Origin of the sequence: Rhodococcus cerastii, assembly GCF_033042195.1 — a bacterium.
Lineage (GTDB): Bacteria > Actinomycetota > Actinomycetes > Mycobacteriales > Mycobacteriaceae > Rhodococcoides.
In genome coordinates this window covers 1-115,343 of record NZ_JAWLKF010000005.1, presented here as the reverse complement: position 1 = coordinate 115,343, position 115,343 = coordinate 1, and the positions used below count along the sequence as shown (strand labels likewise).

The 115,343-nt window shown below is 66.0% G+C and carries 104 protein-coding genes and 4 tRNA genes (1 of these 108 running past the window's edge); 31 read left to right on the top strand and 77 right to left on the bottom strand.

The genetic code is table 11. The features are described 5' to 3' along the window. The 4 genes in view from mptB to R3P93_RS12300 are tightly spaced (at most 55 nt apart) and all read left to right on the top strand, a layout consistent with a single transcriptional unit that may run on beyond the window. On the top strand, positions 1-1,657 hold the 3' portion of the coding sequence (mptB, locus tag R3P93_RS12315; RefSeq protein ID WP_149405822.1) for a polyprenol phosphomannose-dependent alpha 1,6 mannosyltransferase MptB. 116 nt of this gene lie to the left of the window's left edge; 1,657 of the gene's 1,773 nt are visible here — the last part of the coding sequence; the start codon falls outside the window, past its left edge; it ends in the stop codon at positions 1,655-1,657. Further along, positions 1,654-2,598 carry an ABC transporter ATP-binding protein gene (locus R3P93_RS12310; protein WP_176460513.1) on the top strand — a complete coding sequence of 315 codons (945 nt, stop codon included), beginning with the start codon at positions 1,654-1,656 and terminating at the stop codon, positions 2,596-2,598. The genes mptB and R3P93_RS12310 overlap by 4 nt, the downstream gene beginning before the upstream one ends. A 2-nt stretch (positions 2,599-2,600) precedes the next feature. Further along, positions 2,601-3,395, top strand: a complete 795-nt coding sequence (locus R3P93_RS12305; protein WP_394855295.1) for an ABC transporter permease — start codon at positions 2,601-2,603, stop codon at positions 3,393-3,395. 55 nt (positions 3,396-3,450) lie between these two features. Further along, positions 3,451-4,455: a COX15/CtaA family protein gene (locus tag R3P93_RS12300; protein WP_094670228.1), complete on the top strand. Its 1,005-nt coding sequence runs from the start codon at positions 3,451-3,453 to the stop codon at positions 4,453-4,455. A 139-nt stretch (positions 4,456-4,594) separates the two neighbouring features. On the opposite strand, the gene R3P93_RS12295 is transcribed toward R3P93_RS12300, so the two are convergent. Beyond that, a complete protein-coding gene (locus R3P93_RS12295; protein WP_068050522.1) occupies positions 4,595-4,966 on the bottom strand; it encodes a hypothetical protein in 372 nt (123 codons plus the stop codon). A gap of 136 nt (positions 4,967-5,102) precedes the next feature. On the opposite strand from R3P93_RS12295, the gene R3P93_RS12290 reads away from it, so the two are divergent. Next, positions 5,103-6,068, top strand: a complete 966-nt coding sequence (locus tag R3P93_RS12290; protein ID WP_317533116.1) for a quinone oxidoreductase family protein — start codon at positions 5,103-5,105, stop codon at positions 6,066-6,068. Positions 6,069-6,092: 24 nt separating this feature from the next. On the opposite strand, the gene R3P93_RS12285 is transcribed toward R3P93_RS12290, so the two are convergent. Beyond that, the gene (locus R3P93_RS12285; protein WP_068050518.1) at positions 6,093-7,100 is read right to left on the bottom strand and encodes a heme o synthase; all 1,008 of its coding nucleotides are present in this window, start codon (positions 7,098-7,100) and stop codon (positions 6,093-6,095) included. A 410-nt stretch (positions 7,101-7,510) separates the two neighbouring features. Here R3P93_RS12285 and tkt point away from each other — a divergent pair, with 410 nt between their 5' ends. The 5 genes from tkt to pgl are packed head-to-tail and all read left to right on the top strand — an operon-like array spanning position 7,511 to position 13,945. After that, positions 7,511-9,610: a transketolase gene (tkt, locus tag R3P93_RS12280; RefSeq protein WP_068050519.1), complete on the top strand. Its 2,100-nt coding sequence runs from the start codon at positions 7,511-7,513 to the stop codon at positions 9,608-9,610. A 3-nt stretch (positions 9,611-9,613) separates the two neighbouring features. Next, on the top strand, positions 9,614-10,738 hold the full coding sequence (gene tal / locus R3P93_RS12275; RefSeq protein WP_094641871.1) for a transaldolase: 1,125 nt from the start codon (positions 9,614-9,616) through the stop codon (positions 10,736-10,738). Positions 10,739-10,744: 6 nt separating this feature from the next. Then, the gene (gene zwf, locus R3P93_RS12270; RefSeq protein ID WP_094641873.1) at positions 10,745-12,301 is read left to right on the top strand and encodes a glucose-6-phosphate dehydrogenase; all 1,557 of its coding nucleotides are present in this window, start codon (positions 10,745-10,747) and stop codon (positions 12,299-12,301) included. Further along, positions 12,298-13,206, top strand: a complete 909-nt coding sequence (opcA, locus tag R3P93_RS12265) for a glucose-6-phosphate dehydrogenase assembly protein OpcA (RefSeq protein ID WP_170946023.1) — start codon at positions 12,298-12,300, stop codon at positions 13,204-13,206. Before zwf ends, opcA begins: the two co-directional genes overlap by 4 nt. After that, on the top strand, positions 13,199-13,945 hold the full coding sequence (pgl, locus tag R3P93_RS12260) for a 6-phosphogluconolactonase (RefSeq protein WP_068050524.1): 747 nt from the start codon (positions 13,199-13,201) through the stop codon (positions 13,943-13,945). The genes opcA and pgl overlap by 8 nt, the downstream gene beginning before the upstream one ends. 224 nt (positions 13,946-14,169) lie before the next feature. Here pgl and ppc read toward each other — a convergent pair whose 3' ends face one another. The 15 genes from ppc to rpe form a co-directional block, all read right to left on the bottom strand. Beyond that, positions 14,170-17,001, bottom strand: coding sequence for a phosphoenolpyruvate carboxylase (gene ppc, locus R3P93_RS12255; protein ID WP_317533115.1), 2,832 nt, complete (start codon positions 16,999-17,001; stop codon positions 14,170-14,172). 51 nt (positions 17,002-17,052) lie between these two features. After that, positions 17,053-17,286, bottom strand: a complete 234-nt coding sequence (gene secG / locus R3P93_RS12250) for a preprotein translocase subunit SecG (RefSeq protein WP_068050526.1) — start codon at positions 17,284-17,286, stop codon at positions 17,053-17,055. Between the two features lie 119 nt (positions 17,287-17,405). Then, positions 17,406-18,191: a triose-phosphate isomerase gene (gene tpiA / locus R3P93_RS12245; RefSeq protein WP_068050527.1), complete on the bottom strand. Its 786-nt coding sequence runs from the start codon at positions 18,189-18,191 to the stop codon at positions 17,406-17,408. A gap of 3 nt (positions 18,192-18,194) precedes the next feature. Then, positions 18,195-19,406 (bottom strand): phosphoglycerate kinase, encoded by a 1,212-nt coding sequence (locus R3P93_RS12240; protein ID WP_032377823.1) that lies wholly within the window; start codon positions 19,404-19,406, stop codon positions 18,195-18,197. A 5-nt stretch (positions 19,407-19,411) separates the two neighbouring features. Next, positions 19,412-20,431, bottom strand: coding sequence for a type I glyceraldehyde-3-phosphate dehydrogenase (gap, locus tag R3P93_RS12235; protein WP_032365753.1), 1,020 nt, complete (start codon positions 20,429-20,431; stop codon positions 19,412-19,414). A gap of 120 nt (positions 20,432-20,551) precedes the next feature. Beyond that, positions 20,552-21,535: a DNA-binding protein WhiA gene (whiA, locus tag R3P93_RS12230; protein WP_068050529.1), complete on the bottom strand. Its 984-nt coding sequence runs from the start codon at positions 21,533-21,535 to the stop codon at positions 20,552-20,554. Continuing rightward, complete coding sequence (locus tag R3P93_RS12225) at positions 21,526-22,551, bottom strand: gluconeogenesis factor YvcK family protein (protein ID WP_317533114.1); 1,026 nt, start codon at positions 22,549-22,551, stop codon at positions 21,526-21,528. Before R3P93_RS12225 ends, whiA begins: the two co-directional genes overlap by 10 nt. Next, positions 22,548-23,441, bottom strand: a complete 894-nt coding sequence (gene rapZ, locus R3P93_RS12220) for an RNase adapter RapZ (RefSeq protein WP_094642373.1) — start codon at positions 23,439-23,441, stop codon at positions 22,548-22,550. The genes R3P93_RS12225 and rapZ overlap by 4 nt, the downstream gene beginning before the upstream one ends. A 56-nt stretch (positions 23,442-23,497) precedes the next feature. After that, positions 23,498-25,588, bottom strand: coding sequence for an excinuclease ABC subunit UvrC (gene uvrC, locus R3P93_RS12215; RefSeq protein ID WP_317533113.1), 2,091 nt, complete (start codon positions 25,586-25,588; stop codon positions 23,498-23,500). 71 nt (positions 25,589-25,659) lie between these two features. After that, entirely contained in the window at positions 25,660-26,118 is a 459-nt protein-coding gene (locus R3P93_RS12210; RefSeq protein ID WP_068050542.1) for a PH domain-containing protein, read from the bottom strand. Positions 26,119-26,147: 29 nt separating this feature from the next. Further along, positions 26,148-26,645, bottom strand: coding sequence for a 6,7-dimethyl-8-ribityllumazine synthase (ribH, locus tag R3P93_RS12205; protein WP_032398003.1), 498 nt, complete (start codon positions 26,643-26,645; stop codon positions 26,148-26,150). After that, entirely contained in the window at positions 26,642-27,931 is a 1,290-nt protein-coding gene (locus R3P93_RS12200; protein WP_068050543.1) for a bifunctional 3,4-dihydroxy-2-butanone-4-phosphate synthase/GTP cyclohydrolase II, read from the bottom strand. Before R3P93_RS12200 ends, ribH begins: the two co-directional genes overlap by 4 nt. An 86-nt stretch (positions 27,932-28,017) precedes the next feature. Beyond that, positions 28,018-28,629, bottom strand: a complete 612-nt coding sequence (locus R3P93_RS12195; protein WP_317533112.1) for a riboflavin synthase — start codon at positions 28,627-28,629, stop codon at positions 28,018-28,020. Further along, entirely contained in the window at positions 28,630-29,661 is a 1,032-nt protein-coding gene (gene ribD / locus R3P93_RS12190; RefSeq protein ID WP_317533111.1) for a bifunctional diaminohydroxyphosphoribosylaminopyrimidine deaminase/5-amino-6-(5-phosphoribosylamino)uracil reductase RibD, read from the bottom strand. After that, positions 29,661-30,335, bottom strand: coding sequence for a ribulose-phosphate 3-epimerase (gene rpe, locus R3P93_RS12185; RefSeq protein WP_068050536.1), 675 nt, complete (start codon positions 30,333-30,335; stop codon positions 29,661-29,663). The genes ribD and rpe overlap by 1 nt, the downstream gene beginning before the upstream one ends. A gap of 36 nt (positions 30,336-30,371) precedes the next feature. Here rpe and R3P93_RS12180 point away from each other — a divergent pair, with 36 nt between their 5' ends. After that, positions 30,372-30,761, top strand: a complete 390-nt coding sequence (locus R3P93_RS12180; RefSeq protein ID WP_068050537.1) for an MmcQ/YjbR family DNA-binding protein — start codon at positions 30,372-30,374, stop codon at positions 30,759-30,761. A gap of 17 nt (positions 30,762-30,778) precedes the next feature. Here R3P93_RS12180 and R3P93_RS12175 read toward each other — a convergent pair whose 3' ends face one another. The 3 genes from R3P93_RS12175 to R3P93_RS12165 form a co-directional block, all read right to left on the bottom strand. Beyond that, positions 30,779-32,248: an RsmB/NOP family class I SAM-dependent RNA methyltransferase gene (locus R3P93_RS12175; RefSeq protein WP_094688696.1), complete on the bottom strand. Its 1,470-nt coding sequence runs from the start codon at positions 32,246-32,248 to the stop codon at positions 30,779-30,781. Next, positions 32,245-33,168, bottom strand: a complete 924-nt coding sequence (gene fmt, locus R3P93_RS12170) for a methionyl-tRNA formyltransferase (RefSeq protein ID WP_317533110.1) — start codon at positions 33,166-33,168, stop codon at positions 32,245-32,247. The genes R3P93_RS12175 and fmt overlap by 4 nt, the downstream gene beginning before the upstream one ends. Before the next feature lie 87 nt (positions 33,169-33,255). Beyond that, entirely contained in the window at positions 33,256-33,972 is a 717-nt protein-coding gene (locus R3P93_RS12165; RefSeq protein ID WP_394855294.1) for a PadR family transcriptional regulator, read from the bottom strand. Positions 33,973-34,106: 134 nt separating this feature from the next. Between R3P93_RS12165 and R3P93_RS12160 the strand changes: the two genes are divergently transcribed. Continuing rightward, the gene (locus tag R3P93_RS12160; protein ID WP_317533108.1) at positions 34,107-35,816 is read left to right on the top strand and encodes a diguanylate cyclase domain-containing protein; all 1,710 of its coding nucleotides are present in this window, start codon (positions 34,107-34,109) and stop codon (positions 35,814-35,816) included. Here the strand turns inward: R3P93_RS12160 and R3P93_RS12155 are convergent. From R3P93_RS12155 to R3P93_RS12075, 17 genes are all read right to left on the bottom strand, one after another. Next, on the bottom strand, positions 35,732-36,583 hold the full coding sequence (locus R3P93_RS12155; protein ID WP_317533107.1) for a cyclase family protein: 852 nt from the start codon (positions 36,581-36,583) through the stop codon (positions 35,732-35,734). The two genes, R3P93_RS12160 and R3P93_RS12155, sit on opposite strands and share 85 nt — an antisense overlap. 79 nt (positions 36,584-36,662) lie before the next feature. Beyond that, positions 36,663-38,630, bottom strand: coding sequence for a primosomal protein N' (locus R3P93_RS12150; protein ID WP_317533155.1), 1,968 nt, complete (start codon positions 38,628-38,630; stop codon positions 36,663-36,665). A 147-nt stretch (positions 38,631-38,777) separates the two neighbouring features. Next, entirely contained in the window at positions 38,778-39,992 is a 1,215-nt protein-coding gene (gene metK, locus R3P93_RS12145; protein WP_032397994.1) for a methionine adenosyltransferase, read from the bottom strand. A gap of 181 nt (positions 39,993-40,173) precedes the next feature. Further along, entirely contained in the window at positions 40,174-41,424 is a 1,251-nt protein-coding gene (gene coaBC, locus R3P93_RS12140) for a bifunctional phosphopantothenoylcysteine decarboxylase/phosphopantothenate--cysteine ligase CoaBC (RefSeq protein WP_317533106.1), read from the bottom strand. Positions 41,425-41,447: 23 nt separating this feature from the next. Next, positions 41,448-41,753 (bottom strand): DNA-directed RNA polymerase subunit omega, encoded by a 306-nt coding sequence (gene rpoZ / locus R3P93_RS12135; RefSeq protein WP_008716576.1) that lies wholly within the window; start codon positions 41,751-41,753, stop codon positions 41,448-41,450. Between the two features lie 72 nt (positions 41,754-41,825). Beyond that, positions 41,826-42,437 (bottom strand): guanylate kinase, encoded by a 612-nt coding sequence (gene gmk, locus R3P93_RS12130; protein ID WP_317533105.1) that lies wholly within the window; start codon positions 42,435-42,437, stop codon positions 41,826-41,828. 5 nt (positions 42,438-42,442) lie between these two features. Next, the gene (mihF, locus tag R3P93_RS12125; protein ID WP_317533104.1) at positions 42,443-42,763 is read right to left on the bottom strand and encodes an integration host factor, actinobacterial type; all 321 of its coding nucleotides are present in this window, start codon (positions 42,761-42,763) and stop codon (positions 42,443-42,445) included. Positions 42,764-42,972: 209 nt separating this feature from the next. Further along, positions 42,973-43,800, bottom strand: a complete 828-nt coding sequence (pyrF, locus tag R3P93_RS12120) for an orotidine-5'-phosphate decarboxylase (RefSeq protein WP_317533103.1) — start codon at positions 43,798-43,800, stop codon at positions 42,973-42,975. Between the two features lie 29 nt (positions 43,801-43,829). Then, positions 43,830-47,168, bottom strand: a complete 3,339-nt coding sequence (carB, locus tag R3P93_RS12115; protein WP_317533102.1) for a carbamoyl-phosphate synthase large subunit — start codon at positions 47,166-47,168, stop codon at positions 43,830-43,832. Next, the gene (gene carA / locus R3P93_RS12110) at positions 47,168-48,298 is read right to left on the bottom strand and encodes a glutamine-hydrolyzing carbamoyl-phosphate synthase small subunit (protein ID WP_094670216.1); all 1,131 of its coding nucleotides are present in this window, start codon (positions 48,296-48,298) and stop codon (positions 47,168-47,170) included. Before carA ends, carB begins: the two co-directional genes overlap by 1 nt. After that, entirely contained in the window at positions 48,295-48,801 is a 507-nt protein-coding gene (locus R3P93_RS12105; RefSeq protein WP_068050555.1) for a PH-like domain-containing protein, read from the bottom strand. Before R3P93_RS12105 ends, carA begins: the two co-directional genes overlap by 4 nt. Positions 48,802-48,805: 4 nt before the next feature. Further along, positions 48,806-50,122 (bottom strand): dihydroorotase, encoded by a 1,317-nt coding sequence (locus R3P93_RS12100; protein ID WP_156516213.1) that lies wholly within the window; start codon positions 50,120-50,122, stop codon positions 48,806-48,808. Next, positions 50,119-51,132 (bottom strand): aspartate carbamoyltransferase catalytic subunit, encoded by a 1,014-nt coding sequence (locus tag R3P93_RS12095; RefSeq protein WP_149405845.1) that lies wholly within the window; start codon positions 51,130-51,132, stop codon positions 50,119-50,121. The genes R3P93_RS12100 and R3P93_RS12095 overlap by 4 nt, the downstream gene beginning before the upstream one ends. Next, positions 51,129-51,716: a bifunctional pyr operon transcriptional regulator/uracil phosphoribosyltransferase PyrR gene (gene pyrR, locus R3P93_RS12090; protein WP_094641904.1), complete on the bottom strand. Its 588-nt coding sequence runs from the start codon at positions 51,714-51,716 to the stop codon at positions 51,129-51,131. The genes R3P93_RS12095 and pyrR overlap by 4 nt, the downstream gene beginning before the upstream one ends. Before the next feature lie 139 nt (positions 51,717-51,855). Beyond that, positions 51,856-52,410 (bottom strand): transcription antitermination factor NusB, encoded by a 555-nt coding sequence (gene nusB / locus R3P93_RS12085; protein WP_094641906.1) that lies wholly within the window; start codon positions 52,408-52,410, stop codon positions 51,856-51,858. Position 52,411: 1 nt separating this feature from the next. Beyond that, positions 52,412-52,975 carry an elongation factor P gene (gene efp / locus R3P93_RS12080; RefSeq protein ID WP_317533101.1) on the bottom strand — a complete coding sequence of 188 codons (564 nt, stop codon included), beginning with the start codon at positions 52,973-52,975 and terminating at the stop codon, positions 52,412-52,414. 77 nt (positions 52,976-53,052) lie between these two features. Further along, on the bottom strand, positions 53,053-54,156 hold the full coding sequence (locus R3P93_RS12075; protein WP_317533100.1) for a M24 family metallopeptidase: 1,104 nt from the start codon (positions 54,154-54,156) through the stop codon (positions 53,053-53,055). Between the two features lie 106 nt (positions 54,157-54,262). Between R3P93_RS12075 and R3P93_RS12070 the strand changes: the two genes are divergently transcribed. Next, positions 54,263-54,922 (top strand): B-4DMT family transporter, encoded by a 660-nt coding sequence (locus R3P93_RS12070; protein WP_317533099.1) that lies wholly within the window; start codon positions 54,263-54,265, stop codon positions 54,920-54,922. An 89-nt stretch (positions 54,923-55,011) separates the two neighbouring features. Here R3P93_RS12070 and aroB read toward each other — a convergent pair whose 3' ends face one another. From aroB to R3P93_RS12005, 13 genes are all read right to left on the bottom strand, one after another. Beyond that, positions 55,012-56,124: a 3-dehydroquinate synthase gene (aroB, locus tag R3P93_RS12065; protein WP_068050562.1), complete on the bottom strand. Its 1,113-nt coding sequence runs from the start codon at positions 56,122-56,124 to the stop codon at positions 55,012-55,014. Between the two features lie 14 nt (positions 56,125-56,138). Beyond that, entirely contained in the window at positions 56,139-56,690 is a 552-nt protein-coding gene (locus R3P93_RS12060) for a shikimate kinase (protein WP_068050563.1), read from the bottom strand. Continuing rightward, a complete protein-coding gene (gene aroC / locus R3P93_RS12055; RefSeq protein WP_317533098.1) occupies positions 56,687-57,874 on the bottom strand; it encodes a chorismate synthase in 1,188 nt (395 codons plus the stop codon). Before aroC ends, R3P93_RS12060 begins: the two co-directional genes overlap by 4 nt. Before the next feature lie 12 nt (positions 57,875-57,886). Next, positions 57,887-58,459 carry a prepilin peptidase gene (locus tag R3P93_RS12050; protein WP_231893997.1) on the bottom strand — a complete coding sequence of 191 codons (573 nt, stop codon included), beginning with the start codon at positions 58,457-58,459 and terminating at the stop codon, positions 57,887-57,889. 138 nt (positions 58,460-58,597) lie between these two features. Further along, positions 58,598-59,410: a shikimate dehydrogenase gene (locus R3P93_RS12045; RefSeq protein ID WP_317533154.1), complete on the bottom strand. Its 813-nt coding sequence runs from the start codon at positions 59,408-59,410 to the stop codon at positions 58,598-58,600. Between the two features lies 1 nt (position 59,411). Continuing rightward, positions 59,412-60,818: an endolytic transglycosylase MltG gene (locus R3P93_RS12040; protein WP_068050566.1), complete on the bottom strand. Its 1,407-nt coding sequence runs from the start codon at positions 60,816-60,818 to the stop codon at positions 59,412-59,414. Next, entirely contained in the window at positions 60,815-61,345 is a 531-nt protein-coding gene (gene ruvX / locus R3P93_RS12035; protein WP_068050567.1) for a Holliday junction resolvase RuvX, read from the bottom strand. Before ruvX ends, R3P93_RS12040 begins: the two co-directional genes overlap by 4 nt. A gap of 5 nt (positions 61,346-61,350) precedes the next feature. Further along, positions 61,351-64,020: an alanine--tRNA ligase gene (gene alaS, locus R3P93_RS12030; protein ID WP_317533097.1), complete on the bottom strand. Its 2,670-nt coding sequence runs from the start codon at positions 64,018-64,020 to the stop codon at positions 61,351-61,353. 43 nt (positions 64,021-64,063) lie between these two features. Continuing rightward, entirely contained in the window at positions 64,064-65,371 is a 1,308-nt protein-coding gene (locus R3P93_RS12025) for a replication-associated recombination protein A (RefSeq protein ID WP_255183163.1), read from the bottom strand. Positions 65,372-65,519: 148 nt separating this feature from the next. Next, the gene (locus R3P93_RS12020) at positions 65,520-66,689 is read right to left on the bottom strand and encodes a protein kinase family protein (RefSeq protein ID WP_317533096.1); all 1,170 of its coding nucleotides are present in this window, start codon (positions 66,687-66,689) and stop codon (positions 65,520-65,522) included. Between the two features lie 155 nt (positions 66,690-66,844). Then, positions 66,845-67,744: a transglutaminase family protein gene (locus R3P93_RS12015; protein ID WP_094641925.1), complete on the bottom strand. Its 900-nt coding sequence runs from the start codon at positions 67,742-67,744 to the stop codon at positions 66,845-66,847. After that, positions 67,744-70,437 carry a circularly permuted type 2 ATP-grasp protein gene (locus R3P93_RS12010; protein WP_394855292.1) on the bottom strand — a complete coding sequence of 898 codons (2,694 nt, stop codon included), beginning with the start codon at positions 70,435-70,437 and terminating at the stop codon, positions 67,744-67,746. Before R3P93_RS12010 ends, R3P93_RS12015 begins: the two co-directional genes overlap by 1 nt. A gap of 128 nt (positions 70,438-70,565) precedes the next feature. Then, entirely contained in the window at positions 70,566-73,955 is a 3,390-nt protein-coding gene (locus R3P93_RS12005) for a transglutaminase family protein (protein WP_317533153.1), read from the bottom strand. A gap of 206 nt (positions 73,956-74,161) precedes the next feature. Between R3P93_RS12005 and R3P93_RS12000 the strand changes: the two genes are divergently transcribed. Continuing rightward, positions 74,162-74,782 (top strand): RDD family protein, encoded by a 621-nt coding sequence (locus R3P93_RS12000; protein WP_082899037.1) that lies wholly within the window; start codon positions 74,162-74,164, stop codon positions 74,780-74,782. A 127-nt stretch (positions 74,783-74,909) separates the two neighbouring features. After that, positions 74,910-76,019 carry a DUF2189 domain-containing protein gene (locus tag R3P93_RS11995; protein WP_317533094.1) on the top strand — a complete coding sequence of 370 codons (1,110 nt, stop codon included), beginning with the start codon at positions 74,910-74,912 and terminating at the stop codon, positions 76,017-76,019. 67 nt (positions 76,020-76,086) lie between these two features. Here the strand turns inward: R3P93_RS11995 and aspS are convergent, their stop codons facing one another. Further along, positions 76,087-77,871, bottom strand: coding sequence for an aspartate--tRNA ligase (aspS, locus tag R3P93_RS11990; protein WP_068050575.1), 1,785 nt, complete (start codon positions 77,869-77,871; stop codon positions 76,087-76,089). A gap of 170 nt (positions 77,872-78,041) precedes the next feature. Here aspS and ypfJ point away from each other — a divergent pair, with 170 nt between their 5' ends. Beyond that, on the top strand, positions 78,042-78,965 hold the full coding sequence (ypfJ, locus tag R3P93_RS11985) for a KPN_02809 family neutral zinc metallopeptidase (protein ID WP_317533093.1): 924 nt from the start codon (positions 78,042-78,044) through the stop codon (positions 78,963-78,965). Positions 78,966-78,991: 26 nt separating this feature from the next. Here ypfJ and R3P93_RS11980 read toward each other — a convergent pair whose 3' ends face one another. Continuing rightward, positions 78,992-80,020, bottom strand: coding sequence for an Rv2578c family radical SAM protein (locus tag R3P93_RS11980; RefSeq protein ID WP_269594187.1), 1,029 nt, complete (start codon positions 80,018-80,020; stop codon positions 78,992-78,994). 124 nt (positions 80,021-80,144) lie between these two features. On the opposite strand from R3P93_RS11980, the gene R3P93_RS11975 reads away from it, so the two are divergent. Further along, positions 80,145-80,615, top strand: a complete 471-nt coding sequence (locus R3P93_RS11975) for a DUF3237 domain-containing protein (protein ID WP_317533092.1) — start codon at positions 80,145-80,147, stop codon at positions 80,613-80,615. Positions 80,616-80,622: 7 nt separating this feature from the next. Here the strand turns inward: R3P93_RS11975 and R3P93_RS11970 are convergent, their stop codons facing one another. From R3P93_RS11970 to R3P93_RS11960, 3 genes are read right to left on the bottom strand one after another with little or no spacing between them, the layout of a single operon-like run. After that, positions 80,623-81,276 (bottom strand): hypothetical protein, encoded by a 654-nt coding sequence (locus R3P93_RS11970; RefSeq protein WP_094670203.1) that lies wholly within the window; start codon positions 81,274-81,276, stop codon positions 80,623-80,625. After that, positions 81,266-82,537 carry a histidine--tRNA ligase gene (gene hisS / locus R3P93_RS11965; RefSeq protein ID WP_317533091.1) on the bottom strand — a complete coding sequence of 424 codons (1,272 nt, stop codon included), beginning with the start codon at positions 82,535-82,537 and terminating at the stop codon, positions 81,266-81,268. The genes R3P93_RS11970 and hisS overlap by 11 nt, the downstream gene beginning before the upstream one ends. Positions 82,538-82,539: 2 nt before the next feature. Beyond that, positions 82,540-83,232 carry an MBL fold metallo-hydrolase gene (locus R3P93_RS11960; protein ID WP_068050583.1) on the bottom strand — a complete coding sequence of 231 codons (693 nt, stop codon included), beginning with the start codon at positions 83,230-83,232 and terminating at the stop codon, positions 82,540-82,542. Between the two features lie 191 nt (positions 83,233-83,423). Here R3P93_RS11960 and R3P93_RS11955 point away from each other — a divergent pair, with 191 nt between their 5' ends. Together R3P93_RS11955 and R3P93_RS11950 are read left to right on the top strand one after the other, a co-directional pair. After that, positions 83,424-84,287 (top strand): peptidylprolyl isomerase, encoded by an 864-nt coding sequence (locus R3P93_RS11955; RefSeq protein WP_068050584.1) that lies wholly within the window; start codon positions 83,424-83,426, stop codon positions 84,285-84,287. Further along, positions 84,284-85,078 carry a peptidylprolyl isomerase gene (locus R3P93_RS11950; RefSeq protein WP_068050585.1) on the top strand — a complete coding sequence of 265 codons (795 nt, stop codon included), beginning with the start codon at positions 84,284-84,286 and terminating at the stop codon, positions 85,076-85,078. Before R3P93_RS11955 ends, R3P93_RS11950 begins: the two co-directional genes overlap by 4 nt. A 69-nt stretch (positions 85,079-85,147) precedes the next feature. Here R3P93_RS11950 and R3P93_RS11945 read toward each other — a convergent pair whose 3' ends face one another. The 12 genes from R3P93_RS11945 to R3P93_RS11890 all read right to left on the bottom strand — a co-directional run bounded on the left by R3P93_RS11945 (position 85,148) and on the right by R3P93_RS11890 (position 98,353). After that, positions 85,148-87,451, bottom strand: a complete 2,304-nt coding sequence (locus R3P93_RS11945; protein WP_068050588.1) for a RelA/SpoT family protein — start codon at positions 87,449-87,451, stop codon at positions 85,148-85,150. A gap of 249 nt (positions 87,452-87,700) precedes the next feature. Further along, entirely contained in the window at positions 87,701-88,240 is a 540-nt protein-coding gene (locus R3P93_RS11940; RefSeq protein WP_068050586.1) for an adenine phosphoribosyltransferase, read from the bottom strand. After that, on the bottom strand, positions 88,237-89,940 hold the full coding sequence (locus tag R3P93_RS11935) for an ABC transporter substrate-binding protein (protein ID WP_317533090.1): 1,704 nt from the start codon (positions 89,938-89,940) through the stop codon (positions 88,237-88,239). Before R3P93_RS11935 ends, R3P93_RS11940 begins: the two co-directional genes overlap by 4 nt. Before the next feature lie 23 nt (positions 89,941-89,963). Next, positions 89,964-91,145 carry a protein translocase subunit SecF gene (gene secF / locus R3P93_RS11930; RefSeq protein WP_068050589.1) on the bottom strand — a complete coding sequence of 394 codons (1,182 nt, stop codon included), beginning with the start codon at positions 91,143-91,145 and terminating at the stop codon, positions 89,964-89,966. Position 91,146: 1 nt separating this feature from the next. Then, positions 91,147-92,934: a protein translocase subunit SecD gene (secD, locus tag R3P93_RS11925; protein WP_179276635.1), complete on the bottom strand. Its 1,788-nt coding sequence runs from the start codon at positions 92,932-92,934 to the stop codon at positions 91,147-91,149. 163 nt (positions 92,935-93,097) lie between these two features. After that, positions 93,098-93,508, bottom strand: a complete 411-nt coding sequence (yajC, locus tag R3P93_RS11920) for a preprotein translocase subunit YajC (protein ID WP_094641939.1) — start codon at positions 93,506-93,508, stop codon at positions 93,098-93,100. A gap of 138 nt (positions 93,509-93,646) precedes the next feature. Beyond that, a complete protein-coding gene (gene ruvB / locus R3P93_RS11915; RefSeq protein WP_052047563.1) occupies positions 93,647-94,675 on the bottom strand; it encodes a Holliday junction branch migration DNA helicase RuvB in 1,029 nt (342 codons plus the stop codon). A 54-nt stretch (positions 94,676-94,729) separates the two neighbouring features. Continuing rightward, complete coding sequence (gene ruvA / locus R3P93_RS11910) at positions 94,730-95,335, bottom strand: Holliday junction branch migration protein RuvA (RefSeq protein ID WP_068050592.1); 606 nt, start codon at positions 95,333-95,335, stop codon at positions 94,730-94,732. Then, positions 95,332-95,949, bottom strand: a complete 618-nt coding sequence (ruvC, locus tag R3P93_RS11905; protein ID WP_037189428.1) for a crossover junction endodeoxyribonuclease RuvC — start codon at positions 95,947-95,949, stop codon at positions 95,332-95,334. The genes ruvA and ruvC overlap by 4 nt, the downstream gene beginning before the upstream one ends. 107 nt (positions 95,950-96,056) lie before the next feature. Then, the gene (locus R3P93_RS11900; RefSeq protein ID WP_094641944.1) at positions 96,057-96,815 is read right to left on the bottom strand and encodes a YebC/PmpR family DNA-binding transcriptional regulator; all 759 of its coding nucleotides are present in this window, start codon (positions 96,813-96,815) and stop codon (positions 96,057-96,059) included. An 87-nt stretch (positions 96,816-96,902) separates the two neighbouring features. Next, positions 96,903-97,505, bottom strand: a complete 603-nt coding sequence (gene pdxT, locus R3P93_RS11895; protein ID WP_317533089.1) for a pyridoxal 5'-phosphate synthase glutaminase subunit PdxT — start codon at positions 97,503-97,505, stop codon at positions 96,903-96,905. Next, positions 97,502-98,353: an acyl-CoA thioesterase gene (locus R3P93_RS11890; protein WP_068050595.1), complete on the bottom strand. Its 852-nt coding sequence runs from the start codon at positions 98,351-98,353 to the stop codon at positions 97,502-97,504. Before R3P93_RS11890 ends, pdxT begins: the two co-directional genes overlap by 4 nt. Before the next feature lie 80 nt (positions 98,354-98,433). On the opposite strand from R3P93_RS11890, the gene R3P93_RS11885 reads away from it, so the two are divergent. Then, positions 98,434-99,045 carry a nucleoside/nucleotide kinase family protein gene (locus tag R3P93_RS11885; RefSeq protein WP_256991606.1) on the top strand — a complete coding sequence of 204 codons (612 nt, stop codon included), beginning with the start codon at positions 98,434-98,436 and terminating at the stop codon, positions 99,043-99,045. Positions 99,046-99,055: 10 nt separating this feature from the next. Here R3P93_RS11885 and pdxS read toward each other — a convergent pair whose 3' ends face one another. The 9 genes from pdxS to R3P93_RS11840 form a co-directional block, all read right to left on the bottom strand. Then, positions 99,056-99,997: a pyridoxal 5'-phosphate synthase lyase subunit PdxS gene (gene pdxS, locus R3P93_RS11880; protein ID WP_082899040.1), complete on the bottom strand. Its 942-nt coding sequence runs from the start codon at positions 99,995-99,997 to the stop codon at positions 99,056-99,058. Positions 99,998-100,175: 178 nt separating this feature from the next. Next, a complete protein-coding gene (locus R3P93_RS11875) occupies positions 100,176-101,201 on the bottom strand; it encodes an NUDIX hydrolase (RefSeq protein ID WP_068050596.1) in 1,026 nt (341 codons plus the stop codon). Then, positions 101,201-102,325: a glycosyltransferase family 4 protein gene (locus R3P93_RS11870; protein WP_094641948.1), complete on the bottom strand. Its 1,125-nt coding sequence runs from the start codon at positions 102,323-102,325 to the stop codon at positions 101,201-101,203. Before R3P93_RS11870 ends, R3P93_RS11875 begins: the two co-directional genes overlap by 1 nt. Next, complete coding sequence (locus tag R3P93_RS11865) at positions 102,322-103,227, bottom strand: phosphatidylinositol mannoside acyltransferase (protein ID WP_068050598.1); 906 nt, start codon at positions 103,225-103,227, stop codon at positions 102,322-102,324. The genes R3P93_RS11870 and R3P93_RS11865 overlap by 4 nt, the downstream gene beginning before the upstream one ends. After that, positions 103,224-103,907 carry a phosphatidylinositol phosphate synthase gene (pgsA, locus tag R3P93_RS11860; protein ID WP_317533088.1) on the bottom strand — a complete coding sequence of 228 codons (684 nt, stop codon included), beginning with the start codon at positions 103,905-103,907 and terminating at the stop codon, positions 103,224-103,226. The genes R3P93_RS11865 and pgsA overlap by 4 nt, the downstream gene beginning before the upstream one ends. A 25-nt stretch (positions 103,908-103,932) precedes the next feature. Continuing rightward, positions 103,933-104,475 (bottom strand): HIT family protein, encoded by a 543-nt coding sequence (locus R3P93_RS11855; RefSeq protein WP_032397953.1) that lies wholly within the window; start codon positions 104,473-104,475, stop codon positions 103,933-103,935. A gap of 2 nt (positions 104,476-104,477) precedes the next feature. Beyond that, complete coding sequence (gene thrS, locus R3P93_RS11850; protein WP_317533152.1) at positions 104,478-106,538, bottom strand: threonine--tRNA ligase; 2,061 nt, start codon at positions 106,536-106,538, stop codon at positions 104,478-104,480. A 102-nt stretch (positions 106,539-106,640) separates the two neighbouring features. Beyond that, a complete protein-coding gene (locus R3P93_RS11845; protein WP_068050610.1) occupies positions 106,641-107,042 on the bottom strand; it encodes a TIGR02611 family protein in 402 nt (133 codons plus the stop codon). Between the two features lie 116 nt (positions 107,043-107,158). Then, positions 107,159-107,230 (bottom strand) — tRNA-Val (locus R3P93_RS11840). Positions 107,231-107,472: 242 nt separating this feature from the next. Here R3P93_RS11840 and R3P93_RS11835 point away from each other — a divergent pair. The 7 genes from R3P93_RS11835 to R3P93_RS11805 all read left to right on the top strand — a co-directional run bounded on the left by R3P93_RS11835 (position 107,473) and on the right by R3P93_RS11805 (position 109,848). Beyond that, positions 107,473-107,544: transfer RNA gene (locus tag R3P93_RS11835), tRNA-Gly, on the top strand. 17 nt (positions 107,545-107,561) lie between these two features. Then, positions 107,562-107,632, top strand: a tRNA-Cys gene (locus tag R3P93_RS11830). A 37-nt stretch (positions 107,633-107,669) separates the two neighbouring features. Beyond that, positions 107,670-107,744, top strand: a tRNA-Val gene (locus tag R3P93_RS11825). Positions 107,745-107,870: 126 nt separating this feature from the next. Continuing rightward, positions 107,871-108,155 carry a hypothetical protein gene (locus tag R3P93_RS11820; protein WP_255183271.1) on the top strand — a complete coding sequence of 95 codons (285 nt, stop codon included), beginning with the start codon at positions 107,871-107,873 and terminating at the stop codon, positions 108,153-108,155. Then, positions 108,148-108,855: an alpha/beta hydrolase family protein gene (locus R3P93_RS11815; RefSeq protein WP_317533087.1), complete on the top strand. Its 708-nt coding sequence runs from the start codon at positions 108,148-108,150 to the stop codon at positions 108,853-108,855. The genes R3P93_RS11820 and R3P93_RS11815 overlap by 8 nt, the downstream gene beginning before the upstream one ends. A 16-nt stretch (positions 108,856-108,871) precedes the next feature. Beyond that, positions 108,872-109,324 carry a hypothetical protein gene (locus tag R3P93_RS11810; protein WP_068050602.1) on the top strand — a complete coding sequence of 151 codons (453 nt, stop codon included), beginning with the start codon at positions 108,872-108,874 and terminating at the stop codon, positions 109,322-109,324. Next, positions 109,321-109,848 carry a GNAT family N-acetyltransferase gene (locus R3P93_RS11805; RefSeq protein ID WP_394855291.1) on the top strand — a complete coding sequence of 176 codons (528 nt, stop codon included), beginning with the start codon at positions 109,321-109,323 and terminating at the stop codon, positions 109,846-109,848. The genes R3P93_RS11810 and R3P93_RS11805 overlap by 4 nt, the downstream gene beginning before the upstream one ends. Before the next feature lie 7 nt (positions 109,849-109,855). Here R3P93_RS11805 and zapE read toward each other — a convergent pair whose 3' ends face one another. Further along, entirely contained in the window at positions 109,856-110,869 is a 1,014-nt protein-coding gene (gene zapE, locus R3P93_RS11800) for a cell division protein ZapE (protein WP_094641984.1), read from the bottom strand. 34 nt (positions 110,870-110,903) lie between these two features. Here zapE and R3P93_RS11795 point away from each other — a divergent pair, with 34 nt between their 5' ends. The 4 genes from R3P93_RS11795 (at position 110,904) to msrB (ending at position 115,059) form a co-directional block, all read left to right on the top strand. Next, the gene (locus R3P93_RS11795; protein WP_317533085.1) at positions 110,904-111,692 is read left to right on the top strand and encodes a pyrimidine reductase family protein; all 789 of its coding nucleotides are present in this window, start codon (positions 110,904-110,906) and stop codon (positions 111,690-111,692) included. Positions 111,693-111,738: 46 nt separating this feature from the next. Continuing rightward, the gene (locus R3P93_RS11790) at positions 111,739-113,301 is read left to right on the top strand and encodes an alpha/beta hydrolase (protein WP_317533084.1); all 1,563 of its coding nucleotides are present in this window, start codon (positions 111,739-111,741) and stop codon (positions 113,299-113,301) included. 63 nt (positions 113,302-113,364) lie between these two features. Beyond that, positions 113,365-114,603 (top strand): glycosyltransferase family 87 protein, encoded by a 1,239-nt coding sequence (locus R3P93_RS11785; RefSeq protein WP_317533083.1) that lies wholly within the window; start codon positions 113,365-113,367, stop codon positions 114,601-114,603. Positions 114,604-114,630: 27 nt separating this feature from the next. Then, positions 114,631-115,059, top strand: a complete 429-nt coding sequence (gene msrB / locus R3P93_RS11780) for a peptide-methionine (R)-S-oxide reductase MsrB (RefSeq protein ID WP_068050608.1) — start codon at positions 114,631-114,633, stop codon at positions 115,057-115,059. The last annotated feature ends 284 nt before the right edge of the window (positions 115,060-115,343 follow it).

Here is a 115,343-nt window from a genome sequence, read left to right as displayed (position 1 = left end):
CGTCGTGGCCCCGGCACGTCGAGTCATCGGCCTCGAGCCCACGCCTCCGGGCGGGGTGGTGGCCACCCTGCACGGAGACGAGCAGGAGGCACCGGGACTGAATCCGGCGGAGACGAACCAGCTCAGGAACATCCGCCGTTTCGGTGCCGCGGGCGCACTGCTGATGGCGATCGGAGCACTCGGCGCGGGCGCGCAGCCGGTGCTGCAGAACCCGATCGCAGGCGTCCGACTCCTGAGCCTGCCGTCCCGGATGGCGACCACCGCACTGACCGTCACGATGACCGGAACCGTCATCGTGGTGCTCGCGTGGTTGCTGCTGGGAAGATTCGCGTTGGGACGCTTGCGATCGGGAGCGACCCCGCGGCGACTCACCCGCTCCCAGATGGACCGCACGTTGCTGCTGTGGATCCTGCCGTTGTGCGTGGCACCGCCGATGTTCTCGCGCGACGTCTACTCGTACCTGGCTCAGAGCGAGATCACCGCACGCGGACTCGACCCGTACGAGGTCGGTCCGGTCGATGCACTCGGGGCCGACAACGTACTGACCCGAACGGTTCCCAACATCTGGCGGGAGACCCCGGCACCCTACGGCCCGCTGTTCCTGTGGATGGGGCGTGGCATCACGTACCTGACCGGCGAGAACATCGTCGCCGGCATCTTTCTGCATCGCCTGCTCGCATTGGCGGGCGTGGCGTTGATCGTCTGGTCGCTGCCCCGCCTCGCCCGACGCTGCGGGGTTGCGTCGGTGACGGCACTGTGGCTCGGTGCCGCGAATCCGTTGCTGCTCTTCCATCTGGTGGCCGGTATCCACAACGAGGCCCTGATGATCGGGCTGATGCTGGCCGGTACCGAACTGGCGCTTCGCGCGATCGAGCGCTCGGGTCCCCTCCGCAACAGCGATATCGCGTTCCTCGTCGGCGGTGCAGGCTTGATCGCACTGTCGTCTTCGATCAAGATCCCCTCGCTCATCGCGCTCGGCTTCGTGGGAATGGCCCTGTCGAGGAGGTGGGGCGGGACCCTCAGATCCGTGGTGTACGCGGCAATCCTGCTCGGCTCCATAGCCGTCGCGGTCCAAGTCGCGGTGAGCCTGGGCAGTGGGCTCGGCTTCGGCTGGATCAACACTCTGGGGACCGCCGGCGTGGTGCGCAGCTGGATGTCGATTCCCACGATTCTCGGGCTGGGCACCGGATTCGTCGGCGTACTCCTCGGCCTCGGCGACCACACCACCGCTGTGTTGGGCCTCACTCGCCCGATCGCTGCCGTCGTCGCGGGAATCATCGTCGTCCGCATGCTCATCGCCGTTCTGCGCGGCCGTCTGCATCCGGTCGGCGCACTCGGCGTCGCGCTCGGTGCCGTCGTCCTGTTGTTCCCCGTGGTCCAACCCTGGTACCTGCTGTGGGCGGTGATTCCGCTGGCCGCCTGGGCCACCACTTCCTCGTTCCGGCGTCCGGCCATCGCCTTCTCGTCGTTGGTGAGTGTGATCCTGATGCCGAACGGCAGTGAGTACCAGCCGTTCCAGATCGTGCAGGCCGCAGTCATGACCATCCTGACGATCGCAGTGCTCTACCTGTTCACCCGAAACCGGATGCCGTGGCCCACCCGCACCGGACCACCGGCACGCGACCGCAGCGCAGACGAATACGCTGAGTCCTCGTGATCTCCGGGACGTCCGACGCGACGCAACCTGTCGTACAGCTGACCGACGTACGCAAGTCGTACGACGGTGTCAGTGCCGTCGACGGACTCAGCCTGAACATCGGCCCCGGCGAGGTTCTCGCACTGCTGGGCCCCAACGGTGCCGGAAAAACCACCACCGTCGAGATGTGCGAAGGATTCGTCGTACCCGACGGCGGCTCGGTCCGAGTCCTCGGACTCGACCCCGTCGCGCAGTCGGCGCAGCTGCGGCCACGCATCGGCGTCATGCTGCAGGGCGGAGGCGCGTACCCCGGTTCCAAAGCCGGCGAGATGCTCCAACTCGTCGCCTCGTACTCGGCCGACCCCCTCGATCCGGCATGGCTGCTCGACTGCCTCGGCCTGACCTCGGCCGTCCGCACCCCGTACCGGCGGCTCTCCGGTGGGCAGCAGCAGCGGCTCGCCCTGGCGTGCGCCATCGTCGGACGGCCCGAACTGGTGTTCCTGGACGAACCGACCGCCGGGCTCGACGCCCAGGCCCGGCTGCTCGTGTGGGAGCTGATCGACGCCCTGCGCCGTGACGGAGTCGGCGTTCTGCTCACGACGCATCTGATGGACGAGGCCGAGCAGCTCGCAGACCGGCTGACGATCATCGACAACGGTCGCGTCGTCGCCTCGGGCACTCCCTCGGAGCTGACCAAGCAGGGTGCCGAGGGCCAACTGCGCTTCACCGCACCCCCTGGACTCGAACTCTCCATGCTCGACGCGGCTCTTCCCCCGGGGTACGTACCGTCGGAACCGACGCCCGGTTCCTATGTGGTCGCCGGTGTGATCGAGCCGCAGATCCTGGTGATCGTCACGTCCTGGTGTGCACAGCAGGACGTGTTGGCGACCGAACTGCAGGTCGACCAGCGCCGCCTCGAGGACGTGTTCCTCGAACTGACCGGCAGAGAATTGAGGAAGTGACCGTGCGCAGAGAAGCCCGGCTCGCCGACAACCGATTCGAGACAGGTCTGTTCGCGCCTCGCCCGCAGCCCGCGTCGGCTGCACGTATGTTGCTCGCGCAGACCCGCCTCGAGCTGAAGTTGTTGCTGCGCAACGGTGAACAGTTGCTGCTGACGATGTTCATCCCGATCACGTTGCTGATCGGATTGACCCTGCTGCCCTTCGGCGAGCTCGGCGTCGACCGAGTTGCCCGAGTGGTCCCGGCCGTGATGATGGTTGCCATCATGTCGACGGCGTTCACCGGTCAGGCGATCGCCGTCGGCTTCGATCGCCGCTACGGCGCTCTCAAGCGGCTCGGGGCGACACCACTTCCGCGGTGGGGCATCATCGGCGGCAAATCCGCCGCCGTGGTGATCGTGGTGATCCTGCAGTCGATTCTGCTCGGCTCGATCGGAATCGCTCTCGGATGGCGCCCGAGCGCGACGGGGCTGTTGCTCGGTGCCGTCATCATCGCTCTGGGAACCGTCACCTTCGCGTCCATGGGGTTGCTGCTGGGCGGCACCCTGCGCGCCGAGATCGTGCTGGCGCTGGCGAACGTCGCCTGGTTCGTGATGCTGGGCGTCGGAAGCGCTGTGTTCGTCGACGACCAGATCCCCCAGGGAATGCAGAACGTGGCACGCATCGTTCCGTCCGGCGCACTGGGCGAGGCACTGAGCAGGGGTGTGGCGTCGTCGTTCGACGTGTTCGGTGTGGTCGTACTGCTGGTGTGGGCTGCGGTGTGCAGCACGCTCGCCGTCCGCACGTTCAAGTTCACCTGAGTCACGCTCGCTACCCAACGACGCTGTGTAGTTGATCGGCGTTTACCATCGTGGAGTGCCTTACCTCCCACGGAAGCTCTATGGCGTATTCCTGCGCGTCGTCGATCTCCTGCCACTGCCGTCGCTTCGCGTACAGCGAATTCTGGCTTTCATCGCGATCCTGACGCAGGGCGGCATCGCCGTCACCGGTGCAGTCGTTCGCGTCACCGGATCCGGTCTCGGTTGCCCCACCTGGCCGCAGTGCTTCCCCGGGAGTTTCACCCCCGTCGGAGTGTCCGAGGTGCCGATTCTGCATCAGGCCGTGGAGTTCGGTAACCGCCTGCTCACGTTCGTGGTCGTGCTCGCTGCTGCCGCTGTCGTCATCGCCGTCACCAGGGCGCGGCGTCGTCGCGGAGTGCTGTTCTTCGCGTGGCTGATGCCGCTCGGTACCGTCGTGCAGGCCGTGATCGGTGGATTCACCGTGCTGACCGGACTGCTGTGGTGGACCGTCGCCGTTCACCTCGTCGTCTCGATGGCGATGGTCTGGCTGGCCACGCTGCTGTACGCCAAGGTGGGCGAGAGCGATGCGGCATCGGAGTCGACGCCGACGGTGCCCGGTGCTCTGCGAGCGCTGACGGGACTGTCCGGGATCGCTCTGGCGGGTGTGCTGATCGCGGGCACCATGGTGACCGGAGCTGGTCCGCACGCAGGCGACAAGAGCATCGAGGAACCGGTACCGCGCCTCGGTATCGAGATCGTGACGCTGGTGCACGCGCACTCGCAGTTCCTGGTCGGCTACCTGGGGCTGCTCGTCGGACTGGCCTTCGCCCTGTATGCCGTTCGTGCGCCCAAGACGGTCACGTTTCGACTCAATGTCCTGATCGTTCTGGTGTTGGCACAGTCTCTGATCGGATTGGTCCAGTACTTCACCGGGGTTCCAGCCGTACTCGTCGCCTTCCATGTGGCCGGTGCGGGCGCGTGTACCGCCGCCACCGCTGCCGTCTGGGCGGCCTGCCGAACTCGCGGCCCGGCCGCGACCGACAAGATCGAGACCGCCGAGGACGTCGCAGTTCACTCGTGACGATCGATCGATCTTCGAACAGGGTGGAGGGGCAGCCGACCTCCCCCTCAGATGGCCGACTGCCCCTCCACTGACTTCGACGCACCGGGTGCCCAGATGGTTCCCGCCGAATCGAACAAGTTTTGCGACTTTTCTCCGCTCAGACGATCGCCTGGTTGCGCGCCTTCGGGAACTTCTTCTGATGGGCTACCCACCCGGCCATCTTCTCGTGGTGTCCGGGTGCCGGATTGACCGAACTGGTCAACTCGCGGTCCCATTCGGCCTCGGTCAACTGGTCGAGACCGTCGACGATCGCGCGGGCGATGGCGGTCGTCGCCACCACCTGGTCCCCCAGAACTCCGTCGGCACCGACCATGGTGAGCCGAGTCCCGGCGCGACCGACCGGCTGAATCACCACGTTGGCAGAGTTGCCGTGGTCGGCGAGGAAGCTCTTCACCGCCGCGAGCGTTCCCTTGGGAACGTCGTTCGACTCGTTCTTCTCGATGCCCGCACTGTCGATTTCGGTAGCCATGCCGACACGATACCGAGGCCGTTCGCAGTCCCCGCATCGACCCGTCCAGTCGTTACTGATCGGTAACTTCGCCCGCGTGCGTACATCGAGCGGATCGATGCCACCGGGTGCGACGCGCCGGTGTAGAACGGACTTCATGCGTGCCATTCGAATAGACAACACCGGCGGACCCGAGGTCATGAACGTCGTCGATGTTCCGATACCGACGCCAGGACCTACTCAACTCCTGGTCAGGACGGACGCCATCGGCATCAACTACATCGATACGTACTTTCGGCGCGGCCTGTATCCGCGCGCACTCCCCTACGTTCCCGGCGACGAGGGGTCCGGAGTGATCGATCAGGTCGGGGCGGACGTCACGGACTTTGCTCCGGGAGCTCGCGTCGCCTGGGCCGCAGCACCCGGCAGCTACGCCGAATACGTCCTGGTGGACGCTTCCTCGGCCATCGCGGTTCCCGACGGTGTTCCTGCCGATCAGGCCGCCTCGGCGCTGCTCCAGGGCATGACTGCGCATTACCTGATCGAGTCCACCTATCCCGCCCAGCGGGGCGACACAGTGCTGGTACATGCAGGCGCAGGTGGCGTCGGACTGTTGTTGACGCAGATGGCGGTGGCGAAGGGCGTGAACGTGATCACCACGGTCTCCACGGATGCCAAGGCCGAGCGGTCGACGCAGGCCGGTGCCGCCCACGTGTTGCGCTACGAGGACGACATCGCCGCCCGCGTGCGTGAGATCACCGACGGTGAGGGTGTCCATGCGGTGTACGACGGCGTGGGTGCCGACACGTTCGAGGCAAGTCTTGCGTCGCTTCGGATCAGAGGGACTCTGGCTCTGTTCGGTGCCGCGAGCGGTCCCGTCCCGCCCATGGATCCGCAGCGCCTGAACGGCGCGGGCTCCCTGTTCCTGACCCGGCCCACGCTCGCACATCACATCCGAAACCGGGCCGAACTGGAGTGGCGCGCCGGAGATGTGTTCGCAGCGATGGCCAGCGGCGCTCTGACGGTCGAGATCGGTGCGCAGTACGCGCTGGAGGATGCGGCTCGGGCCCACATCGATTTGGAGTCACGCAAGACGATGGGGTCCATCGTGCTGGTTCCCTGACGCCGACTGTGCCGGACGGCTCGCTCAGGAAAGGATCTGAGCGAGCGTCTGCCAGCCGAGAACGGAGTCGACGGCCAAGCCGCAGAACACCAGTGCCAGGTATTCGTTCGAGAGAATGAACAGCTTGAGCGGCTTGACCGGTGTTCCCGCACGCACGCCTGCGTAGAGACGGTGGGCCACGACGAGGAACCACACTCCCGACGCCACAGCGACGGCTGCGTAGACGATGCCCGAGCCCGGGGCCAACGCGAGCGTTGCGGCAACGGTGGCCCACGCGTAGAGCACGATGTGCTTGGTGACCTTCGTTTCCGAGGCGACAGCAGGCAGCATCGGCACGTTGGCGGCCTGGTAGTCCTCCTTGTAGCGGAGCATGAGTGCCCAGGTGTGCGGCGGCGTCCACAGGAAGATCACCAGGAACATCACCAGCGCCTGCCACCCGATCGTGCCGGTCACGGCGGACCAACCGATCATCACCGGCATACATCCGGCCGCGCCGCCCCACACCACGTTCTGCGAGGTGCGCCGTTTGAGCACGAGCGTGTAGACGAAAATGTAGAAGCAGATCGTCACGACGGCGAGCACACCGCTGAGCAGATTCGTGGTGGCCCACAGCCAGAAGAACGAGAACACACCCAGGACGAGCCCGAAGATCAGGGCGTGCGAGACGGGCATGGCACCGCGCGCGAGTGGGCGCTTCTCGGTGCGCTTCATCACCTTGTCGATGTCTGCGTCGACGACCATGTTCAGAGTGTTGGCGCTGGCTGCGGCCAGCATTCCGCCGAAGAGTGTGGTGAGGATCAGCCAGGGATCGACGTTTCCTCGGTCGGCCAGCAGCATCGCCGGAATGGTCGTGACGAGGAGGAGTTCGATGACCCGGGGCTTCGTGAGCGCGACATACGCAAGAAAGAGTGCGAGTGCTCTGCGCGGGGCGGACGTCGCCGGCGCGGCCTGCGTGGGCTCACCCTCGTCGTCTGCTCCGAATCCGGGGCCGCCGGCGAAACCGTGTCCGCCCGGCTGCTGCCCAATTCGCACTGCGTCTCCTCGCACGACTGTCGTTCTCTGGCACTCGGCCACTTGCTCGCATGCCACCGGCACGCGGGTTGACTCTTCATGGCGACACTTCGGCGCCTTCGCGCACGCGCCGACCCCCGCGTTCACTACCGCGGCAGCCGACGAACGTTCGCCTACTACGACCGATGGTAGACGGCTGGGTTTGCACCTCCAATTCGCAGGGCACCCAAAGTGAGGAATACGTCGCCTACGAGTAACCCGCGCGCAATCGCCCGGGGGAAGGCACGACAGTAGGGTCGGACGGAACTAGGCTGGTGGGGGACGTCCTTCGGCACCGACTGCGCGCGCGCTCCACCCAGGCGCATTGCAGCGGAGGCGAGCGACGATTCCTCGGAGCCACAACTCGAACGAATGTCAGGAGATTTCTGCTCGTGTCGATCACAGACGATATTGACGTCCTCACCACGGCGCACCACCCGAGCGACTGGACGGACCTGGACACCCGAGCGGTCGACACCGTTCGTGTTCTGGCAGCGGACGCAGTGCAGAAGGTCGGCAACGGCCACCCCGGAACCGCGATGAGCCTGGCCCCTCTCGCCTACACCCTCTTTCAGCGCACCATGCGCCACGATCCCACCGACACGCACTGGATCGGCCGCGACCGATTCGTCCTCTCGTGCGGTCACTCGAGCCTGACGCTCTACCTGCAGCTCTACTTGGGCGGCTTCGGACTCGAGCTCGCCGACATCGAGGCGCTGCGCACCTACAAGTCCAAGACTCCCGGGCACCCCGAGTTCCGCCACACCGACGGCGTCGAGATCACCACCGGCCCGCTCGGTCAGGGACTCGCCTCCGCCGTGGGTATGGCCATGGCGGCGCGCCGCGAGCGTGGCCTGTTCGATCCCGAGCCCGCACTCGGCGAGAGTCCGTTCGACCACTTCATCTACGTGATCGCCTCCGACGGCGACATCGAAGAAGGCGTCACGTCCGAGGCGTCGTCGCTGGCCGGTACGCAGCAGCTCGGCAACCTGATCCTGTTCTACGACGACAACAAGATCTCGATCGAGCACTCCACCGACATCGCCCTGTCCGAGAACACGGCCGCGCGCTACGAGGCCTACGGCTGGCACGTGCAGGTGGTCGAGGGCGGTGAGAACGTGACTGCCATCGAAGAGGCCGTCGAGGCTGCCAAGGCTGTCACCGACAAGCCGTCGATCATCGTCCTGCGCACCATCATCGGTTTCCCGGCCCCCACCATGATGAACACCGGTGCTGTTCACGGTGCCGCACTGGGCGACGAGGAGATCGCAAAGGTCAAGCAGGCACTCGATTTCGACCCCGCCAAGACGTTCGAGGTCACCGACGAGGTCATCGGCCACACCCGCAAGCTGCAGGAACGCGGCCGTAAGGCTCACGCCGAGTGGACCGTCGAATTCGACGCCTGGGCCGCGCGCGAGCCCGAGCGCAAGAAGCTACTGGATCGCCTGACCCAGGGCACGTTGCCCGAGAACTGGACCGACGTTCTGCCCACCTGGGAGCCCGGCAGCAAAGCCGTCGCGACACGTGCGGCGTCGGGCGAGGTCCTCAACGCCGTCGGACCTGTCCTCCCGGAGCTGTGGGGCGGCTCCGCCGACCTGGCCGGCAGCAACAACACCACGATGAAGGGTGCGAAGTCCTTCGGCCCCACGTCGATCTCCACCGACGACTGGGACGCCGAGCCGTACGGCCGCACGCTGCACTTCGGCATCCGTGAGCACGCGATGGGTGCCATCCTGTCCGGCATCGTCATGCACGGCCCGACCCGCGCATACGGCGGAACGTTCATGCAGTTCAGCGACTACATGCGGCCGGCAGTTCGACTCGCGTCGTTGATGGACATCGACCCCATCTACGTGTGGACGCACGACTCCATCGGCCTCGGCGAGGACGGACCGACGCACCAGCCGGTCGAGCATCTCGCGGCGCTGCGGGCGATTCCGAACCTGTCGGTGGTTCGCCCCGGTGACGCCAACGAAACCGCATTCGCATGGCAGGCAGTGCTGGCCAAGTCCAGCAGCAGCGGACCCGTCGGTCTCGCGCTGACGCGTCAGGGCATCCCGATTCTCGAGGGCACCAGCTACGAGGGCGTCTCGAAGGGTGGATACATTCTCGTCGAGTCGTCCAAGGCGACCCCGGACGTCGTCCTGATCGGCACCGGCTCCGAGCTGCAGTACGCCGTGGAGGCGCAGAAGCAGCTCGAGGCGCAGGGCATCGCCGCCCGCGTCGTCTCGATGCCGTGCGTCGAGTGGTTCGAGAGCCAGGATCAGAACTACCGCGATCAGGTGATCCCGCCCACCGTCAAGGCCCGGGTGTCGATCGAGGCCGGCATCGCGATGCCGTGGTGGAAGATCGTCGGTGGCTTCGGCGAGATCATCTCGCTCGAGCACTACGGCGAATCTGCCGACGCTGCAACACTTTTCCGCGAGTTCGGCTTCACGGCCGAGGCCGTCACCGCAGCCGCACAGCGCTCCATCACCAATGTGAAGGGATAATTCATGACCCAGAACAAGAATCTTGCAGAGCTCTCCGCCGCCGGCATCTCGGTATGGCTGGACGACCTGTCCCGCGACCGCATCCGCTCGGGCAACCTCCAGGACCTGATCGACACCAAGAGCGTCGTCGGAGTGACCACCAACCCGTCGATCTTCCAGGCAGCCCTGAGCACGGGCGAGGCCTACGACGAGCAGGTGACCAAGCTCGCCGGTGAAGGTGCCGACGTCGAGACCACGATCCGCACGGTCACCACGGACGACGTCCGGGAAGCATGCGACATCCTGATGCCTCAGTACGAGGCGAGTGCAGGCGTCGACGGCCGGGTGTCGATCGAGGTCGATCCCCGCATGGCCCACGACGCCGACAAGACGTACGAGCAGGCCGTCGAGCTGTGGAAGATCGTCGACCGCCCGAACCTGCTCATCAAGATTCCGGCCACCGAGGCCGGAATTCCCGCAATCGCCAAGGTGATCGGCGAGGGCATCAGCGTCAACGTCACGCTGATCTTCTCCGTCGAGCGCTACGAGCTGGTGATGAACGCGTACCTCGAGGGTCTCGAGAAGGCCCGTGCGGCCGGTCACGACCTCGACAAGATCCACTCGGTCGCGTCGTTCTTCGTCTCCCGCGTGGACAGCGAGATCGATTCCCGACTCGATGCGATCGGCACTCCCGATGCCGAGGCGCTCAAGGGCAAGGCCGCGCTGGCCAATGCTCGTCTCGCATACGTGGCGTACCAGCAGATCTTCGAGGTCGCTCCTCGGTTCCGCGAGCTCGTCGGCAGTGGCGCACGTCCGCAGCGTCCGCTGTGGGCCTCGACCGGCGTCAAGTCCGACGCCTACCCCGACACCATGTACGTCACCGAGCTCGTCTCGCCGAACACGGTGAACACGATGCCGGAGAAGACCATGGACGCGGTTGCCGATCACGGCGAGATCGTCGGCGACACGGTCTCGGGCAAGGGACCGGAATCCCAGGAGATCTTCGACCGCATCTCGGCACTCGGTATCGACATCTCCGATGTCTTCCTGACGTTGGAGAACGAAGGCGTCCAGAAGTTCGAGGCTGCCTGGAACGAGTTGCTCGAGGCCACCGGCGAACAGCTTCGCCAAGCAGGTCAGAAGAGCTGACCGACTGTGCCCACCGCAGAAACCGAACCTCTCCACTCCGCGGACTGGCGCAACCCTCTCCGCGACGCCCGAGACAAGCGGCTCCCCCGTATCGCGGGCCCGTGCAGCATGGTCATCTTCGGGGTGACCGGCGATCTCGCGCGTAAGAAGCTCATGCCTGCGGTGTACGACCTGGCGAACCGGGGGCTGCTACCCCCCGGTTTCGCCCTGGTCGGATTTGCCCGGCGGGAATGGCAGAACCAGGACTTCGCCAAGATCGTGCACGATTCCGTGCGCGATCACGCGCGAACACCGTTCAGCGAGGAGGTGTGGAACACCCTCGCCGAAGGATTCCGGTTCGTCCAAGGCTCCTTCGACGACGACGCCGCGTTCGACGAGCTGTCACGAACGCTGACCGAACTCGACGAGACCCGCGGCACCGGCGGGAATCACGCCTTCTATCTGTCCATTCCGCCGAGCGCGTTCCCGGTCGTCCTCGAGCAGCTGTCGCGCTCGGGCCTGGCGCAGAGCAAGGACGGCAACTGGAGACGCGTCGTCATCGAGAAGCCGTTCGGACACGATCTGCAGAGCGCGAAAGAGCTCAACGCGGTCGTGAACCGAGTGTTCCCCGAGGACACCGTGTTTCGCATCGACCACTATCTCGGCAAGGAGACGGTGCAGAACATCCTGGCACTGCGCTTCGCCAACCAGCTGTTCGATCCGATCTGGAATGCGCATTACGTCGACCACGTCCAGATCACGATGGCCGAGGACATCGGATTGGGCGGTCGCGCAGGGTATTACGACGGAATCGGCGCCGCCCGCGACGTCATCCAGAACCACCTTCTGCAGCTTCTCGCCATCACAGCGATGGAGGAGCCGGTGAGCTTCAACCCCAAGGAGCTGCAATCGGAGAAGATCAAGGTGCTCTCGGCCACCAAACTCGCCGAGCCACTCGATCGAACCTCGGCGCGCGGTCAGTATTCCGCGGGGTGGCAGGGCAGCCAGAAAGTGAAGGGCCTCAAGGAGGAAGAGGGCTTCGACTCCGAGTCGAACACCGAAACCTACGCCGCCATCACCCTGGAGGTGGATACGCGACGCTGGGGTGGGGTGCCGTTCTACCTTCGTACCGGCAAGGCACTCGGGCGTCGAGTCACCGAGATCGCGATGGTCTTCAAGCGCGCTCCACACCTGCCGTTCGACGCCACGATGACCGAGGAACTCGGTCAGAACGCGTTGGTGATCCGAGTCCAACCCGACGAGGGCGTGACGATGCGGTTCGGCTCCAAGGTGCCGGGATCGAGCATGCAGGTGCGCGACGTCAGCATGGACTTCAGCTACGGCCAGGCGTTCACCGAATCCTCGCCCGAGGCGTACGAACGCCTCATCCTCGACGTGCTGCTCGGTGAGCCGTCGCTGTTCCCGGTCAATGCCGAAGTGGAACTGTCGTGGAAGATCCTCGATCCCATTCTGGAATTCTGGGCTTCCGGCGGCACCGCGGAACCGTACGAAGCCGGTACCTGGGGGCCTTCCTCGGGTGACGAGATGATGCACCGCACCGGACGCGAATGGAGAAGACCGTGATTGTCGACATCCCCGCCACGACGACGGCCGAGGTCGGCAAGAAGTTGGTGGAGGTGCGCGAAGCAGGCGGTGCGGTGACCATCGGCCGGGTGCTGACACTGATCGTCGCCAGCCGTGATCCGGCCAAGGCCGAACGGGCGATCGACGCAGCGAACGAGGCCAGCCGCGAGCACCCGTGCCGCGTCATCGTGCTCATCCACGGAGACCGATCCGCCGAATCGAGCCTCGACGCACAGATCCGGGTGGGCGGAGACGCCGGTGCATCGGAGGTCGTCGTGTTGCGCCTGAACGGCGAACTCGCCGATCACGAACACAGTGTGGTGATCCCGTTCCTGCTGCCCGATACTCCGATCGTGGCGTGGTGGCCGGACGAGGCACCGACCGTTCCGGCGAAAGATCCGCTGGGGCGCTTGGCAATTCGGCGGATCACCGATGCCACGAACTCGCCCGACACCACGGCGACGATCAAGGGTCGGCTCAGCAGCTACACCGAGGGCGACACCGATCTCTCCTGGAGTCGCATCACGTACTGGCGCGGCCTGTTGGCCACCGCGCTCGACCAGGCTCCGTTCGAGGCGGTCGTCTCGGCCACGGTGTCCGGACTGGCCGAAGAACCCGCACTCGACATCCTGGCAGGTTGGCTGGCCGCCAAACTCGACGTGCCGGTCCACCGCCGTGCGGGTGAGCTGAAGGTGGAGCTGATCAGAGAGAACAGCAGCATCTCGCTGACGCGTCCGCAGACCGGCAAGACCGCAACCCTGCGACGCACCGGTCAGCCCGACGCGGAGGTCGCACTGGCGCGTCGCAACACGCGCGAGTGCCTCGCCGAGGAACTGCGCAGACTCGACACGGACGAGATCTACGAACTCGCCCTGCACGGACTGTCGAAAGTGAGCTATGAGTAAGACATCGGTACTCCAGTACTTGGACGCGCAGGCCCTGGTCGACGCTGCACGATCTCGCTTCGTCGACGTGGTCACGGCCGCGCAGGCCGAGCGCGGCTTCGCATCGGTGGTGCTCACCGGCGGCGGCACCGGAATCGCGCTGCTGCAAGCGCTACGTGAGGACTCCGGATCGATCGACTGGGGCAAAGTCGACATCTACTTCGGCGACGAACGCTTCCTACCCTCGGGTGATCCCGAACGCAACGAGGTCCAGGCCTCGGAGGCGCTGCTCGATCACGTCGATGTCCACCCGGATCGGGTGTTCCGGATGGCCGCATCGGACGGACCGCACGGAAGCGACCCCGAGGTGGCCGCGGCAACGTACGCACAGATCCTGCATTCCGGATCGGAGGGTGAGCCGACGCCCCGGTTCGACGTCCATCTCCTCGGTATGGGCGGCGAAGGCCATATCAATTCACTCTTCCCCCACACCGATGCAGTGCGTGAACAGCACCGCTTCGTCGTGGCGGTCGAGGACTCCCCCAAGCCCCCGCCGGTGCGCATCACACTGACACTGCCTGCGGTTCGCCGCGCACAGCACGTGTGGTTGCTCGTCTCGGGAGCGAACAAGGCCGACGCCGTCGCCGCTGCGGTGGGCGGAGCCGATTCCGACGACGTCCCGTCGGCAGGCGCGCTGGGCACCGAATCGACGGTCTGGTTCCTCGATGCCGGCGCAGCGTCCAAGCTGGACACCGTCTGATCCCACCCGACTAATCGGGGTCGGCAGCGTCGGGGTCACATCCCGGCCGCTCGCAGTCGTAGTCGCCGACGCCCCGGGCATATCCTGATATCGAACGACCGATCCGCCTACTGCTCCCGCGGTAGGCGGATCCGTCTCTCCAGGTATCGATCGAACTACTGCACTGCGTCATACCTCGTTGGACGCGATCGACCGACGACCGGTTCCTCGCCCCTCGTGCGTGGCTAACCGCTGTTGCGCAGCGCCGTCGCGAGACCGTTCATCGTCAGCAGAATTCCTCGCTTGACCCGTTCGTCGTCGTCACCGTTGCGGTATCGACGCAGCATCTCGACCTGCATCTGATTGAGCGGCTCCAGGTACGGGAAGCGATTGTGCACCGAGCGCTCCAGCGACGGGTTGTCTTCGAGCAGGCGACTGTGACCGGTGATCTTCAGGTACATCCGCACCGTCGTGGCATGTTCGGCTTCGATCATCCCGAAGATCCGCGCGCGCAGGTCTGCGTCGGGAACCAACTCCGCGTACCGAGCCGCGATGCCCAGATCCGATTTGGCCATGACCTGCGCGAGGTTGGACAGAACGGTCTGGAAGAACGGCCACTTTCGGTACAGCTCGGTCAGCACCTCGAGCTTGGAATCGTCGTCGCCGACCCACTCCTCGAATGCCGAACCGGTGCCGTACCAGCCGGGCAGCATCACCCGGCACTGACTCCACGACATCACCCAAGGAATGGCACGCAGGTCGTACACCGAGTTCGTCGGCTTTCTCGATGCCGGACGGGAGCCGATGTTCAGCTCACCGACCTCGGCGACCGGTGTGGACGTTCGGAAGTACTCGACGAAACCGGGCTCCTCGTGCACCAGCCGGCCGTAGGCCGCACGCGCCTTCGCGGCGAGGTCGTCCAGGATGTCGTATGCGGCTTCTGCGCCGTCTCCGAGACCCTCCACATCCAGCAGAGTCGATTCGAGAGTTCCCGCGACCAGAGACTCGAGATTTCGGCGCGCCATGGACGGCTCGGCGTATTTAGCCGCGATGATCTCGCCCTGCTCGGTGAGCCGCAACGAACCCTGTACCACTCCGGGCGGCTGCGCCAGGATCGCGTCGTAGCTGGGACCGCCGCCGCGGCCGACCGTACCGCCGCGACCGTGGAAGAGCCGCAAGCGAATACCCGTCTTGCGTGAGGCCTCGAGTAGATCCAACTCGGCGCGGTACAGCGCCCAGTTCGCCGCGAGGTATCCACCGTCCTTGTTCGAGTCCGAATACCCCAGCATGACTTCCTGGTTCATGCCGCGCCCGGCTACCAGCGCGCGGTAGATCGGAACGTCGAGCGTGGCGAGCAGGGTCGCGGCGCCCTGCTGCAGATCCTCGATGGTCTCGAACAGTGGCACGACACCCACTGTCGACGTCGGTGCCGAGCCGTCGGTGCCGGGGTCGAAGATTCCTGCTTCCTTGAGCAGCAACGCCGCTTCGAGCATGTCACTGACCGACTGACACATGCTGATGATGTAGTTCTGGATGGTGTCGGGGCCGAGGTGATCGATGGCCTCTTTGGCGGCCCTGACGATGCCCAGTTCCTTGGTGGCGAGTTCACTGAGCTGCGCGTTGGGGCCGACGAGCGGCCGCCTGGTCGCAAGTTCCTGCGACAGAACCGAGACCCGCTCGTCCTCCCCGAGGGACATGTAATCGGAGTGGACACCGGCCCAGGCCAACAGCTCGGCGACCACCTCTTCGTGGGTCTCGGAGTTCTGCCTCATGTCCAACGCCTGCAGATGGAATCCGAACGTCTCGACCGACTGCCGAAGCCGCAGCAGACGATCGTCGGCGATCAATGCATCCCCGTCGGCGCGTAGAGCCCGATCGATCACGTCGAGGTCGTCGAGAACGTCTTGCGGACCGGCGTACTTCTCCGCACCTAGGTCGATCCCGGAGACCGGCACCGCGTCGAGCACAGCCCGGGCGGTGGCCGTGAGCCGCGCCCGGATACCGGCGACGGCGACGCGATACGGCTCGTCCGATCGACGGTCGTCCGGCTCGGTCGATGCGCCGGCCAGAGCCTCGAGATCCTCGGTGACATCCACCAGACGCGCGGACATCGACAATTCCTTCTCCAGCGCGACCAATTCGTCGAGGTAATGCTCGAACGCCACGTATCCCGCTTGATGGGTCGCGGTGTGGACCACCTCTGCGGTCACGTTCGGATTGCCGTCGCGGTCGCCGCCGATCCAGGAACCGGGCCGGAGAATGGGGCGCGGCAGTAGATCCTCCTCGGGCCACCGTGCCCGCAGCGCTGCCCGCACGTCGGCGTTCAACGCCGGCATGACATCGAACAGGGAGGACTCGAAATACCGGAGGCCGACCTCGATCTCGTCCTGAATCCTCAACCGTGACAACCGAATCAGAGCCGTCTCCCACAGGGTCAGTACCTGCCTGCGGATCTGTACGTCGATGGCGGCCAGTTCCTTCGCCGCAGTGGCGGCCTTGCCCTCACGTGCCGCAGCGGCGACATCGCGGCGCCGCATCAGCTCGGTGATTTTCGACTGCACATCGAACACGGTGCGTCGACGTGTTTCGGTGGGGTGCGCGGTGATCACCGGCGCGACCAACGCATCCGTCAGGGCCGCGGCCACCTGCTCGCGCGACGGTGCTGCGGCATCGATCTTGAGCCAGGTGGCGTCGAGACTGCTGTCCTGTGGCGGGTCCTCGCGGTCGAGGTGAATCGCTCGACGACGTTCGCGGTGTAGATCCTCGGCAAGATTGGCCAGCAGCGAGAAGTGACTGAACGCGCGAATCAGTGGAACTGCCTGTGCCACTTCGACGTCGGTGTAACGTCCGACGGAATCGTCGCGTTCTATCTCCGACCTGCGTACCGCGAAGGATTCGACGCGAGCCGACTCGATCAGCTCGAAGACGTCGTCGCCCTCGTGCTCGCGAATGATCTCACCCAGGATGCCGCCGAGATAGCGGATGTCCTCACGGAGAGGCTCTGTCAACTCCCGACCCTGAGCTGTCGGTGGGACGAAGGCTGGGGAACCGACTGACTCGTAGGAGGATTCGCTCATCCACCCAGTATCGTCGCTCCGTCACCAACTCGCACTCGGAGCCGAATCCGATCAGGTGTACTTGATCTCCAGGCCGATACCGAGGATGGCGATGAGCCAGATGATGCCGGTGAAGACCGTGAGGCGATCGAGGTTCTTCTCGACGACGGTGGAACCGGAGAGGCTGGACTGCACTCCGCCACCGAACAGGCTGGACAATCCGCCGCCCTTGCCGCGATGCAGCAGGATCAGCAAGATCAGTGCCAGGCTGGTGACGACCAGCAGAATATCCAGAAACAGATCCATGTCCACCTCAAACTCGATTCGATGCCTTCAGCAGCCTACCTGGCCCCGCGAACGGCTTCGGACACCCCGCCGAAGCGAGGTGTCCGAAAACCGTCCGATACAGCGTTGCCGATGGCCGATCAGGGCAGGGGTCCACCTGCGGCGATGGCCGACAACGTGGCGAACTCGTCCGCCTTGAGCGAAGCGCCACCGACGAGGGCACCGTCGACGTCGGGCTGTCCGACGATCTCACCGACGTTCTTCGCGTTGACCGAGCCGCCGTACAGCACGCGCACGCCCGCGGCGACCTCGTCCGAGGACAGCGCCTTCAATTCCTCACGAATGGCACCGCACACTTCCTGAGCGTCCGACGCCGACGCGACCCGGCCGGTACCGATGGCCCATACCGGCTCGTAGGCGATGACGACCTTGGAGATGTCGTCGGCCGACAGTCCTTCGAGTGACCCTCGCAGCTGTGCCACGTTGTAGGCCACGTGCTCGCCGGCCTCACGGATGTTCAGACCCTCGCCGATGCACACGATCGGAGTGAGGCCGTTCTTCAGGGCCGCCTTCGTCTTGGCGAGCACGACGGCGTCGTCCTCGCTGTGCAGCGTGCGTCGCTCGGAGTGACCGACGACGACGAAGGTGCACCCCAGCTTGGCCAGCATCGATCCGCTGATCTCGCCGGTGAAGGCACCCTTGTCCTCGGACGAGACGTCCTGCGCACCGTAGGTGAGCAGCAGTTTGTCGCCCTCGACCAGGGTCTGCACGCTGCGGATGTCGGTGAACGGCGGGATCACCGTCACGTCGACCTTGTCGAAGTACTTCTCGGGCAACGAGAATGCGATCTTCTGCACCAGCGAGATGGCCTCGAGGTGGTTGAGGTTCATCTTCCAGTTGCCCGCGATGAGCGGCTTACGTGCCATGCGTTACGCCTCCAGGACGGATAGGCCGGGGAGCTGCTTGCCTTCGAGGTATTCGAGGGATGCACCGCCGCCGGTGGAGATGTGCGAGAAACCGTCGTCGGGCAGTCCGAGGGTGCGTACCGCAGCGGCCGAGTCGCCGCCACCGACGACGCTGAACGCGCCCTTCTCGGTGGCTCCGATGATCGCTTCGGCGATGCCCTTGGTGCCGGCCGAGAACTTGTCGAACTCGAACACTCCGGCCGGTCCGTTCCAGAAGACGGTCTTGGCATTCGAGAGAACGACGGCGAAGCGGCTGACCGAATCGGGTCCGATGTCGAGGCCCATCCAGCCGTCCGGAATCTCGGATGCCTTCACGGTCTTCGCCTCGGCGTCCGCCGCGAACTTGTCTCCGACGACGATGTCGACGGGCAGGTGGATCACGTCACCGAAACGCTCGAGCAGGTCCTTGCAGACCCCGATCTGATCCTCCTGCAACAACGAGTTGCCGACCGAATATCCCTGCGCGGCAAGGAAAGTGAACGCCATGCCGCCGCCGATGACCAGGGTGTCGACCTTGGGGGCCAACGCCTCGATGACGCCGAGCTTGTCCGAGACCTTGGAGCCGCCGAGCACCACCGCGTACGGACGCGCGGCGTCCTCGGTGAGCTTGGCCAGTACCTCGACCTCGGCCGCGACGAGAGTGCCCGCGTAGTGGGGCAGCAACTGCGCCACGTCGTAGACCGATGCCTGCTTGCGGTGCACGACGCCGAATCCGTCGGAGACGAAGGCCGCGTCGTCGCCGGCCAGAGCAACGAGCTCACGAGCCAGAGCAGCTCGCTCGGATTCGTCCTTGCTGGTCTCGCGCGGATCGAAGCGAATGTTCTCGAGCAGCAGCACGTCGCCGTCGGTCAGACCCTCGGCCCGAGCCTCGGCGTCCTGACCCACCACGTCGCCCGCGAGCTGAACGTGGCGTCCGAGCAGTTCGCCGAGCTTCGCTGCGACCGGAGCCAGGCTGTACTTCGCGTCGGGCTTGCCGTCGGGACGACCGAGGTGCGCGGTCACGATGACTTTGGCACCCGCCTCGACCAGTGCCCGGAGAGTCGGGATCGACGCCTGGATGCGGCCGGGGTCGGTGATCGTGCCGTCCTCGAGCGGGACATTGAAGTCCGATCGCACGAGGACGCCACGGCCTTCGACACCGGCATCGAGCAGATCCTGCAGTGTCTTGACAGCCATCGGTGTCAGAGGGACTTGCCGACGAGACCGATGAGGTCGGCGAGGCGGTTGGAGTAGCCCCACTCGTTGTCGTACCAGGAGACGATCTTGACCTGATCGTCGATGACCTTCGTCAGCGGCGCATCGAAGATCGACGAGTGCGGGTCGGTGACGATGTCCGAGGAGACGATCGGATCGGTGTTGTACTTCAGGATGCCCTTGAGGGGGCCCTCGGCTGCGGCCTTCATGGCGGCGTTGATGTCGTCGGCGCTTGCCTTCTTCTTCAACAGCGCAGTCAGGTCGGTGACCGAGCCGGTGGGGATCGGTACCCGAAGCGCGTAGCCGTCGAGCTTGCCGAGCAGCTGCGGGAGAACCAGGCCGATGGCCTTGGCCGCGCCGGTGCCGGTCGGGACCACGTTCAGGGCTGCAGCGCGGGCGCGACGCAGGTCGCTGTGCGGGCCGTCCTGCAGGTTCTGGTCCTGCGTGTACGCGTGAATGGTGGTCATCAGACCCGAGACGATGCCGAACTCGTCGTCGAGAACCTTGGCGATGGGGCCGAGGCAGTTGGTGGTGCACGACGCGTTGGAGATGATGTTCTGGCTGCCGTCGTACTTGTCGTCGTTGACGCCCATCACGATGGTGATGTCCTCGCCCTTGGCGGGCGCGGAGATGATGACCTTCTTGGCACCGGCATCGATGTGGCCCTGTGCCTTGGCAGCGTCGGTGAAGATGCCGGTGGACTCGACGACGACGTCGACACCCAGGTCACCCCACGGAAGTGCGGACGGGCCCTCACGCAGCGACAGCGCCTTGATCTTCTGGCCACCGACGACGATGGTGTCCTCGCCCTCGAGCGAGACATCGTGCGGCAAGCGACCCAGGATCGAGTCGTACTTGAGCAGGTGTGCGAGCGATGCGTTGTCGGTCAGGTCGTTGACAGCAACGATTTCGATGTCGGTGGTACCGAGCGCCTTCTGCGCATCGACAGCCCTGAAGAAGTTACGCCCGATGCGGCCGAAGCCGTTGACGCCTACCCGGATCGTCACTGTTCGCTCCTAAAAGTTGTGAAAACAGATGTCTGATTGTGCCTGCGTGCGGGGTGCCACACGCGGTTCCCACCCTAGTGTGCGCGCAGGCAGAGCGCGCGCATCACGTGATCGGGCCGGTCATGCCTCGTCGAGCAACTCGGCGGTGACGGCGGACTCGGTGTCCGGAATTCCGGTTTCCTTCGCCTTGCGGTCGGCCATGGACAGCAGGCGTCGAATTCGGCCTGCCACAGCGTCCTTGGTCATCGGCGGGTCGGCCAACTGGCCGAGTTCCTCGAGCGACGCCTGGCGATGCTGTACCCGGAGCGAGCCCGCGGCGGCCAGATGATCCGGCACGTCCTCGCCGAGGATGTGCAGGGCCCGCTCGACGCGCGCTGCGGCGGCGACGGCGGCCCTGGCCGAGCGGCGCAGGTTGGCGTCGTCGAAGTTGGCGAGCCGGTTCGCGGTGGCCCTGACCTCGCGTCGCATCCGTCGTTCTTCCCAGATGAGCCGGGTGTCCTGTGCGCCCATGCGGGTGAGCAGTGCCCCGATCGCCTCGCCGTCGCGGACGACCACTCGATCGGTGCCGCGGACCTCGCGTGCCTTGGCGGCCACGCCGAGGCGTCGAGCGGCTCCGACGAGCGCGAGAGCTGCCTCGGGACCCGGGCAGCTGATCTCCAGAGCCGAGGATCGACCCGGTTCGGTGAGTGAACCGTGCGCCAGGAATGCGCCCCGCCATGCCGCCTCGGAGTCCCCCACCGTGCCGCCGACCACCTGGGCGGGCAGGCCGCGAACCGGGCGACCGCGCAGGTCCAACAGGCCGGTCTGCCGCGCCAGTGCCTCGCCGTCCTTGGCCACGCGCACCACGTAGCGAGAGGTCTTGCGGAGCCCGCCTGCTCCGAGCATGTGCACGTCGGAGGAGTAGCCGTACAGCTCGAAGATCTCCCGACGCAGCCGTCTCGCAATGGACCCGAGATCCACCTCTGCCTCGACCACCACGCGGCCTGCCACGATGTGCAATCCGCCGGCGAATCGCAGGAGTGCGGACACCTCGGCCTTGCGGCAACTGACCTGACTGACGGTGAGCCTGCTCAGCTCGTCCTTGACCTCCGCTGTCATGGCCACGAAGTGATCCCCTCTCTGCGTGCGGTAGTCGGTGCGGTGCCGTCGGTGGACGACACGATGGATCCGAGCCCCGCAGCAAGCTTGCCGTAATGATGTGCGTGGGTGCCGTTTTCGGCAACGTCGACGTAGACGACCTCGGCACCGAGCCGGGCCGCTGCCCGCGCCACGTGCTCGCGGTTGCTGCCTTCCGGGACCGAGGCGGAATCGACCAACACGTAGTCGATTCCCAAATCCGGTGCGTGTTGGGAGAGTACGTGGACATGGCGCTCGGCGGAGAATCCGGTGGTCTCCCCCAGCTCCGGTGCCAGGTTCAACACCAGTACCTTCGGCGCGCTCGTGCGAGCGAGCGCGGCGAGCTGATCGGGCACCAACACGTGCGGGATGACGCTGGAGAACCACGATCCCGGTCCGAGCACCACGAGGTCGGCCTTATCGATCGCAGCGAGTGCATCCGCCGAGGCAGGCGGTTCGGGTGGCAACAGTCGAACGCGGCGAACCTTGCCAGGAGTCGTCGCCACCGCAACCTGTCCGCGAATGACGCGGCTCACACGTGGGTCGTCCTCCAGACCGGAGACATCGGCCTCGATGTCGAGTGCGATCGGCGACATCGGAAGCACCCGTCCGTCGATTCCGAGCATCCGCACCATCTCGTCGAGTGCGGCGATCGGATCGCCCAGTACCTCGGTGAGGCCGGCGAGGATGAGGTTGCCCACCGAATGCCCGGCCAGAGCGCCCGTGCCGCCGAAGCGGTGCTGCAGGACGTCCGTCCAGAGCTGCGTCCTCTCGTCCGATCGTGCCAGCGCAGCCAGTGCCATGCGCAGGTCTCCGGGCGGAATGACGCCGAGCTCGGCCCGCAGACGCCCCGAGGATCCCCCGTCGTCGGCGACCGTGACGATGGCGGTGACGTCGGGACCGAGCAGCCGGGCCGCCGACAGCGTGGCGTACAGGCCGTGCCCGCCGCCGAGCGCGACGATCCTGGGGCCCGCTGTCGGTACTTCGGTGTCGACCTCGCTCATTCGCGACCCAGATCCCGATGCAGCACGCGCACCGACACATCACCCTGGTCGGCGAGAATTGCCGCCAGTGCCTCGGTCATCGCGACACTTCGATGCTTCCCTCCGGTGCAGCCAACGGCCACCGTCATGTACCTCTTGCCTTCCCGCACGTATCCCTCGATGGTCAGATTCAGCAGGTGCGTGTACGTCTGCAGGTAATCGCGTGCCCCGTCCTGCCCCAACACGTAGTCGCGAACGTCCGCGTCCTGGCCGGTATGTTCGCGCAGCTCGGGCACCCAATGTGGGTTGGGCAGAAAGCGCACGTCGCAGACCAGGTCGGCGTCCATCGGCAGGCCGTACTTGAAGCCGAACGACTGCACGGTGACGCCCACTCCGGTGGTCTCGGCCGCGCCGAACACCGTCTCGATCTTGCGCCGGAGTTGATGCACGGACAGGGACGTGGTGTCCACCGTGAGATCCGCAGCTGCCTTGACCTGAGCGAGTCGCAACCGTTCGGCGGTGATGCCCTCGGTCAGCGTTCCGTCCTGACCGTCGTTCTGCAGGGGATGGCTACGCCGGTTGGACTCGAATCGACGGATCAGCACGGCGTCGGACGCATCCAGGAAGAGCACTCTGTTGCGCACGCCCTTGGAGTCGAGTTCTTTCACCACCCAGCCCAGATCGCCGGTGAACAGGCGGCTTCGGACGTCCATCACCAGTGCCAGTCGCTCGATTCTGGGCTTGGACTCGCGTCCGAGATCGACCATCTTGGAGATGAGCTCCGGCGGTAGATTGTCGGCGACGTACCAGCCGAGATCCTCGAGAATCTTGGCCGCAGTGCGCAATCCTGCACCGGACACCCCGGTGACCAACGCCACCTCGATCTCGTCGTGCTGCGACTCCCCCTCGATGGACTGCTCGAGGTGTTCTTCGGACGGTGGATGTCTCTGTGTCTGGTGTTCGCTCACTACGAAGCCTGTCCCGCCGATTCCACACGCGGTGCGATCGCATGTTCCGCCGTGTTCTCGCCCGATGTCGTTGCACTTGCGTTGCCATCATCGCCTACATCGGCGTCGTCCGTGTCGGAACCCAGCGCGGCCAGCACCGACTTGGCCGTGGTCTCTCCGATTCCCGGAACCTCGACGATCTCCGCGACCGTTGCACGCTTGAGGTTGGCTACCGAACCGAAGTGTGCCACCAACGCTGTTCGACGCGACTCACCGAGTCCGCGAACCGAATCGAGGGCCGACGCCGTCATCCGCCGTGATCGCTTGCTGCGATGGAACGTGATCGCAAACCGGTGCGCTTCGTCTCGGACCCGTTGCAGCAGATAGAGCGATTCGCTCGTGCGCGGCAGGATGACCGGATCCTCCTCCCCCGGAACCCATACCTCCTCGAGACGCTTCGCCAGACCGACCACAGCGACGTCGGTCACGCCGAGCTCGTCCAGTACCGCTGCGGCGGCGGCCACCTGAGGGGCACCGCCGTCGACGACGAACAGGTTGGGTGGATACGCGAATTTTCGCGGTCTGCCGGTCTGCGGATCCAAGGCCGCTTCGGGGGCCAGATCGCCCCCTGTTCCCTCGGCCGTACCGTCGGCCGAATGTCGCAAAAATCGGCGACGAGTCACCTCGGCGATGCTCGCCACGTCGTCGGAATGCCCGTCGCCTGCCGCTTCCTTGATCGCGTAGTGGCGGTAGTCGCTCTTGCGGGGCAGTCCGTCCTCGAAGACGACGAGCGAGGCCACCACGTCGGTTCCCTGCACGTGGGAGATGTCGATGCACTCGATGCGCAGTGGTGCGGAATCCAGATCCAGCGCCTCCTGAATACCCTGCAGCGCAGCCGATCTGGACGTGAAGTCGCCTGCACGCTTGAGCTTGTGCTGCTGCAGGGCCTCCTTGGCGTTGCGCTCGACGGTCTCGGCCAACGCCTTCTTGTCGCCGCGTTGCGGAACTCGCAAGGTCACGTTCGAGCCCCGGAGTTCACTGAGCCAGACCTGAACCTCGTCGGCGTTGTCCGGCAGGACCGGAACCAGTACTTCCCTCGGGACGGCATTGGATCCACCGTCGTCGCCGCCCGGTGCCTGTGCGGACAGGGCTGCCTGCTCGCCGTAGAACTGCGTCAGGAACTGTTCGACCAGGGCGGGCAGATCGGCCTCGTCCTGGCGTTCGATCACCTCGCCTGCCTTCTCCACCACCCAGCCGCGTTGCCCTCGCACACGGCCGCCGCGGACGTGGAATACCTGAACTGCCGCTTCCAGGGCATCGGTGGCGAAGGCGACGAGATCGGCGTCGGTGCCGTCGCCGAGCACCACCGCCTGCTTCTCCAGTGCTCGACGCAGCGCACCGACGTCGTCTCGCAGACGCGCGGCGGTCTCGAAATCGAGGTCCTCGGACGCAGCCTGCATCTTCTTCTCGAGCTGACGAACGAGCTTGTCCGTCTTACCGGCCAGGAAGTCACAGAAGTCCTCGACGGTGCGCCGATGCTCGTCGGCGCTGACTCGGCCGACACACGGTGCCGAGCACTTGTCGATGTAACCCAGCAGGCAGGGCCTGCCGATCTGATTGTGGCGCTTCAACACTCCGGTCGAGCACGTGCGGGCGGGGAACACCCTCAACAGAAGATCCAGCGTCTCCCGAATCGCCCACGCGTGCGCGTAGGGGCCGAAATACCGCACGCCCTTGCGCCTCGGTCCGCGGTAGACGAACAACCGCGGGAATTCCTCGTTCATCGTCACCGCGAGCATCGGGTAGCTCTTGTCGTCGCGATATCGGACGTTGAACCGTGGATCGAACTCCTTGATCCAGTTGTACTCGAGCTGCAGAGCCTCGACTTCGGTGGTCACCACCGTCCACTCCACCGAAGCCGCGGTGGTGACCATCTGGCGAGTGCGAGGATGCAGCGAGGCGATGTCTGCGAAGTAGGAATTGAGCCGACTGCGGAGGCTTTTGGCCTTTCCTACGTAGACGACGCGACCGTGCGGATCGCGAAATTTGTACACCCCCGGCTCCACCGGGATGGTTCCGGTGGCCGGGCGGTAGGTAGCGGGGTCGGACACGGCAACCACGTTAGCCGTCGGGTCCGACGTTCTCCGCATCCGCAGCTCAGCTGTGGTGCGGAGGTCCGACGTCAGTCCCGATCGACCTCGATGTCCGGAACGGAGGCGGCGGGCGCGTACTTACGCTCGAGTGTGCGGAACTGTCTCACCGCCGCGACCGCGTGGTCACGATCGTTGGACTGGATGGCCATCACGTTGATGAACTCGTCGTCGGGAATGTCGACTCTGGCCCACATGGCTCCGTCCGGGAAGGACAGGCCACGCACCAGATCCCATTCGATGAGACGCTCCGACAACAGGTTCCGTACCGCGACACCGGCCGGCCCGACGCGAATGCGCGGGCGCGTCAGCACTAGCGCCAGGCCTCCCAGAAGGACTCCGATTCCCGCCATCGCGAGCTGGTCGGCGGTTCTGAAGTACACCCCGGTCGGCGACACTCGCAGCAGGACGGCGACGGTCGAGTGCGCCACCACGAGCAGTACCGCGGTCGCGATGGCGTAGCGGGCCGACTTACGCGACTTCACCACCATGTCCCACTCGGCGGACGGTGCGCTGCCGGTCACGTGAACTCCTGATTCGTCCAGGGTTGGCGGAGGTGCTTGAGAGTCAGCGCCGTGTCGATCGCGGCCGCCGTGGCCTGTGCGCCCTTGTCCTCGAACGAACCGGGCAGTCCGGCGCGATCGAGCGCCTGCTGCTCGTCGTTGGTGGTGAGCACGCCGTTGGTGACCGGAGTGCCCTCGTCGAGCGAGACACGCGTCAGCCCGGCCGTCACGGCGTCGCACACGTACTCGAAATGTGGTGTGCCGCCACGGATGACGACGCCGAGAGCGACGACGGCGTCGTGGTTGCGGGCCAGCGCCTGCGCGACGACGGGCAGTTCGATGGCTCCGGCGACACGGATGACCGTGACGTCCTCGATCCCCGCCGACTCGGCTTTGCGAAGTGCACCGTCGAGCAACGCCTGGGAGATCTTCTGGTGCCATTGACCGGCCACGATCGCCAGCTTGAGATCACTCGCGCCTGCCAGCTGCAGGGTGGGTTCGCCTTCGCCGCTCATGATGTGGCCCCATTCTCGTGGGCGGGAGTGGAGCCTGCGGAATGACCATTTTCGAAGTCGTCGAGCCCGGTGAGGTCGTGGCCCATGCGGTCGCGCTTGGTGCGCAGGTAGGTGAGGTTCTCGGCGTTGGCGCGCAACGGCATCGGCACTCGCTCGGTCACGTGCAGTCCGTAGCCGTCGAGTCCCACTCGTTTGGCGGGGTTGTTGGTCAGCAGCCGCATCGAGGACACGCCGAGGTCGACGAGGATCTGGGCACCGATTCCGTAGTCGCGCGAGTCGGCGGGGAGTCCGAGCTGCAGGTTGGCGTCGACGGTGTCGGAGCCTGCGTCCTGGAGTTGGTAGGCCTGGAGCTTGTGCAGCAGACCGATGCCGCGACCTTCGTGTCCGCGCATGTACAGCACGATGCCGCGGTCCTCGGCGGCGACCATTTCCAGCGCCGCGTCCAGCTGTGGTCCGCAGTCGCAGCGCAGTGATCCGAACACGTCGCCGGTGAGGCATTCGGAGTGCACTCGAACGAGCACGTCGTTGCCGTCTCCGTCGGGGCCCGCGATGTCGCCGCGCACGAGCGCGACGTGCTCGACCTCGTCGTAGATGCTCTGGTAGCCGACGGCGCGGAAGGTGCCGTGGCTGGTGGGGATTCGGGCGTCGGCGACGCGGACGACGTGCTTCTCGTGCTTGCGACGCCAGGCGATGAGGTCGGCGATGGAGATGAGAGCGAGGTCGTGTTCGTCGGCGAAGACGCGCAGTTCGTCGGTCTGGGCCATCGCGCCCTCGTCCTTCTGACTGACGATTTCGCAGATGACGCCTGCAGGCCTCAGGTCTGCCATGCGCGCGAGGTCGACGGCCGCCTCGGTGTGGCCGGGGCGACGCAGCACTCCGCCGTCCTTGGCGCGCAGGGGTACGACGTGGCCCGGCCGGGTGAAGTCGTTGGCTCCGGTGTCGGGATCGGCGAGCAGTCGCATGGTGGCCGCCCGGTCGGAGGCCGAGATTCCGGTGCCGATGCCTTCGCGGGCGTCGACGGTGACGGTGTACGCGGTGCCGTGCTTGTCCTGATTGGTGGCGAACATCGGTGGCAGGCCGAGCCGGTCGCAGTCCTCACCGGAGAGCGGAACGCAGAGGTAACCGGAGGTGTAGCGGACCATGAAGGCGACCAGTTCCGGGGTGGCCTTCTCGGCGGCGAAGATGAGGTCGCCTTCGTTCTCGCGGTCCTCGTCGTCGACGACCACCACTGCTTTGCCCGCAGCGATGTCCGCAACTGCGCGCTCGATACTGTCGAACCTGGTCACCACGGTGTGCTCCATACGTCTCGGGCCTGGCTCAGCGCCCTGGAAATTCTCCGATGCACCATCGATTGCGTGCACGTCAACAGTACTTACTGTGCGTCGATCGTCTGCAGCCGCTCCACGTACTTGGCGATGACGTCGACTTCCAGGTTGACCGGCGTTCCGACCTCGGCCGTGCCGAGAGTGGTCAGGTCGAGGGTGGTGGGGATCAGGGAGATCTCGAACCAGTGCGCACCGTCGTCGGTGCCGAGTCCGGAGACGGTGAGCGAGACGCCGTCGACGGTGATCGAGCCCTTCTCCACGACGTAGCGTGCGACCGAGGTGGGCAGTGCGATGCGTACGACCGTCCAGTTCTCCGACGGGGACCGGCTAATGATGGTCCCGGTGCCGTCCACATGGCCCTGCACCAGGTGCCCACCGAGACGGCTGCCGAGCGCGGCTGCCCGCTCGAGGTTGACGCGGCTGCCCACATCGAGGGTGCCGAGGCTCGAGCGGTTCAGAGTTTCCTGCATGACGTCGGCGGTGAATCCGCCGTCGGGCAGCACCTCGACGACGGTCAGGCAGACGCCGTTCACCGCGATGGAGTCGCCGTGGCCTGCATCCGAGGTCACCACCGGTCCGCGGACGGTGAACCGCGCGGCGTCGGGAAGTTCGTCCTTGGCCACGATCTCGCCGAGCTCTTCGACAATTCCGGTGAACATCTACTTCGCTCCTTCGGGCACGACGCCGATCAGAATGTCGTTGCCGATCATGGTGACTGTCTCCGTGCGGAACCGAATTGCGTCGGCAATTGTTCCGATACCCGCATTCTCCACCGCTGCGGGCCCGCTGCCCAACACGGCCGGCGCGACGTACGCCACGACGCGGTCCACGAGCCCGGCGGCGAGGAACGCCCCGGCCAACGTCGGACCGCCTTCGAGCTGGATGTCGGTGTGCTCGTGCAGAGCATCGATGACGGCGGCGGGATCGTGTGTGTCCAGGAACACGGTGGGTGCGTCGGATCCACGGATTGCCGCGGTCGGGGGTGTCGGCCGCGATCCGACGACAACGCGCACCGGTTGGTGGGGTGCGAGGGTTCCGTCGGGACGTCGTGCGGTCAGGCGCGGGTCGTCGGCCAGTACGGTGCCGGTTCCCACCACGATGGCGTCGAGCTTGGCCCGTTCGGCGTGGACGTGCGCCCGGGACTGCGGTCCGGTGATCCACTGGCTCGTGCCGTCCGCCGCCGCGCTACGGCCGTCCAGGGTGGCGGCATACTTCCACGTCACGTGCGGCCGCCCGGTGCGTTGCTTGTGCAACCAGGCTCGCAGCGGACCCTGCCGCACCTCGGTCTCGCCGGTCCCCTGTTCGACGCGAATGCCCGCCGCGCGCAGGGTGTCTCCGCCGCCCGATGCGAGCGGATTCGGATCTGCGACGGCATGCACGACTGCGGCGATGCCCGCCGCGATCAGGGCCTGTGAGCACGGTCCGGTGCGGCCGGTGTGGTTGCAGGGTTCGAGGGTCACCACCGCGGTACCGCCGCGAGCTCGGTCCCCGGCCTCGGCCAGCGCGACGATCTCGGCGTGTGGTCCGCCGGGCGGGCGAGTCGAACCGATGCCGACGACGATGCCGTCGGCATCGAGGATCACCGCGCCGACCGGGGGGTTGGGACTGCTGATGCCCCGGGCGGCTTCGGATGCCTCGACGGCGAGGGCCATGGCGTCCGCGACGGACAGTGTTGCGCCCTGGCCGTTCATTACGACAGGTGATGTGATGCGCGGGCGGCGCGGGCACGGAGGTCGCGCACGGCGACCGCGGGGTCGGCGGTGTTGTAGACGGCCGATCCGGCCACGAAACAGTCGATTCCGGCCTCCGCGGCCTGCTCGATCGTATCGGAGTTGATGCCGCCGTCGATTTCCACTATCAGCCGGAGATCACCGGAATCGACAAGTGCCCGAACAGCTTTCGCCTTGGAGAGCACCTCGGGCATGAACGACTGTCCGCCGAAGCCCGGCTCCACGCTCATCACCAGCAGGGTGTCGAAGTCGCGCAGGATCTCCAGGTACGGCTCGATGGGTGTTCCCGGCTTGACGGACAGGCCTGCTTTCGCGCCCGCGGCGCGGATGTCGCGTGCCACTGCGGACGGGTCGTCGGTTGCCTCGGCGTGGAAGGTGACGTTGTACGCCCCGGCCTCGGCGTAGGGCGGAGCCCAGCGGGCCGGGTCCTCGATCATCAGGTGGCAGTCGAGGGGGATGTTCGTCGCCTTCAGCAAGCTCTCCACGACCGGCAGACCCAGGGTGAGGTTCGGCACGAAGTGCGCGTCCATGACGTCGACGTGCAGCCAGTCGGCTCCGGCCACCGCCTCGGCTTCGGCAGCCAGACGAGCGAAATCAGCGGACAGGATCGAGGGGGCAATCATCGGGGAAACCACGATTGACGAGCCTAGCCCAGCCGGTATCGTTCGCCCATGACCACCATGGATTACGCGGCGACGGTGATCGCCGAGTTGCCCGAGGTCACCGAGGGTGTTCGGTACGGCCATCCGGCATGGTCGGTGGGCAAGAACGTCTTCGCGTGGATTCGGCCGTTCAGCAAGGCCGATCTGAAGCGGTTCGGCAGCGAGATTCCGCCCAGCGGGCCGATCCTCGCGGTCCGCACCGCTGATCCGAACGAAAAGGAAGCCATCCTCGCCGCCCACCCGCGGGCGTGCTTCACCATCCCGCATTTCGACGGGTTCGCCGCCGTTCTGGTCGACATCGACAACACCGGCGACGACGAACTGCGAGAACTGATCGTCGACGGCTGGCTGGTCTACGCCCCGAAGGATGTGGCCGAGACGTTCCTGGCCGGCGACTGATCACATCGGCATGCTGTTCACATCGGTTTACGCAGCGCCGCCATGAACATCGCGTCCGTACCGTGTCGGTGCGGCCACAGTTGCACCGACGTGCCGTCTCCGAGTTGTGGGACACCCGGCACCAGCTCACGGGTATCGAGCGGCTCGACGCCGTAGCGGCGGATCGCGTCGGCGACGACGGCCGTGGTTTCGGACAGATGCGGCGAGCAGGTCGAGTACAGCACCACTCCACCGGGGCGAACCAGCTGTATTGCCGCTGCCAGCAGTTCTTTCTGCAGAGTCACGAGCGCCGCCACGTCGGAAGGTTGTCGACGCCAGCGTGCTTCGGGCCTGCGTCGCAGGGCACCGAGTCCGGTGCACGGCGCATCGACGAGCACTCGGTCGTAGCCGCCGTCGAGTCCGGACGCTCGACCGTCGACGGTGTGCACCGTCACCGGAAGATCTTTCGTCGTCTTCGACACCAGATCGGCTCGGTGCGGGGTCGGTTCGACGGCGTCGACCGTGGCACCGTCGATTTCGGCGATGGCACCGATCAGGGCAGCTTTACCGCCCGGTCCGGCGCACAGGTCCAGCCACCGGCCACCGTCCTCGCCGACCAGCGGTGCCAGGGTGAGCGCCCGGCCGACGAGTTGACTGCCTTCGTCCTGCACTCCGGCCAACCCGTCACGGACGGCGTCGATCTTGCCGGGATCACCGCCGTCGAGGTGCACGGCATACGGCGAATAGGGCCCCTCTTCTCCCCCGGTGATCAGCGCCAGTTCTTCGGCGGAGATCTCTCCGGGCCGGGCGACCAGGTGCACCGAGGGGCGCGCGTCGTCGGCCTCGAGGACGGCGGCGAGTTCACCGGCGTCGGCACCGAGTGCATCGGCGAAGGCCTGCGCGATCCACGTGGGATGCGCGTACTCGAACGCGAGGTGGCCGACGGGATCGACCCCCGCCTCGGGCGCAAGTTCGTCGACCCACTGCGCCGCCGTACGTTCGGACACGCGCCGCAACACGGCGTTGACGAAACCTGCTTTGCCGGAACCGAATTCGGACCGAGCCAGGTCCACCGACGTGGCGACGGCGGCGTGAGGAGCCACCCGGGTACGCAGCAGTTGGTACGAGCCGAGCCGCAGAATGTCGAGTAGTGGTCCGTCGATCTCGGCGGCGGGCCGACCGGCGGCGTGGGCGATCACCGCGTCGAGCACACCACGCGCTCGGGAAGCGCCGTACGCGAGTTCGGTGGCCAGTGCCGCGTCGCGTGAGTCGAGCTTGCGCTCTCGCAGCAAACCGGGCAGCACCAGGTTGGCGTAGGCATCCCGCTCGCGCACGGCCTTCAGCACGTCCCTGGCCGCGCGACGGGCCGGGTCGATCGCGTCGACGGCACGGGGTCCCCCGCCCTGCGGGGGCCGGTTTCCCTTCGGACCACGCGCACCGGGCGACTTCTTGGTGGTCTTTCGGGCCGGACTCGACTCGCGCTTTCGAGGCCTGTCGGGTTCTGTCATCGCGCTACCGCCGTATCGTCCAGCCGAGCGCCGCGCGCCCAGTCGAGTGCCTTCATGAGCTTCTTGCCCTGCGGTTGAACTTCGCCGAGAACCACTGCCGTCGTACCTGTTCCGATGTGCACCCCGGACTTGCGCACCTCGATCGAACCCGGCGCGAGCGTGTCCTCGGAGTGCTGAACCGGTGAGATCTTGACGCGGAGTTCACCGATCGTCGTCCATGCGCCTGGTGTGGGGGTCACCGATCTGATGTGCCGGTCGACGAATGCAGCAGACCGCGTCCAGTCGATGCGTGCGGCGTCGACGCTGACCTTGCTCGCGTAGGAGATCCCGTCCTCGGGCTGCGGATGCGCCGATGCCGTCCCGTCCTCGATCGCGTCGAGGGTGGCAGCGAGTAGGTCTGCTCCGCTCGACGCCAGCCGGGTGAGCAGGTCCCCCGTCGTGTCGGTTGCGCGTACCCGCTCGGTGACGACGCCGAGTACCGGGCCGGTGTCCATTCCCGCGTCGAGCAGGAAGGTGGAGGCACCGGTGATCTCGTCGCCTGCGGCGATGGCGGCCTGTACCGGCGCGGCACCTCGCCATGCGGGCAGCAACGAGAAGTGCAGATTGATCCAGCCGAAGCGAGGGATGTCCAGCACCGGCTGCGGCAGCAGTGCCCCGTACGCGACCACCGGACACACGTCGGGTGCGAGTTCGGTGAGCTGTGAGACGAAATCCGGATCCGCGGGCTTCGCGGGTGTGAACACGGGGATTCCGTGCTCGTCGGCCAGCTGCCCGACCGGTGAGCGCATCGTCTTGCGACCTCTACCGGCAGCGGCGTCGGGCCGAGTCACCACCGCGATCACCTCGTGGCGTTCGGACTCGAGCAGTGCCCGCAGCGACGGGACCGCGGGCTCCGGTGTACCGGCAAAGACGACGCGCACTCGAGCAACTCCCTGGGATGGACGAAAGGATCTCGGGTGTCCATCCTAGGGAGTCGCAAGCACTGCGGACGATTCCGCACCTGCCGGTCACGGCGCGTCGGGGGCGTCGACCGTGTCGTCGGGATCTCGATCGGTCGAACCGTCCTCGGCAAGTATCCGATACAGCGACCTGCGGGCTTCGGTGAGAATCTCGGCGGCCTGCTCCACCTGTTTCGGTGTGCCCACTCCGGCGACCTGACCGGCTGCGCCCATCAACTGGCCGATGAGCGCCCGAAGATCCCGGGCGTCGACTCCGACGGACTCTGCCACGTCGTCCCACGGGCTGCCCAGGTCGGCACGATGGGCCTCGATGTGTGTTCGACCCTCGTCGGTCAGCGCAGCGGTCTTGCGGCCGGCCACCTTGTCGATGAGGACCAGGCCCTCGTCTTCGAGTTGCGACAGGGCCGGATAGATGGAGCCAGGACTCGGCTTCCAGGTGCCGTTGCTCTTCTCGGCGATCTGCTGGATCAGTTCGTATCCGTGCATCGGACGTTCCTCGAGCAGCAGGAGGATTGCAGCGCGCACGTCCCCGCGACGCCCTCGCCCTCCCCGACCGCGACCTCGACCGAAATCTGCGTTCGGCCCGAAACCACCGGGACCGAAACCACCGGGACCGAAACCGGGGCGCATGCCTTCCGGTCCCCGTCCGAACGGCCCACCGGCACCGTGCCTGCTCCGTTCACCGTGACCTCTCCTGCCGCGGCCGCGCTCTCGTGGACCGTGATCGTCCGACGGGCCGCGGTCCTCACTCTGCGCGACCCACATCTGGAACGGCGCGCCACGCATGTGTCGACGTGCTCGTCCAACGGACCGAAACAGCGGCCGGCTCTACCGCGCTCGCGCAACCACGCTCGCGCACCAACGAGGGAGGCCGTGTGGCCGGATCGACGAGGCGATGCGTGACCGTCGTGCTCGGATGCGTCCTCGCCATCGTCCTGCTCGCCGGCTCCAACGTTCTCGGCCAACGAACCTCCGTACTGATCGACGACATCGCACAGCTCGCGGGAGGTATCACGGCGACGATCGTCTGCTGGCGGACGGCGTCGAGAAGAACGGGCACCGAACGGCAGTGGCGCGTTCTGATGGCCGCCGGAATGGCCTGCTGGAGTGCAGGCATGGCGGTCTGGGCCTTCTATCGATCCGCTCTCGGCATGCCGCTGCCGACCGCGTCCGTCGCCGACGTCGGATTCTTTCTCTTCCCGATCCTCGCCGTGCCTGCCCTGCTGGCCTTCGTCGGCCCGTCGCCCTGGCGGGCTGCCTCCAGTGCACGCCATGTCTGGGTGATGTCGTTGCTCGACGGGGCCGTCGTCGTCGGGTCGCTCTTCGTTCTCTCCTGGGCAACCGTGCTCGGCGCGGTCGTGCATTCGTCGGAATCCGACTCGATCGAGTTCCTGGTGGCGATCATGTACCCCATCACCGACCTGGTACTCGTGGCCATGATCGTGCTGCTCGCCGTGATCCCGAGGATCGCCGCGCGATATCGGACGCAGCTCACCCTGCTCGGCGCCGGAATCCTGATGATGGCGATATCCGACAGCATCTACGCGTATCTCGTCGCCACCGGTGCGGACTTCATGCCGGTTCTGACCGACGGCGGATTCATCGCAGGCACAGCGCTCATCGCTCTCGCGGCTGCTGCCCCGAGGACCGTGGACGACAACCCGGCACCGCGTGACTCGTCGACACACAGCTCGTCGCCGGACGAATCGAAGCCCACCGAGTCGGACTGCACCGAGGCCGTCACCGGCGCGAGAACGCAATTGCTGTTGCCGTACGCACTCATGGGTGCGATCGGGATCGTGTTGGCGATACTGCGTGTGCAGACCGGGGAGCTGGACTCGACCGTGGTGGTACTCGGGGTTGCAGTGGTGTTGCTCTCACTCGTTCGCCAGGTGATCACCCTGGTGCAGAACGACAATCTGCTGCGAAGCCTGACTCGGGCGCAGGCCGAGTTGACGTACCGCGCGCATCACGACGGGTTGACCGGATTGCTCAACCGGTCGTCGTTCGACGAACACCTTCGGGCGGCGGTGAACGACGCCCGAGCGGGCCGAGGCCGCGCCGTCCTGCTGCTCATCGACCTCGACGACTTCAAGAGCGTCAACGACAGATTCGGACACGGCGGCGGCGACCGACTACTGGTCGAACTCGCACGCCGCCTCGAGCGATGCGTCGTGGACGGAGTGGTGGCCCGCTTCGGCGGCGACGAGTTCACCGCCCTGGTGTACGCCGACCTCGATGCCGGTCGCGCGACGGCGGTCCGCATCGCCGAGACGATGCGGACCGCCCACGAGATCGACGGCCATTCGGTGTCGGTCGGCGTGTGCGTGGGCGTGGTGCAGATCGGTCAGCTCGACCGCACACCCCACGACAGCACGAGCGTGGCCGGCTCCGACACCGCCGACGAGGACGAGCTGATGCGGCTGGCCGACCGAGCGATGTACGAGGCCAAACGCGAGGGCAAGGCCGGCATCTACGCCTACGACACCGCGGGTGCACTCACCGCGGTGCCGAGCACCTCCGATCAGGCGACCCTGGGGACCAGGCCGAAAATGGTTGCAGGTGAACCGGATCCGGCTCGGTTGATCGGGCCGCCGACCAGAACGTAGGCACCCGTGGTCGGAATCGACTCCAGATTGGTCAGGTTCTCCAGGCTGATCCGACGCCGGTCGTAGAGCTTGACCGACACCGGATAGGTGTCGTCGTTGCCCAGATCGGGCCCGAAGGTGTCGGTGCCGAGGGCACCTCTGTCGGCTAGCCTGCCCGTGTCGATCAACCACTGTGCTGCCTCCGGAGAGAACCCGGGTTGGTGCGTCACACCGTCCGCGTCCGCGTTGGCGTACGCATCGGTCCCCCAGCGTGACGCCCATCCGGTCCACAGAACGACAGCCGCCCCTGGTGGAATGGCACCGTTGACTGCTTCCCAGTTCTGCAGGTCGGCCACGGTCACGGCGTAGTCGGCGTCGGCCGCCGCCCGATCACGAATGTCGATCTTCACCGCGGGCAGAAACAGATCCTCCGGATCGAGCTGGTCGGCGGTCAGCCCACCTTCCTGGAAGTGCGCGGGCGCTCCCCAGTGCGTGCCGGTGTGCTCGCCCTCCTTGACGTACTGGAGGTAGAAGCCGTCGTCTGCGACGGTGAACGCCGTCTCGAGCGAGAATTCGGGATCGCCGGGAAAGATCGGGGTGAGCGCCGGATCGTTGATGTGCGACAGGGACACGATCCGTAGCAGTCGGTCCAACGGAACGACCGGTGTCGGTGGCTGCGCCGAGCCGGTACCGGGCAGGGCGTCGGCGGTGGCAGGTGCGGCCAGACGGGCACCGATCACCACTGCCAAACCTGTTGTCGCACGGCGAAAGAGCTGCCTTCTCTTCATGTCCCCGACCCACCTTTCATCGGCGCCCCGTGCGCCGCCCCGAGGCAACCCTAGGCCACGTCGAGCCGGGACGGCGGAATCAGCCGATTCGAATCGGGTCTATCTGGACCCGCACTCCGCCGCCGAGTTTCTTGGCACTGCGCGATGCCTGCGCGGTGGCCAGTGCCCGCGCCAACGCCGCCCCGGTGCTGCGCGGCACGCGTATCAACAACCGCTGCACGTCACCGGGAAGTGCGTCCTCACCGCCGCCCGCCGGCGCCCGTTGGCCGTCCGGCAGATCGACCGGTCCGAGTATTTCCACCGACTCGGGCAGATCTGCGCTCTCCACCAGCGCGGTGATCGCATCGGTGGTTCCGTCGACGGCCGCAACGTGCACGGCGGGCGGGAACCGTACCTCCACTCGTTCGTCCAACTGACTTCTGGCGTGCCACAGCGGGTCCCAGCGAACCAGTGCCTGCACCGTGGGTATCTCGGACTCGGCGACGACGACCACTCGTCCGCCTGCCGTGCCCGGCCGAACCAAAGCGGCAGCGGTCATCCACCGACGCAGCGTCTCCTCGGCCGCACGCAGGTCTGCCCGGCCGAGCAGGGCCCAGCCGTCCAGCAAGAGGGCCGCGCCGTATCCACCGTCGACCGTCGGCTCGGCACCGACGGTGGACACGACCAGACCGGCACCGGGTCGGACGGCGTCGAGCACGGCGGCGCCTCCCGAGTTGTGAACCGGTACTCCGGGAAATGCCCGTCCGAGTTCCTCGGCGGTGCGGCCCGCGCCGATCACGACCGCACGCAGGTTGCGCGATCCGCATACCGTGCACCGATGCGCGGTGTCTGCGATTCCACACCACGAGCACGTCGGACTGCCTGCTCCGTCGCTCCCCGGGGCCGACGGCAGCGCCAACGGACCGTTGCACCGGCGACACCGAGCCGGATGTCGACACTTCGCGCACGCCAGTGACGGCACATAGCCCCCGCGCGGAACCTGAACCAGCACAGGCGAATCGGCCTTCAGCGCGGCCCGAGCCGCCTCGAACGCGATCGCGGGCAACCGGGCGACACGGGCTGCCGGATCCCGCGCGAGCGCATGGTCCGAGTCGGCCAAGGCCACCACGTGGGGTTGACGCTCACGGACAAGTTCACGTGGAGCCACCAGGTCGTGTGCCCAACCGGAATCCACGAGAGCTTCCGCCTCCGCGGTCCGCGCATGTCCGCCGATGACCACCGCGGCTGCGGACACGTGCGCTCGCAGCAACGCCACTTCTCGGGCGTGCGGATACGGCGAACGGGGCTCGGCGAAACTGTCGTCACCGTCGTCCCAGATGGCGATCATGCCGAGAGTGGACACCGGAGCGAACACGGCGCTGCGCGTCCCCACCACGACGACCGGGCCCGATCGCAGCCCACGCAACCATTGCCGATACCGCTTCGCCGGGCCCAGCCCGGCCGACAGCGCCACCACTCGGTCGGCACCGAGCAGAGCCGTGCAGGCCGTCTCCAGACGATCGAGGTCTCGCTGATCGGGGACCACGATCACCGCGGACCGACCGCCGGCCACGGTCACGGCGGCGGCCTCCGCCAGCCGCACCGGCCACAGCTCACCGGGCAGCGCCTGCCATATAGCGCGCGGTACGCGTCCCGATGCCAATGCGTCGAGGAAGTTCGAGCCGTGGGTGTAGGCCGACCAGGCTGCCCGATCGATGTCGGGCTCGGCCGGGGGCTCGACGCCGGGTGTCTGTTCCGCCTCGACTCGGGCATGGCGAGCCGGGATCGCCAGCCGTAGCACGTCAGCCCTGGTCCCGGCGTATCGATCAGCCACCGCCGCGGCCAGTTCTGCGATCTCCGGAGTCAGAACCTGCTCCGCGGACACAACCCGATCGAGCCAGCCGAGCTTGCCGGAGTGCTCGGTCTCGGCCAGTCTGGCCAGCACGAAACCATCGACCAGTCGGCCCGCGAACCGCACCCGAACTCGGACACCCGGCTGAGCATCACTGCTCACCTCTTCGGGAACGAGGTAGTCGAACTCGCGGTCGAGATGCGGCAGCGGCAACATCGGAAGAATGCGCGCGATCGGAAGATCCGACGCCGCCACCCGCGCTACGCCCGCCACCGCACCTCCTCCTCGATTCTCACCCCACACTCGATGTCGGAGCACCGAGCCGGTGCGAGCAGGGTACGTGCAGAACGGTCGACGCCGAACTCAGAGTCCGGCAGCCTCCCGGAGCTTGCCGGCGCGATCGGTGGACTCCCACGGCAGATCGATGTCGGTGCGGCCGAAGTGACCGTACGCGGCGGTGGGCGCGTAGATCGGTCGCAGCAGATCCAGATCACGAATGATCGCACCGGGACGTAGATCGAACACCTCGCTGATCGCCGCCTGGATTCGCGCGGGATCGGTCTTCTCGGTACCGAACGTCTCGACGAACAACCCGACCGGTGCAGCCTTGCCGATGGCGTACGCCACCTGGACCTCGATGCGATCGGCGAGACCGGCGGCAACAGCGTTCTTCGCAACCCAGCGCATCGCGTAGGCAGCACTGCGGTCGACCTTCGACGGGTCCTTGCCGGAGAACGCGCCACCGCCGTGCCGTGCCATACCGCCGTAGGTGTCGACGATGATCTTCCGGCCGGTCAGTCCGGCGTCGCCCATCGGTCCACCGAGGACGAACTTTCCGGTGGGATTGACCAACAGACGCACGTCGGACGTGTCCAGTGTCGGCACGTCCAACTCGGCGAGCACCGAGCCGAGCACCTTCTCCCGAATGTCGGGAGTGAGCAGGTTGTCGAGATCGATGTCCGCTGCGTGCTGAGTCGAGATCACGACGGTGTCGAGGCGAACGGCGTTGTCACCGTCGTACTCGATCGTCACCTGCGTCTTGCCGTCCGGACGCAGGTACGGCAGCACTCCGCTCTTGCGGACCTCGGTCAGTCGCCGAGAGAGCCGGTGCGCCAACGCGATCGGCAGCGGCATCAGCTCGGGAGTGTCGGTGTTGGCGTAGCCGAACATCAACCCCTGATCCCCCGCGCCCTGACGGTCGATCTCGTCGTCGGACAGTCCCTCGACTCGGGCCTCGTGCGAGTGATCGACGCCCTGAGCGATCTCGGGTGACTGCGCGCCGATCGCAACGTTGACACCGCACGAATTTCCGTCGAACCCCTTGGCCGACGAGTCGTACCCGATCTCGAGCACCTTCTCGCGCACGATCTTGGGGATGTCGGCGTATGCGGTGGTATTGACCTCACCCGCGACATGCACCTGGCCGGTGGTGACCAGGGTCTCCACGGCCACCCGAGCACGCGGATCCTCCGTCAGCAGAGCATCGAGAATGGAATCGCTGATGGCGTCACAGATCTTGTCGGGGTGACCCTCTGTGACGGACTCGCTGGTGAAAAGCCGACTACCGGACTTGCTCACGGACTTCCTCTCGACGCATGTTCCTGCCCGACCCGACGCCTCGCGCCGGTCGGGCACTCCACGAAAATTGACGTTCCCTCGGTGTTATCGCCCCTGCCGGAGCCGCGCAAACCTCTACGGCACTACACGTGGTGCCCAGCACGGTAGCCGGTACGACATCGATCGTGCACTCTCGGCATCGTCACGGATTCGACTTCGGTCGAGTACTCCGCGCATCGAGCATCTGCGCCACCGAATCCAGCACGCGGCTCGCGAGAAGTGCTTTGGAGCCCTCGCCGAGCGCCGCCTCGGAACCGTCGGAACCGAGCAGCCAGCCGTCGTTGTGGTCGACCTCGAACGCCTTGCCGTCCCCGACAGCGTTGACCACGAGCAGGTCGCAGCCCTTGCGTTCGAGCTTGGCCCGCGCGTACGTCAGCACGTCGCCGTCCGCGTCCCCGGTCTCGGCGGCGAATCCGACGATGACCGTCGACGGTTCGAGCTCACCGTCGCGGCGAGCCGACACGAGGCCGGCGAGTATGTCGTCGTTGCGGACCAGCGGGATCGACGACGGTTCGTCGGCCCCCTTCTTGATCTTGCTGCCCGCGATGGACTCCGGGCGGAAGTCGGCGACCGCGGCCGCCATCACCACGGCGTCGACACCGACGGCAAGTTTGCGAACGGCCTCCTGCATGTCCGACGCCGTCTTGACGTGCACCACGTCGACCGCGGCCGGAGCGTCGAGGTCACTGGTGTACCCGGCGACCAACGTCACCTGGGCTCCTCGTTGCGCTGCCACTCGCGCGAGCGCATATCCCTGCTTGCCCGAGCTTCGGTTGCCCAGAAAACGAACCGGATCGAGAGGCTCGCGAGTGCCCCCGGCAGAGACCAGAACACGGCGTCCTTCGAGATCGCGAGGAAGCGCGTCCCCTCGCTCGGTCACCAGCATGGAGAGCGCGAAGATCTCGTCCGGCTCCGGCAGCCGGCCCGACCCGGTGTCGCGTCCGGTCAGACGCCCCGATGCAGGTTCGATCACATGCGTACCGCGCGAACGCAGGGTCGCGACGTTGGCAACCGTGGCGGGGTGTTCCCACATCTCCGTGTGCATCGCGGGAGCGAGCACCACCGGACACCGCGCAGTGAGCAGAGTGGCCGTCAGAAGATCGTCGGCACGTCCCCCGGCGATACGGGCCATGAGGTCCGCAGTGGCGGGGGCGACGACGACGAGATCCGCCTCCTGGCCCAGGCGAACGTGCGGAACTTCCGGCACGTCCGCGAAGACCCCGGTCCGGACCGGTTGACCGGACAGCGCCTCGAACGTCGCGCGCCCGACGAACTCCAGTGCGGACGCGGTCGGAATCACCCGTACCTCATGCCCGCTCTCGGTGAAACTACGAATGAGCGAACAACTCTTGTAGGCGGCGATACCTCCGCCGACTCCGACGACAACGCGCAAGTCAGATGTCCTCTGTGAGGTTCTTATTCGCCTTCGGTGTGCTCGAGGAGGTCCGCGTGGATCTCGCGCAGAGCGATCGACAACGGCTTCTCCTGCAGACCCGGCTCGACCAGTGGACCCACGTACTCGAGGATGCCGTCACCGAGCTGGTTGTAGTAGTCGTTGATCTGGCGCGCACGCTTGGCTGCGTAGATCACGAGGGCGTACTTGGACGAGGTGCGGGCGAGCAGCTCGTCGATGGGTGGATTGGTGATGCCGAGCGGCGTGTCGTAGGCCGGCAGAGCGCTGCGTCCGTCGAAGTCGGAAACGGCCGCTGAAGTGCTGCTCACTGATGATCTCCTGAAATTGCATCGTTGGTGCTACGAACTAGCTGGTCGGGGCCTCGTGCGCCGTGAAAATGGTCAGCTGTTGCCGGCCGACGACCTACCGACCAACAAGGATACCAATTGTTCGCACGAATGGTCGACATCGGTATTGACAACCACCGTGTCGAACTCGTTCTGTGCGGCCAATTCCACCCGTGCGGTCTCCAACCGGCGCTCGGTGGCCGCACTCTCCTCCGTCGCTCGCCCGACCAGACGAGAGACAAGGTCTTCCCACGTCGGTGGTGCCATGAACACCAGCAGAGCCTCGGGTTTGGACACCCGCACGGCACGGGCACCGGCAAGATCGAGCTCGAGCAACACCGGGCTGCCCGCCTCGAGCGCGGCCTCCACGGGTGCGGCCGGAGTCCCCGACCGCTGCAGACCACCGTGGATACTCGCCCACTCGAGCAGCTCGTCGTCGGCGATCATCCGATCGAACTCGCCGGCCGACACGAAGTGGTAGTCCTGACCGTCCACCTCGCCCGGGCGCGGTGACCGCGTCGTGACCGACACGCTGAAGACCAGCTCGGGCAGCGCCGCGCGCACGAGCCGAACGACACTGGACTTGCCGACGCCGGAGGGGCCGGAGAGCACCACCAACCGGCCGCGCTTCTTCTCCGGAATCGATGTCGCCGCAGCGTCACTCACCGTCGTCAGGCCTCGAAATCGAACTTCGTCAACAGCGCCTTGCGCTGCCGATCGCCGAGACCGCGCAGTCGACGGGTGGGCGCGATCTCCAATTCCGTCATCAATTCCGCTGCTTTGACCTTGCCTACCTTCGGCAGGGCCTCGAGCAACGCGGAGACCTTCATCTTGCCGAGAATCTCGTCCGTCTCGGCATCTACGAGAACCTGCTTGAGATCGGTGCCGCCGCGCTTGAGACGCTCCTTGAGCTCGGCGCGCGCCTTCCTGGCGATCGCTGCCTTCTCGAGGGCAGCGGCGCGCTGCTCGGGGGTCAACTGGGGAAGGGCCACTGTCGGTTCCTCCGTCTTCTCGTTCTGGGCGGTACGACGCACACGACCGCTGTCGGCACGACGACCATCTGTGTACCACTGCCGCCGGCCGCGGCCATCGACGCTCCGCACCGGCTGTCCGCACTGTTCGTCGGCAGCGCTAGCGACCGTACCGACGACTCACGTTCACCGCTAACTCGCCCCCGGATGCCCGAGCGCAGCAGCGTCGACTATGCGAGACCGGCTTCGATCTCGTCACGCAGCCGCGTAGCGGCGTCGCGCAATGCCGTCGCCGACGGGCCTGCCGCCAGCACACCCCGAGAGGAGTTGGGGAGCAACAGCTCACGCGAATCGCGAAAGATCTCCGCGAGATCGGCAACCGTGGCCCCCTGTGCACCCAGACCCGGTGCGAGGATGGGACCGGTGTAGGTCGACAGGTCGAGACCGTGATCGCGAGTGGCACCCACCACCAAGCCCACCGTGTCGGCATCGACGCGATTTCGCGTCGCCGCCGCGTCGACGATCGACTGAGCCACCGACTCGCCGCTCGACGTCTGCGCCTGCTGCAGAGCCGAGCCCTCCGCATTGGACGTTCGAGCCAGTACGAACAGCCCTCGTCGGTGGTGCACCGCTCGGTCGACGGTCTCCCCCAGCGAATCGAAACCGAGGTACGGCGACACCGTGACAGCATCCGACGACAACGGCGAATCGGGTTCCAGCCAGGCCTGCGCGTACGCATCCATCGTCGTGCCGATGTCACCGCGCTTCGCGTCGGCGATCACCAGAGTGCCCGCATCGCGCAGCACACCGACAGTGCGTTCGAGCACCGCGTACCCGGCAGATCCGTACGCCTCGAAGAAGGCCACCTGAGGCTTGACGATCGCCACCTCACCGACGAACGCCTCGACACACAGCTCGGCGAACACTTCGAGACCGTCGGCCGAGCGTGGCAACTCCCACGCCTCGAGCAGCGCCGGATGCGGATCGATTCCGACACACAATCGACCGCGCGCTGCGACCGCGGCGCGCAGCCGATCGGACCAACTGTGATGGCTCATTGCATTCCCCGCTCTCTCTCGGATCTATCTCAGCCTTCCAGCCCCTGCTTCAGGCCCGCATGCAGATCCTGCAGCGAGCGAACGCCGATTCCACCGGCGATACCGGCCTCGATGCCCTGCACGGCTGCCGAGGCTCCCTGCACCGTGGTGATGCACGGGATGTTCTGTGCCACTGCGGCGCTTCGGATCTCGTAGCCGTCGACGCGAGGGCCGGAGTTGCCGTACGGGGTGTTGATCACCATGGCGATGTCACCGGCGAGTATCCGGTCGACTACGGTCCGCTCCCCCTCCGGCACGTCCTCACCGGACTGCTTGTACACCTGCTCACATTTGATTCCGTTGCGCCGCAACACATCAGCGGTACCTTCGGTCGCCAGAATCGTGAAGCCCAGATCCGCGAGTCGCTTCACCGGGAAGATCAGTGATCGCTTGTCCTTGTTGGCCACCGATACGAACACCGCGCCGCCCGCGGGCAACGAGCCGTACGCAGCGGTCTGACTCTTGGCGAACGCGGTACCGAAATCGAAGTCGATTCCCATCACCTCACCGGTGGACTTCATCTCCGGGCTGAGCAGGGTGTCCACTCCGGTTCCGTCCGCACGACGGAACCGGTTGAACGGCAACACCGCTTCCTTGACTGCGATCGGGGCACCGGCCGGGACGGTGCCACCGTCCCCGGTCTCGGGCAGGATGCCCGCGGTCCGCAGCTCGGCGATGGTCTCCCCGAGCATCACTCGGGCGCAGGCTTTCGCGAGCTGAACTGCCGTCGCCTTGGACACGAACGGAACCGTGCGGCTCGCACGCGGGTTGGCCTCGAGGACGTACAGGATGTCGTCCTTGAGTGCGTACTGCACGTTGAGCAGGCCACGTACACCGATGCCCTTCGCGAGAGCCTCGGTGGACCGTCGGACGTTCTCGATGTCGGTCTTGCCGAGCGTGATCGGCGGCAACGCGCACGCCGAGTCGCCGGAGTGGATCCCGGCCTCCTCGATGTGTTCCATGATGCCGCCGATGTAGACCTCGGTGCCGTCGCACAATGCGTCGACGTCGATCTCGACCGCATCTTCGAGGAATCGGTCGACCAGCACCGGACGATCGTCCGAGATCTCCGTCGCGTTGGAGATGTACGTCGCGAGCGATGCCTCGTCGTACACGATCTCCATGCCGCGTCCGCCGAGCACGTAGGACGGGCGCACCAGTACCGGGTAGCCGATACCTGCGGCGATCTCACGGGCCCCGTCGAACGTCGTCGCCGTGCCGTACTTGGCAGCGGGCAACCCGGCTGCGTCGAGCACCTTGCCGAACTCGCCCCGGTCCTCGGCGAGATCGATCGCCTCGGGCGATGTGCCGACGATCGGGACGCCTGCGGCCTTCAGCCGCTTCGCCAGGCCGAGCGGAGTTTGGCCGCCCAGCTGCACGATGACCCCGCGCACCGTTCCCGAGGCGGCCTCGGCCCGGTACACCTCGAGTACGTCCTCGAAGGTCAGTGGCTCGAAGTACAGGCGGTCGGCGGTGTCGTAGTCGGTGGAGACGGTTTCGGGGTTGCAGTTGACCATCACCGTCTCGTAGCCGGCCTCGGACAGTGTCTGCGCCGCGTGTACACAGCTGTAGTCGAATTCGATGCCCTGGCCGATGCGGTTGGGACCCGAGCCCAGGATGAGCACCTTGGGGCGGTCCGGCTGCGGGGCCACCTCGGATTCGGCCTCGGGGTCGAGCTCGTAGGTGCCGTAGTGGTACGGCGTCTTGGCCTCGAACTCGGCGGCGCAGGTGTCGACCGTCTTGTAGACCGGATGCACACCCAGCTCGGTACGCAGCGCACGCACACCGTCCTCACCGCCCAGTTCGGGACGCAGAGCTGCGATCTGGCGGTCGGACAGACCGTGGTACTTCGCCTGACGCAGCAGCGCCTCGTCGAATTCGGCCGCCTCGCGAACCTGCACGCCGAGTTCGTGGATCTGCTGGAACTGATCGAGGAACCACGGGTCGATCTTGGTCGCCTCGAAGAGCTGCTCGAGGGTGGCGCCCATCGCGAACGCCTTCTCGATTCCGTACATCCGACCGTCCTGAGGAACGGACAGGTCCTTCAGCAGCGCTTCGAGGCTGTCGGCCTCCACGTCGGGGCCGGTCCAGTACCCCGCGCGCTTGGTTTCGAGCGAGCGCATCACCTTGCCGAATGCCTCGGTGAAGTTGCGGCCGATGGACATCGCCTCACCGACGGACTTCATCGTCGTGGTCAGCGTGCCGTCGGCACCGGGGAACTTCTCGAACGCGAACCGCGGTGCCTTGACGACCACGTAGTCCAGGGTCGGCTCGAAGCACGCCGGGGTCTCGCGGGTGATGTCGTTGACGATCTCGTCGAGGGTGTAGCCGATGGCCAGCTTGGCGGCCATCTTCGCGATCGGGTAACCGGTTGCCTTCGATGCCAGCGCCGACGAGCGCGACACGCGGGGGTTCATCTCGATGACGACGAGGCGGCCGTCCGCCGGATCCATCGCGAACTGGATGTTGCAGCCACCGGTGTCGACGCCCACCTCACGGAGGATGTCGATGGAAAGGTCGCGCATCTTCTGGTACTCGCGGTCGGTCAGCGTCATGGCCGGGGCGACGGTCACCGAGTCGCCGGTGTGTACGCCCACTGGGTCCACGTTCTCGATGGAGCACACGATGACCACGTTGTCGCGGCCGTCGCGCATCAGCTCGAGCTCGTATTCCTTCCAGCCGAGGATGGACTCCTCGATGAGGACGTTCGCCGTGGGTGAGGCCGACAGACCGCCACCGGCGATTCGGGTCAGGTCCTCGTCGTTGTAGGCCAGCCCCGAACCGAGACCGCCCATGGTGAACGACGGCCGTACGACGACCGGGAAGCCGAGCTCGGCGACGGTCTCGCGCACCTCGTCCATCGTGTAGCAGACGGCAGACTTGGCGGACTCGCCACCGACCTTGGCGACGATGTCCTTGAACTTCTGGCGATCCTCGCCGCGCTGGATGGCGTCGAAGTCGGCACCGATCAGCTCGACGCCGTACTTGGTGAGAATGCCCTGATCGTGCAGTGCGACAGCGGCATTGAGTGCTGTCTGCCCACCCAGGGTCGCGAGCACGGCCTGGATGGGGTGGCCCTGCTCGGCCTCGCGGGCGAAGATCTTCTCGATGAATTCCGCAGTGATCGGCTCGACGTAGGTGGCGTCGGCGAACTCGGGGTCGGTCATGATCGTCGCGGGGTTGGAGTTGACGAGGCTGACGCGCAGTCCCTCCTCGCGCAGCACTCGGCAGGCCTGGGTGCCGGAGTAGTCGAACTCACAGGCCTGACCGATGACGATCGGGCCGGATCCGATGACCAGGACGTGGTTCAGGTCTGTGCGGCGTGGCATTACTTCTTCTCCTGAAGGACGCTGGTGAAACGGTCGAAGAGGTAGGCGGCGTCGTGTGGACCTGCCGCGGCCTCGGGGTGGTACTGCACGGAGAAGGCGCTACCGCTGATCAGTTCGACGCCTTCGACGGTGCCGTCGTTGGCGCAGGTGTGGCTGATCCGGGCGCGGCCGAAGTCGGTGTCGAATTCCTCGCCCGCTTCGCCTTCGAGTGCGAATCCGTGATTCTGCGCGGTGATCGCGATGCGTCCGGTGGTGTGCTCGATGACCGGGATGTTCATGCCGCGGTGGCCGAACTTCATCTTGTAGGTGCCACGGCCCAGTGCCCGCCCGAAGATCTGATTTCCGAAGCAGATACCGAACAGCGGCAGCTCACGTTCGAGTACCTGCCTGGTCAACGCGACGCTGGTGTCCGCCGTGGCCGGGTCGCCCGGTCCGTTGGAGAGGAAGACACCGTCCGGGTTCAGTTCCAGAACCTGCTCGATGGTGGTGTTCGACGGCACCACGTGCACGCGGATACCGCGCTCGGCGAACATCCGCGGAGTGTTGGTCTTGATACCGAGATCGACTGCGACGACGGTGAACCGAGCATCACCGGACGGCTCGATGGTGTAGCCGGCTCCGGTGGTCACTTCACCGGCGAGGTCGGCACCGAGCATGGACGGCTGATCGACCACCTGCTCGAGCATCTCCTCCGAGGTGCCGAGTGCGTCGCCGGAGAACACTCCCGCTCGCATCGAGCCGCGGGTGCGCAGGTGCCGTACCAGGGCGCGTGTGTCGATTCCGGCGATGCCCACCACGTTCTGGGCCTCGAGCTGATCCTGCAGAGTTCCGGTCGAGCGCCAACTCGAGGTACGGCGCGCCGGATCTCGAACGACGTATCCGGCGACCCAGATCTTGTTGGGATCCTGGGCGCTGGCGGCTTCACCGTCCTCCTGGTTCCAGCCGGTGTTGCCGATCTGCGGCGCGGTCGCGACGACGATCTGTCGGTGATAGCTCGGGTCGGTCAGTGTCTCCTGGTACCCGGTCATTCCGGTACAGAACACGGCCTCGCCGAGGGTGCGCCCCTGTGCGCCGAATGTGGTGCCGCGGAATGTCCGGCCGTCCTCCAGAACAAGAACTGCGCTGCTCACGCGGTTTCCTCCTTGGTTTCTCCGGTGGAACTCGCTGTCCACACCGGGTAGATCTGCTTGTCGTCGGCCCGGAAGCCGGTGTCTATCTCGGTCCCCGTCGGGAGCTCCCAACGAATGACCAGAAGCCCGTCCTTGGTCATGACCTTGCCCGCCAACCCGCGCTCGGTGCGGATCGCACGAATCGATTCCGCTGGAATCCAGATGGGAGATTCACCGTCTCGATCGAGCAGAATGCCCTTCTCGTATCGCGACAGTTCGCCGGTGGCGCGATGGCCGATGTCGCCGACGGCGATCCGGTCCTGCCAGCTCGGCGCGATGGTGCTGCCGACGTACAGGCCGGTGGCCGGCTCGATGTGAGTGGCACCCAGATTTTCGGGCACGGCCGGGAATTCACCGATTCGGTCTTCCTGACGCTTCTGCCGTCCTCTCCAACCCCAGAAGATCAGGGCGATCATCAGCGCCCAGAACAGGACGAATCCGATGACGATGAGAACTCTGTCCACGGCTCTACTCTCCCGCTCTGTTCGCCACGACTCCGTCGCGAACGGTGATTCGTCCGCGCAACACCGTCGTGGTCACCTTCGAGGAGAAGGTCATGTCCTCGAACGGAGTGTTGTGTGCGACACTGGCCAGCTTCTCGCCCGAGACCGTCCAGCTCGAATTCGCATCCACCAGCGTCAGATTGGCGATCTCACCGACCTCGATGGGCCGTCCCTGATCAACCAGTCCGACGATTTCGGCAGGACGCTCGCTCATCACCCGCGCCACGCCGCGCCAATCGAGCAGGCCCGGGGTCACCATCGTGTCGACGACGATCGACAGTGCGGTTTCGAGCCCGAGCATCCCGGGACGGGCGATCGAGAACTCACAGCACTTGTCCTGTTCGGCATGCGGCGCGTGATCGGTTGCCACACAATCGATCACACCGTCGGCCAGGCCCTTGCGCAGGGCGTCGACATCGGACTTCTCGCGTAGCGGCGGGTTCACCTTGTTGATCGCGTCGTACGTCTCGAGCCGCGAATCGTCCAGCAGCAGGTGATGCGGGGTGACCTCGGCAGTGATCGAAATACCCTGTCCGCGTGCCCATTTCATCAGCTCGACGGTTCCCGCGGTGGACGCGTGGCAGATGTGCACCCGCGCACCCGCGTCACGGGCCAGCAGGGCGTCGCGCGCGACGATCGATTCTTCTGCCGCGCGTGGCCAACCGGCCAGTCCGAGCCGCGCCGCAGTGGGGCCCTCGTGGGCGACGGCACCGACGGTGAGCCTGGGCTCCTCGGCGTGCTGAGCGATGAGGACACCGAGCGAACTCGAGTATTCCAATGCCCGACGCATGATCAGTGGATCGTCGACGCAGTGGCCGTCGTCCGAGAACATCTTCACCCGGCCGATTCCCGCTGCCATCGTGGCCATCTCGGCGAGCTGCTTGCCCTTCAAACCGACCGTGATCGCACCGACCGGGTGGACGTCGACGAGGCCCACTTCCTGTCCCCGACGCCAGACGTGATCGGTGACCACCACCGAGTCGGCAACCGGATCGGTGTTCGCCATCGCGAACACCGCGGTGTAGCCGCCCAGAGCCGCTGCCGCCGAACCGGATTCGATCGTTTCGGTGTCCTCGCGGCCGGGTTCGCGCAGGTGCGTGTGCATGTCGACGAATCCGGGCAGCAGAATCTGGCCGCGGGCATCGACCACCTCGGCTCCGTCGGCGTCGAGGTCCGCACCGATTCCGGCGATCTCTTCGCCGGTGATCAGAACGTCGGTCTCGGGGCCCTCGCCGTACAGCAGCACGCCGCGGAGCAGGACGGAGGTCGCAGGCGCGTTCACGATGCACCCCCGTCCGAACCGACCAGCAATCGGAACAGCACCGCCATCCGCACGTGAACTCCATTCGTAACCTGTTGCAGAACTGCAGTTTTCGGAGAATCGGCCACCGAGGACGCGATCTCCATACCGCGAAGCATCGGACCCGGGTGCAGGACGACGGCGTGCTCGGGCAGCAGGTCGAGGCGGCGCTGCGAGAGCCCGTACGTGATCGAGTACTCACGAGCGGAGGGGAAGAACCCGCCGTTCATTCGCTCGGCCTGCACTCTGAGCATCAACACCGCGTCCAGACCGGGCAGTTCGGCGTCGATATCGTGCGAGACCCGCACCGGCCAGCCGGTCACTCCGACGGGCAGCAGCGTCGGTGGTGCGATCAGCACCACTTCGGCACCGAGCGTGGCCAGCAGGATCGCATTCGAGCGCGCCACCCGGCTGTGCAGGATGTCGCCGACGATCGCCACCCGACGGCCGGCGATGTCCCCGAGTCGTTGACGAACCGTCAGGGCGTCGAGCAGGGCCTGGGTGGGGTGTTCGTGGGTACCGTCGCCTGCGTTGATCACCGCCGGGCCGCCACCAGGAGTGGAGCCTGCGGAACGACCATCGAGGCCAGGAGTGGAGCCTGCGGAACGACCGTCGAGGCCAGTTCCCTGATCGGCGGTCCATTGAGCGATCTGATGCGCAGCACCCGATGCCGGGTGTCGGACGATGAGCGCGTCGGCTCCGGCGGCGCGCAACGTCATCGCGGTGTCGCGGAGCGACTCCCCCTTCGACACCGACGAGCTGCTGGCGCTGACGTTGATGACATCGGCGCTCATCCACTTGCCTGCGACCTCGAACGAGACGCGGGTGCGCGTCGAGTTCTCGAAGAACACCGTCATGATGGTGCGTCCGCGCAGTGTCGGTAGTTTCTTGACCTCGCGGCCGAGAAGCGCCTGCTCGAATCGTTCGGCTTCGTCGAGGATCTCGGTGGCCGATTCGGCCGTCAGGTCGGCGACCGAGAGCAAGTGCTTCATCGAGCGGATCCTCCCTCGGACAGGCTGACCCCGTCGCGGCCGTCGTGTTCGGAGAGCAGCACCGACACGTCCTCGGTGCGCGCTGTGGGGACGTTCTTGCCGACGTAGTCCGCACGAAGTGGAAGTTCGCGATGGCCGCGGTCGATGAGGACCGCCAGCTGCACCGCACGGGGGCGACCGAGGTCACGCAGTGCGTCGAGCGCGGACCGTACGGTTCGCCCGGAGAACAGTACGTCGTCGACCAGTACGACCAGTGCGTCGTCGACGCCGCCTGTGGGCACCGAGGTGCGCTCGAGTGGTCGGTGCGGCTTGTTCCGCAGATCGTCGCGGTAGAGAGTGATGTCGAGGGACCCGAGCGGAGGCCGCACGCCCGAAAATGCCTCGATACGTTCTGCGAGCCGTTCCGCCAGCGTGGTCCCACGTGTGGGGATGCCCAGTAGCACCACGCGCGGCGAGTCCGCAGCGTCGAGGGCCGTCTTCTCGATGATCTGATGGGCCATGCGGGAGATGGTGCGTCCCACATCGGCCGAGGACAGCAATTCACGAACGGCGGGGTTCGCGGACGAGCTTTCGGGCGCAGGCAAACTACGACCTCCTTCTCCGCCTCTCTGGACGGATCGTTAAAGGATGTCTGACAACAACTGCGTAGAGCCTAGCAACGCTCTGCGAACCGAGACCAGCAGGCTCGCAGAGCGTTCGGTCACACGTGCGTCGACCGTGCGATCACTGCTCGGCGTCGACCGACGCTTCACCGGACGCATCGGACTGGGTACGGCTCGAGACGGCCGCGGCCGCGGCGCGTACCTGCGGCGCGACCAGGACGATCTGACCCAGCACGCCGTTGACGAAGCCGGGCGAATCGTCGGTGGAGAGCTGTTTGGCCAGCTCGACGGCTTCGTCGACGGCGACGACCGGTGGCACGTCGGTGGCGTGGAACAACTCCCAGACGGCGACGCGCAGGATCGCCCTGTCCACCGCAGGCAGACGGGTGAGCGTCCAGTCCTTGAGGTGATCGGCGATCACGCCGTCAAGGCGATCGAGATTCTCGGCTACGCCCTCGACCAAGGTCGAGGTGTAATCACTGACGGGAGCGATCGTGTCGTCGCCGCGTGCGAGTTCGATGCGCTCGGTGGTCAGGTTCACCGGGTCGACGTTGCGCGCCTCCGCCTCGAACAGAAAATCCACCGCCCGCTTGCGGGCCTTGTGACGCGCACCCAGCTTCTTCGCACCGGGAGCACCGTTCTGCGAGGCAGAGGACGTCGACTTCTTCGATGACACGTTAGGAGTTCACACGCCCGAGGTAGTTTCCGTCACGCGAGTCGACCTTGAGCTTGTCGCCGGTGTTGATGAACAGCGGCACCGAGATCTCGGCTCCGGTCTCGAGGGTCGCCGGCTTGGTGCCGCCGGTGGAGCGATCGCCCTGCAGGCCGGGATCGGTGTGCTTGACCTCGAGCTCGACGGTGACGGGAAGCTCGACGTACAGCGGAACGCCCTCGTGCATGGCGACCTGAACGCGCAGGTTCTCGAGCAGGAAGCGTGCGCCGTCACCGACGGTGGCCTCACCGATCGAGAGCTGGTCGTATGTGTCGGCGTCCATGAACACGTAGTCGCTGCCGTCGTGGTAGAGGTACGTCATGTCGCGGCGGTCGACCGTTGCGGTGTCGACCTTCACACCGGCGTTGAACGTCTTGTCGACGACCTTGCCCGAGAGCACGTTCTTGAGCTTGGTCCGCACGAATGCGGGTCCCTTACCGGGCTTGACGTGCTGGAATTCGATGATCGACCACAGCTGGTTCTCCAGGTTGAGAACCAGTCCGTTCTTGAAATCGCTGGTGGAAGCCACTTGCTTCGCGTCTCCTCAATCGTTTGTGCGCGTGACGCGCTGTCGGTCACGGGCTTGGATTCGCTCCCGCCCGCGCGCTAGACGGACGTGAGTTCCTTGCTTGTCAGGGTGAGCAGTTCCGGACCCCCGTCGCGAACGACGAGTGTGTCCTCGATCCGAACGCCGCCGCGACCGGAGAAGTAGACACCCGGCTCGACGGTGACCGCTGCACCGCTCAGCAGTGTACCGGTGCTCGTCTCCGCGATTCCCGGCGCTTCGTGGATTTCCAGGCCGACGCCATGGCCGAGCCCGTGGAGGAAGTACTCCCCGTACCCTGCGTCCTCGATCACCGAGCGTGACGCGGCGTCGACCGAGGCGGTGGTCACTCCCGGTGCCAGGGCGTCGCGACCGGCAGTCTGCGACCGCTGCACCAGCTCGTACAGATCGCGCTGCCACTGCGCGGGACTACCGATGACGAAGGTTCGAGTCATGTCCGAGTGGTAGCCGCCGACGAGTGCACCGAAGTCGAGCTTGACGAAGTCGCCGTCGGCCAACACCGCATCGGTGGGCCGGTGGTGCGGGACCGCCGAGTTGGCACCCGCCGCAACGATGGTCTCGAACGAGATCGCATCGGCACCGTGGTCGAGCATCGCCGATTCCAGCTCGCGGGCGACCTCACGCTCGGTCCGGCCTGCCCGGATGCCGCCTCCACCGATCAATCGAGCCAGGGCCTCGTCGGCGGCGCGGCAGGCGTCCCGGAGCAACCCCACCTCGAACTCGTCCTTGACCATGCGCAAGGACTCCACGACACCCGGTGCGCGGACCAACTCCGCAGCACCGTCGAGCTCGGACCACGCGCGATGGGCGTCGACGGTCACCACGTGACTCTCGAAACCGATCCGGCCGCCGCTACCCGACACGCCCGATCGAAGCAGGTGTATCGCCGACGCCCGGTCGATCTCGGCCCGCAGATCCGGCACCTGCTCGGCCACCTGGGTGACGTACCGACCGTCTGTGCAGATGACCGTCCGATCCTCGTCACCGGCCGAATCGGCCACCGAGACCAGTAGCGCGGCGTTGGACCCGGTGAATCCAGTCAGATATCGCACGTTGAGAAGATCGGTGATCAGCATCGAATCGAGTCCGTCGGCGGCCAACAGTTCTCGTAGGGCACCACGACGGGCACCGAAATCGGCAGGCATGAGCCCGACATTACCGGTCGCCCCACAGGCTCCCCCTCCCTCGACCGGCTCGTCGAACTTGTGGGCCCCGACACACAAACTTCGACGTGCGGATATGCTGTGCCGCATGACTGGGTGGGCAGTGCGTGGCATAAGTATGGGATTGGTCAACGTCGTCGTTCGACTGCTGCTGGGGGCAGCAGTGTCGATGTGGCCGCTGAGCGGATCGGCACTGCGCTGGGTGGCATACGCCCTCGTGCTGCTCGTCATCATCGTGTGGGCCGGCATCGATGGAATCCGCGACCGGCGCATGCATCCCGACCCCGAGGACGGCGAGGACCTCACCATGGTCTGGCTCAAAGCCGCTGTGGTCGGTGGACTCCTCGGTGGTCTCCTGAGCTGGATCGTGGACTTCTTCGTCGATTTCAGCCTGGGTCAGAACGGTCTGGTCTTCGAACTCACGTCCGGAGCCGCGTTCACGATTCTCACCATCTTCATCGGCGCCAGCGTCGCGGTGTTCGTGGGACGACAGATCGTCAACCGCGAGGCCAAGAAGAAGTTGGCCACCTCGGACGCCGAACGTGCGCACGACCGCCAGCTGGTCAACGCCGGCCAGGAGAACCGTTCGGGTCAGGCAGAGGCGACGCGGACCGAACCCACGCGGACCGAAACGCAGTGGGCTCCCGAGCACGGCGACGCCGACACCGAGGTGTTCTCGGCAGTGGATGCGGACGGCAAGCCGCGGCTCGACAAGCGCGGCCGCCACGGCAGTGCCGACGGTTCCTGACTCCCCTACATCGACCTACGGGCGGTGATCGACGCTGTACGCGTCGATCACCGCCCGTTGTCGTCAGGCCCCGAGACGGGCCGACGGCGTCACAACATGATGGCCGACCCACCTGCGGCCGGGGCCTCGCGGCCGACCGCGGAGAATGCAGCGACGAGCAGTGCCGGATCCGGACCTTCGAGCCGTCCGGGCTTGGCCAAACCGTCCAGAACCACGAACCGCAGCAGCCCGGCCCGGTTCTTCTTGTCCGTCTGCATGCCCTTGAGCAGATCCGAGAACGCATACTCGTCGTAGGTGACCGGCAATCCGACCGATTCGAGAATCGAACGGTGGCGGTCGGCAGTGGCGTCGTCCAGGCGTCCGGCCAGACGTCCCAGCTCGGCCGCGAACACCAGACCGACCGACACCGCGGCACCGTGACGCCACCGGTACTGCTCCCGCCGCTCGATGGCGTGCGCGAGCGTGTGCCCGTAGTTCAGGATCTCGCGCAGGTTCGACTCACGCAGATCTGCCGCCACGACCTTCGCCTTGACCTCGACCGAGCGCCGAATCAGCTCCGGGAGCACGTCGCCGGTCGGATCCAGCGCCGCGGCAGGATCGGCTTCGATGATGTCCAGAATCTTCGGATCGGCGATGAATCCGGTCTTGATCACCTCGGCCAGGCCCGACACGATCTCGTTCTTCGGCACGGTCTCCAGGGTCGCCAGATCGATCAACACGGCAGCCGGTTCGTGGAAGGAGCCGACGAGGTTCTTGCCGGCATCGGTATTGATGCCGGTCTTGCCGCCCACGGCCGCGTCGACCATGGCCAGCAGCGTCGTCGGGACGTGGACGATACGAACTCCGCGCATCCAGGTCGCGGCCACGAATCCGGCCAGGTCCGTCGCCGCTCCGCCGCCCAGGCTGACGATGGCGTCGCTGCGAGTGAGACCGATTCGGCCGAGAACCTCCCAGCAGAACCCGGCCACGGCCAGATCCTTGCCGTCCTCGGCGTCCGGAATCTCGATGCGATGAGCGTCGATTCCCTTGTCCGCCAACGCCGCTCGCACTGCTTCCGCGGTCTCTGCCAGCGGAGGCTGGTGGAAGATCGCCACGGTGGCCGTTCCGGCGAGCTGGTCGACGAGATCCGTCAACAGACCTCGGCCGATGATCACCGGGTACGGGTTGGCAGTCTCGACCTGGACGCGCACTGGCTCTGTCATCGAATCACCTTCATCTACTGGGGGTTTTTCTCGTTCGCATCGCGCCCGGGAACAGGGGCGATGGCGGTCAGCTTCGACACCAACTGGCCCACGACCCGAGCGGGGCTGCGACTGTCGGTACGCACTCGCACCGTGGCCACCGATCGATAGAGAGGTCGCCGATGACGCATCAGTTCCTGGTACTTCGCACGCGGATCAGGACCGGCGAGCAACGGCCGAACCGTGTTCGCACCGGTACGCCGAAGCCCCTCGGCCACACTGATTTCCAGGTACACCACGGTGTGCCCGGACAGCAGAGCGCGGGTCGCGGGCGACAGCACAGCACCACCGCCGAGGGAGACGATCCCGTCGTGCGAGGCCAGAGCACCGGCGACTATCCGCTCCTCGATCTGCCGAAAGGCCGGTTCGCCGTCGTGCGAGAAGATATCGGCGATCGTACGACCGGTGTCTCGCTCGATGGCCACATCGGTGTCGAACAGGTCCAGGTCGAGAGCCTGTGCCAGCCGTCGACCGATCGTCGACTTGCCTGCTCCCGGCGGTCCGACGAGGACCGCGTACGGGGTCATCGTGGAGGTCGGGCGGCGGTGCCCTTCACGTAGTGGTCGACGTTACTCGTCGTCTCCGCCAGCGAGTCCCCACCGAACTTCTCCAACGCTGCCTGCGCGACGACCAGGGCGACCATCGTCTCGGCCACGACACCGGCAGCCGGAACAGCGCAGACATCCGAGCGCTGATGAATGGCCACCGCCTCGTCGCCGGTCGTCATGTCGACCGTTGCCAACGCGCGCGGAACCGTCGAGATGGGCTTCATCGCCGCCCGCACTCGCAGTGCCTCACCGTTGGTCATACCGCCCTCGATGCCGCCTGCCCGGTTGGTCGAGCGCAACACACCGTCCGGACCGGGCTTGATCTCGTCGTGAGCGACGCTTCCGCGTCGACGCGCGGTCTCGAAGCCGTCCCCGATCTCGACCCCCTTGATGGCCTGGATTCCCATCAGGGCCGCGGCGAGTCTTGCGTCGAGCTTGCGTTCTCCGGAGACGAACGACCCGAGGCCGACGGGCAGACCGTGCACCACGACCTCGACGACGCCGCCGAGGGTGTCACCGTCCTTCTTCGCTGCTTCGATCTCGGCGATCATCGATTCTTCGGCGGCCTTGTCGAAGGCGCGAACCGGAGATGCGTCGATCGCGTCGAGGTCCGCGCCTGCGGGCGGCGGCCCGACATAGGGGTCGGATGCCCCGATGGAGATCACATGGGACACGACGTCCACCCCGAACGCCTGCTTCAGGAACAGGCGGGCGACGGTGCCGATGGCGACCCGGGCGGCTGTCTCACGCGCGCTGGCGCGTTCGAGCACGGGGCGAGCGTCGTCGAAGCCGTACTTGAGCATCCCGGAGAAGTCGGCGTGGCCGGGCCGCGGCCGTGTCAACGGAGAGTTGCGCGCGAGATTCGCGAGCACTGCCTCGTCGACGGGATCGGCCGACATCACCTGCTCCCACTTGGGCCACTCGGTGTTGCCGACCTCGATCGCGACCGGACCACCCATGGTGCGTCCGTGTCGGACACCGCCGGTGAGGGTCACTTTGTCGGCCTCGAACTTCATGCGTGCACCTCGGCCGTAGCCGAGGCGACGGCGAGCGAGTTGAGAGGCAATGTCGTCCGAGGTCACCTCTACTCCCGCGACCATTCCTTCGAGAATGGCGACGAGAGCGGGTCCGTGGGATTCTCCGGCAGTTATCCAGCGCAGCACTCGAACATCTTTTCACGCCAGGGACGCCGCGGATGCCAGCAGGGTGGCCGCGCACATGGACGGGCCGTGCGGGATGCGGGCTCGCCGGTGCCCCAACGCCGCGGTGATCGACCCCACCACGGCAGTTGCCACCGGTGCCGACAGCGCGGCGATCGCCCATCCTCCCCCGCCGCCGACGCACGCGATCGAGCCGACCGACCAGGCGAGTTTGACGTCCCCCGCTCCGAACGCCGCGGGCGCGAGAAGGTGAACGACGAGATAGATCGCGAACAACAGAGCACCGCCCAGCAGTGCCCCCGGCGAACCGGTGAACACGAGCGCGATCGTCACCACGACCGCCCCGGGGACGGTCAAGGCGTTCGGCAACCGGCGTCGCTGCAGGTCGACCGCGCTGAGTGCGGCGAACCACCACGTCGTCACGCACAACGGAACCGCGTACTCGGTACCGCCGAAACGCCACCAGACCCATCCGGTACCGATCGCAGACAGCAGCGGCAGGAGCCGAGGACTCCATCGGACCAAACAGCGGCGCATCGTCAGCCCCACAACGGCACCGACCACGACCGCACCACACACGACAATCATGACCGAAGGCTTGCACCACGGCAGCGATCGACTGTGACGAAAGCCCAGGTGGAACGTTGCCCTGTGCACAACTCGGGGCCTGTGGACAACTCGCGGCCCGTGGACTACTCCGGCCCGTGGACTACTGCCGGCTCGAACTCACAACGCGGTGAACAGTGCGTCCCGCATGACCGCTCGCGGTGCCGGCCTGCCGGTGAACTGCTCCACCTGCCCGTACGCCTGATTGAGCAGCATCGACAATCCGCTGATGACGGTTCCACCGGCCTCGTCCACGGCAGTTGCCAGGGGCGTCGGCCAGGGATCGTAGATTGCGTCGAGGACCAGGGGCGCCTGGGCGAGATCCGACGCGATGTCCGCAGCCCCGGCCGCGGGCACGGTGCTGACGAGCACAGCGGACTCCGCTGCGACGGTGGCGAGCCGAGGGTCGGTCATGTCCGCGAATTCCGCGCGCATCCCCGCGGCGACGGCGCAGTCCAGTGTGTCTCGGGCGCGGTCGGCCGACCGCGCGACGACAGTGACCGCAGTCGCTCCTAGTCCGGCCAGCGCCACGATCGCCGGCCTCGACGTTCCTCCTGCGCCGACCACCGTCACGGTGCGACCGGACAGGTCCTCGATTCCGGCGTCGCGCAGTGCACCGACTATCCCATCGACGTCCGTGCAATCGGCGCGCCAGCCCGACTCGGTGCGCACCAGGGTGTTCGCCGAGCCGGCCAGAACTGCCCGCGCGGTGCGCTCGGTCGCGTACGCCAGAGCCGCGACCTTCCCCGGCATGGTGACCGACACGCCGACCCATTCGGGACCGAAACCGTCGAGCAGGCCGGGCAACTGCTCACCGGTGCAGTCGATGCGCTCGTAGGTCCAGTCGGCGAGGCCGAGCGCGCGGTACGCGGCACAGTGCAGCACCGGCGACTTCGAGTGTTCGACAGGGCTTCCGAGTACAGCGGCGCGCACGTCAGCGGCCGCTGTCGAGGAAGCCACCCTCGACCTTGGTGATGTTGGCCAGGTGTTCCTCGTAGCTGCGGGTGAACAGGGTTTCGCCCGCCTGGTTGATGGTCACGAAGTACAGCCAGTCACCGTCGGCGGGCATCTCGACCGCCTGCACCGCACCGATACTCGGCGAGGAGATCGGAGTTGCCGGCAGCCCTTCGCTGGCATAGGTGTTCCACGGTGTGACGCGGGCGCGATCGGCGTCGGTGGTGGCCACCTCGGTCGTGTCGAGCGAGTAGTTGACCGTCGAGTCGAACTCGAGCTTCTGCGGCACCGCGAGCCGATTGAGGATCACCCGGGCCACCTTGCTGAAGTCCTGCGGCAGCGACTCCCGCTCGACGAGCGACGCAGCGACGAGGGTGTCGTACGGAGTCAGCCCGGAGTTGGCACCCGCGGTGAGGATTCCGGTGTCCTCGTAGCGGGTCGCGCTCTCGGACACCAGCTGCTTCAGAATGTCGGTCGGAGCCGCGCTGGGATCGAAGTCCCAGGTTCCTGCGGCGATCAGGCCTTCGAGCTGGCGATCGCGGTCCGGGACTCCCTCGACGCGATCGGTGGCCCAGTCGGGCACGCCCAAGGCGGCCGGGTCGTCCACGGCTCCGGCCACGTTGAGGTCGTCGTAGCTCACGCAGGTGGGGGTTCCACTGCCGGTTCGGTCCACGCAGCTGGCCTCGGAGATCAGGGTGTAGATGCCCTTCTTGACGGCACCGGTGTTCACGTCGCGCGCGTCGTGCAGCTGACGGCCCTCCGAGATCACCATGTTGCCCACCCGGGACGCGGGGTCGACGAGTTCGTTCACGGCCTGCGAGGCAGGCACGTTGCTGGCGAGCAGATAGAAACCGGGTTGAACCGAGGTGATGGCGTTGTTCAGGAGCGCCGCTTCGAGGAAGGCTCCCGAACTGGCGACCACACCCTTGTCCGCTGCCTGGGTACCGATCTGTTGCGCGGTGTCGTTGGGATGAACCTGAATCACCACGCCGTCCCCCGGTGAGCCCGCGGTGAAGTCGGCGTTCGGTGTCGTGCGATTGCCGAACTTGTTCACCGCAAAATACGCTCCTCCCGCGACTGCCACGACCAGTACGAGCCCGAGTACCAGAGCGACCAGGCGGCCGCGGCGCTTGCGGCTGGAGGCAGCTCGGTCCTTCCGGGTCGCGGCACGGCTGCGGCCGACCTCCTGTGGCAACGCTCCGCGCTCGGCCTCGTGCTCCCGATCTGCGTCACGAGAGGACCGGGGATGCGGCTCCTGACGCTGCGGCGGGCCGTGCACAGTGCGGTGGAACTCGCTGCCCTCGTCCACGCGATAGCCGATCGGGTCGGTGTGCGCCTCGTCCGAGCGCGCATCTCGCCGGTCCCGATCGGACCCTTCGTAGTTCACTCGTCGACCTCCGTCGATCCTGAATTGTTCGCTGCACGATCCGATACGGCACGGCGCTCGTCGAGCCAGCCCTGCAGTATCGCGACCGCCGCAGCCTGATCGATCACCGATCGTTGGTTCTTGGCTCGCACTCCACTGTCCCGTAGCGCGCGCGATGCACTCACGGTAGTCAGTCGCTCGTCGGCCATCCGAATCGGCACATCACCCAGTCGCCGGTGCAGGGAGCGGCCGAATTTCTCGGCTGCGTCGACGGCGTTGCCGCGCTCTCCGCGCAGCGTCCGAGGAAGCCCGATGACGATCTCGACGGCCTCGTATTCGGCGACGATCTCCGCCACCCGCGCCACGTCCGGGGCGTCGGGACCCTTGATCTTCGATCGCGGCACGGTCTCGACCGGCGTGGCGAGTACACCGTCGGGATCGCTCGAGGCGATACCGATGCGCACACTGCCGACGTCGATGCCGATACGACGGCCGCGGCCGGGATCGTCGACTCCTGGCCGATCGGGGCCGCGCCCCTGAGCTACCACGATCGTCAGTGGGTGGTGAGTTCGGTCAATCGAGCCCGGGATGCGTCGATACCGGCTGGAATTCCGGCGACGTCCGATCCCGAACCCTGAGCCAACTCGGGCTTGCCGCCGCCTCGGCCACCGATACTCGGACCGAAGGCCGCCACCAGATCGCCTGCCGCGATGCCTGCATCCTGAGCTGCCTTGTTGGTCGAGACCACGAACGGGACCTTGCCGTTCACGGTGCCGAACAGCACCACCACGGCCGGATCCGCGCCCAGCCGGCCTCGGATATCGGTGACCAAGGTGCGCAAGTCGTTGCCGCCGACGCCGTCCGGTGCCTGCGCGATGACCGCTCGCACGTCGCCGAATCGCTCGGCCCTGCCGACGAACTCCCCTGCCGAGGCCAGCACTGCGGCGGCCTTGACCGCGTCGAGTTCCTTCTCCGCGACCCGCAGACGCTCGACCAGGGTCTCGATGCGGGCCGGAACCTCCTCGGACGGCACCTTCAGCGAGGACGCGATGCCGGCCAGCAGCGCGCGTTCCTTGGCGAGATAGCGGTACGAGTCGAGGCCGACGAAGGCTTCGACTCGGCGCACTCCCGAGCCCACGGAGGATTCACCGAGAATGGTCACCGGGCCGATCTGCGACGAGTGCTGCACGTGCGTACCACCGCACAGTTCCATCGAGAACGGTCCGCCGATCTCGACGACGCGCACTTCGTCGCCGTAGTTCTCACCGAACAGGGCCATGGCGCCCATCTTCTTGGCACTGTCGAGGTCGGTGACCATGGTGTTGACCGCGAAGTCCGAGCCCACCGCGTCGTTGGCGACGTTCTCGATGTCGTCGCGCTGCGCCTCCGAGAGCGCGCCCTGCCACGAGAAGTCGAATCGCAGGTAGCCGGGCTTGTTGAGCGATCCGGCCTGCGTCGCGTTCGGCCCGAGCACCTGTCGCAGTGCCGCGTGCACCATGTGGGTACCCGAGTGGCCCTGAGTCGCGCCCTTGCGCCACGCGTGGTCGACGTCGACGTGCACGGTGTCGCCCTCGGTGATCTGACCCGACTCGACCACCGACTTGTGCGTCCAGAGCTTCTTGGCGATCTTCTGCACGTCGTTGACCTTGACGCCGAGGCCGGGTGCAGTGATCGTGCCGATGTCGGCGATCTGGCCACCGGACTCGGCGTAGAGCGGGCTGCGGTCGAGGATGATCTCCACCGAGTCTCCCGCAACCGCGGTCGGTACGCGGACGCCGTTCGAGATCAGGGCCAATACCGTGGCCTCGGAGCCGAGTTCGTCGAATCCGGTGAACTCGGTCGGCGAACCGTCGACGAAATCCTTGTAGACCGTGAGGTCTGCGTGTGCGTGCTTGCGGGCACGGGCGTCGTCCTTGGCCCGGTTGCGCTGCTCGGCCATCAGCGAGCGGAAACCGTCCTCGTCCACCGACAGGCCGGCCTCGGCGGCCATCTCGAGCGTCAGATCGATCGGGAAACCATAGGTGTCGTGCAGCGCGAATGCCTCGGCACCGCCGATCTTCTTCGCGCCCGACGCCTTGACTGCCTCCGCCGCTCCCTCGAACAGCCGCGAACCCGAGGTCAGGGTCTTGAGGAACGCCGATTCCTCCCCCACTGCGACGGTCAGAATGCGATCGAAGTCGGTGACCAGATTCGGGTACGACTCGGCCATCGTGTCTCGTACGACGGTGACGAACTGCGCCATGGTCTCGTCGGGTGCGCCGAGCAGGCGTGCCGATCGGACGATGCGGCGCAGCAATCGGCGCAGCACGTAGCCGCGACCGTCGTTGCCGGGATTGACTCCGTCGGAGATCAGCAGCGCGGCGGTCCGGGCGTGATCGGCGATGACTCGGAAACGCACGTCGTCGTCGTGGTTGGCACCGTAGGCGCGTCCCGAGAGTTCCTCGGCCTTGGCGATCACCGGTCGGACGAGGTCGGTCTCGTAGACGTTGTCCACGCCCTGCAGCAGGAAGGCGACGCGCTCGACGCCCATGCCGGTGTCGATGTTCTGCTTCGGCAGCGGACCGAGGATCTCGAAGTCGTCCTTGCTGATTCCCTTGCCGCGTTCGTTCTGCATGAACACGAGGTTCCAGATCTCGATGTACCGATCCTCGTCGGCCTCGGGACCGCCCTCGGCACCGAACTCGGGTCCTCGGTCGTAGTAGATCTCCGAGCACGGGCCACAGGGTCCGGGAATGCCCATGGACCAGTAGTTGTCGGCCATTCCTCGGCGCTGAATTCGCTCGTCGGGCAGGCCTGCGATCTCCTTCCAAAGCTCGATCGCCTCGTCGTCGTCGAGATACGCGGTGGCCCAGATGCGCTCGGGATCGAACCCGTATCCGCCGTCCTCGACGCTGTCGGTCAACAGAGACCAGGCGTGCCGAATGGCGTCTCGCTTGAAGTAGTCGCCGAACGAGAAGTTTCCTGCCATCTGGAAGAACGTGTTGTGGCGGGTGGTGATACCGACGTTCTCGATGTCGAGCGTGCGCACGCACTTCTGGACGCTCGTCGCCGTCTTGTACGGCGGTGTCTGCTGACCGAGGAAGAACGGCACGAACGGAACCATGCCCGCATTGACGAACAGCAGATTGGGGTCGTCGAGGATCAACGACGCACTGGGTACTTCGGTGTGTCCCGCCTTCACGAAATGGTCGAGGAAACGCCTGCGGATCTCATGGGTCTGCACGGATACAGGTTAGCGTCGTCGGACCTCGCACTGACTCGAGGGCCTATCGGCCTCGGATGATGCGGCGCAGTTTCCCGACCCTGGTCGCGATTTCCCGCTCGGCACCGTGCTCGGTGGGCTCGTAGTAGTTCACGCCCACCAGTTCGTCCGGCGGATACTGCTGCCCCAGTACGCCGCCAGGACTGCTGTGCGGGTACCGATACCCGACGGCGTTCCCCAGCCCTTGCGCGCCCTTGTAGTGGCCGTCGCGCAGATGCGGCGGCACCGATCCCGACTTGCCTGCAGCCACGTCGGCCATGGCAGCACCGAGTGCGCCGATCACGGCACCGGATTTGGGCGCAGTGGCCAGATGAATCGTCGCCTGCGCCAGCGCCAACCGTGCCTCGGGCATACCGATCATCTGCACGGCGCTGGCAGCGGCCGTCGCGGTCTGCAGTGCCGTGGGGTCGGCCATCCCGATGTCCTCGCTGGCGTGCACCACGAGACGTCTCGCGATGAACCGCGCGTCCTCGCCTGCCGTGATCATCCGCGCCAGATAGTGCAGGGCGGCGTCGACGTCGGACCCTCTGATCGACTTGATGAACGCGCTGATGACGTCGTAGTGCTGATCTCCGTCGCGGTCGTAACGCACGGCGGCCTTGTCGACACTGGCCTCGACCGTCGCGAGGTCGAGCATCCCGTCGGTTGCAGCGCCCGCTGCCGCCTCGAGTGCCGTCAACGCCCGTCGGGCGTCGCCGGCAGCGAGACGCACCAGGTGATCCATCGCGTCGTCGGCGATGGTCACCGCACCGTCCAGTCCGCGCGGATCGTTGGCGGCGCGAGTGAGCAACAACTCGATGTCCTCGGATGCCAGCGGCTGCAACTGCAGAACCAACGACCGGGACAGCAGCGGCGACACCACCGAGAACGACGGGTTCTCCGTGGTCGCAGCCACCAACAACACGATCCGATTCTCGACGGCAGCGAGCAGTGCATCCTGCTGCGTCTTGGAGAAGCGGTGCACCTCGTCGATGAACAGCACCGTCTGCTCGCCCGAGAGCAGTCGGCGGCGCGCGAGTTCGATGACGTTGCGTACTTCCTTGACACCGGCCGAGAGAGCCGACAGCGCCTCGAACTTGCGTCCGGTAGCCCCCGAGATCAGCGACGCCAGCGTCGTCTTACCGGTTCCCGGTGGACCGTAGAGCATCACCGAGGACGCACCGGAGCCCTCGACCAGCCGGCGCAGCGGTGCGCCCGGAGCCAACAGATGAGACTGCCCCACCACCTCGTCGAGGCTCGTCGGACGCATACGCACCGCCAGAGGTGCGTCGGGCCTGACGTAGGTGGACGTGGGACGGGACTCGGCGATCATCGCCTCCGGGGGCGCAGGCGCGTCGAACAGTCCGTCGCCCAACTCGTCGCTTCCCGAGATATCCCCGCCGGAGAAGTCACTACCGATGCCGCCGCTCACCCGTCGAACGCTACCGATGCGACCGGCGGATGCGCGAACGGCGTATTCCTCAGCGCTCCCACTTGGTGCGCAGAGCGGTGCCGACCGACGTCGCGTAGTCGGCGATGTCGGTCTCACCGACGCGCGCGGCACTGTCTGCCAGCGCCGTCCACCGCGAGATCAGTGCCTGCGACCGCGGAACCGACAGGTGATGAGCACGCGCCGCTGCGATGCGAGTGTGGTCGTCGGGCAGGAACCAGTAGGTGCTCAGCCACACCCAGATCAGACGCGCGTCGAGAATTTTGCTCGCCAGCGTGGTGTCGTCGGCCAACGCTGGCCATATCCCCACCACTTCCGAGCGCCACGCGTCGATCATCGCCTGCTCGCGATCGTGTGAAAGCTCGAAGCTGCACAGGCAACCTGGGAACGACGCCAACGCGTAGGTGATGTCGAGGGTGGCGTCACGAAATCCGCCCCACTCGTAGTCGAGGAACCGCACGCCTTCGTCGTTGACGATGATGTTGTCGGGACACAGGTCGGACGGGCTGAAGGCGCGGAAGGCTCCGTGCGCGAACAGCCGTCCGCTGCGAGAGACGCGATCGAGAATGGCATCCGGAGTCGTTCCGACGCCGAGGAGATCGGTCAGCAAGCCGGGGACCTCGGCGAGCGCGTCGGGTATCTGGGCGGAGATCCCGTCGGTGGAGTCGGGTTGTCCCACCCGTCGCAGCAGAGCAGCGAAGTCGTCCTCACGGCCGACGGTGGCGGCGTGCATGCGGCCGAGCGCCTGCGCCATAGCCATCAGGGAATTGGTCACCGCGGCTTCGTCCGAGTTGCGCAGCAGGGTGGTGATGGGACTGGCGTCGCCGAGATCGCTGAGCACCAGCAGCCGTGCGTCGAGGTCGTATGCGTGCAGCTCGGGTCCGGGCCTGCTGTCCGTGGCCAGAGCGTTGGCGAACTGGTACGACGCTGCCTCGCGCAGGAAGGCACTGGAACCGGAGACGTCGGCGAGCTCGGCATGCAGTTCCGATTCGGCGGGCAGCTCCCGGACCTGCTTGATCACCAGGGTGCGGGGCAGCTGAAACGGGTTCTCGGACACTCTGACTCGCAACACGATCGCTTGACCGCTACCCCCCAGATTCACCGGGTCGATCAACGTCACCGGAGCTCCGGTGCGTTTGGTGAGGAGTCGCTGGGCTGCTGCTACTACCTCTGATACAGGGTCTGCCAGTGTTGCGGTCATCGATATCCAAGCTACCCGTTCGGTGTGTTCTGCTGTGCCGTCTCGGTGACTACGAATGGGAAACGATTGTCCGTTTTGCGGCTTTTCGCACGTTGCATTCGTAGATTCGACCAGATGGTCGGTTACCCCCGAGCCACCGAATTATGCCGGGTTCGCTACTGCGGTGCAACGTCCACCGATACGGCGATGGTGCTCTCCTCCGCTTCGGTGTAGATCACCCCGCGCAGGGGCGGCACGTCGGCGTAGTCACGTCCCCACGCCACGGTCGCGTATCGCTCGTCGACCAGCTGATCGTTGGTGGGATCGAACGCGAGCCACCGATCGTTCGGCATCCACACCGCAGCCCACGCGTGGGTCGCGTCGACACCGATCATCCGTTCCTTGCCGGGCGGAGGTTCGGTTGCGAGGTATCCCGACACGTACCGCGCCGCCAGACCCTGGGACCGCAAGCACGCGATCGCAAGGCGAGCGAAGTCCTGACACACTCCCGACCTCGCGGCGAGGACGTCGACAACGGTGGTCGAGACCGTCGTCGAGCCGGACAGATAGCGAAAATCGGTGAAGATCCGATGCGTCAGATCTACGACGACGTCCGCGAGAGGACGACCGGGCCAGAAGCTGGGGGCCGCGTAGGCGCGCACCTCGTCGGTGATCTCCGGAGTCGGCAGATCGAGAGCGAACTCCACGGCCGACGCGCGGGCCGGATCCGCAGGCACGCTCGCATCGAACAGCGCCATCCGAGCCGACTCCCAGGATGCCGTCGCCGGCCACGAGGTCGTCTCGTCCGCCGGACGAGGATAGACCTCCACCAGCGAATCCGCCGTGACCACCAGCTTCTCGTGGTCGTGCGTGACGTGGAAGTACACGTCCTCGTTGCCGTAGACGTCCACGCCGAAGGATTGATCGGTGGGAGCCGGCTCCACCGTGACCGACTTCTCCAGACAGTGCTGCCCGTCCATGTCGCGGGGCGCGAGGAATCCGCGCCCGTAGGACGAGGTAACGCGGTCGGAATACGTGTAGGTGGTGATGTGCTTGATTCGGTACCGACGACTCATCACCGCACTCCGTTCGCAGTTCGGATGTTGGCGCTGCCCCACAGCGGCTGCGTGCCACCGGGCAACGACATGTGCGTGGCGAGGACGACGCGGGACAATTCCTCCAGCGAGTCGTGGATGCCGTCCACCAGCTCGAGCAACTCCACTCGCCTGCCGTTCGCATCGACCGATTCCAGATCGCCCGGGTCGACGCGCCGCAACCGCACCCGCATCTGCTCGACGAGCTGCTCGGGCCGCGACGTACCCGAGGCGTCGGGCAACGAACCCAGGTCGTCCCGCAGCCGATCGAGCTGGTAGACCAACGCTCGCGGGTTGCCCTCGTCGAACAACAACAGTTGCGCGACGGCCGCCGGACGCGCGCGCCCGCTGTTGCGTCTGCGGTAGATCACCGACGACTCGGCCGCGGACAGCACCGAATCGATGACCGCTTGTTCGGTGGAGGGCGTGAGAGCGTGGCTCAGCGTGGCCGAGAGCAGCGCAGTCAGCTGCAGACCACGCTCGATCCGTTTGCCTGCATCCATCAGGTACCAGCCCGCGTCTCGCACCATCGATTCCGATGCCAAGCCGGCCAGCGCAAGCAGCCCGCGCAGCACACTCGACTGCGACGACGCCAATTGCGCGCCGTTGTGAACCGGCGACTCGGCCAGCTCCTCGAGCGCGGTGTCGATGCGGTTCAGCACCGCCCAGGTGTCGTTCGAGAGCTGGTCGCGCACCGCGCGCGCCGCTTGCTGCATCCGATCCACCGATTGGGCCAGCGAACCCGGACGTCCCGTCGAGAGCATCAGCGAGCGCATTTCCACGCTCGCATCACCGCGGTTCTTCTCGTCGAGGAATCCCGGCCAGGTGCGCGAGACCTTCGTGACCGCTTCGAGAAGAATCGGCAGACTTTCGCTGCCTTCGAGCCACGGCATCGATCGATAGTCCTGATTGCGTTCGCGCGCAGCGATGAGCAATCGAGTCATGTCCTCGGCACGCTCGCTGTAGCGGCCGAACCAGAACAGGTCGCCGAGCACACGCGGGGAACTGACGACATCGACGTTGGACGCGGCGTACTGCGGCAACTCCTCCACCGTGGCGGGCGGGGTGTGCGGAGCGGAGTCGGCCGGGGTGACCCGTTCCACCGACTTGACCCACACATCCTTCGACGCCACCGTGATGAGCGGTTCGGTGACCGGTGCGGTGAGCACCACCTGCCCCAGTCCGCCGCGCATCGGCGTGTACCCGCCCCGCTGCGCAACCGTGAACAGCCGCATCCCCACCTGCGCCGGCGCCACCGACAACTGCGAACCCGAGCCGCCGTCGATCGACGAACCGACCGGAGCCAACGAGAACTCGGGGACTTCCTGCCCGGTCCACTTCCACGGCTCGGCGAGAATTCGCTTCCACAGCTCCTCCGCGGCGACGTCGGTGAGATCGTGCCCCACCACCGTGCGACGTGAGGTGGTCGAGCGCAGCACCAGCGAACGCATCCGGCTTCCGATGTGCGAGAGCTGATCCGGGTCGCCACCCCAGTAGGTCTGTACCGAACCGAGAATCAGATCCTCGTCCAGCAGGGCACGACTCAACGCCGGAAGCAACGGAAGCAGAGCCGGGTTCTCGAGCACACCGCTACCGAGCGTGTTCACCACGCTCACGGCCCCGCGCCGCAGCACTTCGACCAGACCGACGACTCCCAGATGCGAATCCGGGCGCAGATCGAGTGGGTCGGCGAACTCGGCGTCGACTCGGCGCAGCACCACATCGACCCGGCGCAGCTTGCCGAGCGACCGCATCCACAGACAGCCGTCGCGGACCACGAGATCGGCATTCTCCACGAGCGGAAAGCCGAGAACCGTTGCGAGATAAGCCTGATCGAATGCCGTCTCGGAATGCGAACCGGGACTGAGCACCACCACGACCGGATTCTCGGCCGATGCGGGTGCCGCATCGCGAAGCGCCAGACGAACCGCCCGAGCGAACGTGGACAGCGGCCTGGGATTGCTGGCCTGGAACAACTCCGGCATCGCGCGCGACATCACCCGCCGATCGGCGAGCGCGTACCCCACTCCCGACGGTGCCTGCGTGCGGTCGGCGACGACCCGGAATTCGCCGTCGGAACCTCGGGCGACATCGGCGGCATGCATGAACAGCTGATGCGGCCCCGGAACGGTGATCGCATGCGCCGTCCGCAGATAGCCCGGGTTGCCGAAGACCAACTCCGGTGGAATCAACCCCCGACGAACGGTTTCCTGAGCACCGTAGATGTCGGTGAGCATCGCATCGAGCAACATCGACCGCTGAACCAAACCTGCTTCCAGACGGTCCCACTCGTCGGCCGCGACGACCAACGGAACACTGTCCAACCCCCACCGAACAGCACTGGGCAACGCCTCGCTGCCACCCGACGGAATCGGGTTGTACGTGATGCCGTGGTCGTCGACCAGACGGCTCACCCGCGACTGCAACGTCTGCATGGCACCCGAGCCGGCCTCGCGCATACCGTCGATTAATTCCGCCCAATGCGGACGGACGTCGTCGTCGGCATCGAGCATCTCGTCGAACCGATCGACACGACCGGTCACGGCCTCACGCCGACCGCGATACGCGAGCCACGGCGACCCGGCACCACTCGAAACGTCGTCGTTCCTGCCGGCACCACTCGAAACATCATCGTTCCTGCCGGCTCCACTCAGGGTGGTATCCACGGGCACCATCGAGCCGTTGTTCCTTCCGTCGGTCGATCACACTCCGCCGCCGGGTGACTCCGCTGCCTGCGGAACCACCCGATACGCGTCGGACCGAGATCGCTACCGGTCGACTCGTTCTCCTGTGCAGTCGCGCGTCAGGACGTGATGACTCCGGTCCGGCGCAGGTCGAGCATGCCGGGCGCGGACACATCGATCGCTTGGCGAGCGTGCATCTCGAGCAATCTTGCTACGTCCACCTTGCCCGAGGTGAACCCGCCCTCCTCGAAGCGGCCGTTACGGCGCGCTTCGGCTTCCACGGAGTTGACCGGCGGTCCCTCGTACGAGCGACCGCCCGGGTGCACCACGTGGTACGAGCACCCGCCGACCGCACGTCCGGTCTGCATTTCGACCAGATCGAAACGCAGCGGACTCTGCACCTCGATCGTCGGGTGCAGAGCACTCGGCGGCTGCCAGGCGCGGTAACGCACACCGGCGACCTGCACGTCCTGACGCTCGGTCCGCAACATCGGCACCGGCACCCCGTTGCACGTCACCATGTAGCGGCCCGCGTCGGCTCCGGCGACCTGAACCTGGATTCGTTCCACCGAAGAGTCCACGTACCGAGCGGTGCCCGAGGACGTCGATTCTTCGCCGAGGGTGTTCCATGGCTCGATCGCACCCCGCAGCTCGATCTCGGCGTCACCGACCACGGTGGTGCCGATTCGGGGGAATCTGAACTCGGTGAACGGATCGAGCCAGCTGGTGTCGAAATCGATGCCGTGCTCGCGGAGGTCCTCGACGACACGCCCGATATCGTTGATGACGAAGTGCGGCAACATGTACCGACCGTGCAGATTGGCACCGTGCCGGATGAGAGGTGCCTTCAGCGGGGTGTCCCAGAACCGCGAGACCATCGATCGCACGAGCAGTGACTGCACCATCGCCATCTGATGGTGCGGCGGCATCTCGAACCCGCGCAGTTCGAGCAGTCCCAGTCGTCCGCGAGTGGAGTCGGGACTGTAGAGCTTGTCGATGCAGAACTCGGCGCGGTGCGTGTTGCCGGTGATGTCGGTGAGCAGGTGCCGCAGCGCTCGGTCGACGACCCAGGGCGACGCCGATCGGTCGGCCCCGGTCAGTCGTTCGATCTCGCTGAATGCGACCTCGAGCTCGTAGAGCGATTCCTCGCGGCCCTCGTCGGCGCGAGGAGCCTGCGACGTGGTGCCGATGAAGCGGCCCGAGAACAGGTACGACAGCGACGGGTGCCGCTGCCAGTGCGTCAGCAGCGAGACCAACAGGTCCGGTCGACGCAGAACGGGTGAATCCACCGGCGTCACCCCGCCGAGCGTGATGTGGTTTCCACCGCCCGTTCCACGCGTGGTGCCGTCGTTGTCGAATCCCTCTGTGCTCAAACGGGACTGACGCGCCTCGAGGTAGAGACGCTCCATCAGATCGTTCTGTTCCGCCCACGAGGAGGTCGGTTGCACGTTGACCTCGATCACACCGGGATCCGGTGTGACGGTGAGGGTTTGGATACGAGGATCGGACGGCGGACCGTAGCCCTCGATCACGACGGGCGTGTCGATGGTCGACGCCGCCTGCTCGACCTGCGAGACGAGATCGACGAAGTCGTCCAACCGATCCATCGGCGGCATGAACACGTGCAGGACGCCGTCGCGAACCTCGGCGACCAGTGCGGTGACGGCGGTGCCGCCCACCCCGGACGTCTCGTTCACCAACTGCGCGTAACGCGACTCGGCCGGGTTCACCGCACGCGGCGGTTGCTGGGTCAGCTGCGGTGTGGGCAGATCCGGCTTGGGCGCGGTGGGGTCTGCCGGGTTCTCGACGGGACCGCCGTCCCAGGAGATCGCGCGAAGTGGCAGCCGCAGGCCCGCGGGAGAATCGCCCTCCAGCAACACTATTCGGCCGCGGCGCAACTTCCAGTCCGAGCTCTCCCAGCCGGAGCCGTCCTCGGTGCGCGAGATGGGCAGAACGAATGCCGCAGGCTCGTCGGTACTGGCATCGAGCCGTTCGAGCAGTTTCTTTCTGGCATCCGCGGAATCGGCTCCCGGTTCGAGATCCTCGTCGTCGGCGGGCGGATCACCGTAGGGCTGGCGAACCAGGTCCAACAGTTTCACCAACGGGTCCTCGTAGGCGGGACGCGCCTGTGAGGCGGGCAGTCCGAGCGCCTTGACCAACTCGTCGATCAATGCCTGCGACGCCGAATTGTCCACCGGATCCGGGCGCAGGTCCTCGGCCAACCAGGGATCGGCGATCAGATCGGAGTCGTGCCACAGAGCTTGACCGTCGGTACGCCAGAACAGTCCCACCTGCCACCGCGGCAGAGGTTCGCCGGGGTACCACTTGCCCTGGCTGCGCTGCACCAGACCGTCCGGTGCGTAGATGGTGCGAAGCCGTTCAGCGAGCACACTTGCCAGCTTGCGCTTGTGCGGACCGTCGGCAGTGGTGTTCCACTCGGGCGCTTCCTGATTCTCGATCGCGACGAACGTGGGCTCGCCGCCGACGGTCAACCGAATGTCCTGATCGAGCATCCGCTCGTCGATCTTCTCGGCTGCGGCCTTGATCGATTCCCACTGCTCGGCGGTGTACGGCAACGTCGTTCGCGGATCCTCGTGGACGCGGACGACGGTGTTCGAGAAGTCGAGTTCGGCCTTGCACTTGCTCGTCGCACCGGAGATGGCGGCGGCCGTCGACGGGTGCGGTGTGGCCGACAGTGGAATGTGGCCCTCGCCGGCGAACAGACCCGATGTCGGGTCCATCCCGACCCAGCCCGCACCGGGGAGGTAGACCTCGGTCCAGGCATGGAGATCGGTGAAGTCCTCCACCGGCCCGGACGGGCCGTCCAGCGACTTTACGTCGGAGGACAACTGAACCAGGTAACCCGAGACGAACCGCGCTGCCAGACCCATCTGACGCAGTACCGACACCAGCAACCACGCCGAGTCGCGGCACGACCCGACGGCGGACGTCAGGGTCAGATCGGGGGTCTGAACTCCGGGTTCCATGCGCACGGAGTACCCGACGTCGCCCATGACGGCTTGGTTTGCCATCACGAGAAAATCGATGGTGCGCAACGACTCTCCGCGTTCGGTGACAGCCGCCCGCAGCTTCTCCACCCAGGCCGAGACCACCGGTCCCGGTCCGGATCCGGCCTTGCCCTCGTCCACCGGCCGTAGATACGGCTCGAGGTCGGGCAGGTCGTGCTCTTCGTACGCGAAGCCGTAGTGCTCGGCCCATTCCTCGACGAAGAAGTCGAGGGGATTGATGGACGCCATGTCCGCGACGAGTCCGACGGTGATCGACAGGTGATCGGTTCGCTCGGGGAAGACCACCCGAGCGAGGAAGTTTCCGAACACGTCCTGCTGCCAATTGACGAAATGCTCCGCCGGCTCGATCTTCAGCGAGTACGCCTCGATGGGAGTGCGCGAATGCGGTGCCGGTCGCAGCCGAATTTCGTGCGGAAAGATCTTGACGGTGCGGTCGAATCGGTAGCTGGTGCGGTGTTCGAGTGCAACCTTGATGCCCACGGCGAGCCCCTCGTGATAGTCCCGGTATGGGTAGAACACCCAACCCTAGTAGGACCGGGCCCGGTGCGCTCGGCGAGAAATCGTGTCCGAAATGTACCGACCGGGCAGGTGTGTAGTGCTTGACACCCTCTTCGTGGTGGGGTTCGCTCGGCGAGAATCGAGTATTCGTTCGACGCACGCCACACTTTGCAACCAAAGGGAATCTCGTGAGCGACAATCCACCCAACGGACCGCAGTACGGGTCCGATCCGAACCAACCCCAGTACCCCACGAATCCAGCGTCCGGTTACCCACCGCCCGGCAACTACCCACCGCCCGGCAACTACCCACCGCCCGGCAACTATCCGCCGCCACCGGTAGGCGGAAACGCCGGATTCGGGCTGGGCTCGCAGTTGCCCGGCGGCGCGCAGCCCGGCAGCCTCGGATCACGTTTCGCGGCGCGCTTCCTGGACTTGCTCATTCTCGCGATCGTCCAGATCATCCTGTACTTGATTCTCCCCAGCGGGTTCTTCGGAACTTTCCTGATGGGTCTCGCGACTGCGCTCCTCGGCTTCGCGTACTTCACGCTGCTCGAGTCCTCCCGCGGCCAGACTCTGGGCAAGCAACTCCTCGGCCTACGCACCCTCGGCCCAGCAGGCGGACTGCCCACTCAGGCCGAGGCGGCCAAGCGCAATGCCTTCCTTCTGCTCAACATCGTGCCGTTCGTCGGCAGTTTCCTGGTGATCGTGGCGTACATCGTCGTTGCGGTGACCATCAACTCCAGCCCGACCAAACAGGGCAAGCACGACGAGATCGCCGGCGGAACCCAGGTCATCAGCATTTCGTAACAACCCGTCCACGCACGAGCGGACCTCCGACATCAGGCGGAGGCCCGCTCGTCTGCGTTCACAGTGTTTCGGGGTCTCGGTGCTCCGAACCACCCCACGCGTCCCGACCACAGACCAGGAGAACGACGTGAACGACGATCCGACCGACGAACCTCGGCCCGGCCAGGGTTCCGATCCCGACCGCCCCGAAACGCCGAACACTCCCCCGCCGAACACGGGAAACACCCCGCCGCCTGCCGGCGGTCAGTATCTGCCCCCGCCCGGGAACTACCCGCCGCAGGGGAACTACCGACCGCAGGGACCTCAGGGCGGCTACCCGCCTCCCGGTGGCTACCCACCCCCGCCCGGAAACTACCCGCCCCAGGGCAACTACCCACCACAGGGCGGCTACCCGCCTCCCGGTGGCTACCCACCCCCGCCAGGAAACTACCCGCCTCAGATCGGCGCGCCCGGCAGCTATCCACCGCCACCCGGTGCGTATCCACCCCCGCCCGGCAACTACGCGAACTACGGCAACCAGGGGTACGGACAGGTGCCGTTGGGTCCCAATCCCGGTCGCCTGGATGTCGGTGCAGCGCTGAGTTACGGCTTTGCCAAGTTCAAGGACAACGTCGGCCCGTGGCTCGCCATCACGGCCATCGTGTGGGCCGTCAGTGCTATCGGGGTCGTCCTGATCTTCGCGTCGACGTTCACCGCGGCGATGGCAGCCGCCGACAGCGGTGACACGACGTTCACGACCACGACATCCGGGGTGGCCATCGTCGTCACGGCCATCGCCACGTTCGTGTCGTATTTCGTCAACGCCGCCTACGTTCGCGGAGCCCTGGACGAGACCGGCGCTCCCGAGAAACCGTCGTTCGGGCGGTTCTTTGAACTCACCAACGTCGGCCAGATCGCCGTCCTGGCGTTGATCTGGACCGTCGTCAGCGTGGTGCTCGGTTTCATCCCGTTCCTCGGAACGGTCCTTCTGATCGCGATCGGCTTCCTCGCGAACTTCGCCTTGACGTTCCTGATCGATCGCAACCAGTCGGCGATCGAATCCATCAAGTCGAGTGTCGACCTGACCGTCAAGAACTTCGGCCCGATGCTGCTGCTACTACTTCTGTTGACCGCGATCAACATCGGCGGCGCGCTGCTGTGTGGCCTCGGTCTGCTGTTCACCATCCCGATCTCGGTGATCGCGACCAACTACGCCTACCGCGTCCTCACCGGCGGTCCGCTGTCCCCCGCACGCTGACCTGATCCAAACAGACGAATGTCCCCGCAACGCACTGCGCTACGGGGACATTCGTTTTCGAACCCTTCTAGGCCTCGGCTGGTTCTTCCTTCTTCTCCGGCTTGAAGTCGACGCCCGATTCCTTACGCTGCTGCGGCGTGATGGGAGCCGGCGCGTCGGTCAACGGGTCGATGCCACCGCCGGACTTGGGGAACGCGATGACCTCTCGGATGGAATCGACTCCGGCGAGCAGCGCGGTGATGCGATCCCAGCCGAACGCGATGCCGCCGTGCGGCGGTGCGCCGTACGAGAAGGCATCGAGAAGGAAGCCGAACTTCTCCTGTGCCTCTTCCTTGCCGATACCCATGATCGCGAACACCCGTTCCTGAATGTCCTTGCGGTGGATACGAATACTGCCGCCGCCGATCTCGTTGCCGTTGCAAACGATGTCGTAGGCGTAGGCCAGAGCAGATCCGGGGTCGGTGTCGAACGTATCCATCGACTCCGGCTTCGGGGAGGTGAACGCATGGTGCACTGCCGTCCACGCACCGGATCCGACGGCCACGTCCCCACTGGCTGTGGCGTCGGACGTGGGCTCGAACAGCGGGGCATCGACGACCCACACGAACGCCCACGCCTTCGGGTCGATCAGGTCGAGCTTCCGAGCGATCTCGCCGCGAACGGCACCGAGCAATCCACGGGATGCCTTGACAGGGCCGGCGGAGAAGAAGATCGCATCTCCGTTCTTCGCGCCGACGTGTGCGGCGAGGCCGTCGCGCTCGGCGTCGGTCAGGTTCTTGGCAACCGGACCACCCAGCGTGCCGTCCTCACCCACGAGAACGTACGCGAGGCCCTTGTGGCCACGCTGCTTGGCGAATTCCTGCCATCGGTCGAGCTGCTTCCGGGGCTGGCTCGCGCCACCGGGCATGACGACCGCACCGACGTACGGGGCCTGGAACACTCGGAAGGTGGTGTCGGAGAAGAAGTCCGTGCACTCGACCAGTTCGATCTCGAAGCGAAGATCGGGCTTGTCCGAACCGTAGCGACGCATCGCCTCGGCGTAGGTGATCCGCGGAATCGGAGCCGTGAAGTGATGCCCGACGAGCTTCCACAGCGATGCCAGGATCTCCTCGGCCAACAGGATGACGTCGTCCTGGGTGACGAAGCTCATCTCGACGTCGAGCTGAGTGAACTCCGGCTGACGGTCGGCGCGGAAGTCCTCGTCTCGGTAGCACCGGGCAATCTGGTAGTAGCGCTCGATACCGCCGACCATGAGCAGCTGCTTGAACAGCTGCGGACTCTGCGGCAGAGCGTAGAAGCTACCCGGCTGCAACCGCGCCGGCACCAGGAAGTCGCGGGCACCCTCGGGGGTGGATCGCGTGAGCGTCGGAGTCTCGACCTCGACGAACTCGTGGTGCGCGAGCACCGAGCGGGCAGCGGCGTTGACATGAGAGCGCAGGCGAATGGCATGCCCGGGGCCCTCACGACGCAGATCGAGGTAGCGGTACTTCAGACGCGCTTCTTCGCCCGGCTGGTCGTCGAGCTGGAACGGCAGCGGTGCCGCCTCGGACAGAACCTCGATCTCGGAGGCCTCGACCTCGATCGCACCGGTGGGGATCTCGTAATTGGCGTTGCCCTCGGGGCGGCCCTCGACCTTGCCGGTCACCTTCACGACGTATTCGGCGCGCAGGCGATGGGCCTGCTCGAGTGCTGCTCCCTCACGGAAGACGACTTGGGACACACCGGACGCGTCGCGCAGATCGATGAAGATGACGCCGCCGTGATCGCGTCGGCGGGCCACCCATCCCGTCAGCGTCACGGTTCGGTCGACGTGCTCGGGGCGTAATGAGCCGGCGAGGTGGGTGCGCAGCACGGGTGTCCTTTCGAGAAAAATCCGCTGATCGTGTTCTTCGCTCACCGATCCTACGGAGCACATGACCGTAGAAGGAAACGAGATCGCGACGCGGCATGCGAAGCTATGGCCGACAGCAGCGATGTGTGTTCTCGCCACAGGGTGGGAGCTCGGCGGAGAGGAACTCTGGCATGACCTTCAGAGAAGGTTCGCGGATGGAGCGGGGTCGAGTCTCCGTCGGCGGCAGCGGTGGCGGCGGACGCGGTGGCAAACTCGCCATCGGCGGTGGTGCAGGCGGCCTGATCATCATCGTCATCGCGCTGCTCTTCGGCGGAGATCCCGGTTCGATTCTCAATCAGATCAGTGGCGGTGACAGCTCGGCGGGGCAGGTCGACTCCGGCACCTCGGGGACCCTCGAGGGCTGCGAGACCGAGGCGGACGCGAACACCAAGATCGACTGCCGTATCGGATTCACGGTGTCGAGCCTGGACACCGTCTGGGAATCGCAGCTGCAAGCTCAGACCGGCGTCGCCTACGTTCAGCCCGGCGTGAATCTGTTCTCGGGAGCAACCAACACCGGCTGCGGCAACGCCACCAGCGCCGTCGGGCCGTTCTACTGCCCCGCCGATTCCACCGCCTACTTCGACACCAGCTTCTTCCAGGTTCTCGTCGACCAGTTCGGCTCGAGCGGCGGCCCCCTGGCGCAGGAGTACGTGGTGGCGCACGAGGTCGGCCATCACCTGCAGAACCAACTGGGCGACATCGGCCGCGCGCAGGCCGATCCTCAGGGACCCGAGTCCGGTGGCGTCAAGGTGGAGCTGCAGGCCGATTGCTACGCGGGAATCTGGGCGCACTATGCAGCCGACACAGTCGATCCGGACACCGGGGTTCCGTTCCTCGAGCCGCTGACCACCACCGACATCGATGACGCTCTCTCCGCCGCGTCGGCGGTGGGCGACGACCGGATTCAGCAGGCATCCACCGGCAGCGTCAACCCCGAGGGCTGGACGCACGGTTCGTCTGCACAGCGACAGGCATGGTTCACCGCGGGCTACGAGACCGGGCAGGTGGCGGCCTGCGACACGTTCTCGGCGCGCGACCTGAACAATCCCTGATCCCCGAAGTAGTCGGAACGACGTAGTCAGAACAAGGTGAGGGCCGGCCCCGAGGTCACCGACGCTCGGGGTTCGGCAGGTTCGTTCACGGGCAGCGAGCGGGTCTGCTCTGGGGCGAACCCGTACTTGTCGAGCAACGGATCGATGCGGCCACGTAGCCACTGCTTGTACTCCGGAGTCACGTACGCCCCGTGCCCGTAGAGCTGACGGTAACGCCGCACCAACGCGGGGTGCTCCTTCACCAGCCAGCTCATGTACCAATCTTTGGTGCTCGAACGCAGATGCATCGGCAGGGCCGTCACGGTCGTCGCACCCGCCTCGGCCAGAGCACCGATGAGGCCGTCCAGTTGCTTGGCCCCGTCGGTGAGGAACGGAATGACCGGTGCCACCAGAACTCCGCACTCCAGTCCGGCGTCGCGGACCGCTCGAACGAGGTCCAATCGCGCTCGCGGACTTGGGGTTCCGGGCTCGAGCTGCTTCTGCAGGTCGGCGTCATGAATAGCGAGGCTGATGCTCACGTGCACGTCGACTTGCTGGGCGGCCAACGTCAACAGGGGTAGATCGCGTCGCAACAGTGTGCCCTTGGTCAGAATCGAGAACGGAGTGCCAGATTCGGTCAGCGCCCGAATGATGCCGGGCATCAACCGATATCGGCCCTCCGCGCGTTGGTAGGGGTCGGTGTTGGTTCCCAGCGCCACCGGCTCACGCTTCCACGATCGCCGCGAAAGCTCCTTGCGCAGAACGGCCGCGACGTTGGTCTTGACGACGATCTGCGAGTCGAAGTCGTTGCCGGAGTCCAGATCCAGGTACTCGTGGGTGGGGCGGGCGAAGCAGTATCGACATGCGTGCGAGCATCCGCGCATCGGGTTGACGGTCCACGAGAAGGGCACCTGCGATTCGCTCGGAACCTCGTTCAGGGCGCTCTTGCACAGCACCTCGTGGAAGGTGATGCCCTCGAACTCCGGCGTCTGTACGCTGCGGACCAAACCCGACCGCTCGAGCCCCGGTAGCGCCCCGTCGTCCGCGGCGTCGAGAGTCTGACCCGCCCATCGCATGCACACAGTCGAACATTTGTTCTATGCCGTGTCAAGGCCGGCCCGCCACTGCCGATCCCCGCTCGGGTGTGGTCATGGGAAGGCGATACCGTAGGCCCCCAGTCGATCCTAGGAGTGCACCGCCGTGACCGCCCCGAACACACCGACCCTCGAACCCATTCTGCGTCTCGGCCTCACACTCGGACCGGGAATCGACATCGGTTCGGTACCCGCGGGCGAGCGGGTCGTCACCACTGTGCTCGGCGGCGCAGCTCCCGGCCCCGACATCGAGGGAACTCTCGCAGCCGGGTCGACCGTCGTCAGCGTGACGCGGCCCGACGGATGCACCGAGTTCAGCAGCGACCTCGTTCTGGAATTGGCGACCGGAGGCTACCTCTCGCTGGACTACCGAGGGGTTCAGTTCGGGCCTGCCGAGGTCATCGAAGCTCTGAACGATCCCGAGCGAGAGGTCGATCCCGCCACGTACTACTTCCGCGGCACACTCCGCGTGTCGACGGCGGTGCCGAAGTTCACCTATCTCAACCGCGCACTCGTCGTCACGTCCGGATCCCGCTCCGCCGAAGCCGTCGTGCTCGACGCCTTCCTGGTGACCTGATCACGGTTCAGTCGAGCAACTGCGCGACCTCGCGGTCGGTCAGCGTCGCCTGCGGAGTTCGCCCTTTGCTGCGAACCAGTTCGACGGCGCGATAGAGCGGCCGCTGATCGAGTCCGGCATCGCGCGCCTCGGCACGCAGCTGATCCACCAGCACCGATGCGATCGCTGCGGCTGGTACCAGCTCGGTGGTCCACAGCGAGTCGGCGAGGCTGCGTAACGCGAGAATCGGCAGCTCACGGCCCCCGTCCCTGGTGTAGAGCGCAAGCGGAACCACGATGTGTGTACGCCCGTCGTAGAGCCGCAGCGAGATCTGATCGATTCCGGCCGTCCGAATTGTCAGTTCGGCCGTCACCACCTCCGGCATTTTCAGCCGGCGAGTGCGCAACCCTCGCGCGCACAGTTGCGGGCCGTCGAGCCACACCCGTCGGCGCAGACCGAGCCAACCCGACAGCACTGCGGGACCGCCGACGATCACCCCGACGAGAACTGCGACCCACACCGGCGCGAACAGCGCCAGGACGACGGCGAGAACGATCCCGATCACGGCCGACCCGACCATTATCTTGCGCAGGCGCGGTGCCAGGAACTCCACCGAGACCAGGTCGAGGGCTACCGGCCCCGCGTTGGACCGAGAGTCACCGGGCCGGGACTCACCGGGCAAGGCGCGCTCCGAGGGCGTCGACCACGTCGGCCATCGGAACGGTGTCCTGCTCGCCGTTCGAAAGGTTTTTCACCAGAACCGATTCCGCAGCCAGTTCCTGATCGCCGAGCATCAACGCGAACCGCGCCCCGGACCGGTCGGCGGCCTTCATGGCACCCTTGATCCCGCGATTGCCGTAGGCCATGTCCACGGCTATTCCTCGTTCGCGTAGCTGAGCCGCGATGTCGACGATCGCCAGCTTGGCGCCGGCACCCATCGGAACGCCGAAGACCTGACATCGTGACGTTGCGCCCGCGGTCTTGCCTTCGGCGGCGAGGGCCAGCACGGTGCGATCGACGCCGAGGCCGAACCCGATTCCGGAGAGCGCCTGCCCGCCCAGCTGTTCCATCAGCCCGTCGTAGCGTCCGCCGCCGCCGATGCCCGATTGTGCGCCGAGCCCGTCGTGCACGAACTCGAACGTCGTCTTGGTGTAGTAGTCCAGGCCCCGCACCATCCGCGGATTCACCAGGTACGGAACGTTCATCACGTCCAGGTATGCCAGCACTTCGTCGAAGTGTTCCTTCGCCGATTCGGAGAGGTGATCGAGCATCAGCGGTGCGTCTGCGGTCATCGCGCGCACCTCAGGGCGCTTGTCGTCGAGCACCCGCAGCGGGTTGATCTCGGCGCGTCGACGGGTGTCCTCGTCGAGGGGAAGCGCGAACAGGAACTGCTGCAACAGCTCTCGGTACTGCGGGCGGCAGGTGTCGTCGCCGAGCGAGGTGATCTCGAGCCGGAACCCGGTGAGCCCGAGGGTACGGAAACCGGCGTCGGCCACGGCGATGACCTCGGCGTCCAGCGCCGGGTCGTCGACGCCGATCGCCTCGACACCCACCTGCTGCAGCTGCCGATACCGGCCGGCCTGCGGGCGTTCGTAGCGGAAGAAGGGCCCGGCGTAGGCGAGCTTGACCGGCAGCGCTCCCCGATCCAATCCGTGCTCGATCACCGCGCGCATGACTCCCGCAGTGCCTTCGGGACGCAGCGTCACCGATCGATCTCCGCGGTCGGCGAAGGTGTACATCTCCTTGCTCACCACATCGGTCGACTCCCCGACTCCGCGGGCGAACAGCCCGGTGTCCTCGAAGATCGGCAGTTCGATGTGGCCGTAGCCGGCGTTGCGGGCGGCGTCGAGCAGCCCCTCGCGTACTGCGACGAACTCGGCCGAGTTCGGGGGGAAGTAATCGGGGACGCCCTTGGGCGCAGAAAAGGCGGTCGGCTTGCTCACGTTCACAGCTTCCCTTGCTCGGGGTCGGTGAGTCCAACGAGGAACGGATTGGACTCGCGCTCCTGGCCTATCGAGCTCTGTCCGCCGTGCCCCGGGAGCACCACCGTGTCGTCACTGAGCGGTAGCAGCCGACTCGCGATCGATCGCAGCAGCTGATCATGATCGCCGCCGGGCAGGTCGCTGCGCCCGATCGATCCCGCGAAGAGGGTGTCCCCGGTCAGTGCCAACGGAACCGAGCCGTCGGGCCCGTCTGCATGGGCGAGGAACACGACGGATCCCTGGGTGTGCCCGGGGGTGTGCACCACCGTGAACTCGATTCCGGCGAGCTCGAGCCGGTGACCGTCCGTGAGCTCGATCACCTCGGCCGGTTCGTGGAACTCGAGGTCGCCCAGCACTGCCGCCAACGTCGGGCCCGTTCCCTTGATCGGATCGGCCAGCATGTAGCGGTCCTCGGGTGCGATGTACGCCGGGATGCCGTACTTTTCGCAGATCGGCTCCACCGACCACGTGTGGTCCAGATGACCGTGCGTGAGCAACACTGCGGTGGGGGTGAGCGAGGACTGTGTCAGGAAGTCGATCAGCGGATCCGCGGCGTCCTGACCGGGATCGACGACGACACACTCGGACGCGTCGTCCTGGGCCAGGATGTAACAGTTGGTCTGAAACATGCCTGCGGGGAATCCGGTGACGAGCAAGACAAACGCTCCTAAAGGCTGAGGCCGAAGTACCGAGCAAGCTTAGTGTGGCCGCTCGCGTCGGGTCCCCCCAGCATGCTCTCAGGCAACAGTGGCAAACTCGCGTTGGCCGATTCTCGGCCGGTTACCACACGATCGGTCCGTGCAGCGAGCGGGCGAGGTCGTTTTTCGACAAGCGGGAGGAACACGAATTGCCCAGCAACGAGCAACGGCGCGAGGCTGCCAAACGAAAGCTCGAACGCCAACTCGTACGCCGCGCCGAGCGAGCGCGGCGTCGTAAGCAATTGACGATCGTCGGTTCCGTTCTCGGCGTCGTCGCGGTCGTGGCCGTCGTCTCGGTCGTGTTCGTGGTGACGCGCGGTGACGACGATGCGAGCACCGCGCAGGAATCGTCGACGTCGGCACCCGCCGATTCGATCATCGCAGCGGGACGCACCGAGCCGCTGCCCGAGACGGTGAACTGCTCCTATCCCGCTGCGACGCAACCGGCGGCCAAGGAGAACACTCCCCCGCGCACCGACAACGTCCCCACCAGCGACGAGCCGCTGAGCTACAGCATGACCACGTCTGCGGGCAACATCGGTCTGACGCTGAACAATCCCGAGGCTCCGTGCACGGTCAACAGCTTCGTATCGCTCGCCAACCAGGGCTACTTCGACGGCACCACCTGCCATCGACTCACCACGGGCGCGGGCCTGCAGGTGCTGCAGTGCGGCGATCCCACCGGCACCGGGTCCGGCGGGCCGGGGTACCAGTTCGCCGACGAATTCCCCACCGATACGTATGCCGAAGGCGACCCCGCCGCACAGACCCCGATCTCCTACCCGCGCGGAACGTTGGCCATGGCCAACGCAGGCCCGGGTACCAACGGCAGCCAGTTCTTCCTCGTCTACGGCGATTCCGAACTGCCGCCCGCCTACACCGCGTTCGGCACCATCGACGAGACCGGACTCGCCACACTCGACGCCATCGCGGCCAAGGGTGTGGAGGGCGGCGCATCCGACGGAGCCCCCGCCGAACCGGTCGACATCACGTCCATGCTGAGCGACCTGTGAACCGCGCCTCGGCGCTGACGATCGCGGTCTCGGCCACCGCGCTGGTACTCGCAGGGTGTTCCGGTTCGACCGAACCGGCAGCCGCACCGACCACCACACCGTCGTCGCCGACGACCACGACGACCGAAGCACCCGCGCCGCGTCCTGCACTCGACCTGTCCCGGTTCGGTGCGTTGCCGCCCGTGCCGCAGCCGACGACCGATACGGTGTCCTGCTCGTATCCGGCGGAGTCGCCGGCCGCCAAGGAGGTCGACGCTCCTGCGACCGACAACATCGACGTGTTCGGAAACGTCGACGTGACGCTGTCCACCAATCAGGGTCCGATCGACATCACACTCGACCGCACTCAGGCACCGTGCACCGTCAACAGCGTCGTCGGCCTCGTCCAGCAGGGATATTTCGACGGCTCGCCCTGTCACCGACTGACGACGTCACCGGGCCTCGAGGTATTGCAGTGCGGTGATCCGTCCGGGTCCGGTCGAGGTGGACCGGGATACACCTTCGCCAACGAGTACCCCACCACCGCGTACACCGACGACCCGGCCCAGGCCGAGAATCCGGTGGTCTATCCCCGAGGAACGTTGGCCATGGCCAACGCAGGCCCAGATACCAACGGCAGCCAGTTCTTCCTGGTGTACGCCGATTCGGTGCTGCCGCCGCAGTACACGGTGTTCGGCACGATCTCGGACTCCGGTCTGCAGACCCTCGACGCCATCGCTGCGGGCGGGGTCACCGGTGGCTCCGAGGACGGCGCACCGGCGAACCCGGTGATCGTGGAGTCCGCCGCCTGAGTTCGCGCTCGAAGGCCGAGAGGGTGAGCAGAACATCTGCTCACCCTCTCGTCGTTCTCGGACTGCCGCTCAGGCAGCAGACGTCAGGCGGTACACGTCGTAGACGCCCTCGACGTTGCGCACCACGTTCAGCACGTGCCCGAGGTGCTTCGGGTCGCCCATCTCGAACGTGAACTTGCTGATCGCCACCCGGTCCCCCGATGTCGCGACGGACGCCGAAAGAATGTTGACCTTCTCGTCGGCGAGCGCCTTGGTGACGTCGGACAGCAGTCGATGACGGTCGAGTGCCTCGATCTGAATGGCGACCAGGAACACCGACGACGCCGACGGCGCCCACTGAACCTCGATGAACCGTTCGGACTGTTCCTCGAGCGACCGTGCGTTGGTGCAGTCGGTGCGGTGGACACTCACCGATCCACCACGGGTGACGAATCCGAGGATCTCGTCTCCCGGCACCGGGGTGCAGCACTTGGCGAGTTTCGCGACGACGCCCTCGGATCCGGTGACCAGTACGCCCGCGTCGCCGACCTGACGGGGTCGAGTCGGGATGGTCGACGGGGTCGACCGCTCGGCGAGCTCTTCCTCGACATCGCCGACGCCGCCGAGATGGGCGACCAGCCGCTGCACCACGTGCCGAGCGGACACATGATTCTCGCCGACCGCGGTGTAGAGCGCAGAGACGTCGACGTACCGTAGCTCGTGCGCGATTGCCGACATCGACTCGGCATTCATCAAGCGCTGCAAGGGTAGCCCGCCTCGACGGACCTCCTTGGCGATGCCGTCCTTGCCCGCCTCGAGAGCTTCCTCGCGGCGCTCCTTGGCGAACCACTGGCGAATCTTGGTCTTGGCACGCGGTGAGGCGACGAAACCCTGCCAGTCCCGGCTCGGACCGGCAGTGGCGGCTTTCGAGGTGAACACCTCGACCACTTCACCGTTGTCGAGAGTCCGTTCCAGTGCCACGAGTCGACCGTTGACCCGCGCACCGATACAGCGATGCCCCACCTCGGTGTGCACCGCGTACGCGAAGTCGACCGGACACGATCCGGCGGGCAGGGTGACCACGTCGCCCTTGGGTGTGAAGACGAAGATCTCCTTGACCGCGAGGTCGTAACGCAGCGACTCGAGGAACTCTCCCGGATCGGCGGCTTCTCGCTGCCAGTCGAGCAGCTGACGCATCCACGCCATGTCGTCGACCTCGGCATTGTCCTGTGAATGCTTGCCCTTGGTCTCCTTGTAGCGCCAGTGCGCCGCAATTCCGAACTCGGCTGTACGGTGCATGTCCCGCGTCCGGATCTGCACCTCGAGGGGCTTGCCCTCGGGTCCGATCACCGTGGTGTGCAGCGACTGGTACACCCCGTAGCGCGGCTGCGCGATGTAGTCCTTGAAACGGCCCGCCATCGGCTGCCACAGCGAATGCACCACGCCGACAGCGGCGTAGCAGTCGCGGATCTCGTCGCACAGGATGCGGACGCCCACGAGGTCGTGGATGTCGTCGAAGTCGCGGCCCTTGACGATCATCTTCTGGTAGATCGACCAGTAGTGCTTCGGGCGACCCTCGACGACGGCACTGATGCGCGACGCGGCGAGTGTCGCGTTGATCTCGGCCCGAACCTTCTCGAGGTAGGTGTCGCGGGACGGCGCACGATCGGCCACCAGACGCACGATCTCGTCGTACTTCTTGGGGTGGAGTATGGCGAACGCCAGGTCTTCGAGCTCCCACTTGACCGTGGCCATTCCGAGCCGATGGGCAAGCGGCGCAATGACTTCCAGCGTCTCCTTGGCCTTGCGCGCCTGCTTCTCCGGGGGCAGGAACCGCATGGTGCGCATGTTGTGCAACCGGTCGGCGACCTTGATGACCAACACCCGTGGATCTCGCGCCATCGCGATGATCATCTTGCGGATGGTCTCGCCCTCGGCCGCAGTTCCGAGCACGACCTTGTCGAGCTTTGTCACTCCGTCCACGAGATGAGACACCTCGTCGCCGAATTCCTCGGTCAACTTGGCCAGCGAATACCCGGTGTCCTCGACGGTGTCGTGCAGCAGCGCCGCAACCAGGGTGGTCGTGTCCATTCCGAGTTCGGCCAGAATGTTCGCCACAGCGAGCGGATGCGTGATGTAGGGATCGCCGGACTTGCGCATCTGCGAGGCGTGCAGCTCGTCGGCCACGTCGTAGGCCCGCTGCAGCAATGTCAGGTCGGCCTTGGGATAGAGCTCGCGGTGCAGGCTGACCAGTGGCTCGAGCACCGGCTTGACCGCCGCGCTGCGTCCGGCGGTGATGCGGCGCGCCAGACGCGCCCGCACCCGACGCGATGCCGAGGTGGGGACGGGTGCCGAATTACGGGTTCCCGACGGAGCCTGCGCATCGTTCGCCACCGGGCCGTGGGGTACCGGAGTATCGACGGCCGGGCGGGAATCACCGGACGCGGCCTCGTCTGTCGTGACGACGTCGACACCGGTCCGTTCGGTGACCCCGGTCTGATCGGCAACGGGCCGTTCGGGGACGGCAGGCCCATCGGGCAAGGGCTGATCGATGTAACGGGTCACTCTCATCACCTCCTGCCACACATTCCGCGTTGTTGCCGGAATTGTTCGGTCAACGCTTCGTGAAAGCGACTTTAGTCCTCATACTCGAACCAGGCAGCCGAGCGGGTAGCCACTGCACTTGTCGCGCCCACCCAGAACAGCGATCTCGAGAACCACAGCGGCTCCGGCGATGACTGCCCCCTGCTCGGCCAACAACCGAGCCGTCGCATCGACGGTACCGCCGGTCGCCAGTACGTCGTCGACCACCAGCACTCGCTTCCCGGTCACGTCGATCGCAGTCGGGATCTGCAACTCGGCGGTTCCGTACTCGAGATCGTACGACCGTGAATGCACCGGAGGCGGCAACTTTCCCGCCTTGCGCACCGCCAGCACACCGCACCCGAGTTCGAGGGCAACTCCGGCCCCCAACAGAAATCCCCGTGCGTCGATACCCGCCACCAGGTCGACGTCCTCGAATCCCTGCGCCAACTCCGATACGACGCTGCGTAACGCCGGCCCGTCCGCGAACACCGGTGTCAGATCGCCGAAGCGCACACCGGGGACGGGAAAATCGTCCACCCACCGCGTCAGCCTGGCCACGGCAGCGGCCGCACCCACTGCACCGTCTGCATCGTTCATCGAAGAAGCACCCACCGATCCATGTTCCATCCGGCACCAGCGGCCGTCGGGTTGGGCACCACGTCCTGCATGCCGTCACTGACGACGGTCGTACGCGGCTCGTTGTACAGGGGAAGCGACGGCATGTCGTTCCACAGGATGTTCTCGCCCTCGGTGGCCAGCGCCAGAATGCGCTCGGGATCGTCGGTCACCGCCAATTGATCGACGATGGAATCGATCCTGCCGTTGCTGTATCCGCCGACGTTCAGACCGATTCCAGTGCGCAGCGAATACCGTGCGGTCACCGCGGCAGCCGAACCCGACGGTCCAGGAAGCGATCCGCTGCTACCCAGGACGGCATCGACCGCCCCGGCCCGCAGGGCGGACGGTGTGAAGTCCGGCGAGCTCGCATCCTCGACGGTGATGCCCGCGGCGGCACAATCGGCGGCCATGCGGCTCACCACCTGGGCGCGCCGCGCGTCCGGTCCCCGGTAGCCGACACGAACGGTCATTGCATTCTCGCCTGCGGCCTCGAGCTCTCGGCCGGCCTGGTCCAGGTCCGAGCGCTGGTAGCGATCACCCACCACCGACGCGACCGACGGGTACACCAGCGTGTCGGGCTGAACGAGACGCGAGTCGACGACACCAGAGCCGAGACCCGCATCTGCCGCCTCGGAACCGGGGTGACCCAGTGTGTCGAACAGGTCCGATCTCGGGATGCATGCGGCCACTGCTCGACGTGCACTCGCATGGCCCAGCACCCCCTGGGTCGCGAACGTCAACTGCTCGACGCCTCGCGACGGTTCCTCGGTGGTGGTGAAACCCTCGGTGGTCCCGAGATCGACAGCACCGGCACCGTGGTCGACCACATCCAGCGAACCGTCCGCGGACTTCGCCGCCAGGTCGGTGCCCTTGGGCCAGACGACCACCTGTTCGGTCTGAGGCGGGTTTCCCCACCAGGCGTCGTTCGCCACGAGCACCAGACCGTCCTCGGCGGTGTAGGACTCGACCCGGTACGGGCCGGCCGACGGCAACAGCGAGGTGTCGATCGAACCCGGCGTCAGGGTCCATCCGGTGTTCCAGAAGTCGGCGATGCGGCGCACCACGTCGTCGTCCTCGGCCAGGATGGGATCGACGACGTTCGGCACGCCTGCGACCCGGGCCGCGACATGCGCCGGTAGCAGATCGGTGGCACCGAACAGCGCTCGCCAGTTCTGGTAGCTGCGGCCGGATGCGAAGACGACGGTGGCTTCCTTGGCCCCCGGAACGCAATCGATGCGCTCGATGTCGGAGTACCCGGCCGTCGACGCCGCGTCGAACATGGGGCCGTCGGTGGCGAACCTTCCGCTGTTCGCCGCCCAGGCCAACACCAGGTCGTCGCAGGCCATCGGCACACCGTCCGAGTACGTCGCGGCCGGGGCGATGGAGTACTGCACGGTCAGAGTGTCACCGGGTACCACCGATACTGTTCCGATGTCGTTGTCCGACAACGCGTCTCCCTCGGGCCCGAGGTAGCTGAAGCCCACCTGCACCCGGGTGAACGCCTGCCGGGCTCCCGACGCCGCGCCGTCGACGGTTCTGGCGTTGTACGTGTTCACCACGTTGTCGAACGAGTAGCCGATCGAGGGCACCTTGTCCTCGGGCGACGAACACGCCGTGATGGACACCGCGCCGACACTCGCTGCCACCAGTGCCGCGCTCCACCGTCGTTTCACGTGCACTCTCCGTCCCTGTCGAAGGTGGTCTACCGACGCTTCTTGTTTCGTTTCCCGGTGGGGCGGTTGCCCGGCTGGGGAGCAGACGACTTCGGAGTGGCCACGCCGACCGCCACCGGCTCGGGAGCGAGACCGGCCGCGCGAGCTGCCGCCTCGGCGCGCTTGGAGTGGACCTTGCGGGTGTGGACTGCGACGGGGCCCCACTTCTCCTTGAGCGTCACCAGCAGCGGAGTGGCGAAGAAGATCGACGAGTAGGCCCCGACGATCATGCCGACCAGCTGTACCAGCGCCAGATCCTTGAGCGTGCCCACTCCGAGTAGCCACACCGCGATGATCATCAGTGCGATCACCGGGAGAACACCGATCACGGTGGTGTTGATCGAGCGCATCAGGGTCTGGTTGACGGCCAGGTTCGCCTGTTCGGCGTAGGTCTTGCGATGCAGGTTGAGGATGCCCCGGGTGTTCTCCTCGACCTTGTCGAACACCACCACGGAGTCGTACAGGGAGAAGCCGAGGATCGTCAGCAGACCGATGACCGTCGCAGGCGTCACCTCGAATCCGACGAGCGAGTACACACCTGCGGTCACCAGAAGGTCGAAGGCCAGGGCAGCCAGAGCCGCCAACGCCATGTCTCGCTCGTATCGGACCGCGATGTAGATACTGACTATGACCAGGAAGACCACGAGTGCGATCAGGGCCTTCTGGGTGATCTGACTGCCCCAGGTCTCACTGACGTCGGACACGCTGATGGCATTCGGGGTCGCGGTACCCGAGTTGTCCTGCGGCTGGAAGGCCTCGAACAACGCCTGGCGAAGGGTGTCCACTTCGGCGGGGTCGAGAGCTTCGGAGCGAATCTGCACCGTCGCTGCGGCACCCGAACCGACGGTCTGTACCGACACCGGCGGCATGCCGAGCGAGTCGTCGTAGACGGTTTCGACCTGCTCGGTGGAGATGTTGTCGGCGGCGGGCAGCGCGATCCGGGTTCCGCCCTCGAAATCGATACCGAGGGTGAAGCCGCGGACGAGGAAGCTCAGCAGGCACACCAGCACGATGACGCCGGTGAGGATGTAGTAGAACCGGCGACGACCGACGATGTCGAAGGCACCGGTTCCGGTGTACAACCTGGAAAACCAGCTGTGCTTGGGCTGGGTGGATTGATCGACGCCCGAATCGTCGAGGGGCGATGGGGTCGACGTGGTCGTGTCCGACATGTCATGCCTCCTTCGACGGCGCAGTGCCGGTCTTGACGGCGAGTGCCTTGTTGGCGGCGCGCTTGCGTTCGAGCGCGATCTGCTGGACGGCACCGAGGCCGTTGACCGACGGCTTGGACCAGAACGTGGATTTCGACGCCAGGTACACCAGCGGCCATGTCACCAGCACCACGACGATGATGTCCAGGATCGTCGTCAGTCCGAGCGTGAACGCGAAGCCGCGGACCTGACCGACGGCCAACACGTACAACACCGCGGCAGCGATGAAGCTGACCGCGTTGCCGGACAGGATCGTCTTGCGTGCGCGAGCCCAGCCGCGAGGAACCGCCGACCGGAAGCTGCGGCCCTCCCGGATCTCGTCCTTGATGCGCTCGAAGAACACCACGAACGAGTCCGCGGTCATACCGATACCGATGATCAGACCTGCGATTCCTGCCAGGTCCAGCGTGAAGCTGATCCATCTGCCCAACAGAACGATGATTCCGTAGACGACGAGACCGGCCAGCGCCAACGACAGCGCCGTGAGCAGTCCGAGGGCTCGGTAGTAGAGCAGGCAGTAGACCAACACCAGCGCCAGTCCGATGGCGCCTGCGAGCAGTCCGGCTTCGAGCGAGGCCAATCCCAGTGTGGCCGAAACAGTTTCGGCCTCGGAGGACACGAAGGACAGCGGCAGTGAGCCGTACTTGAGCGTGTTGGCCAGCTCCGAGGAGGTCTGGGCATTGAAGTTGCCGGTGATCGAGGTGGCGCTGCCGGCTGGGGTGGCCCCCTGGATGACCGGCGCACTGATCACCTTGGAGTCCAACACGAACGCAGCCTGCTTCTGCAGGTTGGCCGCGGTGAACTGAGCCCAGGTGTTCGAGCCCTCCGTGTCGAACGTCAGGCTCACCTGGAACTGTGCCTGCTGACTGTCGAACCCGGAGGTCGCGTCGGATATCTGCTGACCGTCGATGATCGTCGGACCGAGTAGATAAACGGCCGTTCCATCGGTCGAGCATGCGACGAGGGGAAGAGCGGGATCGTCGTTGCCGGCGAGCGGGTCGGCGGCGTTGCAGTCGAGGGACTGCATCGCGAGTTGTTGGACCTGCTGGTCTTCGCTCTGCCGCAGTGCCTTCGCGTCGGCGATCTCCTGGGCGGCACGATCGGCGTCGGACAGCGAAGCGTCGGTGGCGGGGTCCTCGGCCGGTGCGTCGGTGGCCGGTGCATCCGTGGCAGGTGCATCAGTGGCGGGAGCGGGAGTCGGATCGACTGCAGACGGATCCTGCGCCGGGAACACACGTTGCTGCGGAGTGGCCGGATCTGCGGGTGCAGCCGGATCCGCGGAAGCAGCAGGGTCTGCCGGTGCCGCAGGATCGACCGGCGCGGCCGGGTCGACCGGGGTCTGCTGCGTGCCTGCACCCTCGCCCGTCGACGGAGCAACGGATCCGATCACGGGACGGATGAACAGTCGCGCGGTCTGCCCGAGGGTGCGCGCCTGAGAGCTGTCGTCGCCGGGCACCGTGATGACGAGGTTGTCGCCGTCGATGACCACCTCGGAGCCGGAGACACCGAGACCGTTGACGCGGGTCTCGATGATCTGCTGCGCCTGCTGCAAGCTGTCCTGCGTCGGTGCGTTGCCGTCGGGGGTCCGCGCGGTGAGTGTCACGCGCGTGCCGCCCTGCAGGTCGATTCCCAACTTCGGCGAGGGGTCTTTGTCTCCGGTGAAGAAGACCATGGCGTACACCGCTGCCATCAGCACCGCGAAAACGGCGAGATAGCGGGCGGGTTGCACCGGTCCGCTGGAAGGTGCCACGGTGTGTGTTTCTCCTCTGAGGCGATGGAAAATGTCGGTTCCTGCAGGGCCTGGCGGCCCGCTGTGTCAGCGGTGAGCGGTGCGATTGTGCACCACATCGGTCACCGCAGAGAAAACCGCTGCCGGATACTGTCTCCGACAGCGGTCGTCGATCACATCGAGCTCACTCTTTTTCGAGCCTCTTCGCCGTCTGCTCGACGGTCTCGTCCGGCCGGGCCGCGTCTGTCTTGCTCAGCGACGGTCCCGCGGTGTTGTTCGAGCCGAGGGCCGCGATGTCCGCCTCGGTGGTGGCGTCGATGTCGGTGTCGTCGAACTCGGAATCGTCGGGCAGCACCTCACGCACGACTGCGCGCGACCACGTGGTGATGACGCCGTCGGCGATCTCTAGGTCGATCGTGTCGTCCTCGACCAGGACGACGCGGGCGTACAGACCGGCGGTGGTGACGACCTCGTCGCCGATCTTCAGCGAGTCCTGCATTTCCGTGGTCTTGGCCAACACCTTCTTCTGTCGACGCGCATTGAGAAACAGCGGTACCAGAAGGGCCACGATCAGCAGCGGAAACAGCAAATCCATCGGAAGGTCAGTCCTCGAAGTCGGGTTCGATATACGTCATTGTCTCGTGCGAGAACGCCGCCGGTGCGGGCCTCGCAGCTACCCAGTGTGCCATTACCTGGAACCGGTCCGGTCCGTTCGTGTCCTGTTGTGCCCGATTCATTCGAATAATCCCTGCTGGACCTCCGAGGATCGGACCGAAATCCCACCCACTGCGAGGTCCGGTGGCGGTGTCAGACCGAGGTGTTGCCACGCAGCAGCGGTCGCCACGCGCCCGCGGGGGGTGCGGGCGATCATTCCGGCACGCACCAGAAACGGCTCGCACACTTCCTCGACCGTCGACGGTTCCTCGCCGACGGCGACGGCCAGTGTCGATACACCCACCGGCCCACCGCCGAAGCTTCGGATGAGCGCGCTGAGTACCGCGCGATCGAGTCGGTCGAGCCCGAGCTTGTCGACGTCGTAGACCACCAGCGCGGCCTTCGCGGTGTCCTGGGTGACGGTGCCGTCGCCGCGCACGTCCGCGTAGTCACGAACTCGCCGAAGCAGTCGGTTCGCGATTCTGGGGGTGCCGCGCGAACGACCGGCGATTTCCGCGCAGCCGTCCCGGTCGATCGGTACGCCCAGAATTCCCGCCGACCGCATGAGGATGCGCTCGAGTTCGCTGGGCTCGTAGAAGTCCATGTGCGCCACGAATCCGAAGCGATCTCGCAGCGGCCCGGTGAGCGCACCCGACCTGGTGGTGGCACCGACGAGGGTGAACGGTGCCACCTCGAGTGGAATCGACGTCGCTCCCGGCCCCTTGCCGACGATGACGTCGACGCGGAAATCCTCCATCGCCAGGTACAGCATCTCCTCGGCCGGGCGGGCGATGCGATGGATCTCGTCGATGAACAGCACGTCCCCCTCGACCAGATTGCTGAGCATCGCCGCGAGATCGCCTGCCCGCTCGAGCGCCGGACCCGACGTGAGCCGCAGCGAGGTTCCCAGCTCGGCGGCGATGATCATTGCCATGCTGGTCTTGCCGAGTCCCGGCGGACCGGACATCAGGATGTGATCGGGGGTTCCCCCGCGCATCTTGGCACCCGACAACACGAGCTGGAGCTGCTCTCGCACGCGCGGTTGACCGATGAAATCGGTGAGATTCTTCGGACGCAGACTCGTCTCGACATCCAGATCGTCGGACATCGCGTCCGCACCGACCTGGGATTCGGCGAACTGGTCGTCCTCGGTCACCCGGGCCTACCTGGACTTTCCGAGGTACGCCAGCGCCGACCTCAACGCGGTCGACGTCGTGGCCTCGGGCTGCTGGGCGAGCACCGCATCGGTGGCTTCCTCGGCCTGCTTGGTGGGGAATCCGAGACCGATCAGCGCTTCGACGATCTGGTCTCGCATCGAGTTGCCGGCACCGGACCCCGGCACGGCTGCGCTTCCGGCGCGCCCGACCACCGCGTCGACCTTGTCGCGCAACTCGACGACCATTCTCTCCGCGCCGCGCTTCCCGATACCGGGCACCCTGGTCAGAGCTCCGATATCACTGTCCGCCAACGCAGTTCGCAGCGCATCGGGCTCGTGTACGGCAAGAGTCGCCATGGCGATTCGCGGGCCGACGCCGGTCACGGTGAGGAGCAACTCGAACAGCTCACGCGACTCCTTGTCGGGGAACCCGTACAGCGTCTGCGAATCCTCGCGCACGATCATGGTCGTCAGGAGGGTCGCTTCGCTCCCCCGGTGCAGCGTGGCCAGCGTCGCCGGAGTGGCGTTGACCCGGTACCCGACGCCCGCGGCCTCGAGCACGGCGTGATCGAGCGCGATGTCAACCACCGAACCCCTGATCGACGCGATCATCGTGCGCCCGCCTCCTTCTTGGCCATTTTCTCGATCCTGCGTGCCACGACGGCGCGAGCCTTGCGCTCCTCGGCCAGACGCGCGTCGTACTTGCGTTTCTGCTCGGCGGCCATGGCTTCGGCCTTCGCCATCCGCGCGATCATGGGTGCTCGCCAGCAGTGACAGATACCGAGGGCCAAAGCGTCGGCCGCGTCGGCGGGAGTCGGTGCAGTCTGCAGTCCGAGAATGCGCATGACCATGGCGGTCACCTGAGCCTTGTCGGCCGAACCGTTGCCCGTGACGGCCGCCTTGACCTCACTGGGAGTGTGAAAGCAGACGTCGACGCCACGCCTGGCCGCTGCGAGGGCGATGACGCCACCGGCCTGGGCCGTGCCCATGGCCGTGCGAACGTTGTGTTGAGCGAACACTCGCTCGATCGCCACCACCGAGGGCTTGTGGGTATCGAGCCAGTATTCCGCCGCCTCGGAAATCCGCAGCAGACGCTGCGCGAGGTCCATGTCCGCGGGCGTTCGCACCACATCGACATCGAGCGCAACCACCGTTCGGCCCACACCGCCCTCGATCAGACTGAGCCCACACCTGGTGAGACCGGGGTCGACACCCATCACCCGCACGCCACCACACCTTCCGCTTACGAACTGTTGTTCGATAGCGTAGCGGAGCCCACCGTCGGATCAGGGATACGACACCCGGTCGATCACGTCGTCGGATGCGAGGGGCGTCAGTCCTCGGCGTCGAGCTCGGCCATGACCTCGTCGGAGAGGTCGACGTTGGACCACACGTTCTGGACGTCGTCGCTGTCTTCGAGTGCATCGATGAGCTTGAACACCTTGCGTGCACCGTCCGCGTCGACCGGGACGTTCACCGACGCCTGGAAGCTCGCCTCGGCCGAGTCGTAGTCGATTCCGGCCTCCTGCAACGCGGTGCGCACGGCGACCAGGTCGGTCGGCTCGCTGACGACCTCGAACGTGTCGCCGTTGTCGTTGACTTCCTCGGCACCGGCTTCTAGAACGGCCATCAGGACGTCGTCCTCGCTCTGACCGTTCTTCTCCAGGGTCACCACACCCTTGCGCGAGAACAGGTACGACACCGAACCCGGGTCGGCCATGTTCCCGCCGTTACGGGTCATCGCGACACGAACCTCGCCTGCGGCGCGGTTGCGGTTGTCGGTGAGGCACTCGATGAGGATGGCGACACCGTTGGGTCCGTAGCCCTCGTACATGATGGTCTGCCAATCGGCCCCGCCGGTCTCCTCGCCTGCACCTCGCTTGCGCGCCCGCTCGATGTTGTCGATGGGCACCGAGGTCTTCTTCGCCTTCTGAATGGCGTCGAAGAGCGTCGGGTTGCCGGTGGGGTCACCGCCACCCGTGCGGGCCGCCACCTCGATGTTCTTGATGAGCTTGGCGAAAGACTTGCCACGTCGGGCGTCGATCACCGCCTTCTTGTGCTTGGTGGTGGCCCATTTTGAGTGGCCGCTCATGCGATAGGGCCCCTTCCTGCTCGAAATCAGTGTTGTCGACTTTACTCGCCCGGTACCGCGCTCGGCACCGTCCGACCGTCGAAGGTTCTAGCGGCTGCGCACCATGTCGACGAAGAGTGCGTGCACTCGATCGTCGCCGGTGACCTCGGGATGAAAACTCGTCGCGAGAACGGAGTTCTGGCGAACGGCAACCACGCGTCCGGCGGCCGGTCCGTGCGGCACGGTGGCGAGCACCTCGACGCGCTCGCCCACCCGCTCGACCCACGGCGCGCGAATGAACACCGCCCGCACCGGCCCACCGTCGATACCGGTGACGTCGAGATCGGTCTCGAACGAATCGACCTGACGACCGAAAGCGTTGCGCCGCACGGTGATGTCGAGGCAATCCAGATGTCGGGCGTCGGGCCTGGTGTCGAGAATCTCGGACGCCAGCAGAATCATGCCCGCACAGGAGCCGTAGGCAGGCAGTCCCTCCGCCAACCGCGCGCGCAGCGGGTCGAGGAGCTCGAACGCGCCGAGCAGGTTGCTCATGGTCGTCGATTCCCCGCCGGGGATGATCAAGCCGTCGATCTGCGCCAGTTCGGCAGGACGCCGCACGGTGACTCCGCGCGCACCGCTCGACTCGAGCGCAGCCAGGTGTTCGCGAACGTCGCCCTGCAGCGCGAGAACACCGATGGTCGGAGCGGTCACTTGCGGCCGAAGGGATCGACATGAGGCGCGTCCGGGTCCCGCTCGTAACGCATGAGCCCTTCTTGCACCACCGCGGCAACCATGCGTCCGGACGTGTCGAAAATTCGCCCCTGAGCCAGTGCCCGGCCGAAATCGGCCGACGGTGACGTCTGGTCGTAGAGCAACCATTCGTCTGCCCGGAACGGCCGCAGGAACCACAGCGCGTGATCGAGCGAGGCCGTCTGGGTGACGGCGTCCGGGTGCGGCACCTTGGCGGAGCCGATCAACGTCATGTCGCTCATGTACGCGAGTGCGCAGACGTGGAACACCTGATCGTCGGGCAACGTATCGCGGTAGCGGAACCACACACGTTGCTGCGCAGCGAAACTGGGATGCTTGACGGTCTGGTCTTCGGGAATGAGACGGATGTCCCATTCCGACCACTCCTTGTAGTACGAGTGGTCGTATTCGGCGAGGGTGGTGGGATCGGGCAGGCTGTCCGGTCCGACGACCTCGGGCATGACGTCCTGGTGCGAAATGCCGTCGTCGTCGCCGTGGAACGAGGCAGACATCGTGAAGATCGCCTTGCCGTGCTGAATTCCGGTGACGCGGCGTGTGCAGAACGACCGGCCGTCGCGGATCCGATCGACCATGAAGACGGCCGGTTCGTTCGGATTGCCCGGACGCAGAAAGTAGCCGTGCAGCGAGTGCACACGAAACTCGGGAGCCACTGTGCGCACCGCCGCGACGAGCGCCTGGCCCGCCACCTGACCGCCGAACGTACGGGGCAACCGAGAAGGGAAAGTCCGTCCCCGATAGATGTCGTTCTCGATCCGTTCCAATTCGAGAATGTCCTCGATGCTGGCCATGGCTGGTGTCCACCTTTCTGTGACAACGGCTCAGGCTAACAATGGATGGACCAGGCAAGATGGTCGGTGTGGGTCAACCGATGCCGATATTTCCCGATCTTCTCGTCGAGTCGATCGTCGATTCGTGCCCGGACGGTGCCCGCTCGATCGTCGTGATCGACGGTGCCGATGCCGCGCGACCGGTCGACTTCGCCACGCGCACAGCCGAACACGCCCGCTCTCGGGGCCGTCCGGCTGCCGTCGTCGACCTGCACGACTACGTCCGACCTGCGTCCATTCGATTCGAATACTCGCGGACCGACGAATTGAGCTATCGCACACTGTGGTTCGACTACGACGCCCTGGTTCGAGAAGTCATCGCCCCGCTGGGACCCGGTGGCGGAGGTCACTTTCTACCGCGACTGTGGGATGAGGCCACCGACCGCTCGGCTCGGGCCCGCACCACCTCGGCGGCGGCGAATCAGATCGTCCTGATCGCGGGACCCATGCTGCTCGGACGGGGATTGAACGTCGGTCTGTCGGTGCAGCTACGCCTGTCCGCGAACGCTTTACGCCGCAGAACGAGCGCCCCCGATCAGTGGACCTGCGCCCCGTTGCTCGAGTACTACGAGAGCCTCGACGGCTCGGCCGAGCGGCCGGATTTTCTGGTCCGATGGGACCATCCCGACCGCCCGGCACTCGAACGCTACTGACGCAGAACCGTCACCAGCCACGCTCGGCGAGACGGTGTCCGACGGGGAGGTCGTCGACGTTGATGCCGACCATTGCCTCACCGAGACCGCGCGAGACCTTGGCGAGCACATCGGGGTCGTCGAAGAACGTGGTGGCCTTGACGATCGCCTCGGCGCGCTCCTTGGGGTTGCCGGACTTGAAGATTCCCGATCCGACGAACACGCCCTCGGCACCGAGCTGCATCATCATCGCTGCGTCCGCGGGAGTGGCGATGCCGCCGGCGGTGAACAGTGTGACGGGCAGTTTGCCGGCCCGGGCGACCTCGACGACGAGGTCGTACGGGGCCTGCAGTTCCTTCGCCGCCACGTACAGCTCGTCCTCGGGAAGCGAGGTGAGGCGACGGATCTCGTCGCGAATCTTGCGCATGTGCGTCGTCGCGTTCGAGACGTCGCCGGTTCCGGCCTCGCCCTTGGAGCGAATCATGGCCGCTCCCTCGGTGATTCGACGCATCGCCTCACCCAGGTTGGTGGCACCACAGACGAAGGGAACGGTGAAGTTCCACTTGTCGATGTGGTTGGCGTAATCGGCCGGGGTGAGCACCTCGGACTCGTCGATGTAGTCGACGCCGAGGCTCTGCAGAATCTGCGCTTCGACGAAGTGGCCGATGCGGGCTTTCGCCATCACGGGGATGCTGACCGAGGAGATGATGCTGTCGATCATGTCGGGATCGCTCATGCGCGACACCCCACCCTGAGCGCGAATGTCGGCGGGGACGCGCTCGAGGGCCATGACGGCCACTGCTCCGGCGTCTTCGGCGATCTTGGCCTGATCGGCGGTGACCACGTCCATGATGACGCCGCCCTTGAGCATCTCGGCCATCCCCCGCTTGACGCGCGCGGTGCCGATTCCGTTCTCGCCCGACCCGCCTTCGGCAGATCCAGCGGGTGTAGTGGATGCGTGTGGGGTACTCAAGCCGACTCCTGTGTTCTGGGCACCGTTCGTGGCGCACCGGACTGATATGTGCAACTACGTCCATCCGCGCAATCGATCACGCGCGGCGCGAAGTCGCGCCCAGAACTGTAGGCCTCCTGGCGACGGTTTCCCATAACCACTTCATGATTGCTGGACTGCTCGAAAAGGGTCCAGATTGCTACCGGATAGCGCGCACGTCCGGGTCGCCGCGTCGCGCGAGAGCCACATTGACCTCGTCCAGCAGTTCCGCGAGGTCCTGGGGATAGACGTTCTCGCCGACTGCGCTGAGCGCACGGATGTCGGCCTCGGTGCACCACTGATGGCCGGTCACGGTGCGGCGCTCGAAATCGGTGAACCCGGCGCTGTGAGGCTCGAACTCCTGCGTTCGGATCGCGAAGAACAGTTCCTCGGAACGGATCAGGGTTCCGTTGAACGGGAACGTGGCAACCCGTCGCCACAGTGGACCGCGCAGATCTGCCGCCGCGACGGTCAGGCCGGTTTCCTCGTGCACCTCGCGCACCGCTGCTTCGCGGAGCGACTCGCCCTTCTCCACTGCCCCACCGATGGTGAACCAGAAGAAGGTGTCGGGCACCGTCGGGTCGTGTCCGCGCAACAGCAGAACGCGGCCCCGTTCGTCGAGCAGCACCACCCGAGCGGATGTTCGCGGAGTGGCTCTGTTCTCGCTGCCGAACGTCGCGGCAGCAGACCGCTCGGCGATCTCGAAATACGACGGCAGGGCCGCGGTACCACCCAGATGCAACCACCGGACCGGGCGTCTGACCCGCAGCGCCAGAGTGTCCCGGACGGCGTCGTTGTGGAAGCGCCGTGCGATCAGCACGCGGGCCTCGGCGTCGGCCAGTTCGGCGACCAGTTGCGGGGGCAGGGCGTTCGGCTCGACGACGGCAAGAGCCATGGACACCGCGTTCTCGGCCTCTTCCCGCTGCGACCGGTCGGCGCGTTCGGCCCGATCGGCCAGTGCGGCGAGTTCTCTGCTCGCCGAGGCCGTGTCGCGGGTGGCAGCGGACACCGCTCGCGCGACGACGGCACGGCGGGCCAGTGCTGCATCGAGTGCCTGCCAGGCAAGGTCGGTACGCACGTGCAAGCGGTCCAGTCGGTTCGCCGTGCCGTACGCCCACAGGCCGACGACGAGAATCAGTACCGCGACCAGACCGAGTACCAGGATCGTGAGCGCCGAGAGGGTCATCAGTTCGCCGCCCGCACTTTCTGGCCCCCGAGGGTGACGGTTTCGTAGACCCGCAGGATCTGCTCGGCGACGACGGGCCAGTCGTAGGCGGCCACGGCGACCGAGGCGGCATCGACGAGGCGAGCACGAACGGTGTCGTCGGAGAGGATCGCGGTCACTGCGGCGGCGACGGCATCGGAATCGTCGATCGGAACCAGCAGTCCGCAGGTGCCGTCCTTGAGCACCCGCCGGAATGCGTCGAGTTCGCTTGCCACCACCGGAGTTCCGGCGGCCATGGCCTCGACGAGGACGATGCCGAAGCTCTCACCGCCGAGGTTGGGTGCGCAGTAGACGTCGGCGCTGCGCATCGCCGATGCCTTGGTCGCATCGTCCACCTGCCCCAGGAACGTCAGGTGCGAGGCGAGTGCGCCTGCGTCCTTGCGGAGCTTGTCCTCGTCGCCGCGGCCGACGATGAGTATCTCGATGTCGGGATGGGATTCGACGAGGGTGGGCAGTGCCCCGAGCAGGACCGCCATTCCCTTGCGTGGTTCGTCGAAGCGGCCGAGGAAGAGCACCGTGCGACCGGCACGTGGATAGCCTTCCAGGACAGGGGCGTCGGCGAAGGCAGGAACGTCGACTCCGTTGGGGATCTCGACGGCGTCGGAGCCGAGGGCCTCGACCTGCCAGCGTCGGGCGAGTTCCGAGACAGCTATACGTCCGCTGATCTTCTCGTGATACGGCCGCAGCACACCCTGAAAGGTGCTGAGCACCAAGGACTTCGTCGTCGAGGTGTGGAAGGTTGCCACGATCGGTCCGTCCGCGGCCTTGAGCGCCAACATCGACAGGCTGGGCGCGTTCGGTTCGTGGATGTGCAGCACGTCGAAATCGTTGTCGGAGATCCACTTACGGATTCGGGAATACGTGATCGGCCCGAATCGAAGCCGCGCGACGGATCCGTTGTAGGGAATGGCGAGCGCCTCGCCCGCCGACACCACGAAATCCGGCAACTCGACGTCGTCCGACGCCGGAGCCAGGACACTGACGCGATGTCCGCGTTCGATGAACACCTCGGCCAGCTGCTGAACGTGCGCCTGCACTCCACCGGGAACGTCGAACGAGTACGGGCACACCATGCCGATCTTCACGCGCCCTCGATTCGGGCACGTCGCTCGGCCGACCAGTCGCTCATCCACAACGGTTGCAGCATGTGCCAGTCCGCCGGATGCGCTCGGATGCCGGCAGCGAAGTGATCGGCCAACGTCTGGGTGGCAGGACCGACTCCGGCCGAGACGTCCACTGCAGGCGAAATGTCGAAGCCCCAGCCGTCGCCGTCGAAATAGCCGTGTACCGGCAACAGCGTCGCTCCGGTGTCGATCGCGAGTTTCGCGGCACCGGCGGGCATCCTGGTCGGTTCACCGAAGAAGGTGACCGGCACGCCGTGCTTGGCGAGATCTCGCTCGCCGAGCAGGCAGACCACCTTGTTCTGGCGCAGTCTCTCGGACAGTGCGAGAAGCGGCGGTTGCTCGCCGCCGCTGAGCGGAAAGATCTCGAAGCCCAGGCTCTCCCGATAGGCGACGAATCGCTGGTACAGAGATTCGGGCTTCAGCCGTTCGGCGACGGTCGAGAGCCCACCGTGCGTGCGCACCAGCCACATTCCGGCCATGTCCCAATTGCCGCTGTGCGGCAACGCCAGCACCACTCCCTTACCGGCGGCGAGTGCACCCTCGAGATGTTCCTTGCCGTTCACACACCGATCGATGACGGCGGCCTGCGCAGCCAGATCCATCGACGGCAACCGGAACGCCTCGCGCCAGTACCGGGCGTAGGAGCGAACGCTGTCGCGGATCAGCTCGTCGGGCACCTCGGCGGGAGTGGTCCCCAGGACTCGAGCGAGATTGCGACGCAACTGATCCGGGCCACCGCCTCGCGTCGCTGCGAAGTCGGCACCGCGATCGAACAGGCGTCGCGCCACCGGCTCGGGTAGAGAACGGACGAGTCGCCAACCGGCCGCGTAACCCGCGTCGCTCGCCCTGTCGGAGAGATTCACGACGCGGCCACGTCGCCGTCGCCGGATGCCGGTGCCACCGGAGGCACGATGATGTCGCGAGCACCCTCGGATCCGCGGACCGCGAGAACGCGCTGGAACACGGTCACGACACTGAGCACGGCGAGAATCCACATCGCCGGATAGATCACGCTGTCCAACCATGGAATGTCGAAATGCCGTCCGACGCCGGTGAATCCGGCACCTACGAGCACGATGACCAGGCGATCGGGACGTTCGATCCAACCCCCGTCGGCCGAGAGTCCGCTGGCCTCGGCGCGTGCCTTGGCGTACGAGATCACCTGGGAGGTGACCAGACAGATCAGGGTGGCAACGAGCAGTGGTTTGTCCTGCTCGGAGTACACCGCCCACCAGGCCAAGCCGCCGAAGATCGCACCGTCGGCCACTCGATCGCACGTCGCGTCGAGGACGGCACCGTACTTGGTGCCACCGCCCCGTGCCCGCGCCATGGCCCCGTCGAGCATGTCGAACAACACGAACAGGGTGATGACGACCGAACCCCACCACAGGTAGCCGGCGGGGTACATCGTGACCGCGGCCGTGACGGTGACGACGGTGCCGATGATCGTCACGGAGTTGGGGGTCAGCCCGGTGCTGTTGAGGGCACGCCCGAGCGGCGCGGTCACCTTCGACACCGGCGCACGGCCGAAAATGCTCAGCACGGCGCGTGCTCCTCTCGCCTGTGGTTCATTCGTTCCAGGCCGACGCGAGCAGGGCCCGAGTGTCACGGAGCAACTGCGGCATCACCTTCGCACCGCTGATCACGGTGATGAAGTTCGCGTCGCCGCCCCACCGGGGCACGATGTGCTGATGCAGGTGCTCGGCCAGCGATCCGCCTGCGGCAGCACCGAGATTGAGTCCGACATTGAAGCCGTGCGGACGTGACACTCGCTTGATGACGCGAATCATCTGCTGCGTGAATGCCATCAACTCGGCGCTCTCCGCAGGTGTGAGGTCTTCCAGTGCCGCGACGCGGCGGTACGGCACGATCATCGCGTGGCCGGGGTTGTAGGGGTACAGATTGAGTACCGCGTACACCGATTCGCCTCGTGCGACGACGAGTCCGTCCTCGTCGCTCATCTTGGGAATGTCGGAGAACGGCTCGTTCGACTTCGCCGAGCCCTGCGGAGCCTCGGCGATGTAGGACATCCGGTGCGGTGTCCACAGTCGCTGCAGCCGATCGGGCTCACCGGCCCCGGTGACGACGATCGACTCGTCCTGTTCCGACATGATCAGCTCACTCCTGCGGGGTCGGTCTGCACGAGCTCGGCGGTCGGTGATGCGTTGTTGCGCTGAGAGATCCAGTCGGTCACGACCGTGATGGCCTGCGCCACCGGGACGCCGTTGACCTGGGTGCCGTCCCGGAATCGGAAGCTCACGGCTCCGGCTTCGACGTCGCGTTCGCCGGCGAGAAGCATGAAGGGGACCTTCTGCGCCGTCTGGTTGAAGATCTTCTTCTGCATCCGATCGTCACTGGCATCGACCTCGGCGCGCACTCCACGCTTCTTCAGTTCGTTCACCACCGCGAACAAGTGATCCTGGTAGACCTCGGCAACCGGGATGCCGACGACCTGAACCGGTGCGAGCCAGGCCGGGAACGCGCCCGCGTAATGCTCGGTGAGCACCCCGAAGAAGCGCTCGATGGAACCGAACAGAGCCCGGTGGATCATCACCGGGCGTTCCTTGGTTCCGCCCGAGCCGGTGTATTCGAGCTCGAAGCGCTCGGGGAGGTTGAAGTCGAGCTGAATGGTCGACATCTGCCAGGTACGCCCCAGCGCATCCTTGGCCTGCACCGAGATCTTCGGTCCGTAGAACGCGGCACCACCCGGATCGGGCACCAGGTTCAGGCCCGACGCCGCCGCCACCTCGGCGAGGGTGTTGGTTGCCTCTTCCCAGACTTCGTCGCTGCCGACCGACTTCTCCGGGTTGCGAGTGGAGAGTTCGAGGTAGAAATCGTCGAGGCCGTAGTCCTTGAGCAGTCCGAGAACGAATTCGAGGGTGCTGGTGAGCTCGCCGCGCATCTGCTCGCGGGTGCAGAAGATGTGCGCGTCGTCCTGGGTCATGCCGCGCACGCGGGTGAGACCGTGGATGACGCCGGACTTCTCGTAGCGGTAGACCGAGCCGAACTCGAACAGGCGCAACGGCAGTTCACGGTACGAACGGCCGCGGGAACGGAAGATCAGGTTGTGCATCGGGCAGTTCATCGGCTTGAGGTAGTAGTCCTGGCCGGGCTTGCGCACGTCACCGTTCTCGTCGAGCTCGGCGTCCAGGTGCATCGCCGGGAACATGCCGTCCCGGTACCAGTCGAGGTGACCGGAGACCTCGTAGAGATGGCCCTTGGTGATGTGCGGGGTGTTGACGAACTCGTAACCCTCTTCGATGTGCCGCTGCCGCGAGTAGTTCTCCAGCTCGTTCCGGATGACGCCACCCTTGGGATGGAACACCGGCAGACCGGAACCCAGTTCGTCCGGGAAACTGAACAGGTCCAGCTCGGATCCGAGCTTGCGATGATCGCGACGCTCCGCCTCGGCCAGCAGTTCGAGATGCACGTCGAGCGCTTCGGTGGATTCCCACGCAGTTCCGTAGATGCGCTGCAGGCCGGCGTTGTCCTGATCGCCGCGCCAGTACGCAGCCGAACTACGGGTGAGCTTGAACGCGGGCACGTACTTGGTGGTGGGGATGTGCGGTCCGCGGCACAGATCGCCCCAGATGCGCTCGCCGGTCCTGGGATTCAGGTTGTCGTAGGCGGTCAGCTCTCCCCCACCGACCTCCATGACCTCGGGATCGTCGATACCGGACTTGTCGTCGATCAGCTCGAGCTTGTACGGCTCGCCGGCCAACTCCTCGCGGGCCTGCTCCACCGACTCGTAGACCCGACGCGAAAAACGCTGTCCCGCTTTGACGATCTGCTTCATCTTCTTCTCGAGTGCCGTCAGATCCTCGGGAGTGAACGGCTGCTTCACGTCGAAGTCGTAGTAGAAGCCGTCCTTGATGAACGGTCCGATGCCCAACTTGGCATCGGGAAAGAGCTCTTGAACGGCCTGCGCCAACACGTGCGCGGCCGAGTGCCTGATGACGCTTCGTCCGTCCTCGGTGTTCGCCGGAACGGGCTCGACCTCGGTGTCGCTTTCCGGTGCCCACGACAGGTCACGGAGCTTGCCGTCGGGATCGCGTACCACGACCACTGCGTCGGGTCCCTTGTTGGGCAGGCCGGTCTCGCGGAGCGCCGTACCTGCCGTCGTTCCGGCCGGCACCATGATGCGGGCGGGCGAAACGGCGGCGACAACGGGCATGCTCACAGCGATGTACTCCTCGATCGATTCTTCTGGCCAGGAAGGCCTCCGACAGCCTATCGGCAACGGTCCACTCGATTGGCCTCAGCGCGACGGGTGACGTCAGATCGGGCTCTCGAGCCACGTCCACTCGAGTCCGATCCAGCCCCCGACCAACGCGAACGTGCCGAGCAGCCACAGCGTGGCCAGCACGACGACCGTGGTGAACAGAACTCCGAGACCCTTGACGAACATCGATTGCTTCGAGAACCACGCCATGAATGCGTCGTATCTCTTGCGGACGAACCGCAGCGCACTCTTGGCCCATGCGAATTCCGACGCCAGGATGCCCAGGCCCGCGAACACGATCAACCAGCCGGGCCCCGGGTAGGGAATGGCGAGTACACCCAGCACCAACACCACTGTTCCGACGACACCGACCGTAATTCGGTATGCGAGATCGAGGGACTTGTTCTCGGCGATGCGCGCCCGGAAGCGACGGTGCTTCACCTTGGCTGTGTCCATCGGACCCTGGTCGGCGACGGCCTGAGGCTTCGATTCTTCGGTGCTCACCGGCTCAGGCTACCGGCCTCGAACGCAAGAAGGCCCGCACCGACGGGCGGTGCGGGCCTTCTTTTCTGTGGTCCCGGCTGGGATCGAACCAGCGACCTTCCGCGTGTGAAGCGGACGCTCTCCCACTGAGCCACGGGACCGAACGAGGCAAAACATTAACACGAGGTGCCGCGACGAACCGAATCGCCTGCCCGATCACCGAATTCGTCCACGGACCGCCTTCGCAGAGCTCCCATCGCCTCTGCTTTCACATCTTTCACAGCGTCGATCGTGCCAATTCCGGGGCTGACCACGAGATTTGTGAGTTTCACTCCCGTTGGGTTAATGTTTTCCCCGCACCACGGAGACAACAACTGCCCAGCAGTGAGCGCCTCCGGGGTATGCGGATGTGGCGCAGTGGTAGCGCATCACCTTGCCAAGGTGAGGGTCGCGGGTTCGAATCCCGTCATCCGCTCGAGGGTCTCGACCCATGGTGGAGTGGCCGAGTGGTGAGGCAACGGCCTGCAAAGCCGTGCACACGGGTTCGATTCCCGTCTCCACCTCGCTAGTGCATCGGTCGCAAGACCGTTGCGAGGACACGCGCGATTAGCTCAGCGGGAGAGCGCTTCCCTGACACGGAAGAGGTCACTGGTTCAATCCCAGTATCGCGCACCACAGCTAGACAGATCAGGCCCCCTTTCGAGGGGGTCTTTTTTGTGCTTCACGAATCAATTGTGGTGATTCACGCCATAGAAGTGCACAGTGGAGATGACGCACACACTTCGATGGAAGGACACTCACGTGTCGGACGATGCTCAGAGCGAACCCACAGTCGACGACGCCACCCTGGAAGAGGCGAAGAAGTCCGTGGAGGGCCTCGACGATCGCTATCGACCCGGCGCCCGGCCCACCGTCGCACTGCCGGGAACCAACGGCACCGTCGCCGGGACCGCCTTCGCGGACATGGTCGACGACAACGGCGAGATGGTGGACGCCGATGACCGGGAGTCCACCGACTCCGACGGCTCTGCGGACACCGATCACGCCGACACCCAGGAAAAGGTAACGTCCTCGAACGATGCCTGAACTCGATGGTCCCGACGCCCCCGCCGACATCGATCTCGGCGGGGGCGTCGCCTTTCTGCACACACCTTCCATACCGTCACGGGGCGGCCTCGCTCTCACGCACGGTGCGGGCGGCAACTGCGAGTCGCCTCTGCTGCAGCGCATCGCGTCGGTATGGGCGGCAGCCGGATTCACGGTCCTGCGTTTCGACCTTCCTTTTCGAGTACGCAAACCCAAGGGACCGCCGCACCCGTCGAGAGCGGCCGAGGATCGGCTCGGAATCGCGTCGGCCGTCGACCGCCTTCGCGCCGAGACCTCTGGATTCATCGCATTCGGTGGGCATTCCTACGGTGGCAGGCAGGGCTCGATGATCGCGGCCGAGCGACCGGGTCTCGTCGACGGACTCGTCCTGACCTCCTATCCCCTGCACCCGCCGGGCAAGCCGGACAAGGCTCGTACACAACACCTTCCCGAACTTCGAACACCGACGGTGGTGGTGCACGGCACGAAGGACCCTTTCGGCACCACGACCGGATTGAGCGCTGCGCTCGCGCTCGTCCCGGCTCCCACTCTGCTCGTCGACATCGAGGGCGCGGGCCACGACCTTGCTCCGATGAAGTACGACGCAGCGACGAAAACCCTTGCCGGAGCCGCCTCGTTGTTCGGTGCCCCGACGTCCGATTCGTCGGTTGTCGTCCCGCTCTTCGACCCGTCGCGCTGAAGTGGTCTACTAAGGCATGCCGACCTGGGGATGGTTCATCGTGGCGTTGGTCCTCGTCGACGCTGCAGTGCTCGCGGCGTGGCTGTTGGCCCGCAAGAAGCCGGGCTCGTCCCCGGAGACCTCGCGCAACATCAGGCTCATCGGTCTCGACGAGAGCGCCCGCGCAGACATTCATTCGCTACTGGCCGCGAACAAGAAGGTTCAGGCCATCAAGGTCTTTCGTGAACGAACGGGTGCCGGACTCGCCGACGCGAAGAACGCGATCGAGAGCGTCCAGCGCGGCGAGCCGTTTCCGTCCTCCGCCACCATCGTCGACGCGGCACAAGCCGGTCCGACACCCTGGGACGATCTGATCCCGCGATTGCAGTCACTGAAATCCGAGGGTAAAGCGATCTCGGCCATCAAACTGCTGCGCGACCGAACCGGGCTGTCGTTGCGCGATGCCAAGAACGCGGTCGACCTGCTGTGACCGTGCGCGTGGCAGCACGTGCCGATGCACGTCGCGTCGCCGAAGTGGCCGCGTCGACCTTTCCCCTCGCCTGCCCGCCGGGAACCCGGCCCGAGGACATCGCGCAGTTCGTCTCGAACGTGTTGTCGGCCGAGCACTTCGAGAACTACATCGACGACGCGGCCAGAACGGTGCTGATCGATGAGACAGCCGATGCCGACGTCGTGGGCTACGCGATGCTCGTGTCCGGGCCGCCCGCGGACCCCGGAATTCGCGCGACACTCTCGCCCGAGCCGACCATGGAAGTCAGCAAGCTCTACGTGCAGCCGACCCAGCTCGGCAGCGGGGCCGCGGGGCGATTGATGTCGTCGTCACTCGACCATGCACGCCACTCCGGTTGTGCGACAGCATGGTTGGGCGTGAACCAGCAGAACGTGCGGGCGCAGAAGTTCTACGCCAAACACGGATTCGAGATCGTGGGTACCAAGACGTTCGTCGTCGGCGTTCAGACGCACGACGATTACGTCATGCAGGTGAGGCTGTGACGACCGCTCAGCCGACTGCAGCGAAACGGGACAGTGCCAGCAGACGCGAGGTGGCGCGCAGGTACTTCTTTCGGTAGCCGCCGGCCAGCATCTCCTCGGTGAAGATCTCGTCGAGCTTGCCGCCCGAGGCCGTCACCGGGATGCCCGCGTCGTACAAGCGGTCGGCGAGGACCACCAGGCGCAGAGCGATGGCTTGATCCGATGCCGGGTGCACGTTCTTCAGGAACACTGCCGGAATGCCGTCGAGCAACTTGCCGTAGCGGGAGGGGTGCAACGTGCTCAGATGCGCCAGCAGCTCGTCGAAATCGTCCAGGGTTGCACCCTCGACGGTGTCGGCGCGGTCGATCAGCTCGGACTCCGAGGTGGGCTCGGGAGCCGGAGGCAGATCGCGGTGGCGGTAGTCGGGGCCGTCGACCCGGATGGACTCGAAAATGGAGCCGAGTTTCTTGATCTCCCGCATGAAGTCCTCGGCGGCGAAGCGACCCTCACCGAGCTGCCCGGGCAGGGTGTTGGACGTCGCGACGATGGATACCCCGCGCTGCGAGAGCTCGGAGAGCAACCGCGAGACCAACATCGTGTCGCCGGGATCGTCGAGCTCGAACTCGTCGATGCACAACACGCTGTGGCTCGAGAGTTCCTCGAGCGCCTTGTTGAAGCCGAGAGCACCGACCACGTGGGTGAGTTCGACGAACGTGCCGAACGCCTTGGGCTCGGGAACGCTGTGATAGATCGAGGCGAGCAAGTGAGTCTTGCCGACACCGAAGCCGCCGTCGAGGTACAGGCCCGCACCGATGGCCGGGGTCTTCTTACCGAAGAGACCGCGCTTGCCCTTGCCGCGGATCTTCTGCACCTTGCTCGCGAACTCCTCGGCCTTCGCAACCGCAGCAGCCTGCGTCGGCTCCTTGGGGTCGGGAATGTACGAGGAGAAACTGACGTCGTCGAACATCGCCGGCGGGACCATCTGCGCGATCAGCTGATCGGATGGAACCACGGGATTTCGGTCGACAAGGCGTGCGGGCATTTGCCGAGCGTAACGACGTGGTCTGATCTCTCTCATGCAGCTTCTCCATATTGGGACCTACTTCACATCGGAGCAGGCACCCGAGTCCGTGCCCAGCGTCGGATCGACACTCGACGACGATGCCGTCCGCGCCCTGCACGCGTATCCCACCGACGTGGACAGACCGTGGATTCGCACGAACTTCGTCGCCAGCATCGACGGATCGGTGACCGCGAACGGTAAGTCGGCGGGCCTGGGAACCCCCGCCGACGCCCGCCTGTTCGGCATCCTGCGAGAACTGTGCGACGCCGTCCTGGTCGGTGCCGGAACCGCGCGCGCCGAGAACTACGGCGGCGTCTCGCTGTCCAGCGAAGCGAAGGCACGTCGAGTGGCGGCCGGGCTGGCACCGGTTCCGACGATCGTCGTGGTCACCGCCTCCGGTTCGATCGACGCGGATTCTCGATTGGTCACCGACACCGAAGTGCAGCCGGTGATGCTGACCTCGGCGGCGGCGGACGGCTCGAAGGTGGCCGCGCTTCGGGCAGCGGGAGCGACGGTGATCGAGGTGACCGGCGAATCGGTCTCGACCGGCGACATCGTCGCGACACTCAGCGACCTCGGATTTCGCCGCATCCTGTGCGAGGGCGGACCGGGACTGTTCGGACAGCTCGTGTCCGACGGGGCGGCGGACGAACTGTGTCTGACGATCTCGCCGATGCTGGTCGCCGGAGAGGCGGGCCGTATCGCCCACACATCCGACGCCGCCGACGCGCCGATGCACCGGGTACACGTTCTGGGCGACGCCGACGGAACGCTGCTCACGCGCTGGGTGCGTCGGCCATGAACAGTGCGCGGCCCGGCATCGATCGAAAAGTCGATAGCCTCGCACGGTGACGCAGAAATCAACGTTGCTCGCCGCGGTCCTCGTCCTCGCCACGATGTGCGCGGCCTGTGGTGCCGGCCCGTCGATCCGACCCGACGTCGCGGTGGAACAACGCTCCCCCGGTCAGCCCGCCGAGTCCTCGGCAGAGGCGCCACCGGAACCGGTCGCACTTGCCGTTCCGGCCACCGATCTGGCCTGGGCCGACTGCACCGCAGCCACACTCGGGACGTTCGGGCTCACCGCCACCACTCCCGGCCTGACACTCGAATGCGCAGAATACGAAGCCGACGTCGATGCGAGTGGACAGATGTTCGGCACGTTCGCCGTCGGCGCGTTGCGAGCGCGGCTCAACAGAACGCCCACCGACGCGGGACCTCTGGTGCTGACGTCCGGTTCGGATCGGTCCTCGACGGCCACGTTGGCCACGATGGCCGCCGGACCGCTCGCGACGCTGCTCGAGGCTCATCCCATCGTCGCGGTGGATCGACGCGGCATCGGCCGATCCACTGCCGTGGACTGCATCGACGCTGAGACCAAAACCGAGGTCGACGCGCTGGGGCAGTTCACCAGATCCGATGCCGACACGGTCGACCGCGCCGTCGACGCCGGTCGTGACGCCACGATCGAATGCACCGACACGTTGCAACCGCAGGAACTCGCGTTCGGAACCACCTACGCGGCGGACGATCTGGACCGCCTGCGGCAACTCTGGGGTGTGGAACAGATAGGCCTGATCGGTTCGGGCAACGGCGCGCTCACCGCGTTGGCCTACGCAGCGAAGTTTCCGGCCAACATCTCACGTCTGATCCTCGATTCACCGACCGGAGTCGGCGCCGACCAGATCACGTTGGCCGAACAACGGACACAGGGCAAGGAAGCAGCCTTCGCGGCGTTCGCGCAGCGATGCGTCGCGCTGAACTGCTCCCTCGGCAGCGATCCGACGGCGGCCGTCGCCCAGCTGCTCCTACGCGCCGCCGGTGGCGAATTCTCGCCGCTGTCCACCCACGAGATTCTCGACGGCATCACCTTCGCCCTGGCATCCACCGCAGGCGACGCGTCGTCCCGCGCCACCGGCCTCTCCACCGCCCTCTCCTCGGCCGCCGGGTCCGACACCACCGCGCTGGCCGCGCTCGCCGAGCGGGGTCGGAACGCCTACGGCACCGACGGTCAGTTCGTGTCCCGGTGCACGGACGGCCAACAGTGGCCGTCGCCGCAGGGCGTTCGCGACCTGTCGTCGCAGTGGAACGACCGCTATCCGATCTACGGCACCGACGCTGCTCTGACGGCTCTACTGTGCTCGTCCTGGCCGACTGCGCCGTCGACTCCGCTGCCCACCTCCCTGGACGTCCCGGTGTTGGTGCTGGCCAACGCAGGCGACCCCATCGTCGGCAACGGCGGGTTGTCCTCGATCACCGGGTTGGTCGGGGCAACCGGTGCGGCCGTCGCCTCGGCCGCGTGGCAGGGCAGCGGGCATCCGAGTCTGGGCGGATCTCAGTGTCTGCAGGGCGCCGCGGTGAACTACGCACGAGACACCGCGCTTCCGACCGACGGCACCGTCTGCCCCGCCTGAGTCGGGTACGCATCGCGGGGTGTCCTTCGCCGGTACGGTCACCGCCTCGGGTACCGTTCCCGGGTGTCACTTAGCTTTCTGGAGCCGCGGTCAGGGCGGACGACCGCCGAGGTTATCAAGTACGCCCTGTGGCCGATCGCCATCATGACCGTCATCCAGCGCGTGGTGATCAAAGCCGTGAACGGAGACATCACCAACGATTTCAACCCGGTGTACAGCGCCGCCCTGGCATTCCTCAACGGCCAGCCGGTGTACACGGCGAACTTCGACTCGGTCGATCCGCACTACCTGTATCAACCGAGCGCGACGATGCTGCTCTCCCCCATCGCAGTCATCGACCCCGAGCGATCCCGCTGGCTGTTCATCATCGCCAGCACGGTCGCGATACTGCTGGCCCTGTACATCCTGTTGCGCATCTTCGGATTCCGGCTCGATTCGGTCGCGGCCCCTGCGCTGCTGCTGGCCGCCTTCGTCAGCGAGACGGTGACCAACACGTTGGTGTTCACCAACTTCAACGGCTTCGTACTCCTCGGTGAGGTCGCCTTCCTCGGGTTCCTCCTCCAGCGCAAGGACCTGTCGGCCGGTGTCGCCATGGGTCTGACTCTGGCGATCAAGCCGATGCTCGCCCCACTGCTGTTGCTTCCGCTGATGACGCGTCAGTGGAAGGTCTTCATCACCTCGATCGCCATCCCCGTCGTGATGATGGCCATCGCCTGGCCGCTGTCGGTGGATCCGATGAACTTCATCGACCGGACACTGCCGTATCTGCTGCAGACCCGCGACTACTTCAACAGCGCTGTCGTCGGTAACGGCCGCTACTACGGTGTTCCCGAACTCCTCACCCTTGGCATCCGAGCGGTCCTGGGAATCATGGTTCTGATCTCACTGTGGCTGCTCTACCGATACTGCCGCGAGGACCGCCTGTTCTTCTTCGCGACCACCTCGGGCTTGATCCTCACCGCACACTGGCTGTTGGGCTCGCTGGGTCAGATGTACTACTCCATGATGCTGTTCCCGCTTCTGATGACCGTCGTGCTGAAGAACTCACTGCTGCGCAACTGGCCCGCCTGGCTCGCGATCTACGGGTTCATGAACTACGACCGATGGCTGTCGGGTCGCTGGATCGAAACCGGTCGCGCATTGGACTACCTGCGCACCACTTTCGGCTGGGCCCTGCTCATCGTCGTCATCTTCGGCGTGCTCGTCGGACGCTATTTCGCCGCCCGAAGCGAAGGACGACTCGACGACGGAATCGAACCGAGCTACTTGCTGCCGAGCGCTCCACCTGCGAAAACGGCATAGCCCGACAAATCGTATTAGCGTGTGAGCATGAGTTCAGCAACCGACAACAATTCCGCCCCGGCCGTCCAGCTCACCGACGCACAGTGGCGCGAGAAGCTGACCCCCGAGGAGTATGCGGTGCTGCGGCAGGCAGGCACCGAACGCCCCGGCGTAGGCGAATACACCGACACCACCACCGAAGGTATCTACGAGTGCCGCGCCTGCGGAGCCGAATTGTTCCGCAGCACCGAGAAGTTCGAGTCCCACTGCGGCTGGCCGTCCTTCTTCGACCCGGCCGACAGCGACGCCGTCATCCTGAAGGAAGACACCACACTGGGAATGCGCCGCGTCGAGGTCGTCTGCCGCAGCTGCCACAGCCACCTCGGGCACGTCTTCGAGGGCGAGGGTTACCCCACCCCGACCGATCAGCGGTACTGCATCAACTCGATCTCGTTGACACTCAAGCCTGCATCCTGATCGGACAGGACACTCGGATGTCGCCGCGCTGAACGCGCCACGAGCTACAGATTCGTCGAAATGGAGCCCAGACCGGTAAATTTACCTTTGATTACCTATGCATAAGGTAAATTTGCCGTCATGGCCACTTCGATCAAAACATTCTGGTGGCGTCAGGTAAAACTCACCGGCGTCAGACCCAATTTCGGCGACGAATTGACGCCCGAAGATAGTGCCCCATGGGGTGGTGTAATTCGGATCGGTGAACCATCCGGTTCATGATCAACGAGTTGTGTTGTATGTTA

Bases quoted from the DNA above. Each gene is read 5' to 3' on its own strand.
- R3P93_RS12295 (WP_068050522.1), bottom strand. From the start codon at position 4,966: ATGGCTACCGAAATCGACAGTGCGGGCATCGAGAAGAACGAGTCGAAC.
- R3P93_RS12290 (WP_317533116.1), top strand. From the start codon at position 5,103: ATGCGTGCCATTCGAATAGACAACACCGGCGGACCCGAGGTCATGAAC.
- tal (WP_094641871.1), top strand. From the start codon at position 9,614: ATGACCCAGAACAAGAATCTTGCAGAGCTCTCCGCCGCCGGCATCTCG.
- pgl (WP_068050524.1), top strand. From the start codon at position 13,199: ATGAGTAAGACATCGGTACTCCAGTACTTGGACGCGCAGGCCCTGGTC.
- ppc (WP_317533115.1), bottom strand. From the start codon at position 17,001: ATGAGCGAATCCTCCTACGAGTCAGTCGGTTCCCCAGCCTTCGTCCCA.
- secG (WP_068050526.1), bottom strand. From the start codon at position 17,286: ATGGATCTGTTTCTGGATATTCTGCTGGTCGTCACCAGCCTGGCACTG.
- tpiA (WP_068050527.1), bottom strand. From the start codon at position 18,191: ATGGCACGTAAGCCGCTCATCGCGGGCAACTGGAAGATGAACCTCAAC.
- R3P93_RS12240 (WP_032377823.1), bottom strand. From the start codon at position 19,406: ATGGCTGTCAAGACACTGCAGGATCTGCTCGATGCCGGTGTCGAAGGC.
- R3P93_RS12225 (WP_317533114.1), bottom strand. From the start codon at position 22,551: ATGAGCGAGGTCGACACCGAAGTACCGACAGCGGGCCCCAGGATCGTC.
- R3P93_RS12210 (WP_068050542.1), bottom strand. From the start codon at position 26,118: ATGGTGGTGAAGTCGCGTAAGTCGGCCCGCTACGCCATCGCGACCGCG.
- ribH (WP_032398003.1), bottom strand. From the start codon at position 26,645: ATGAGCGGCGAAGGCGAACCCACCCTGCAGCTGGCAGGCGCGAGTGAT.
- R3P93_RS12195 (WP_317533112.1), bottom strand. From the start codon at position 28,629: ATGTTCACCGGAATTGTCGAAGAGCTCGGCGAGATCGTGGCCAAGGAC.
- ribD (WP_317533111.1), bottom strand. From the start codon at position 29,661: ATGAACGGCCAGGGCGCAACACTGTCCGTCGCGGACGCCATGGCCCTC.
- R3P93_RS12180 (WP_068050537.1), top strand. From the start codon at position 30,372: ATGACCACCATGGATTACGCGGCGACGGTGATCGCCGAGTTGCCCGAG.
- R3P93_RS12175 (WP_094688696.1), bottom strand. From the start codon at position 32,248: ATGACAGAACCCGACAGGCCTCGAAAGCGCGAGTCGAGTCCGGCCCGA.
- R3P93_RS12165 (WP_394855294.1), bottom strand. From the start codon at position 33,972: ATGTGGGTCGCGCAGAGTGAGGACCGCGGCCCGTCGGACGATCACGGT.
- R3P93_RS12155 (WP_317533107.1), bottom strand. From the start codon at position 36,583: ATGAAGAGAAGGCAGCTCTTTCGCCGTGCGACAACAGGTTTGGCAGTG.
- R3P93_RS12150 (WP_317533155.1), bottom strand. From the start codon at position 38,630: ATGTTGCCGCTGCCGCATCTCGACCGCGAGTTCGACTACCTCGTTCCC.
- pyrF (WP_317533103.1), bottom strand. From the start codon at position 43,800: ATGAGCCATCACAGTTGGTCCGATCGGCTGCGCGCCGCGGTCGCAGCG.
- carB (WP_317533102.1), bottom strand. From the start codon at position 47,168: ATGCCACGCCGCACAGACCTGAACCACGTCCTGGTCATCGGATCCGGC.
- R3P93_RS12095 (WP_149405845.1), bottom strand. From the start codon at position 51,132: ATGAAGCACTTGCTCTCGGTCGCCGACCTGACGGCCGAATCGGCCACC.
- R3P93_RS12075 (WP_317533100.1), bottom strand. From the start codon at position 54,156: ATGCCTGCCGATTTCGGTGCCCGTCGTGGTGCCCTACGAGAACTGTTG.
- R3P93_RS12070 (WP_317533099.1), top strand. From the start codon at position 54,263: ATGACTGGGTGGGCAGTGCGTGGCATAAGTATGGGATTGGTCAACGTC.
- aroB (WP_068050562.1), bottom strand. From the start codon at position 56,124: ATGACAGAGCCAGTGCGCGTCCAGGTCGAGACTGCCAACCCGTACCCG.
- R3P93_RS12060 (WP_068050563.1), bottom strand. From the start codon at position 56,690: ATGACCCCGTACGCGGTCCTCGTCGGACCGCCGGGAGCAGGCAAGTCG.
- R3P93_RS12050 (WP_231893997.1), bottom strand. From the start codon at position 58,459: ATGATTGTCGTGTGTGGTGCGGTCGTGGTCGGTGCCGTTGTGGGGCTG.
- R3P93_RS12025 (WP_255183163.1), bottom strand. From the start codon at position 65,371: ATGATCGCCGAGTCCCGTCCCACGTCCACCTACGTCAGGCCCGACGCA.
- R3P93_RS12020 (WP_317533096.1), bottom strand. From the start codon at position 66,689: ATGACCGCAACACTGGCAGACCCTGTATCAGAGGTAGTAGCAGCAGCC.
- R3P93_RS12015 (WP_094641925.1), bottom strand. From the start codon at position 67,744: ATGAGTCGTCGGTACCGAATCAAGCACATCACCACCTACACGTATTCC.
- R3P93_RS12010 (WP_394855292.1), bottom strand. From the start codon at position 70,437: ATGGTGCCCGTGGATACCACCCTGAGTGGAGCCGGCAGGAACGATGAT.
- ypfJ (WP_317533093.1), top strand. From the start codon at position 78,042: ATGACCTTCAGAGAAGGTTCGCGGATGGAGCGGGGTCGAGTCTCCGTC.
- R3P93_RS11980 (WP_269594187.1), bottom strand. From the start codon at position 80,020: ATGCGATGGGCGGGTCAGACTCTCGACGCCGCGGACGACGGGGCGCTA.
- R3P93_RS11940 (WP_068050586.1), bottom strand. From the start codon at position 88,240: ATGAACGATGCAGACGGTGCAGTGGGTGCGGCCGCTGCCGTGGCCAGG.
- secF (WP_068050589.1), bottom strand. From the start codon at position 91,145: ATGTCGGACACGACCACGTCGACCCCATCGCCCCTCGACGATTCGGGC.
- yajC (WP_094641939.1), bottom strand. From the start codon at position 93,508: ATGGATTTGCTGTTTCCGCTGCTGATCGTGGCCCTTCTGGTACCGCTG.
- ruvB (WP_052047563.1), bottom strand. From the start codon at position 94,675: ATGTCCGACGATCTGGATGTCGAGACGAGTCTGCGTCCGAAGAATCTC.
- ruvA (WP_068050592.1), bottom strand. From the start codon at position 95,335: ATGATCGCGTCGATCAGGGGTTCGGTGGTTGACATCGCGCTCGATCAC.
- R3P93_RS11900 (WP_094641944.1), bottom strand. From the start codon at position 96,815: ATGAGCGGCCACTCAAAATGGGCCACCACCAAGCACAAGAAGGCGGTG.
- R3P93_RS11890 (WP_068050595.1), bottom strand. From the start codon at position 98,353: ATGGCCAGCATCGAGGACATTCTCGAATTGGAACGGATCGAGAACGAC.
- R3P93_RS11885 (WP_256991606.1), top strand. From the start codon at position 98,434: ATGCCGATATTTCCCGATCTTCTCGTCGAGTCGATCGTCGATTCGTGC.
- R3P93_RS11875 (WP_068050596.1), bottom strand. From the start codon at position 101,201: ATGACCCTCTCGGCGCTCACGATCCTGGTACTCGGTCTGGTCGCGGTA.
- R3P93_RS11855 (WP_032397953.1), bottom strand. From the start codon at position 104,475: ATGTCGGAACAGGACGAGTCGATCGTCGTCACCGGGGCCGGTGAGCCC.
- thrS (WP_317533152.1), bottom strand. From the start codon at position 106,538: ATGCCCGTTGTCGCCGCCGTTTCGCCCGCCCGCATCATGGTGCCGGCC.
- R3P93_RS11845 (WP_068050610.1), bottom strand. From the start codon at position 107,042: ATGGACACAGCCAAGGTGAAGCACCGTCGCTTCCGGGCGCGCATCGCC.
- R3P93_RS11815 (WP_317533087.1), top strand. From the start codon at position 108,148: ATGCCTGAACTCGATGGTCCCGACGCCCCCGCCGACATCGATCTCGGC.
- R3P93_RS11810 (WP_068050602.1), top strand. From the start codon at position 108,872: ATGCCGACCTGGGGATGGTTCATCGTGGCGTTGGTCCTCGTCGACGCT.
- zapE (WP_094641984.1), bottom strand. From the start codon at position 110,869: ATGCCCGCACGCCTTGTCGACCGAAATCCCGTGGTTCCATCCGATCAG.
- R3P93_RS11795 (WP_317533085.1), top strand. From the start codon at position 110,904: ATGCAGCTTCTCCATATTGGGACCTACTTCACATCGGAGCAGGCACCC.
- msrB (WP_068050608.1), top strand. From the start codon at position 114,631: ATGAGTTCAGCAACCGACAACAATTCCGCCCCGGCCGTCCAGCTCACC.